This is a genomic window from Dactylosporangium sp. CS-033363 (assembly GCF_050942475.1).
Taxonomy (GTDB): Bacteria; Actinomycetota; Actinomycetes; order Mycobacteriales; family Micromonosporaceae; genus Dactylosporangium.
On sequence record NZ_CP192032.1, the window covers coordinates 6488058 to 6600813 of the forward strand.

At 74.3% G+C, this 112756-nt stretch carries 101 protein-coding genes and 1 riboswitch (2 of these 102 only partly in view); of the genes, 50 read left to right on the top strand and 51 right to left on the bottom strand.

Features of this window, described 5'->3' with window-relative positions; translation table 11 throughout:
• The 6 genes from ACQPZ4_RS30005 to ACQPZ4_RS30030 all read left to right on the top strand — a co-directional run.
• A protein-coding gene (locus ACQPZ4_RS30005) for a GAF domain-containing protein (protein WP_433042580.1) crosses the window boundary here: on the top strand, positions 1-1032 show its 3' portion. The gene continues 396 nt to the left of window position 1, outside the view; only the last 1032 of its 1428 coding nucleotides appear in the window; its start codon lies beyond the left edge, outside the window; its stop codon occupies positions 1030-1032.
• Positions 1033-1243: 211 nt separating this feature from the next.
• Complete coding sequence (locus tag ACQPZ4_RS30010) at positions 1244-2398, top strand: CHAT domain-containing protein (protein ID WP_433042583.1); 1155 nt, start codon at positions 1244-1246, stop codon at positions 2396-2398.
• The gene (locus tag ACQPZ4_RS30015) at positions 2395-2868 is read left to right on the top strand and encodes a hypothetical protein (RefSeq protein ID WP_433042586.1); all 474 of its coding nucleotides are present in this window, start codon (positions 2395-2397) and stop codon (positions 2866-2868) included. The genes ACQPZ4_RS30010 and ACQPZ4_RS30015 overlap by 4 nt, the downstream gene beginning before the upstream one ends.
• The gene (locus ACQPZ4_RS30020) at positions 2865-5303 is read left to right on the top strand and encodes a hypothetical protein (RefSeq protein ID WP_433042589.1); all 2439 of its coding nucleotides are present in this window, start codon (positions 2865-2867) and stop codon (positions 5301-5303) included. Before ACQPZ4_RS30015 ends, ACQPZ4_RS30020 begins: the two co-directional genes overlap by 4 nt.
• Before the next feature lie 78 nt (positions 5304-5381).
• Positions 5382-6401 carry an SDR family oxidoreductase gene (locus ACQPZ4_RS30025; protein ID WP_433042592.1) on the top strand — a complete coding sequence of 340 codons (1020 nt, stop codon included), beginning with the start codon at positions 5382-5384 and terminating at the stop codon, positions 6399-6401.
• Positions 6402-6489: 88 nt separating this feature from the next.
• Positions 6490-7698 (top strand): phosphotransferase, encoded by a 1209-nt coding sequence (locus tag ACQPZ4_RS30030; RefSeq protein ID WP_433042595.1) that lies wholly within the window; start codon positions 6490-6492, stop codon positions 7696-7698.
• Here the strand turns inward: ACQPZ4_RS30030 and ACQPZ4_RS30035 are convergent.
• Both ACQPZ4_RS30035 and ACQPZ4_RS30040 read right to left on the bottom strand, forming a co-directional pair.
• Positions 7686-8468: a C39 family peptidase gene (locus ACQPZ4_RS30035; protein WP_433042598.1), complete on the bottom strand. Its 783-nt coding sequence runs from the start codon at positions 8466-8468 to the stop codon at positions 7686-7688. The two genes, ACQPZ4_RS30030 and ACQPZ4_RS30035, sit on opposite strands and share 13 nt — an antisense overlap.
• Positions 8469-8471: 3 nt before the next feature.
• Positions 8472-8623: riboswitch (cyclic di-AMP (ydaO/yuaA leader) on the bottom strand.
• Positions 8624-8731: 108 nt separating this feature from the next.
• Complete coding sequence (locus ACQPZ4_RS30040) at positions 8732-9040, bottom strand: hypothetical protein (RefSeq protein ID WP_433042601.1); 309 nt, start codon at positions 9038-9040, stop codon at positions 8732-8734.
• Here ACQPZ4_RS30040 and ACQPZ4_RS30045 point away from each other — a divergent pair.
• Both ACQPZ4_RS30045 and ACQPZ4_RS30050 read left to right on the top strand, forming a co-directional pair.
• Positions 9039-9632: a hypothetical protein gene (locus tag ACQPZ4_RS30045; protein WP_433042604.1), complete on the top strand. Its 594-nt coding sequence runs from the start codon at positions 9039-9041 to the stop codon at positions 9630-9632. The genes ACQPZ4_RS30040 and ACQPZ4_RS30045 overlap by 2 nt on opposite strands.
• A 46-nt stretch (positions 9633-9678) precedes the next feature.
• The gene (locus tag ACQPZ4_RS30050; RefSeq protein WP_433042607.1) at positions 9679-10128 is read left to right on the top strand and encodes a nitroreductase/quinone reductase family protein; all 450 of its coding nucleotides are present in this window, start codon (positions 9679-9681) and stop codon (positions 10126-10128) included.
• On the opposite strand, the gene ACQPZ4_RS30055 is transcribed toward ACQPZ4_RS30050, so the two are convergent.
• Positions 10107-11006, bottom strand: coding sequence for a hypothetical protein (locus ACQPZ4_RS30055; protein WP_433042610.1), 900 nt, complete (start codon positions 11004-11006; stop codon positions 10107-10109). The genes ACQPZ4_RS30050 and ACQPZ4_RS30055 overlap by 22 nt on opposite strands.
• Before the next feature lie 29 nt (positions 11007-11035).
• On the opposite strand from ACQPZ4_RS30055, the gene ACQPZ4_RS30060 reads away from it, so the two are divergent.
• Positions 11036-11833, top strand: coding sequence for a phosphotransferase (locus ACQPZ4_RS30060; RefSeq protein WP_433042613.1), 798 nt, complete (start codon positions 11036-11038; stop codon positions 11831-11833).
• Between the two features lie 161 nt (positions 11834-11994).
• Here the strand turns inward: ACQPZ4_RS30060 and ACQPZ4_RS30065 are convergent, their stop codons facing one another.
• On the bottom strand, positions 11995-12630 hold the full coding sequence (locus tag ACQPZ4_RS30065) for a 3'-5' exonuclease (protein WP_433042616.1): 636 nt from the start codon (positions 12628-12630) through the stop codon (positions 11995-11997).
• A 210-nt stretch (positions 12631-12840) separates the two neighbouring features.
• Here ACQPZ4_RS30065 and ACQPZ4_RS30070 point away from each other — a divergent pair, with 210 nt between their 5' ends.
• Positions 12841-18588, top strand: coding sequence for a DUF6531 domain-containing protein (locus ACQPZ4_RS30070; RefSeq protein ID WP_433042619.1), 5748 nt, complete (start codon positions 12841-12843; stop codon positions 18586-18588).
• Here ACQPZ4_RS30070 and ACQPZ4_RS30075 read toward each other — a convergent pair.
• The 5 genes from ACQPZ4_RS30075 to ACQPZ4_RS30095 form a co-directional block, all read right to left on the bottom strand.
• Entirely contained in the window at positions 18539-20446 is a 1908-nt protein-coding gene (locus tag ACQPZ4_RS30075; protein ID WP_433042622.1) for a hypothetical protein, read from the bottom strand. The genes ACQPZ4_RS30070 and ACQPZ4_RS30075 overlap by 50 nt on opposite strands.
• Before the next feature lie 75 nt (positions 20447-20521).
• Positions 20522-21709, bottom strand: a complete 1188-nt coding sequence (locus ACQPZ4_RS30080; protein ID WP_433042625.1) for an ABC transporter permease — start codon at positions 21707-21709, stop codon at positions 20522-20524.
• Positions 21706-22395 (bottom strand): ABC transporter ATP-binding protein, encoded by a 690-nt coding sequence (locus tag ACQPZ4_RS30085; RefSeq protein WP_433042628.1) that lies wholly within the window; start codon positions 22393-22395, stop codon positions 21706-21708. Before ACQPZ4_RS30085 ends, ACQPZ4_RS30080 begins: the two co-directional genes overlap by 4 nt.
• Entirely contained in the window at positions 22392-23483 is a 1092-nt protein-coding gene (locus ACQPZ4_RS30090) for a peptidoglycan-binding protein (protein WP_433042631.1), read from the bottom strand. Before ACQPZ4_RS30090 ends, ACQPZ4_RS30085 begins: the two co-directional genes overlap by 4 nt.
• Positions 23480-24019, bottom strand: a complete 540-nt coding sequence (locus ACQPZ4_RS30095) for a hypothetical protein (RefSeq protein WP_433042634.1) — start codon at positions 24017-24019, stop codon at positions 23480-23482. Before ACQPZ4_RS30095 ends, ACQPZ4_RS30090 begins: the two co-directional genes overlap by 4 nt.
• Positions 24020-24127: 108 nt before the next feature.
• Between ACQPZ4_RS30095 and ACQPZ4_RS30100 the strand changes: the two genes are divergently transcribed.
• The 5 genes from ACQPZ4_RS30100 to ACQPZ4_RS30120 all read left to right on the top strand — a co-directional run bounded on the left by ACQPZ4_RS30100 (position 24128) and on the right by ACQPZ4_RS30120 (position 29172).
• Entirely contained in the window at positions 24128-25441 is a 1314-nt protein-coding gene (locus ACQPZ4_RS30100; RefSeq protein WP_433042637.1) for a sensor histidine kinase, read from the top strand.
• A gap of 50 nt (positions 25442-25491) precedes the next feature.
• Complete coding sequence (locus ACQPZ4_RS30105; protein WP_433066717.1) at positions 25492-26091, top strand: response regulator; 600 nt, start codon at positions 25492-25494, stop codon at positions 26089-26091.
• Between the two features lie 104 nt (positions 26092-26195).
• Positions 26196-27434: a cation:proton antiporter gene (locus ACQPZ4_RS30110; RefSeq protein WP_433042640.1), complete on the top strand. Its 1239-nt coding sequence runs from the start codon at positions 26196-26198 to the stop codon at positions 27432-27434.
• Positions 27431-27877 (top strand): CBS domain-containing protein, encoded by a 447-nt coding sequence (locus ACQPZ4_RS30115; RefSeq protein WP_433042643.1) that lies wholly within the window; start codon positions 27431-27433, stop codon positions 27875-27877. The genes ACQPZ4_RS30110 and ACQPZ4_RS30115 overlap by 4 nt, the downstream gene beginning before the upstream one ends.
• Positions 27874-29172 (top strand): SLC13 family permease, encoded by a 1299-nt coding sequence (locus tag ACQPZ4_RS30120; protein ID WP_433042646.1) that lies wholly within the window; start codon positions 27874-27876, stop codon positions 29170-29172. The genes ACQPZ4_RS30115 and ACQPZ4_RS30120 overlap by 4 nt, the downstream gene beginning before the upstream one ends.
• Here ACQPZ4_RS30120 and ACQPZ4_RS30125 read toward each other — a convergent pair.
• From ACQPZ4_RS30125 to ACQPZ4_RS30140, 4 genes are all read right to left on the bottom strand, one after another.
• Positions 29154-30017 carry an alpha/beta fold hydrolase gene (locus tag ACQPZ4_RS30125; protein ID WP_433042649.1) on the bottom strand — a complete coding sequence of 288 codons (864 nt, stop codon included), beginning with the start codon at positions 30015-30017 and terminating at the stop codon, positions 29154-29156. The genes ACQPZ4_RS30120 and ACQPZ4_RS30125 overlap by 19 nt on opposite strands.
• Before the next feature lie 16 nt (positions 30018-30033).
• A complete protein-coding gene (nhaA, locus tag ACQPZ4_RS30130) occupies positions 30034-31242 on the bottom strand; it encodes a Na+/H+ antiporter NhaA (RefSeq protein ID WP_433042652.1) in 1209 nt (402 codons plus the stop codon).
• A gap of 193 nt (positions 31243-31435) precedes the next feature.
• Positions 31436-32083, bottom strand: coding sequence for a hypothetical protein (locus tag ACQPZ4_RS30135; protein WP_433042655.1), 648 nt, complete (start codon positions 32081-32083; stop codon positions 31436-31438).
• Between the two features lie 65 nt (positions 32084-32148).
• On the bottom strand, positions 32149-32295 hold the full coding sequence (locus ACQPZ4_RS30140; RefSeq protein WP_433042658.1) for a hypothetical protein: 147 nt from the start codon (positions 32293-32295) through the stop codon (positions 32149-32151).
• Positions 32296-32545: 250 nt separating this feature from the next.
• Here ACQPZ4_RS30140 and ACQPZ4_RS30145 point away from each other — a divergent pair, with 250 nt between their 5' ends.
• Together ACQPZ4_RS30145 and ACQPZ4_RS30150 are read left to right on the top strand one after the other, a co-directional pair.
• Complete coding sequence (locus tag ACQPZ4_RS30145; RefSeq protein WP_433042661.1) at positions 32546-33814, top strand: COG4705 family protein; 1269 nt, start codon at positions 32546-32548, stop codon at positions 33812-33814.
• A 28-nt stretch (positions 33815-33842) separates the two neighbouring features.
• On the top strand, positions 33843-34523 hold the full coding sequence (locus ACQPZ4_RS30150) for an alpha/beta fold hydrolase (RefSeq protein WP_433042664.1): 681 nt from the start codon (positions 33843-33845) through the stop codon (positions 34521-34523).
• Positions 34524-34536: 13 nt separating this feature from the next.
• Here the strand turns inward: ACQPZ4_RS30150 and ACQPZ4_RS30155 are convergent, their stop codons facing one another.
• Genes ACQPZ4_RS30155 through ACQPZ4_RS30170 form a run of 4 tightly spaced genes read right to left on the bottom strand, consistent with a single transcriptional unit; the run spans position 34537 to position 38257 of the window.
• Positions 34537-35199, bottom strand: a complete 663-nt coding sequence (locus ACQPZ4_RS30155; protein ID WP_433042667.1) for a response regulator — start codon at positions 35197-35199, stop codon at positions 34537-34539.
• Positions 35196-36431 carry a sensor histidine kinase gene (locus ACQPZ4_RS30160; protein WP_433042670.1) on the bottom strand — a complete coding sequence of 412 codons (1236 nt, stop codon included), beginning with the start codon at positions 36429-36431 and terminating at the stop codon, positions 35196-35198. Before ACQPZ4_RS30160 ends, ACQPZ4_RS30155 begins: the two co-directional genes overlap by 4 nt.
• A 54-nt stretch (positions 36432-36485) precedes the next feature.
• Positions 36486-37322 (bottom strand): ABC transporter permease, encoded by an 837-nt coding sequence (locus ACQPZ4_RS30165; protein WP_433042673.1) that lies wholly within the window; start codon positions 37320-37322, stop codon positions 36486-36488.
• Complete coding sequence (locus tag ACQPZ4_RS30170; protein WP_433042676.1) at positions 37319-38257, bottom strand: ABC transporter ATP-binding protein; 939 nt, start codon at positions 38255-38257, stop codon at positions 37319-37321. Before ACQPZ4_RS30170 ends, ACQPZ4_RS30165 begins: the two co-directional genes overlap by 4 nt.
• Positions 38258-38439: 182 nt before the next feature.
• On the opposite strand from ACQPZ4_RS30170, the gene ACQPZ4_RS30175 reads away from it, so the two are divergent.
• From ACQPZ4_RS30175 to ACQPZ4_RS30195, 5 genes are read left to right on the top strand one after another with little or no spacing between them, the layout of a single operon-like run.
• Positions 38440-38832 (top strand): GntR family transcriptional regulator, encoded by a 393-nt coding sequence (locus ACQPZ4_RS30175; RefSeq protein ID WP_433042679.1) that lies wholly within the window; start codon positions 38440-38442, stop codon positions 38830-38832.
• Entirely contained in the window at positions 38829-39899 is a 1071-nt protein-coding gene (locus ACQPZ4_RS30180; RefSeq protein ID WP_433042682.1) for a DUF1648 domain-containing protein, read from the top strand. The genes ACQPZ4_RS30175 and ACQPZ4_RS30180 overlap by 4 nt, the downstream gene beginning before the upstream one ends.
• 60 nt (positions 39900-39959) lie before the next feature.
• Positions 39960-40541 (top strand): PadR family transcriptional regulator, encoded by a 582-nt coding sequence (locus ACQPZ4_RS30185; RefSeq protein WP_433042685.1) that lies wholly within the window; start codon positions 39960-39962, stop codon positions 40539-40541.
• Positions 40538-41263, top strand: coding sequence for an ABC transporter ATP-binding protein (locus ACQPZ4_RS30190; RefSeq protein WP_433042688.1), 726 nt, complete (start codon positions 40538-40540; stop codon positions 41261-41263). The genes ACQPZ4_RS30185 and ACQPZ4_RS30190 overlap by 4 nt, the downstream gene beginning before the upstream one ends.
• The gene (locus tag ACQPZ4_RS30195; protein WP_433042691.1) at positions 41260-43725 is read left to right on the top strand and encodes an FtsX-like permease family protein; all 2466 of its coding nucleotides are present in this window, start codon (positions 41260-41262) and stop codon (positions 43723-43725) included. Before ACQPZ4_RS30190 ends, ACQPZ4_RS30195 begins: the two co-directional genes overlap by 4 nt.
• Here the strand turns inward: ACQPZ4_RS30195 and ACQPZ4_RS30200 are convergent.
• Positions 43700-44563, bottom strand: a complete 864-nt coding sequence (locus ACQPZ4_RS30200; protein WP_433042694.1) for an Imm21 family immunity protein — start codon at positions 44561-44563, stop codon at positions 43700-43702. The two genes, ACQPZ4_RS30195 and ACQPZ4_RS30200, sit on opposite strands and share 26 nt — an antisense overlap.
• A gap of 67 nt (positions 44564-44630) precedes the next feature.
• On the opposite strand from ACQPZ4_RS30200, the gene ACQPZ4_RS30205 reads away from it, so the two are divergent.
• On the top strand, positions 44631-45248 hold the full coding sequence (locus tag ACQPZ4_RS30205) for a hypothetical protein (RefSeq protein ID WP_433042697.1): 618 nt from the start codon (positions 44631-44633) through the stop codon (positions 45246-45248).
• On the opposite strand, the gene ACQPZ4_RS30210 is transcribed toward ACQPZ4_RS30205, so the two are convergent.
• On the bottom strand, positions 45224-45880 hold the full coding sequence (locus tag ACQPZ4_RS30210) for a response regulator (protein ID WP_433042700.1): 657 nt from the start codon (positions 45878-45880) through the stop codon (positions 45224-45226). The two genes, ACQPZ4_RS30205 and ACQPZ4_RS30210, sit on opposite strands and share 25 nt — an antisense overlap.
• The gene (locus tag ACQPZ4_RS30215) at positions 45877-47034 is read right to left on the bottom strand and encodes a sensor histidine kinase (RefSeq protein WP_433042703.1); all 1158 of its coding nucleotides are present in this window, start codon (positions 47032-47034) and stop codon (positions 45877-45879) included. Before ACQPZ4_RS30215 ends, ACQPZ4_RS30210 begins: the two co-directional genes overlap by 4 nt.
• A gap of 171 nt (positions 47035-47205) precedes the next feature.
• Here ACQPZ4_RS30215 and ACQPZ4_RS30220 point away from each other — a divergent pair, with 171 nt between their 5' ends.
• On the top strand, positions 47206-47922 hold the full coding sequence (locus tag ACQPZ4_RS30220; RefSeq protein ID WP_433042706.1) for an ABC transporter ATP-binding protein: 717 nt from the start codon (positions 47206-47208) through the stop codon (positions 47920-47922).
• Positions 47923-47927: 5 nt separating this feature from the next.
• Positions 47928-48917 carry an ABC transporter permease subunit gene (locus ACQPZ4_RS30225; RefSeq protein WP_433066720.1) on the top strand — a complete coding sequence of 330 codons (990 nt, stop codon included), beginning with the start codon at positions 47928-47930 and terminating at the stop codon, positions 48915-48917.
• Between the two features lie 117 nt (positions 48918-49034).
• Here ACQPZ4_RS30225 and ACQPZ4_RS30230 read toward each other — a convergent pair whose 3' ends face one another.
• The 6 genes from ACQPZ4_RS30230 to ACQPZ4_RS30255 all read right to left on the bottom strand — a co-directional run bounded on the left by ACQPZ4_RS30230 (position 49035) and on the right by ACQPZ4_RS30255 (position 55112).
• Positions 49035-49919, bottom strand: a complete 885-nt coding sequence (locus tag ACQPZ4_RS30230; protein ID WP_433042709.1) for an ABC transporter permease subunit — start codon at positions 49917-49919, stop codon at positions 49035-49037.
• On the bottom strand, positions 49916-50827 hold the full coding sequence (locus tag ACQPZ4_RS30235) for an ABC transporter ATP-binding protein (protein WP_433042712.1): 912 nt from the start codon (positions 50825-50827) through the stop codon (positions 49916-49918). Before ACQPZ4_RS30235 ends, ACQPZ4_RS30230 begins: the two co-directional genes overlap by 4 nt.
• Positions 50828-50915: 88 nt before the next feature.
• Positions 50916-51710, bottom strand: a complete 795-nt coding sequence (locus tag ACQPZ4_RS30240) for a COG4705 family protein (RefSeq protein ID WP_433042715.1) — start codon at positions 51708-51710, stop codon at positions 50916-50918.
• A gap of 113 nt (positions 51711-51823) precedes the next feature.
• Entirely contained in the window at positions 51824-53926 is a 2103-nt protein-coding gene (locus ACQPZ4_RS30245) for an FtsX-like permease family protein (RefSeq protein ID WP_433042718.1), read from the bottom strand.
• The gene (locus ACQPZ4_RS30250) at positions 53923-54597 is read right to left on the bottom strand and encodes an ABC transporter ATP-binding protein (RefSeq protein WP_433042721.1); all 675 of its coding nucleotides are present in this window, start codon (positions 54595-54597) and stop codon (positions 53923-53925) included. Before ACQPZ4_RS30250 ends, ACQPZ4_RS30245 begins: the two co-directional genes overlap by 4 nt.
• Positions 54594-55112 (bottom strand): PadR family transcriptional regulator, encoded by a 519-nt coding sequence (locus ACQPZ4_RS30255; protein WP_433042724.1) that lies wholly within the window; start codon positions 55110-55112, stop codon positions 54594-54596. The genes ACQPZ4_RS30250 and ACQPZ4_RS30255 overlap by 4 nt, the downstream gene beginning before the upstream one ends.
• Positions 55113-55196: 84 nt before the next feature.
• Here ACQPZ4_RS30255 and ACQPZ4_RS30260 point away from each other — a divergent pair, with 84 nt between their 5' ends.
• The gene (locus tag ACQPZ4_RS30260) at positions 55197-56183 is read left to right on the top strand and encodes a zinc-dependent alcohol dehydrogenase family protein (RefSeq protein WP_433042727.1); all 987 of its coding nucleotides are present in this window, start codon (positions 55197-55199) and stop codon (positions 56181-56183) included.
• Here ACQPZ4_RS30260 and ACQPZ4_RS30265 read toward each other — a convergent pair.
• The 5 genes from ACQPZ4_RS30265 to ACQPZ4_RS30285 are packed head-to-tail and all read right to left on the bottom strand — an operon-like array spanning position 56176 to position 70966.
• Entirely contained in the window at positions 56176-56580 is a 405-nt protein-coding gene (locus ACQPZ4_RS30265; RefSeq protein ID WP_433042730.1) for a VOC family protein, read from the bottom strand. The two genes, ACQPZ4_RS30260 and ACQPZ4_RS30265, sit on opposite strands and share 8 nt — an antisense overlap.
• 2 nt (positions 56581-56582) lie before the next feature.
• Positions 56583-57422, bottom strand: a complete 840-nt coding sequence (locus ACQPZ4_RS30270) for a hypothetical protein (protein WP_433042733.1) — start codon at positions 57420-57422, stop codon at positions 56583-56585.
• Positions 57423-57447: 25 nt separating this feature from the next.
• Positions 57448-64203, bottom strand: coding sequence for an RHS repeat-associated core domain-containing protein (locus ACQPZ4_RS30275; protein ID WP_433042736.1), 6756 nt, complete (start codon positions 64201-64203; stop codon positions 57448-57450).
• Between the two features lie 11 nt (positions 64204-64214).
• Positions 64215-67733, bottom strand: coding sequence for a LamG domain-containing protein (locus ACQPZ4_RS30280; RefSeq protein WP_433042739.1), 3519 nt, complete (start codon positions 67731-67733; stop codon positions 64215-64217).
• Positions 67734-67738: 5 nt separating this feature from the next.
• Positions 67739-70966 (bottom strand): DNRLRE domain-containing protein, encoded by a 3228-nt coding sequence (locus tag ACQPZ4_RS30285; RefSeq protein WP_433042742.1) that lies wholly within the window; start codon positions 70964-70966, stop codon positions 67739-67741.
• 233 nt (positions 70967-71199) lie between these two features.
• On the opposite strand from ACQPZ4_RS30285, the gene ACQPZ4_RS30290 reads away from it, so the two are divergent.
• Complete coding sequence (locus ACQPZ4_RS30290; RefSeq protein WP_433042745.1) at positions 71200-72012, top strand: hypothetical protein; 813 nt, start codon at positions 71200-71202, stop codon at positions 72010-72012.
• Positions 72013-72022: 10 nt separating this feature from the next.
• On the opposite strand, the gene ACQPZ4_RS30295 is transcribed toward ACQPZ4_RS30290, so the two are convergent.
• Genes ACQPZ4_RS30295 through ACQPZ4_RS30310 form a run of 4 tightly spaced genes read right to left on the bottom strand, consistent with a single transcriptional unit; the run spans position 72023 to position 75649 of the window.
• Positions 72023-73195: an ABC transporter permease gene (locus ACQPZ4_RS30295; protein WP_433042748.1), complete on the bottom strand. Its 1173-nt coding sequence runs from the start codon at positions 73193-73195 to the stop codon at positions 72023-72025.
• The gene (locus ACQPZ4_RS30300; RefSeq protein ID WP_433042751.1) at positions 73192-73872 is read right to left on the bottom strand and encodes an ABC transporter ATP-binding protein; all 681 of its coding nucleotides are present in this window, start codon (positions 73870-73872) and stop codon (positions 73192-73194) included. The genes ACQPZ4_RS30295 and ACQPZ4_RS30300 overlap by 4 nt, the downstream gene beginning before the upstream one ends.
• Positions 73869-74936 carry a peptidoglycan-binding protein gene (locus ACQPZ4_RS30305; RefSeq protein ID WP_433042754.1) on the bottom strand — a complete coding sequence of 356 codons (1068 nt, stop codon included), beginning with the start codon at positions 74934-74936 and terminating at the stop codon, positions 73869-73871. The genes ACQPZ4_RS30300 and ACQPZ4_RS30305 overlap by 4 nt, the downstream gene beginning before the upstream one ends.
• Positions 74933-75649, bottom strand: a complete 717-nt coding sequence (locus ACQPZ4_RS30310; RefSeq protein WP_433042756.1) for a hypothetical protein — start codon at positions 75647-75649, stop codon at positions 74933-74935. Before ACQPZ4_RS30310 ends, ACQPZ4_RS30305 begins: the two co-directional genes overlap by 4 nt.
• Positions 75650-75737: 88 nt before the next feature.
• Between ACQPZ4_RS30310 and ACQPZ4_RS30315 the strand changes: the two genes are divergently transcribed.
• Complete coding sequence (locus ACQPZ4_RS30315) at positions 75738-76385, top strand: response regulator transcription factor (RefSeq protein WP_433042759.1); 648 nt, start codon at positions 75738-75740, stop codon at positions 76383-76385.
• Positions 76382-77545 (top strand): HAMP domain-containing sensor histidine kinase, encoded by a 1164-nt coding sequence (locus tag ACQPZ4_RS30320; RefSeq protein WP_433042762.1) that lies wholly within the window; start codon positions 76382-76384, stop codon positions 77543-77545. Before ACQPZ4_RS30315 ends, ACQPZ4_RS30320 begins: the two co-directional genes overlap by 4 nt.
• 3 nt (positions 77546-77548) lie before the next feature.
• Here ACQPZ4_RS30320 and ACQPZ4_RS30325 read toward each other — a convergent pair whose 3' ends face one another.
• Both ACQPZ4_RS30325 and ACQPZ4_RS30330 read right to left on the bottom strand, forming a co-directional pair.
• The gene (locus ACQPZ4_RS30325) at positions 77549-78223 is read right to left on the bottom strand and encodes a response regulator (protein ID WP_433042765.1); all 675 of its coding nucleotides are present in this window, start codon (positions 78221-78223) and stop codon (positions 77549-77551) included.
• Complete coding sequence (locus ACQPZ4_RS30330) at positions 78220-79812, bottom strand: ATP-binding protein (protein ID WP_433042768.1); 1593 nt, start codon at positions 79810-79812, stop codon at positions 78220-78222. Before ACQPZ4_RS30330 ends, ACQPZ4_RS30325 begins: the two co-directional genes overlap by 4 nt.
• Positions 79813-79960: 148 nt before the next feature.
• Here ACQPZ4_RS30330 and ACQPZ4_RS30335 point away from each other — a divergent pair, with 148 nt between their 5' ends.
• The 3 genes from ACQPZ4_RS30335 to ACQPZ4_RS30345 are packed head-to-tail and all read left to right on the top strand — an operon-like array spanning position 79961 to position 82638.
• A complete protein-coding gene (locus tag ACQPZ4_RS30335; RefSeq protein ID WP_433042771.1) occupies positions 79961-80761 on the top strand; it encodes an ABC transporter ATP-binding protein in 801 nt (266 codons plus the stop codon).
• Positions 80751-81593: an ABC transporter permease gene (locus ACQPZ4_RS30340; protein WP_433042774.1), complete on the top strand. Its 843-nt coding sequence runs from the start codon at positions 80751-80753 to the stop codon at positions 81591-81593. The genes ACQPZ4_RS30335 and ACQPZ4_RS30340 overlap by 11 nt, the downstream gene beginning before the upstream one ends.
• 13 nt (positions 81594-81606) lie before the next feature.
• Positions 81607-82638: an ABC transporter substrate-binding protein gene (locus ACQPZ4_RS30345; RefSeq protein WP_433042777.1), complete on the top strand. Its 1032-nt coding sequence runs from the start codon at positions 81607-81609 to the stop codon at positions 82636-82638.
• Between the two features lie 18 nt (positions 82639-82656).
• Here the strand turns inward: ACQPZ4_RS30345 and ACQPZ4_RS30350 are convergent, their stop codons facing one another.
• Positions 82657-84249 carry a methyl-accepting chemotaxis protein gene (locus ACQPZ4_RS30350; protein WP_433042780.1) on the bottom strand — a complete coding sequence of 531 codons (1593 nt, stop codon included), beginning with the start codon at positions 84247-84249 and terminating at the stop codon, positions 82657-82659.
• A gap of 300 nt (positions 84250-84549) precedes the next feature.
• Between ACQPZ4_RS30350 and ACQPZ4_RS30355 the strand changes: the two genes are divergently transcribed.
• A complete protein-coding gene (locus tag ACQPZ4_RS30355; protein ID WP_433042783.1) occupies positions 84550-85296 on the top strand; it encodes a methyltransferase domain-containing protein in 747 nt (248 codons plus the stop codon).
• Here the strand turns inward: ACQPZ4_RS30355 and efeU are convergent.
• On the bottom strand, positions 85293-86117 hold the full coding sequence (gene efeU, locus ACQPZ4_RS30360; protein ID WP_433042786.1) for an iron uptake transporter permease EfeU: 825 nt from the start codon (positions 86115-86117) through the stop codon (positions 85293-85295). The genes ACQPZ4_RS30355 and efeU overlap by 4 nt on opposite strands.
• A 145-nt stretch (positions 86118-86262) precedes the next feature.
• On the opposite strand from efeU, the gene ACQPZ4_RS30365 reads away from it, so the two are divergent.
• From ACQPZ4_RS30365 to ACQPZ4_RS30375, 3 genes are read left to right on the top strand one after another with little or no spacing between them, the layout of a single operon-like run.
• A complete protein-coding gene (locus ACQPZ4_RS30365; protein ID WP_433042789.1) occupies positions 86263-86949 on the top strand; it encodes a response regulator transcription factor in 687 nt (228 codons plus the stop codon).
• Positions 86939-87553, top strand: coding sequence for a phosphatase PAP2 family protein (locus ACQPZ4_RS30370; protein ID WP_433042792.1), 615 nt, complete (start codon positions 86939-86941; stop codon positions 87551-87553). The genes ACQPZ4_RS30365 and ACQPZ4_RS30370 overlap by 11 nt, the downstream gene beginning before the upstream one ends.
• A 41-nt stretch (positions 87554-87594) precedes the next feature.
• Positions 87595-88029 (top strand): hypothetical protein, encoded by a 435-nt coding sequence (locus tag ACQPZ4_RS30375; protein WP_433042795.1) that lies wholly within the window; start codon positions 87595-87597, stop codon positions 88027-88029.
• Positions 88030-88118: 89 nt separating this feature from the next.
• Here ACQPZ4_RS30375 and ACQPZ4_RS30380 read toward each other — a convergent pair whose 3' ends face one another.
• The 3 genes from ACQPZ4_RS30380 to ACQPZ4_RS30390 are packed head-to-tail and all read right to left on the bottom strand — an operon-like array spanning position 88119 to position 90992.
• Complete coding sequence (locus tag ACQPZ4_RS30380; RefSeq protein WP_433042797.1) at positions 88119-88859, bottom strand: glyoxalase; 741 nt, start codon at positions 88857-88859, stop codon at positions 88119-88121.
• Entirely contained in the window at positions 88852-89526 is a 675-nt protein-coding gene (locus tag ACQPZ4_RS30385; RefSeq protein ID WP_433042800.1) for a response regulator, read from the bottom strand. Before ACQPZ4_RS30385 ends, ACQPZ4_RS30380 begins: the two co-directional genes overlap by 8 nt.
• Before the next feature lie 5 nt (positions 89527-89531).
• Positions 89532-90992, bottom strand: coding sequence for an ATP-binding protein (locus ACQPZ4_RS30390; protein ID WP_433066723.1), 1461 nt, complete (start codon positions 90990-90992; stop codon positions 89532-89534).
• Positions 90993-91097: 105 nt separating this feature from the next.
• Here ACQPZ4_RS30390 and ACQPZ4_RS30395 point away from each other — a divergent pair, with 105 nt between their 5' ends.
• The 4 genes from ACQPZ4_RS30395 (at position 91098) to ACQPZ4_RS30410 (ending at position 94575) form a co-directional block, all read left to right on the top strand.
• Complete coding sequence (locus tag ACQPZ4_RS30395) at positions 91098-91778, top strand: ABC transporter ATP-binding protein (RefSeq protein ID WP_433042803.1); 681 nt, start codon at positions 91098-91100, stop codon at positions 91776-91778.
• On the top strand, positions 91775-92821 hold the full coding sequence (locus tag ACQPZ4_RS30400; protein WP_433042806.1) for a peptidoglycan-binding protein: 1047 nt from the start codon (positions 91775-91777) through the stop codon (positions 92819-92821). The genes ACQPZ4_RS30395 and ACQPZ4_RS30400 overlap by 4 nt, the downstream gene beginning before the upstream one ends.
• Entirely contained in the window at positions 92811-94004 is a 1194-nt protein-coding gene (locus tag ACQPZ4_RS30405) for an ABC transporter permease (protein WP_433042809.1), read from the top strand. Before ACQPZ4_RS30400 ends, ACQPZ4_RS30405 begins: the two co-directional genes overlap by 11 nt.
• Positions 94005-94080: 76 nt before the next feature.
• Positions 94081-94575 (top strand): hypothetical protein, encoded by a 495-nt coding sequence (locus tag ACQPZ4_RS30410; protein ID WP_433042812.1) that lies wholly within the window; start codon positions 94081-94083, stop codon positions 94573-94575.
• A 10-nt stretch (positions 94576-94585) separates the two neighbouring features.
• On the opposite strand, the gene ACQPZ4_RS30415 is transcribed toward ACQPZ4_RS30410, so the two are convergent.
• On the bottom strand, positions 94586-95197 hold the full coding sequence (locus tag ACQPZ4_RS30415; RefSeq protein ID WP_433042815.1) for a hypothetical protein: 612 nt from the start codon (positions 95195-95197) through the stop codon (positions 94586-94588).
• Between the two features lie 132 nt (positions 95198-95329).
• A complete protein-coding gene (locus tag ACQPZ4_RS30420; RefSeq protein WP_433042818.1) occupies positions 95330-96688 on the bottom strand; it encodes a sensor histidine kinase in 1359 nt (452 codons plus the stop codon).
• 82 nt (positions 96689-96770) lie between these two features.
• Here ACQPZ4_RS30420 and ACQPZ4_RS30425 point away from each other — a divergent pair, with 82 nt between their 5' ends.
• From ACQPZ4_RS30425 to ACQPZ4_RS30450, 6 genes are read left to right on the top strand one after another with little or no spacing between them, the layout of a single operon-like run.
• On the top strand, positions 96771-97652 hold the full coding sequence (locus ACQPZ4_RS30425) for an undecaprenyl-diphosphate phosphatase (RefSeq protein WP_433042821.1): 882 nt from the start codon (positions 96771-96773) through the stop codon (positions 97650-97652).
• A gap of 56 nt (positions 97653-97708) precedes the next feature.
• Positions 97709-98656 (top strand): phosphodiester glycosidase family protein, encoded by a 948-nt coding sequence (locus ACQPZ4_RS30430; RefSeq protein ID WP_433042824.1) that lies wholly within the window; start codon positions 97709-97711, stop codon positions 98654-98656.
• 4 nt (positions 98657-98660) lie between these two features.
• A complete protein-coding gene (locus ACQPZ4_RS30435; RefSeq protein ID WP_433042827.1) occupies positions 98661-99383 on the top strand; it encodes a glycosyltransferase family 2 protein in 723 nt (240 codons plus the stop codon).
• A 36-nt stretch (positions 99384-99419) separates the two neighbouring features.
• Positions 99420-99968 carry a DUF4956 domain-containing protein gene (locus ACQPZ4_RS30440; protein WP_433042830.1) on the top strand — a complete coding sequence of 183 codons (549 nt, stop codon included), beginning with the start codon at positions 99420-99422 and terminating at the stop codon, positions 99966-99968.
• Complete coding sequence (locus ACQPZ4_RS30445; protein WP_433042833.1) at positions 99965-100681, top strand: polyphosphate polymerase domain-containing protein; 717 nt, start codon at positions 99965-99967, stop codon at positions 100679-100681. The genes ACQPZ4_RS30440 and ACQPZ4_RS30445 overlap by 4 nt, the downstream gene beginning before the upstream one ends.
• Positions 100678-102330 carry a carbohydrate-binding domain-containing protein gene (locus ACQPZ4_RS30450; protein WP_433042836.1) on the top strand — a complete coding sequence of 551 codons (1653 nt, stop codon included), beginning with the start codon at positions 100678-100680 and terminating at the stop codon, positions 102328-102330. Before ACQPZ4_RS30445 ends, ACQPZ4_RS30450 begins: the two co-directional genes overlap by 4 nt.
• On the opposite strand, the gene ACQPZ4_RS30455 is transcribed toward ACQPZ4_RS30450, so the two are convergent.
• The 5 genes from ACQPZ4_RS30455 to ACQPZ4_RS30475 are packed head-to-tail and all read right to left on the bottom strand — an operon-like array spanning position 102327 to position 107787.
• The gene (locus tag ACQPZ4_RS30455) at positions 102327-103343 is read right to left on the bottom strand and encodes a serine hydrolase domain-containing protein (RefSeq protein WP_433042839.1); all 1017 of its coding nucleotides are present in this window, start codon (positions 103341-103343) and stop codon (positions 102327-102329) included. The genes ACQPZ4_RS30450 and ACQPZ4_RS30455 overlap by 4 nt on opposite strands.
• Positions 103344-103360: 17 nt before the next feature.
• The gene (locus tag ACQPZ4_RS30460) at positions 103361-105958 is read right to left on the bottom strand and encodes an ABC transporter permease (RefSeq protein ID WP_433042842.1); all 2598 of its coding nucleotides are present in this window, start codon (positions 105956-105958) and stop codon (positions 103361-103363) included.
• Positions 105958-106602 carry an ABC transporter ATP-binding protein gene (locus tag ACQPZ4_RS30465; protein WP_433042845.1) on the bottom strand — a complete coding sequence of 215 codons (645 nt, stop codon included), beginning with the start codon at positions 106600-106602 and terminating at the stop codon, positions 105958-105960. The genes ACQPZ4_RS30460 and ACQPZ4_RS30465 overlap by 1 nt, the downstream gene beginning before the upstream one ends.
• On the bottom strand, positions 106595-107269 hold the full coding sequence (locus ACQPZ4_RS30470; protein WP_433042848.1) for an ABC transporter ATP-binding protein: 675 nt from the start codon (positions 107267-107269) through the stop codon (positions 106595-106597). Before ACQPZ4_RS30470 ends, ACQPZ4_RS30465 begins: the two co-directional genes overlap by 8 nt.
• Positions 107257-107787, bottom strand: a complete 531-nt coding sequence (locus tag ACQPZ4_RS30475) for a hypothetical protein (RefSeq protein ID WP_433042851.1) — start codon at positions 107785-107787, stop codon at positions 107257-107259. The genes ACQPZ4_RS30470 and ACQPZ4_RS30475 overlap by 13 nt, the downstream gene beginning before the upstream one ends.
• Positions 107788-107875: 88 nt before the next feature.
• Here ACQPZ4_RS30475 and ACQPZ4_RS30480 point away from each other — a divergent pair, with 88 nt between their 5' ends.
• Positions 107876-109201: a sensor histidine kinase gene (locus tag ACQPZ4_RS30480; RefSeq protein ID WP_433042853.1), complete on the top strand. Its 1326-nt coding sequence runs from the start codon at positions 107876-107878 to the stop codon at positions 109199-109201.
• Here the strand turns inward: ACQPZ4_RS30480 and ACQPZ4_RS30485 are convergent.
• On the bottom strand, positions 109137-109844 hold the full coding sequence (locus tag ACQPZ4_RS30485) for a response regulator transcription factor (RefSeq protein WP_433042856.1): 708 nt from the start codon (positions 109842-109844) through the stop codon (positions 109137-109139). The genes ACQPZ4_RS30480 and ACQPZ4_RS30485 overlap by 65 nt on opposite strands.
• Complete coding sequence (locus tag ACQPZ4_RS30490; protein ID WP_433042859.1) at positions 109841-110545, bottom strand: ABC transporter ATP-binding protein; 705 nt, start codon at positions 110543-110545, stop codon at positions 109841-109843. Before ACQPZ4_RS30490 ends, ACQPZ4_RS30485 begins: the two co-directional genes overlap by 4 nt.
• A gap of 172 nt (positions 110546-110717) precedes the next feature.
• On the opposite strand from ACQPZ4_RS30490, the gene ACQPZ4_RS30495 reads away from it, so the two are divergent.
• The 3 genes in view from ACQPZ4_RS30495 to ACQPZ4_RS30505 are tightly spaced (at most 16 nt apart) and all read left to right on the top strand, a layout consistent with a single transcriptional unit that may run on beyond the window.
• Entirely contained in the window at positions 110718-112010 is a 1293-nt protein-coding gene (locus ACQPZ4_RS30495; RefSeq protein WP_433042862.1) for a sensor histidine kinase, read from the top strand.
• The gene (locus ACQPZ4_RS30500; RefSeq protein ID WP_433042865.1) at positions 112007-112696 is read left to right on the top strand and encodes a response regulator; all 690 of its coding nucleotides are present in this window, start codon (positions 112007-112009) and stop codon (positions 112694-112696) included. Before ACQPZ4_RS30495 ends, ACQPZ4_RS30500 begins: the two co-directional genes overlap by 4 nt.
• Positions 112697-112712: 16 nt before the next feature.
• Positions 112713-112756, top strand: partial view of a BlaI/MecI/CopY family transcriptional regulator gene (locus tag ACQPZ4_RS30505; protein WP_433042869.1) — the beginning only. Its footprint extends 340 nt past the window's final position; 44 of the gene's 384 nt are visible here — the first part of the coding sequence; it begins with the start codon at positions 112713-112715; its stop codon lies off the right edge, out of view.

Consider the following 112756-nt stretch of genomic DNA (forward strand, 5'->3'; position numbering starts at 1 on the left):
GGCGCGCTCTGCGCCATCGACGTCGCGCCGCGGCCGTGGACCGGCGAGGATCTCGCGGCGCTGGGCCGCATCGCCGCCCGGTGCAGCCGCATGCTCACCTCGCGCCGCACCGCCACGCTGCCCGCGCCCCGGCCACTCGCGCCGCCCGCGCCGCCCGCGCCGGTGGCCCGTCGCCTGGCCGAGCCGGACGGCGACCGGGTGCTCTGGACGCCCGCGGCCCGCACGCCCGCGCTCGTCCTGGACCGCCGGCCCTGCGCCCGGCACACCGCCGCCGGGCTGGCCGTGACCGGGCGCTGGCACGGCGAGCCGGTCACGGTCGTCGTGCGGACGGCGGACCACCCGGCCGCGGTACGCCGGTTCCAGCGCCGGGTGCGCGTCGCCCAGGCGTTCTGCCGCAACCCGCCGCGGCTGCCGGTGGAGGAGCACCGCTGGAACGACGCCCACACCCTCATCGTCACCCGCCCGGCCGGCGAGCCGCTGCAGCGCCATCCGGGCCACGTCCCCGCCGTACCGCCCGGCGAGTGGGCCGAGGTGCTCCATCACGCGGCGCTGCTGTCGACGTGGCACCCGGACCCGTCCGAGCTGCCGAGCTGGACGGTCGACTACCCCGCCTGGATCGCCCGGCACCGGCGGGCCGGGCACCTGAGCGCGGACGAGGCGGACCGCATCGGCGCGCTGCTGCACCGGTGCGAGCACGACCGGACGTTCGCCCACGGCCGGCTGACCCTGCGCGACATCGTCCGGCGGCCGTCGCGGCAGCTCGCGCTGACCGGTTTCACCCACGCCGGGCTGTACCTCGCGGGCCTCGACCTGGCCGCCCTGGCCTTCGCCGCGCCCGACGCCGCCGCCCGCGCCGCCGTGATGCAGCGGGTCGTGGACGCCGACATCGTCGAGCCGTTCACCGTCAACCTGCTGCTGAGCGCGGCCGACGTGGCCGCCCGCCATCCCGCCGCCGCGCCCGCGGCCCCGATCGGCGCCGTGGTCGGCGCCCGCCGCCACGCCCACCGCCTGCTCAGCGACCTCGGCGTCTGACCGCCCGAGCCGCGGCGGCCGGATGCCGCGCAGACCCAGTCGTGAACGGCCGGATCACGGCGAACAGCGCCGGCGAGCGGCCACGGTAAAGACCGGCGTCCAGGAACCGCAGCATCCGCGGTGCAGGCACCGAAGCCGGTGATGAGCTGCGGCAGGGCGGCGCGGACGATCCGCGCACACCGATCGTGGCAGCACGGTGCACAATGGCGGGGTGTCCGCAGGGCTGCGCGTCGGCGCCCTCGTCTATCAGGTCGGCCGGGATCGGATCGGCGCCACGTACCTCGCGCCGGACGGCGGGCGCGCCCGCCATGAGCTGGCGGCCCTGAGCGAGGTGCTGCCCGGGCTGGACGGGCTGCGCGCCGAGGTCGAGGACGGGATGGCCCTGGCGCGCGGGCGGGTGCCGCGGCTGCGGGCGTTCGGCGAGTGGGGGCGGGCGCTGCTGCCGGCGCCGGTGCTCGCCGAGCCTCCCGACGTGCTCGTGGTGGTACCGCACGCGCTCCTGCACGACGTGCCCCTGCACCTGGTCCGCGCCGACGACGGCCGGCCGCTCGGGTGCCGGGCCGGGCTCGCGTACGCCAGCTCGATGTCGTTGTTCACCCGGTGCGCGGCGCGCAACCCGGCGCGGCGCGGCGATCCGGCCGCCTGGCCGCCGCCCGCCCCGCCGGAGCGGACCCTCGCGGCCGGCGGCGTCGACCTGCTGACCGGGCGGGACGGGATGTTCCGCGCCATTCCGCTGATGCTGGCCGAGATGTTCGCCGGGACGGACCTCATCGACCGGCACGCGCCGGGGCTGACCCGGCAGGCGGTCAAGGACGCGGTCGCGACCGAGCCGGACGTGCTGCTGCTCGTCGCGCACGGGCTGGTCGACCGGGCCGATCACCGGATGTCGGGGCTGCTGCTGCACCAGCCGCGGGACGTCGGCTGGTGGCGGATCGACGTCGCGCCCGGGCAGCCGGCCGCGTTCCGGGACCTGCCGCTGGTCGACGTGCCGCGGGCGGGCACCGGCGGGGAGCCGCTCGAGCTGCTCACCGCGGCCGAGCTGGAGGTCGCGGCGCAGCTGCGCAGCGAGCTCGTCGTGCTGCTGGCCTGCTCGGCCGGGGCGGGGCGGGTGCTGGAGGGCGACGAGCCGGCCAGCCTGGCCGAGACGGCGCTGCGGCTCGGGGCGGTCTCGGCGGTCGCCGCGCTGTGGGACGCCGACTTCGCCGCCACCCGCGAGTGGGTGTCCGCGTTCTTCGTGGCGTGGCTGCGGTGGGGCTGGCCCAAGGCGCTCGCCGCGCGGCACGCGATGCGGCGGCTGTACGAGCAACAGGGCGACGAGCGGCCCGACCTGACCGGAGCGTTCACGGTGCGAGGAGACTGGCTATGACCGATGTGTGGGACCGGCTCGGCGAGCTGTCCGACGACGAGCTGACGACGCTCGTCGCGGCGGCCGGGCACGTGATCGCCGACCTGGCCGACGACGCCGCGGCGGCCGAGGTGCCGCTGATGCCGGTCGGGCATCTCGGCGCCGAGCTGGCCGGCGAGCTGCGGGCCGCCGACGTCGACACCGAGCCCGACGAGGTCACCGCGCTGCTGCGCGACCGCGACCGGGCCCGCGCGCTGGCGGTGGCGGCGCTGCGGCCGCTCGCCGCCGAGCCGGAGCTGGCGGCCGAGGTCGCGGCGGCGTACGAGGCCCGGCGGGGCATGATGGCCGTCGACGGCGGGCTGCTGCTCGGCGGCGCGCTGCTCGTGCTGGCGCTGAAGGTCAAGCGGATCAAGGTCGGGAAGGTCGACGTCTCGTTCTACGAGGCCCGCGCGGGCGCCCTGGCCCAGCTGCGCGCGTTCCTGGGCAAGTGAGCCTCGTCGCCGACCTGGTCTCGGTGGCCGGCTCGTTCGACCGCGCGTTCGTGACCTGGCGCGCGAACGGGCCGGCCCCGGCGACCGCGGCGGCGCTCACGGCGTTCTGGGAGCTTCCGCAGGCCGCGCCGCTGCGCACGGTCGCCGCCCGGCCGCCGCTGGACTGGGACGAGCTCGTCGAGGCCTGGCTGGACCTGGAGGCGGGCGGCGGCGAGCCGGCGGTGGACTGGGCCGGGCTGGGCGGGGTTCCCGGGGAGCCGGTGGCGGCCGCGGTCGTGTCGGTGTTCGCGCTCGCCGGGTGGGCGGGCGGGCTGGGCGAGGCGCTGCTGCGGTTCCCGCCCGACGAGGGTTGGTTTCTGGTACCGGCACGAGCCGCGCACACCCTGCTCGCCGCCGACGCCGTGCACGCCGCCGAGTTCGTGGTCGGCCGCGCCCGCGCCGTCGTCGACGAGGGGGCGCGGGAGTTCTACGCACCGGCGGTACAAGAGCGGCTCGTGGGTTTGCGTGAAGCCGCCCTCGGGATCGCCCGGCGGCGCGACGAGGACGTGGCCGGGCTGGCCTGGGAGCTGCGCGCGGCGTGCCGGGCGGGCGGGCCGAACCTGCGGGCCGAGGTCGCGGCGCTGCTGTGGACGGTCGGCGACGTGCCGCGGGCCGACCTGCTGGCGCGGGCGCCCGATTACACGCCGCCGCTGACCGTGCTGCAGCAGCTCGTCGCGACCACGATGGCGTGGGTCAGGGACGACCCGCTGCTGCAGTACGTCTGGCTGGAGCTCAAGGACCGCCCGCCGCTGGACCTGCGGCGCCACCACCGGCTCTTCGCGTTGCTCAACGCGCGGTACACGCACAATGTCCTGCACCACCTGGACGTCAGCGCGGCCTATGCGCGGGCGCTCGTCGCGCACTTCGGTGCCGGGCCGGCGGCGGACCTCGTCGACTCGTTCGGCCTCGAGCTCGCCACGGCCATCCCGATCCTGGGCGCGGACGAGCCGCTGTCCCAGCTGCGCCTGGCCGCCCTGGACCACCTGCTGCTGGGCGGCGACCCGGACCGCTGGCGGGAGCTGGCCGGCGCGGCGAGCGCGATCCTGGGCGACGCGGTGCGGCGCGGCGACTTCACGGCGCTGCACCGCTGTCTCGCGGTCCCACTGTACTATGTGGACGGTGACGCGCTCGCCGCGGTGGAGCGGCATCGCGCGGCGGGTCTGGCGTACTGGCTCGCGGCCGCCCCGCCGCCACCGACCCTGGTCGCGGAGCAGGCGGAGCCGTTGCGGGCCGAGATGGGGCTGCTCGAACAGCTGCGCGGGGCGCGGTACGTGCGGCTCACCCCGCAGCTGCCGCCCGCGTACCAGCGCATGGTGACCGACCTGCGCGCCTCGATCCGGCGTGGCGAGGTGGGCGTGCATCCACTCGACCAGGAGCGCGCGGTACGGCTGACCGCGCAGGCGTGGCGGGAGCTCGGCGCGCTGTGGGAACGGATGCGCGAGCTCGACCCGTCCTATGTGGACGCCCGCACCGATCCGGTGGCGGACCTCGACACGTTCGCGGCGGCACTGACGGCCACGACGCCGGGGACGCGCCCGATCGGGCCGTTCCCGGTGCGCCGCACGAATCCCGACGAGGCGCTCTTCGACGAGCCGTCCCTCGACGAGCCGTCCCTCGACGAGCCGGACGGCCTGGGGCGGCTGGAGCAGCGCGGGATGGAGCGCGCGGTGCGGTACCTGCAGGGCGGCGACGGGGCCGACATCGCCGCCGCGATCGCCGATCACGAGGCCGCCGCGGACCTCGCCGACGCCGGCGGGGTGCCGTTGCTGCGGCGGGTCGAGGCGCGGTTCAACGCCGGGGTGACCCGCCACCACCGGTACGGGCGGACCGGCGACCTCGGCGACCTGCGCCGCGCGATCGAGCACTGGCGGGCCGTCATGCGGATGCCGGACGTACCGGCGGAACGGGCCGTCGTGGTGGCCGACCGGCTCGTCGACGCGCTGCTCGACCTGCACCGCCGCACCGGCGACGCGGCCCCGCGCGCGGAGGCCGGGGCGCTGCGCCGGGCGGCCGCCGACGCCGCCTCCCCCGCCGACCCCAACGCCGCCCAGCGCCTCGCCGCGCTGGGCATGGAGCTGCTGGCCGATCCCAGCACGGCCGGCGAGGCGGCGGACGTGCTGCGCCGCGCGGCCGCCGCGGCCCGCCGCAGCGACCCGCGCAACCTCGTGCCGATCCTCAACAACCTGGCCATCGCCCTGCTCACCGGCGGCGGCGCGGCCGAGCTGGACGAGGCGGTCGCGGCGCTCGACGAGGCGGCGACGACCGCGCCGATCGGGCCGCTGCGGGTGCGGCTGCTGCTGGGCCTGGCCGACCTGCTCGATCGCCGCGGCGGGCCGGAGGACGCCGCCCGCGCCGCCGCGGCCCGCGAACGGGCGGCCGAGCTCCTGGACGGGTGACCCTCACTTGCTATCCGGAGAGCTCTCCACTACCGTATCTGGAGAGTTCTCCAGAACGCCTGCCCGAGGAGTAGTGGGATGACAACCGTCCTGGTCACCGGCGGATCCGGGTTCATCGGCGGCTGGTGCGCGCTGGCCCTGCTCGAGGCCGGGTACGACGTCCGCACCACCGTCCGCGACCTGCGCCGCGAGCCCGCCCTGCGGCAGCAGCTGCACGCCGCGGCCGAGTTCGCCGACGCGCGCCTGAGCGTCGTCGCGGCCGACCTGCAGCGCGACGAGGGGTGGGCGGAGGCGGTCGCCGGGTGCGAGTACGTGCTGCACGTCGCCTCCCCGACGCTGCGCAACGCGCCGGAGAGCGAGGAAGCCATGATCGCCGCGGCCCGCGACGGCGTGCTGCGGGTGCTGCGGGCCGCCCGCGACGCCGGGGTCCGCCGGGTGGTGCTGACCAGCGCGCTCGGCGCCATCGCCTACGGGCACGCGCCGCGCTCGACGCCGTTCACCGAGCAGGACTGGACGGACGTCGAGGCGGACATCGCGCCGTACCAGCGCTCGAAGACCCTCGCGGAGCGGGCCGCCTGGCAGTTCATCCAGGACGAGGGCGGTGCGCTGGAGCTCGCGGCCGTGCACCCCGGCGCGGTCCTCGGGCCGGTCCTCGGCCCCGACGACCCGCCGTCGCTGCGCGTGATCCGCGGCATGCTCACCGGCTCGCTGCCCGCGTGCCCGCCGTTCGGCTCCGGCTGGGTCGACGTGCGCGACGTGGCCGACCTGCACCTGCGCGCGATGACCGATCCCGCCGCGGCCGGCGAGCGGTTCCTCGCGGTCGCCGGGCGCAGCCTGCGCGTCGCCGAGGTCGCCCGCATCCTGCGCGACCGGCTCGGCCCGCGCGCGGCGAAGGTGTCGGACCGCGAGATGCCGCTGCTCGTCGCGCGGGCGCTGAGCCTGGTCAGCCCGCCGCTGCGCGCGCTGCGCCCGCAGCTCGGCCGGGACTTCGACGCCACCGGAGCCAAGGCCGAGCGCGTGCTCGGCTGGAAGCCCCGCCCGATCGCCGACACGATCGCCGAGACGGCGGAGAGCCTGCTCGCCCACGGACTGCAGTAAGCTCGACGTGCGCGTGGGGTGCGCACCGCGATCCGCCGGCAGGCTCGAAGCCAACCTCTCTGGCCGACCGCTGCCCGGAGGTACTGCCGTGAAGACGCTGCCCGACCACCCCAACCTCGACCACCTGCGCCGCCAGGCCAAGGACCTGCTGGCCGGCCTGCGCGACACCGACCCCGGCGCGACGCTGGCGGGGGCCCAGGCTTCCATCGCCGAGCAGTACGGGTTCCGCGGCTGGGCGGAGCTCAAGTCCGAGGTGGAGCGCCGCCAGGACGGCGGCTCGGTGGCCGATCCGGAGCTCGCCCGGGAACTCGCCGGCACGTTCGGGCTCGGCACCGTGACCGCCCCGATGCGGTCGATGGCACGCCCCGACGAGATGGGGCGCCGCTGGTCACTGGAGACCGACCGCGGCCGGTGGGCGCCGCGGACCGTCGACGACGTCTACCCGCGCACCGACGGCGAGGACAACGCGCGCTTCCAGGAGGCCGCGGCGCTCGCCGGCGTGACGCTCCCCGCGCCGGTACGCAGCGTCGGCGGCCGGGTGACCGAGGCGGTCGGGGGCAAGAGCTGGCGGGTGTACTCCTGGCTGCGCTCCGGCCCGCCGCTCGCCGCCCCGGTGAGCGCGGACGTGGCCGGTGCGGTGGGCCGCGTCCTGGCCACGATCCACGGGCTGCGCGTGCCGCCGCCGGGGCTGTGCCCGTGGAGCTCCGTGCGGTTCGAGACGCGCAGCTGGTCCGAGCTGGCGGAGATGGCTGCGGACCAGAGGGCCGGGTGGGCGGCGGAGATGGCACAGGCGGTACCGACGCTGCGGTATTTGCAAACGGTGGCCGAGGACCCGGCGCCGATCGACGAGCCCGTCCTTTGCCACAACAACCTCACGCCCGGCAACGTCCGCAAGGCCTCGGGCCGGCTGGTCGTCACCGGATGGGAGCATGCGGCCGGGTTGCCACCGGCCTGGGAGCTGAGCTCCGCGCTGGTCAACTGGGCGGTGAACCCGAACGGCGGGATCAACGCCGCCGCGGTGCGGGCGCTGCTCGACGGCTACCGGGAGCGCGCCGGCGCCGTTCCAGGGCTTTCCTTCCGCGGTACCGCCACCGCTCTGCAGAACTACGTCGCCGGCCAGATCGACCTGGCGCTGGCCGCGACGGGCGACGAGGACGTGCGGTTCGCCGAGCGCAACGTCCGGCACCTGCTGACGCACCTGCCGTCGCGCGCGACGTTCGACGAGCTGACGGCGATGTCGGCGGTGGGAGGCGACTCGCGGTGGTCGCCTCCCACAACCGTGGTTCAGGCCACGTAGCCGCGCTTGGCGGCCCAGTTGGCCAGGGAGTCCGTGGACATCCAGTAGGTCCGCGGGCCGAACATGCCCGACGGGTCGGCGATGAGCACGGAACGGCCCTGATCGCGGTACCCGACCAGCGAGATGTAGTGCCCGCCGGAGAACTCGTGGTACGTGCCGGACTCGTCCGTGGCGCCGCCGACGATGTTGGCGACCAGGGCCCGGCCGGTGCTCAGCGCGCGGACCGCGTCGTACTGCAGCTGCCGCGCCTCGCCGGCCGACGCCTTCTGGCCGTTGATGAAGCGGGCCTCGTAGACCGGCTTGCCCAGCACGCCGTTCATGGCCCGGGTCACGTCGGCGACCGAGTTGGTGCCGTTGACCGTGGTGCCGAGCCGGCGGGCCACGTCGTCCTGCGACAGGTCGGCGCCGACCGACGTCAGCGCGATCCGGGTCGAGGCCGGGCCGCAGTAGTAGAAGTTGGGCTGGAACTGGAAGTCGAAGTTGACCGTGTTCGCGGCGGGCGCCGTGTCGAGCAGATCCGGGGCCGGCGCCTCTTGCTTGGGCTGGGCGGGCGGCGTGGCGGTGCTCAGCGCGGCGGTACCCACGGGATGGGCCTCGGCGGCCGGCTTGCCGCCGGCGTTGAACAGCGCCGCGGTCGCCACGGACACGACCATCAGCGAGGCCGCCCCGAGTACCGCCGGAACAGGCCGGCGCAAGGCCTTCCCGGGCAGCGCTTGTTCACGCAGCGCGTGGGCCGGCCGGTGGAACAGTGCGGTGAAGCGTTGGTGCATCAAGGCTCCTTCCGATACCGCCTACCGGGTTAGCTGACGGATTCGGACGGGAAGCACGCCCTACCACGACCTCCGCGTACTGGAGGCCGACGGATTCACCCCGGAACTACCTGGTTCCCCGGCTCGCAACGATCGCGACTCGACGGGCCCGCGCCGGCGCCATGTGGCAATGGCAAACGACCAGCACGGGCATGTGGACGTTACCGAGGGGTACATCCACCGGCCCACCCCGCAAGCCCCACCCCACTGGTCGTACAAATGGGTCACAACCCGGTGCGATCGCCGCTGCGCACGTCCTCGACCCGCCGGCTGCGGTAGATGTCACCCTGATTGGCCTCGGCCCGCCACGGCCGGGCATGCTGGAGTGCGACGTGAAACGCGGGCGCTTCGCGATCGAGCACGACGGTCGCGACCTGGCCGGAATCGGCGACGACGGCCAGCTCGCCGCCGTCCGGCCCGATGATCGCCGAGCGTCGCTCGTTCCACGCCGGTCGATCCACGCCGTCACCGATCGACCGCCGCCGCCGTCGGGGTTCGCGTGCGGGCGGAAGATCGGCAACAATGCCCGCCATGACGGGGACGCCGATCGCGCAGCTCGACCTCACCGGTTTTCGGCCGCTGGAGGAACTCGCCTGGCAGGACGACAACGGCATCGTGCTGAGCCTGCACTACTTCGACCTGCCGCCGGACCTGCCGGCGCCGCTCGCCCCGGTGCCGCGGTTGCAGGAGGCCCTCGCCCGCTACACCGCGGCCGCGGGCGCCGGTCTGATCGACTGCGACGTCGAACTCGTCGACGGCGTGCCGGCCGTGCGCCAGCTCGTGAAGATCCGCCACCCGCAGGGGCACGGGCAGGTGTTCCTCGCCTCCTGCACGGTCCCCCGGGCCACCTGCAGCACTGTGCTGAAACTGCAGGCGCCCGAGTACGGCTCGACCGGATTCCGGGAGGCCCTGATCGCGTCCCGCTTCGGGCCGGACGACTTCTTCCTGCCATCGCCCTTCGCACCGGACCTGACCGACGGCCTGCCGACGCACCGGGCGGACGACCCGCGGTACGACGCCGAGTTCGACGGCCACCCGCTGACCCTCGCCCGCCGGCTCATGCGGCGGCTGCTGCCGACCGTCCGGCTCGACCCCCGCTTCAAGGCCGAGCCGGACTTCACCTGATCCGTCCGGCGCGATTCCTTTGGGGTGCTTCGGCGGTCAGTACGGCATGACCGCCGTACCGTCAGACGACGAGTTCCGCACCTACAACCAGGGCGTCATCGCCGAGTTCCGGGCCAACCGGGGCACGGTGAGCCGGCCGCCGTTCCCGATCCTGCTGCTCACCACGACCGGCGCGCGCACGGGCCGGCGCACGACCGTGCCGCTCGGCTTCCGCGTGGACGACCGGGATCGCGTGTTCGTGGTCGCCTCGAAGGCGGGCGCGCCGCGGCACCCGTCGTGGTACCACAACCTGCGCGCCGACCCGGCCGTGACGGTCGAGCTCGGCGCCGACGCCTATCCGGCCCGCGCGGTCGTCCTGGCCGGCGAGGAACGCGACCGGTTGTACCGCACGGTGTCGGACGGCACCTCGCCGTACGAGCGGAACACGGACCGGATCTTCCCCGTCATCGTCCTGGAGGGCGTGCCGGCGCCCGGTCAGGAGCAGTCGAACCGGTAGTCGAACGGCCGGTCGGGGCAGCGGGTGCAGACGAACAGGTAGATCCCGCCGGCGTCGCCGAGCATCAGCCCGGCCGGGTTCTGGATCCGCCGCCAGGGATGCTCGTCGTCGGCGTCGAAGTCCCATCCGGCCATCGCCGGGCGGTCCTCGAGCGGCAGCCACCGCTTGTCGTCGCCCCGGTCGAACTCCCAGCCGGCGATCGTGAGGAGATGCTCCATCGTCGCGCCGCAGCCGCATTCCGGCCAGTCCGGCACCTGGGTCCAGCCGGGATATCCGCCCACCTTGGTGCCGGGCGCAACCGCCAGATCCCAGTCGTACTGCCAGCCGCTCTCCCGCTGCACGCGCGCGACGGCGTCGCCGATCTGCGACCAGACCTCGCGCGGCAGATCGTGACTCGGATACTCGGTCACCCGTTCGGGATCGAGCGCGCACGAATCGGGCAGGTGCCGGTCCTCCGCCTCCTGATCCGGCGCGGGCATCTCCTCCAGCCGCTCGCCGACCCGGTCCCTGCTTCGCCACCGCAGCTCGGGCCGCGGCGAACACCACGGCATGTGGTCGAACGGGCACCACAGGACCTGCAGCAGGTCCGTACCGGCGGGGAACGGCAGTTCTGGAACGTCCTCGGCGAACAGCTGCAGGACGGGCACGAGCGGCACGTCGGCCGCGGCGGGCGCAATGTCGCTGTGGTCGTACGGGTCCGGGCCCGAGCAGATCGGCCAGGGCTCATCGGTCGGCCACAGGAGGGGGCCGCCCATGGAGCTCTGGCCGGCGGTCGGCGCCCCGGCCCGGGGATGGAGCCGGACCGTCGTCCTGGCGAACGGCACGACCTGCGGAAAGACCTCGGGTACGGCGATCGGGGCGGCGGCGGTCGTGTGCACGGCGCCGATCGTACGGCAGAGTCCTTGTCGTGCCGCTGGATGAGCTGCCGGCCTGGCTGCCGGCCTGGTGCGCGGAACGCTTGGGCGACGAGCCGGCCGCCGTCCTGTTCGAGCAGCGGTCGGTCTCGTCGGTGTTCGGGCTGCGGCTGACCGGCGGCCGGGACGTCGTGGTGAAGCTGCGGCCGGACGACGGCCGGGCCGCCTCGTGCGTGGCCGCGCAGTTCCGGCTGGCGGAGCGCGGGTTCCCGTGCGCCCGGCCGCTGACCCCCGCCGCCGGCGTCGGCGGGCTGGCCGTGCACGCCGAGGAGTTCCGCCCCGGCGGCGTGCTGCTGCGCGGCGACTCCCCGGACGTCGCGGTGCGGTACGCGGGGGTGTTCGCCCGGCTGATGGCCGAGCTGGCCGACGTGACCGTGGCGGCTCCGCTGCCGAATCCCCGCTGGGTGCGCTGGGATCACGGGGATCCGGGCATCTGGCCGAGCATCGACGTCCTCGACAGGCGGGACCAGCGCGCCGTACCGGGGTGGGTCGTCGAGACGGCCCGCCGGGTCCGTCAACGGCTGCTGGCCGCCGACCTGCCGTGCGTGCTGGGCCACGCCGACTTCGAGGCGCAGAACCTCCGCTGGCAGGACGGTGCGGTCTGGGCCGTGCACGACTGGGACAGCCTGGCCTGGCAACCGGAGGCGGCACTGGTGGGGGCGGCGAGCGGCGTGTTCCCGAAGGTCGGACCGGCGACCCTGCCGCCGATCGAGAGTTCCGAGGCGTTCCTGACGGCCTACCAGGACCTCCGCGGGCGGCGATTCGCGGCGGAGGAGCTGGAGGTCGCGTAGGCGGCCGGCCTGTGGACGGCCGCCCACGATGTGCGGTGGGAGGCGCTGCACGGCAGCATCTCGACGTCCGGCGCCGCGGTCCGCGACCAGGCAGCCGAACGCCTGCGCCGGGCCGGCGCATAGCGCACACCGGAGCCCCGGCTGCTATGGAGCCGGGCCCTTCAGAACAGGGTGTCCGGCGGCTTGTGCGGGCGGTGCGCAACGGTCAGGACCTCGCCCAGGGTGGGCTCGCCGGACCAAGAGCGGCTGATCAGCCCGCGGAGCAGGACCGCCGCGCCCGCCGCGTCCCACAGGGCCCGGTGCGGCCGGCTGCCGGCCGCGTCGACCTCGGTCGTCAGGTCGAGCGTGTCGAGCAGCGCGGTGAGGCTGTGCGACCCGGGAACGGCGAGCTTCCCGGCGAGCTTGAGCGTGTCGAGCAGCGCCGCGGGTGCGACCGTCGGGCAGCGCCGGTGCAGCAACCGCCAGTCGACGCCGATGTTGTGCCCGACGAGGATGCACCCGTCGAGCCGGGCGGCCAGTCCCGGCTCCACGGCGTCCAGGCGCGGCGCGCTGGCGAGCACATCGCCGGTCAGGCCGGGTGAGATCCAGGCGCGCCGCGGTACCGTCCGGCCCGGGTTGACCACCGTGGTGTAGGCCGTGGCCAGGTCCGGCAGGCCGCCCCGCAGCCGGATGGCGGCGAGTTCCAGGATCGCCTCGTCGGCGCCGTCCTGGGCGCCGGTGCCCTCCAGGTCGAAGGCAACGAGCGGCGCGGCCCGCCAGGGTCTCGCCGACCACTCGGCGATGGCGGCGTCGTGCACGTAATCTCCCGAGTGACAGCTCCGTTCGGCTTCGAACTTGGATTATTGCAGCGCATCCGCCCGAGCCTGGCTTGGCGAGGGCGCTGATCCGACCCCGGTGCCCAGCGCTGTCGCGGTCCCGTCCGAAGTGGTCCCCGCCGGGCGTGGCGCTCGTAGCATCCGGTCAGGGAAGCCGGGATGAAGTGCGGGCGGCCGGGGAGGGCGGGCCTCGTGGCGGACGACTGGAACGGCGACGTCTACATCATCAGCGACGAGTCCGCGTACAAGGGCGACGGCCGGATCATCCTGCAGACCGACTCCGCGTGCGAGATGTTCGAGCAGCTCTACGAGGAGGCCAACAAGAACGCGGCGGTCGGGGTCGGGGCCGATGTGCAGGCGCTGGCGCGGGCCGAGCGGGCCTGTCGCGAGGAGACGGCCGCGCGGGTGCCGCCGAAGCCGCCGCCGCAGCCGGTGACGCCCAAGCGGCCGCCGGCCGGGGAGGCCGGGAAGGTCGCGCCGGCCGGGGAGGACTCGCCGCGCGAGCAGGATGCGCCGGACGTGCGGGCCAACCTGAAGATTACGCGGGTACCGTCGCCGGCTGCCGTTGATCCGAAGCGGCCCTCCGACGCGGTGTACGAGCGGGTCGAGCCGAAGCCGCCCAGCGTCATCGGGGCGATTCTCAGCCCCGGGTTCACGCCGGCGGAGGTCGCGGCGATCCTGCAACGGGCCGAACGCAACGAGCCCGAGCCGGGGCAGCCGCATCCGTCGCACGCCGGGCCGGCCGCCGTCCGTCCGCGGCCGGCTGCCGAGGGGGATCCCGTCGACCTGTTCACCGGGGCGTTCACGGTGGCGGGGACGGATCTGGTGGTGCCGACGCCGCTGTTGCCGATCCGGTTCGAGCGGTGCTATCGCAGCGGGCGGCCGTACTACGGGCCGTTCGGGTACGGCTGGGATCACAACTACAACGTCTTCCTGCGCCCGCTCACCGGCGGCGACGTGGCGCTGTGGACCGGGCGGCTGGCCGAGCGGCGGTTCACCGCCGTGGGTGACGGGTTCGAGCCGGAGCCGGGGCTCACCGCGCGCCTCGAGCGGAGCGCCGACGGGTTCGAGCTGGTCCATCCGCAGGGGCTGCGCTGGCAGTTCACGCGGCCCGCCGGGTGGGGCGACGGGCAGCGCACGCCGTTGACGGGCGTCGTCGACCGGTTCCGCAACCGGCTGCGGTTCAGCTACGACGGCCAGGACCGGCTCGCTGCCGTGCTGGACGACGCCGGGCGCGGGTTGCTGCTGCGGTACGGCGACTGCGGCCTCCTCGAACACGTCACCGACGACACCGGAGCGCGGGAGGTGCGCTACGACCACGACGGCGAGGCCGCCCATCTCGTCCGCGTGATCCAGCCCGCGACCGCGCGGTACCCGGGCGGCGTGGTCACCCGGTACGAGTACGACGCGAGCGCCGGGCACCCGGCGATGCGGCACAACATCCTGCGGATCGTGGACGCCGACGGGCGGGTGGCGCTGTCCAACGAGTACGCGGGGCCGGGCGAGGGCTGGTCGTTCAACGCCGTGACCCGCCAGCTGGCGGCCGGCTACGAGTACCGCTTCGCGTACGAGCCGATCCAGTACGTGCCGTCGCTCGAGGAGAACCTCGACGTCCCCGCGACCCGGTCGTGCGCGCGGCGGCCGGACGGGGCGCTGCACACGTACACCTTCAACTGGCGCGGGGACCTGCTCGACCATCGTTTCCGGCTCAACCGCGACCGCACCGCCCGCGTGGTGGTGACCCGGGCCGCCTACGACGCGGCCGGCAACGCCGTCGAGGCGGCCGGCCCGGACGGCGTCCGAGTCCTGCGCACCTACGACACCGCCAACCCGGACCCGTGCGCGCGCGGCAACCTGCTGCGGCTGGAGATCGCCGCGCCGGTCGCCGGGGTCGTGCCGAGCCGGACCCTGTTCGAGGCGAAGTACGAGCCGCGGTACCAGCTGCCGACCGAGGTCAGCGCCGAGGGGCAGGGCACCACGCGGCTGCGCTACGACTTCGACGTCTCGCCCGCCGGCGCCACCGGACGGCTCGCCCGCGTCGAGCTGCCGCCCACGACCCTCGACGACGGCACGGTGCAGCCGTCGGTACTGACCATCGAGCACAACCCCGCCGGTCAGCCGGTCGCCGCGGTGTCCGCCGAGGGGCGCCGCGTGGAGCTGGAGTACCTGAGCGGCGGGCGCACCGGCGGCTTCGTGCACCGGACGGTCACCGATCCGGAGACGGCCGCGCTCACCACCGCCGTCGGCTACGACCCGCTCGGCTTCCCCGCGGCGCTGACCGCGCCCGGCGGGCGGCGCACCGGGCTGCGGCACAACCTGCTCGGACAGGTCGAGGAGGTGACCGCGCCCGAGGTGGACGGGGTCGGCGCGGCGGTCCGGCGGTGGCTGGACGACTCCGGCGGCCTCGTGCAGCTGACCCGGCCCGGCGCCCGGCCCGGCGACGAGGTCACCGACCGGATCGTGCGCGACGCCCTCGGCCACGCGGTGCGGGCGACCGCCGCCGCCGGGGACCCGGCCGAACGGCGGTACCGGCAGAAGGTCGACGCGGACGGCCGCGCGCTCACCACCTGGAGCCCCGGCGGCCTGCGCGTCGACAGCGTGTACGGCGAGAACGGCGCCCTCGTCCGCCGGACCGAGGCCACCGGCACGAGCACCGCCCGGACCAGCACGTACGCGCACGACCTCGCCGGCCGGGTGACCCGGGCGACGAACCCGCTCGGCCAGGTCACCCGGGTCGGGTACGACGTGTGGGGCCGCGTCCGCAGCGTCACGCGGCCGTCGGGCGCGGTGTGGACGTACACCTGGGGCCCCGGCGACCGGGTCGTGGCGGTGGGCGTCGCCGAGGCCGACGGCACCCCGCTGGCCCGCACCACCTACGACTACGACGAGCGCGGCCGGCAGCGCTCGCAGACCCGGTGGGCGTTCGACACCGACCCGGCGCGGGCCGTGCCGCTGACGACGAGCTACCGCTACGACGCCGACGACAACGTCACCGCCGTCCAGCCGCCGCGGGGTGCGCCGTGGACGTACCGGTACGACGGCTGCGGGCGGCTGTCCGCGGCCACCGACCCGCTGGGCGGCGTGCGCACCATCGGCTACGACGCGACCGGCGACCTCGTCTCCCTCACCGTCAGCGAGCAGGGCGTGTCCACGGTGCACGCCTACACGTACGACGGCCGCGGCCGCCTCACCGGCACGCAGGTCGCGGGCGGCGTCACGCAGCTGCGCTACGACAACCGTGACGTGCTCGCGGAACGGGTGGCCGAGGGCGTGCGTACCGACTTCGAGACCGACCCGCACGGCAACGTGACCGCGACCGTCGTCGACCCGGCCGGGCTCGCGCTGCGCACGCAGGTCGGGTACGACGCCGACGGCCGGGCCGTGACCTGCACCGACCCGGCCGGCCGGGTCACCGCCTGGCGGCGCGACGCGTTCGGCGAGCCGGTCGCCGTCACCGGCCCCGACGGCCTGACCTGGCAGCGGTCCTTCGACCCGGTCCAGCGCTCGCTGCGCCGGCGGACGCCGTCGGGCAACGAGACCACGCTGACCTTCGGCGCGCACCCGGGGCCGGTCGCGCTGACGTCCGCCGCCGCGCCCGGCTACGACCCGGTGCCGGCGTACGCGTTCGGGTACGACGGCCTGGGCCGGCTGACCCGGGCGGCCGACGGCGCGACGGAGATCCGCCGCCGGTTCGACAGCCTCGGGCGGCTCGTCGAGGAGCGGGCCGCCGGGCGGACGGTGCGGCTGGCGTACGACGACACGACCGGCTCCGTCGACCTCGTGTACCCCGACGGGCGCACCGAACGCACCGAGCACACCCCCGACGGGCGCCCGGCGCGGGTCGTGCTGACGGCGGCCGGCACCCTGGGCGGCACGCCCGGCGACGTGCTGCTCGACCTCGCGTACACCGCGCAGGGCCACCTCGGCCGGGCGACCTACGGCAACGGGGTGCGCGCCGACTACGGCCGCGACACGCTGGGCCGGCCGGTGCGCGTGGACTACACCACCGGCGCGGCCGTGCTGGAGTCCTGCCGCATCCGCCACGACGACCGCGGCCACCGGGCGCTCGTGCAGTGCCTCGGCACGCCCGGCGCCGACGTCCTGCACGGCTTCGACGGGGCCGGGCGGCTCGTCGAGGCGCACTGGAGCCTCGGCCTCGGCCCGCTGCCCGACGCGAGCACCGCGGCGGCCCAGGCGGCCCAGGTCGACGCGGCGCGGCTCGCCGCGGCCGGCGCGCCCGGCGTCGCGTACGAGCTCGACGGCGGGGACGGCCGGGTGGCGCGCCGCGGCCGCAACGGCGGGGTCCCGGACCTGGTCTACGGCACCGGCGCCGACCACCGCATCGTGCAGGCGGGTGCGGAGGCGCTCGGCTACGGCCCGGACGGGCAGTGCACCGCCGACGGCCGGTTCCGCTACCGCCTCGACGCCCTCGGCCGGGTCGTCGCCGTCACCGAGGCCGCCACCGGCACGGTCGTGGCGGAGCTGCGCCGCGACCCGTTGTCGCGGGTCCGCTCCGGCACCAGCGGCGGCACGCCCTTCGAGCGCTGGTACGCCGGGGACGCCGTGCACGAGACGATCGGCGGCGGGCTGCGGCAGACCTCGCCGCATCCGCTCTGGCCGGCGCCGCTGTGCACGGTGGACGGGGCCGGTCCGCACTACCAGCACCAGGACGACGCCTGGTCGACGATCCTCGTCACCGACGGCGCCGGCGGTGTCCAGCGGCGGCTGCGGTACGACCCGTTCGGCGCCCCGGCCGGGTTCACCGCCGACGGCACGCCCGAGCCCGGCGTCCCCGCCGGCGTCCTGTGGCGGGGCATGCCGCCGCTGGGTGACACCGGCCTGTACGAGACGCCGCAACGCCTCTACGCCCCCGCCCTCGGCGCGTTCCTCGACCGCGACCCCCTGCTGTACGCCGACAGCCCCTCGCCCTACGTGTTCGCCGGCCACAACCCCGCCGACCACGCCGACCCGACCGGATGGGCCAAGCAGGCGCTCGGCGGGCCGAGCCTGCCGCGGCAGGCCTGGGACTGGTTCTCCGGAGAAGCCAAGAAGCCGCTCTGGTACTACGACCCGCACGACCCCAGCGACCTGCTCCCGCAGCACCGGGGCGTGGACACCGGCAACGTCGCGACCGACCTCCTGGCCAACGCGTTCATCGGCGTCAGCAACTTCCTCGCCCGGCTGATCAACCTGCCGGGCAACCTGCTGGCCATCGGCAAGCACGGCCTGCGCGGGATCGGCTGGTCCGACTCCGATCTCGAGGCGCTCGACATCATGCTCGTCGAGACGCGCCTGGCCGAGGTGTTCAAGGGCGCCGGTTACCTGGCCACGCTGGCCGCCGACGCGCTGGGCTGGCGGCGCGCCGTCGCGCCGGCGGCGGGCATCGTGGCGACGGCCTCGCGCAGCCGGTCGCTGCCGGTCGTGGCGGCGGAGCTCGAGGGGCCGCCGCTGCCCGAGGTGATCATCCACTACGACCCGGTGATGCGGGTCAACCCCACCACCGCCAACTGGGTGCGGTCGGTGCTGGAGTGGGCGATGACCGAGCAGGGGTACTTCGAGCGCGGCGTGCGCCCCGTCGCGCTGGACAACCGCCTGCGCCGCTGGGCCCGCCGCTGGATGGACCTCATGGGTCACGACCGCGAGGGGCTGCAGGCGATGCACCCGATCGACGACCTCATGGGCGGCTCGTGGCGGCGCGGCGGCGACGTCGGCACCACGTACTACTTCGGCGAGACGGAGATCAACGGGGCGTTCGGGCGGATGGTCTCCAACGAGCTGGGCCGGCTCGGCGTGCGGGCACCGGGCCAGCGCTTCACCGTCCGCTTCGTCGGCAGCTGGCCGGCCTACGCCGACGTGCCGCCGATCGCGCCGATCGCCTCGCCGCCGGGGCTCACGTCGCAGTACCTGCAGGACCTGGCCGCCGCGCAGCGCCGGCCGTAGACCGGGCGACGGCCAGGCCCACCTGCTCCAGGCGGAGCCGCTGCAGCGTCTGCGGCGAGACCTCCAGCCGGTCCGCGAGGTCCGCCGCCGACCCGGCCGCCAGCTCGGACAGCGGCAGCGCGGCGACCCGGTCGGCGGCCTCGCCGAGCTCCTCGCGCAACCCGCGGGACAGCACGACCCGGTCGTGGCCCTCGCGCAGCCGGTCGCGCAGCCGCGGGGCCAGCAGCGCCCGGGTGGCGAGATCGGTCTCGGCGAACGTGTGCTCGCCCACCGCGTACCGGCGCGGGCTGTTGACGCTCGCGACGATGAACTCCTTGAGGTCCGCGGCCATCGCGTTGACGCCCCGCAGTGCGGTGTCGTGCCCGGCCGGCAGGGTGAACCTTTGCGGCAGCGGCGCCTCGAACGTCACGTACGGGTGCTCCGGCTCCAGCCGGTCGCGGTCGTCCGGGGTGTGGATCCGCGGCGGGCGGCCCTCCTCGCCGAACTCCAGGCACGCCTGCAGGTGCCGGCCGGTGGCGAAGGCGCCGCTGCTGACCATCTCGTCGACGACCGGGTGCGGCTCGGCCTGCTCGCCGTACACGACGTAGGTCGCGGTGAGGACCGCGTGCGTCATCGGGGTGGACGGGTAGCTCTCGGGATGGGCGGGCGGCTTCGGCGGGTTGGGGTACGCCGTCGTCACGATCTGGATGTAGTCGTTGAAGACCGTCACCACCCGCTCGGCGTTGATGATGTCCGTGAGGTGCTCGTCGTAGCCGCCGTTGCCGCGCGACTTGTCGACCCGGAACCCGGCCGGCAGTTTCACCTCGGTGACGATCGTCCGCGGCGGGTCGGCGGCCGGGTTGGAGAACCACTCGCTGACGCCGACCTCGCCCGGCTGCTGGAACTGGTCGCGCACCATGCGCGTGACCGTGCGCGTCGTCCTGGCCACGTGCATGGTGTCCAGGTGCGCCGACACGCACAGCATCCTGGCGCTCCTGGGCTGCTCGACGACGAAGAAGAACTCCTGGATGCCCTCCAGCTTGCGCATCCAGTTCAGGCCGTCCTTGCCGTCGCCGAGCTGCGCGGCGAGCGTGTGCGGCCGCGGGAAGAGCACGAACAGCGCCCGGTTGGTGCCCAGGTGGTACGAGTCGAGCTGGTGGTACATCTGGGTCAGCTGCGTGCTGTGCGACGTCGTCTCGCGCCGCTCCTGGCTGGCGTCGGACTGGTTGATGTCGACCTGGGTGCTGCTCCAGCCCTGCTTCGTCGTCGACTCCAGGCCGTAGGTGCCGGCGACGGAGCCGTACCCGGGCACGCCGGCCGCGATCGCCAGCGACCCCGACTCCTTGTCCGACGACTCCGTCGAGCGCGTCGTGCTGTTGCCCTTCGTCACCTGCAGCCCGGTCGACGAGCGGCTCATCAGCTCGCCGGTCTCGGTGACCGCCTCGAACACCTCGCGCTTCTTCGGCTCGAAGTCGGTGATCACCGGCATCGACGCGAAGTCCCGCCCGCGCACGAGCCCGGGCCCGGACGTGAACGCCACCTGCGCCAGCGCGCCCACGCACGGGAAGTAGCTGTCCAGGAAGCGCGAGATCGCGGTCCAGGCCGCGGCCGCGTACGCGTCCTCGCCCTGCGGGCGGGCCGGCAGCTCCTCCCGGGTCGGCTGATATCCGGTGATCGAGCAGACCACCCGGAAGTACACGATCCGGCTGTCGGCGTACTCGGGCTGGTCCACCTCCGGCAGGAAGTAGAACAGCGCGAGCGAGCTGCGCCACTTCAGCGGGTACCGCGCGAAATCGACCCCACCGGCCAGCATGTCGCCGCTGGCGAGCACGCGCCGCCACGGGATGTCGACGGGTAACGGCAGCAGGTTGAGCGACATGTCGGCTCCTCTCGGCAGCGCCGCCAGCATCCCGCGGATCGCCGGACCGGACCACCGAAGTGTCGGAAACACCGCTCACGAGGTGCGCAGGGCGTCGGTCGGGTTCAGGCGGGCGGCCCGGACCGCCGGGTAGAGGCCCGCGGCCGCCCCGATGACCAGGGCGGCGCCGAGCCCCGCCCACACCCCGTCCGCCGGCAGCAGCGGTTGCCAGCCGCGGTAGGTCGCGACCGCATACGTGACCGCGGCGGCCAGGACCGTGCCGGCCACGCCGCCGAGGGCGGACAACAGCAGCGACTCGCCCAGGAACTGCACGGCGATGTGGCCGCGGGCGGCGCCGAGGGCGCGGCGCAGGCCGATCTCGGTGCGCCGCTCCAGCACGGAGATGACCATGACGTTGGCGATGCCGACGCCGCCGACGAGCAGGGCCACGGCGCCGAGGCCGAGCAGGAGGGCGGTGGTCGAGTCGGCGACGAGGAGGCGGGAGGCCAGGGCGTCCGACGGGCGGCTGACCGTGACGCTGCCGGGCTCGGCCGGGTTGGCCGCGCGGCCCAGCGCGGTGGCGACCTGGGCGGTGCGGGCGGGGTCGGTGCGCACGTACAGGCGGGTCGGGTGGCCGTCGTAGCCGAAGTACTCGGCGGCGACCGGCTCCCCGATCAGCACCGCGCGGTCGATCTCCGGGGCGAGCTCGAACGGGCGCAGGATGCCGGCGACGGCGAACCAGTGCCCGCCCACCCAGATGCGGGTGCCGGGGTCGGCGCTGGTGATGCCGAGCGCGGAGGCGGCGGCGTGGCCGAGGACGGCGACCGGGTACCGGACGGTGGACCCGTTGAGGAAGACGCCCGTTTCCAGGTGGCCGTCGAGGGTGTCGAGCAGCGTGGGTTCGGTCGTGCGGACCTCGATGCCGCCGCCGCGGTACGACGGGATCCGGTCGGTGCGGAAGACCTGGACGTCCCGGACGGCGGCGGTGGCGGTGACCTTGTCCACGCCCCCCGTGCGCGACACGCCGGCCGGGGCGGTCGGCGGCAGCTTGGCCTCGTCGCCGCCGACGCGGGTGCCGTTGGCCACGGTGAGCAGGTCGGTGCCGAGGCGGTCGATCCGGGCGAGGAGGTCGGCCTGGCTGGAGCGGGCGATGCCGAGCACGCCGGCGATGGCGGCGATGCCGATCGCGATGCCCAATGTGGACAGTGCGGCGCGCAGGGTGCGGCTGCGCAGGCCCAGGGTGGCCAGGGCCGGCAGGTCGGCGGCGAGCACCCGTGATCTCATGCGACATCCCCAGAATCGGTTGCGATCCGGCCGTCGTGCAGGCGGACCTGGCGCGGGCAGGCGGCGGCGACGGTGGCGTCGTGGGTGATGACGAGCAGGGTCACGCCGCCGGCGTTCAGGTCCTGCAGCAGGGCGAGGATCTGGGCGCCGGTGGCGCTGTCGAGGTTGCCGGTCGGCTCGTCGGCGAGGACCAGCGCGGGCCGGCCGACGATGGCGCGGGCGATCGCCACCCGCTGGCGCTCGCCGCCGGAGAGTTTGCCCGCCTGGTGTACGGCACGATGCGCCAGCCCCACCCGCTCCAGTGCCTCGGCCGCGGCGCGGCGGCGGTGGCGGGCGGGCACACCGCGGTACAACAGGCCGGTGGCGACGTTGTCCACAGCGGACAGTTGGTCGAGGAGGAAGAACTGCTGGAACACGACGCCGAGGGCGTGCGCGCGCAGGCCCGACAGCTGGCGGTCGGTGAGGTGCTCGACGGCCCGGCCGGCCAGGTGGACCGTGCCCGACGTGGGGCGGTCCAGGCCGGCGGCGAGGTTGAGCAGGGTGGTCTTGCCGGAGCCGGAGGGCCCGACCACGGCCACCATTTCGCCGGTACCCACGGTCAGGTCCACGCCCCGCAGCGACTCGACCGGCGGGGTGCCCGGGTAGGTCCGGCCCGCGTTGTGCAGGCGCAGCACGACGTCGCTCACGAGGCCGGCACCTCGACCCGGGCGCCCTCGGCCAGTCCCTCGCCGGAGACCTCGACCGTGCCGGCGTTCTCGTCGAAGAGCCCCGGTTGTACCGTCACGAGCCGCCGCCCCGCCGCGTCCACGACGGCGACCTGGTAGCCGCCGCCCGCCCCGGCCAGCAGCGCGGTCACCGGCACGAGCAGCACGTCGCGCCGCTGCGCACCGGTGATCGAGACCTGCACGGGGGCCTGGTCGAGCACCGGCGCGCCGGGCGGGAGCGTGACGGTCACGATCATCGGTACCGTCGCCGGCCCGGGCTGCCCGTTCCCCTCCGTGGCCACCGTGGCGACCGTGCCGATCTCGCGCACCGTGCCGGCGACCGCCGCGTTCAGCCCGGGCACCGACACCTGCACCGGGTCGCCGGCGTGGACGGTGGCCTGCCGGGAGGCGGTCAGCGCGACGCGCACGACGCGGGCGGTCGACGACGCCGACAGCACCGGCGCGCCGGGCCCGGCCGAGCCGCCGGGCTGGACGAGGGCCTCGCCGGCGCGCAGCGCGCCGGGCAGGAACACGATCTGGCCTAGCGGCAGCTGCCCGGTGCGCTCGGCGACGGGCAACCCGCGGGCCTTCTGCCAGCGCCGGATCGCCGTCGCCGTGGCGTCGGTGAAGTGCCGGTCGACGGTGATGCCGTGCTGCGGGTCGAGGCCGAGCTCGACGAGGTTCTGCTCGAGCTGCTGCACGTCCGCGCCGTCGCTCATGCCGAGGGCGAAGTCGCGGTAGGCGGGCGTGGTGCCGTAGAGCAGCACGGCCGGGACGCCGCCGACCGCGAACAGATCGGCGCCGCGCACGACCGCGGTCCCGGGCGCGGCCACGGCGGTCACCACGCCCCCGGGCAACTGGCTGGCGATCGTGTACGCCCCGTCGAAGCCCAGCGCGCCGGCCACCTGGACGCGGGCCGTCACATCGCCGCGGGTCACCGGCGCGGTCGTCGTGCGCACCTGCGGCTCGGCGACCGGCGCGGCGGCGGGCCGGCGGGTCACCGCCCAGCCGACCACGCCGGCCGCGACCGCGAGCACCGCGGCGCCGCCCGTCCATCCCCGGCCCCTCACGAGATCGCGATCTTCTTGTCGTAGAGGTGCTTGCACGCGTCGATGGCGCTCAGCACCCGCTCGGACTTGCCCTCCTGCTCCAGCGGGGTACCGACGAGCGGGAAGGTGCCGTCGGGCTTCGGGTCGGGGAAGCCCTCGATGCCCTGGTCGCGCATGCACTTGGCGAACTCGCGCAGCTTCCGCATGTCGTCCGGGCCGGGCGTCGGGTCCCGGTGCGGGTCCGCCAGCGACATCGACTCGTCCATGATCGCCTTGCAGTCGGGCTGCTGCTCCATGATCGAGCGGATCTGCTCCTTGAGCTCCACGCCCTCGGCCGGCCAGACCAGATCGCCGTTCTGGATCTCGGGGTCCGGGAAGGCCGGGTACCCGTGGTCGCGGGCGCACTGCGCGAAGCGGCGCCCGATGCTCAGCGCCCGGTCCGAGTCGAAGCTTCCGCTCGGCGCCGCACCCGGGCCGCCGGCACCGGACGAGCAGGCGGTCAGGCCGCCGGCCAGCGCGGCCAGCAGGGCGATCGCCATCAACGGTCGACGTGTCATGGGCCCAGCCTGGCCGCCCGGACCGCCGCGCGCGTCTGGCCGCCGGCCGACCCCGGGATCTGTCGCACGACGGATGTCCGGGCCCGCTGCCCCACGTACGCTGGGCCGATGCAGATCGGTCCCGGGCGCCGCCGGCTCTGGCTGGACGTCGCGCTCATCGCCGCGCTCGTCGCCGCGACCGTACTGTGGAGCGACCTCCCCCGGATGTTCGGCGAACCGGACGACAAGGTCCTGTACACGTTCGGCTCGGCGGCGGCGTGGCGCACCCACGTGCTGTGGTGGTGGCTGTTCGGCGTGCCGGCCGTCGCCGCGATCCCGCTGCGGCACCGCCGGCCGCTCGCCGCGATGCTCCTGGCCGCGGTCGGGGCCACCGCGCACCTGCTCGACCCGTTCCTGAAGTCGCCGCCGCTGGACGCCGCCGCGCTGGTCGTCCTGTACGCGCTGGCCGGCTCGCACCACGCCCGCCGGACCGTCGTGGCCGTGCTGGTCGCCGCCGAGGCGGTGCTGTTCGCCGGTGGCCTGGGCAACCAGCTCGCGCTGTCCGCCGGGCCGAGCGCCACGTCCCCGGCCACGCGCGGCGAACGGCTGAGCAAGGCGGCGTACGGCATGCTGGACGGCAACCTCCTGCCGGCCCTGCTCGAGGTCGTCCGGTGGGTGAGCGTGCCCGCGCTGCTGCTCGCGGCCACCTGGGCGGTCGCCGACAGCGCGCGGACCCGCCGGGCGCACCTCGCGACGCTGCAGGCCCGCGCCGACGACCTGGAGCGCGAGCAGCAGCAGCGCACCGCCCTCGCCGTCGCCGCCGAGCGCGGCCGCATCACCCGCGAGCTGCACGACGTCGTCGCGCACGGGCTGTCCGTGATGGTCGTGCAGGCGCAGGGCGCGAAGGCGATGCTGACCCGCCGGCCCGAGCGCACCGACGCGGCGCTGGGCAACATCGTCACCACCGGCCGCGCCTCCCTGGCCGAGATGCGCCGACTGCTCGGCCTGGTGCGCACCGAGCCGCACCCGGAGCTGGCGCCCCAGCCGGGCCTGGCCACCCTGCCCGGCCTGGTCGACCGGGTGCGGGACAGCGGTACGCCGGTCGACTTCCGGGTCACCGGGGAGCCGCCGACGCTGCCGGCCGTCGTCGAGCTGGCGACCTACCGCATCGTCCAGGAGGCGCTGACGAACGCGCTCAAGCACGCGACGCCGGGGGCGCGCTGCACGGTCGGCCTCGCGTTCGACGCCGCCGGCGTGACCGTCCGGGTGGCCGACGACGGCGAGCCGGTGCCCGAACCGGTGCCCGGCAACGGCCTGCGCGGCCTCACCGAGCGGGTCCGCGCCCTCGGCGGCGACCTGCGGGCCGGCCCCGCGGACGGCGGCGGGTTCGAGGTGCGGGCCCGGCTCCCCGTCGCCGCCACGCCCGCGGAGCTCGCCGCGTGATCCGTCTCGTGATCGCCGACGACCAGCTGCTGGTCCGGGCCGGGTTTCATATGATCATCGACGGTACCGACGACATGGCGGTTGTCGGCGAGGCCGCGGACGGGCTGCAGGTGCTGGCGGTCGTCGCCGCCACCCGCCCGGACGTCGTGCTCATGGACGTGCGCATGCCCGGCATCGACGGCATCGAGGCGACCCGCCGCATCCGGGCCGCGCGCCCGCCCGGGGAGCCACCGCACGTGATCATCCTGACGACGTTCGACCTCGACGAGTACGTCTACGCGGGCCTGCGCGCGGGCGCGGCCGGCTTCCTGCTCAAGGACACCCTCGACGGCGAGCTGCTGCAGGCCGTGCGGGCCGTCGCGGGCGGGCACAACGTCGCCGCGCCGACCGTCACCCGCCGCCTCGTGCAGCACTTCGTCGCCACCGGCCCGCGCATCGTCGACACCGCGCCGCTGGCCACCCTGACCACCCGCGAGCGCGACGTCCTCGAGCGCATCGCCGAGGGCCTGTCGAACCAGGAGATCGGCGACCGCCTCGCGATCTCCGAGGGCACGGTCAAGACGCACGTCAGCCGCATCCTGGCCAAGCTCGGCCTGCGCGACCGCATCCACGCCGTCATCTACGCCCACCAGACCGGCGTGGCGCGGTAGGCCGCCGCGTTGCCCGGTCGGGGCCGGTCAGGTAGGTTTTTGCCCGGAGTGCCGGGAAGTCTGGTCGGCGTGTGTGTTCGCCGTGCCCACCGACAGGACCCCGCATGACCCTGCTGCTGTGCTTCGCCGCCACCCTGCTCCTGGCGGTGCTGCTGTCCGCGCTCGCGCACCGCACGGTGCTGTCCACCGCCGTGGTGTTCCTCGCGGCCGGGTTCGTGCTCGGCGACGGTGTGACCGGCGTGATCCACGTGACGGCGCAGTCGCCGATCGTGGCGCAGCTCGCGGAGCTGGCCCTGTTCGCGGTGCTGTTCACCGACGGCATGCGGGTCGGCTGGAGCGACCTGCGCAGCGCCTGGCGGCTGCCGGGCCGGGCCCTGGGCTGGGGCCTGCCGCTGACGCTGCTCATCACCGCCGTCATCGCGCACTACCTGGCCGGGCTGGGCTGGGCCGAGTCGCTGCTCATCGGGGCGATCCTGGCCCCGACCGACCCGGTCTTCGCCGCCGCGCTGGTCGGCAACGACAAGGTCCCGGCCCGGCTGCGGCACCTGCTCAACGTCGAGTCCGGGGTCAACGACGGGCTCGCCCTGCCGTTCGTGATCGTGTTGCTCGCCGTCGCGGCCGGCTCCCACGAGCTGCATCTCGGCGAGATCGGCCTCGAGCTCGTCGGCGGCATCGCGATCGGGATCGTCGTGCCGTGGGTGGCGATCAGGCTCGAACGGACCCGGCTGTTCGCGGTGTCGGAGCAGTACCTGCCGCTCAACGCCGTCGCGATCGGGCTGCTCGTGCTCGGCCTGGGCAAGGTGACCCACGCGAACCTGTTCCTGGCCGTGTTCGCCGCCGGGATCACCGTGGCCACCATCGGCCGCCGCGAGCGGGAGGCGTTCGAGCACTTCGGCGAGCTCGTCGCCGAGATCTTCAAGCTCGTCGCGCTGCTGGTCTTCGGCGCGCTGCTCACCCCCGGCCTGTTCGGCGGCATAGGCTGGGCCGGGTGGGCGTTCGCGGTCCTGGCCCTGGTCCTGGCCCGGCCGCTCGCCCTGTGGGTGTCGTTCCTGCGCTCCGGGCTGAGCGCGCGGGAGCAGGCGGCCGCCATGTGGTTCGGGCCCAAGGGGTTCGCCTCGGTCGTCTACGGGCTGCTGGTCCTGGCCTCCGGGATCGCCGCCGCCGAGCCGGTGTTCGCGCTCGTCGCCGTGACGATCGTGCTGAGCATCGTGCTGCACTCCTCCACCGACATCGTCGTCGCCCGCGGCTTCACCCCCGAGCTCATGCCGGCCTGGCAGCAGCGGCTCGCCACCAAGGGCCGGCAGCTGCTGCGCCGCCCGCCGACCGAAGGGACCACGCCATGAAGGCCCGCGATCTCGCCGCCGAGTTTCCGGTGGTACGCCCCGACACTCCGGCGATCGAGGCGGCGCGGCTCCTGGCCGGGCAGGACCTGCCGGGGCTGATCGTGCTCGACGAGCGCGGCTACCCGTTCACGATCCTGGCCGGCACGCAGGTGCTGCGCATGGCGGTACCGCAGTACTGCCAGGACGATCCCGCCCTGGCCCGGGTCGTCGACGAGCCGGCCGCGGACCTGCTGCTGCGCGAGCTCGGCGACCGTACCGTGGCCCAGGCCCTGCCCGCCGAGAAGCGTGAGCTGGCCGTCGTCGCCGCGGACGCCACGGTACTGGAGATCGCCGCCGTGATGGCCCGCACCCGGACCCCGCTCGTCGCGGTCGTCGACAAGCAGCGCAACCTGCTCGGCGCGATCACCCTGGACGCGCTGCTCGACCGGATGCTCGCCGAGTGAGTATTACCGCCTGGATCGCCGTCGCCGTGTTCGCCGGCGCGTACGTGCTCATCGCCACCGAGTGGGTCCACCGCGTCGCCGCCGCGCTCGGCGGGGCGGTCCTGATGCTGCTGATCGGCGCCACCGACGCCGAACACGCGTTCTTCTCCGCCGAGTCCGGCATCGACTGGAACGTCATCGTCCTGCTGCTCGGCATGATGCTCATCGTCGCCGTGCTCAAACGCACCGGCGCGTTCGAGTACCTGGCCATCTGGGCGGTCAAACGCGCCCGCGGCCGGCCGTTCCCGGTCATGGTCATCCTCGTCGTGGTGACCGCGGTCGCCTCGGCGATGCTGGACAACGTCACCACCGTGCTGCTCATCGCCCCGGTCACGTTCCTGGTCTGCCAGCGCCTCGCGGTGCCGGTCGCGCCGTACCTCATCGCGGAGGCCATGGCCAGCAACATCGGCGGCACCGCCACGCTCGTCGGCGACCCGCCCAACATCATCATCGCCAGCCGGGCCGGGCTGTCGTACAACGACTTCCTCAACCACCTCGCCCCGCTGATCGCGGTGCTGGTCGTCGTGTTCGTCGCGCTGTGCCGGGTGATGTTCCGCTCCGCGTTCCGCTACGACCCGGAGCGGGCCGCCACGGTGACGCGGCTGCGGGAGCGCGACGCGATCCGCGACCCGCGGCTGCTCGTGCTCAGCCTGGCCGTGCTCGCGCTCGTCACCGCCGCGTTCGTCCTGCACTCGGTCGTGCACCTCGAGCCGTCCGTGGTGGCGATCGTCGGCGGCCTGGCGCTGCTGGCGCTGTCCCGGCTCGACACCGGCGAGGTCGTCAAGGACGTCGAATGGCCGACCCTCGCGTTCTTCGCCGGGCTGTTCGTCATGGTCGGCGCGCTCGTGCACACCGGCGCCGTCGGCACCCTGTCCCGCTCGATCGCCGACGCGGTCGCCGGCGACCCGCACCTGGCCGCGATGGGCCTGCTCGGCGGGTCCGCGGTGCTCTCGGCGATCGTCGACAACATCCCGTACGTCGCCACGATGACCCCGATCGTCGCCGACCTCGCCGCCGCCGAGGGCAGCCACGGCGGCCCGCACGTGCTGTGGTGGGCCCTCGCCCTCGGCGCCGACCTCGGCGGCAACGCCACCGCCGTCGGGGCGTCGGCCAACGTCGTCATCCTCGGCCTGGCCGAGCGGGCCGGGCAGCGGATCAGCTTCTGGCAGTTCACCAAGTACGGCCTCGTCGCCGCCGCCGTCACCGTCGCGATCTCCGCGGTGTACCTCTGGCTGCGCTACCTCGCCTTCACCTGATCCGGCGGGGTCCGGCCGAACGCGGCGACCCGCCCGGCGACCGCGGGCCAGTCCGGCGCGCACCACACGAAGTGCCCCGCGGCCCGGCTCTCCACCAGCTCGGCGCGGGGCAGCCCGGCGACGAGCGCCTCGGCGTGCGCGAACGGCACCCCGCCGTCGGTGCGCGACGCGACCACCAGCGCCGGCTGGGTCACCGCGGCGCACAGGTCCGGCGCCGGGCGCATGTCGCGCACGAAGCCGCGGCCCGACCGCATCGCCGCGAACAGCCGCAGCAGCATCTCGGCGTCGCCGTCGGTCAGCTCCGCCGGGCCGCGGACGGTCGACAGCGGGGACAGCAACGAGCCGAGCGCCCGCCGGCCCCGGGCGCGCAGCAGCATCCGGATGCCCGCCCACGTGGCCGCCTCGACGCCGGGCGCGAAGACGATCCGGCCGCCGATGCGGGTCCGCCGGTCCGGCCACGGCAGCGGGCCGACCGCGCTGACGAGGACCAGCCGCTCGACCAGGTCGGGGTGCCGGGCGGCCAGCGCGACCGCGGTCGGGCCGCCGCCGGAGATCCCGACGACCGCCGCGACGCGGGCCACATCCAGGTCCGCGCACAGCGCCCGGACGGTGTCCGTGTACGCGGCCACGGTCCGGCCGCTGCGCACCGGGGTCCGGCCGTACCCGGGCCGCGAGGGCGCCAGGACCGAGAAGCCGGCCGCGGCGAACGGCTCCTCCCCCAGCGCCAGCCCGGCCCGCATGTGCCCGCCGTGCAGGATGAGCAGGACGTCGTCGCCGCGCCGCTCGAAGCGGAACTCGACCGGCCCGCCCGCGGTCGCGCGCACCTCGGTCGGCAGCGGCGCCATGCGAGGCCGCGCCACCTCAGGCCTCCGCGCTGACGTAGCCGGGCCGGTGAACCGGGGTCGCGGCCGGGCGGCGGGTCCACAGCACCAGGGTGGCGGCCGCCGCGGACACGGCCGAGCCGAGCAGGACGGCCAGCCGGGCGTGCTCGTCCGCGACGCTGCCGGAGCCGAACGCGAGCTCGGCGATCAGCAGCGCCACCGTGAACCCGATCCCGGACAGCAGCCCGGCCGCCACCAGGTCGCGGCGGCCCAGCCCGCGCGGGAGGGCCGCGCCCGTCAGCCGCCGCGCGAGCCAGGTCGCGCCCAGCACCCCGACTGGTTTCCCGAGGATCAGTCCGGCGAGCACACCGAGGGTGACCGGGTCCCGCAGTGCCGCGCCGAACGACGCCGCACCGGCAAGCGGTACACCCGCGGCGAAAAAGGCGAAGACGGGCACCGCGAATCCGGCCGACACCGGCCGCCACCGGTGCTCCAACCGGCCCGCGACGTCGTCACCGCCGGACGGGCGGACCGGCACCGTGAACGCCAGCAGCACGCCCGCCACGGTGGCGTGCACCCCGGAGGCGTGCACCAGCAGCCACACCGCCACCGCCAGCGGTCCGAGCAGCCAGCGGGTGGGCGGTCCGCCGCGGCGCACCACCCACGCGAACGCGGCGAGCGGCACCAGCGCGGCCAGCAGCGGCAGCACCGCGAGCGCCGCGGTGTACGCCACCGCGATGATGCCGATCGCGAGGAGGTCGTCGACCACGGCCAGGGTGAGCAGGAACGTGCGCAGCGCCGGCGGCACCCGGGAACCGGCCATCGCCAGAACCGCGAGCGCGAACGCGATGTCGGTCGCCGTCGGCACCGCCCAGCCCTCCGGCGCACCGCCGGCCCGACCGTTGACCAGCAGATACAGCATCGCCGGTACCGCCATGCCCCCGACGGCCGCCGCCACCGGCAGCACCGCCCGGCGCGGGTCGCGCAGGTCCCCGGCCACGAACTCCCGTTTGAGCTCCAGCCCCGCGACGAAGAAGAACACCGCGAGCAGCCCGTCGGCCGCCCACGCCGCCAGGCTCAGGTCCAGATGCCACGCCTCCGGGCCGAACCGCAGCTCGGCGAGGTGCGCGTAGCCGGCGGGCCACGGTGAGTTCGCCCATCCGAACGCGGCCAGGGCGGCCGCGAGCAGCAGCAGCCCGCCCACGGTCTCGGTGCGCAGCAATTCGGCGATTCGGCGGGTCGCAGCCATGAAACTCCTCCGGGGTCGGTCGGCACCACCATCGCCGACCAGACTTCCCGGCACACCATGAACCAGCCTATCCGCGGACCGCGGCGACGCAACGCCCCGAAACCCGAGTGCTCCCGTCGGCGGCCCGATTCCAACCTGCCCGGCGACCATGACGAACACCGCACGGGTTCATGACAACACCGCGACGTCGGGTTCAGAAGGAGCCGCAGGCCGCGTTCGGGTCGGGGGCGGGAAACACGTCGATCTCGAGGGCGTCCGGGCCGGAGGTCGCCTGCATCGCGACCGCGCCGCAGGTCCACCTGCCGGTCTCCGGCTTGGCGAGGACCTGCTCGACCCAGGTCTGCGAGCGCGCCGCGTAGTCGGCGCCGGCGGGCAGGACCGCCGTGGCGCAGTCGTGCAGCATGGTCAGGCCCATGGACTCGAAGGTGCCGGGCGCGCCGGCGTTGGCGGACAGCACGCAGTCCACCTCGTTCAGCACGCTCTTGTCGTGCGACACGTGCGCCGTCAGGGTGCCGCCGCCCAGGAACCCGAGCGAGAGGACGTTCGTGCCGGTGCGCTGCCCGTCGCCGACGGAGACGTTCTCCAGGCTGGTGCCGGACAACCAGCGGTCGAACGTGACCGGCAGGGTCTTGCCGGGCGCGCACCCGTGCCGGCCGCAGCCGGGCGTGACGGGCGAGGGCGTGGCGTTGTCGACGGCCTCGCGCTCGGCGGTCACCTGGTTCGCGGAGCGCAGGTCGAGGCCGATGTAGATCGCGGCGCCGATCAGGATCAGCAGCGCCACGGCGCCGCACACGATGAGGAACGTGTAGGACTGTTTCGGGGGTGGCTCGTCTTCGGACACAGCGCAGTTGATATCACGCCGGGACGCATCAGAACGCCCCGGTGCGCCCTGATCGAGCCGCGGCGTCACCGCGGCGGCAGCGGCGACGCTCCGGCCGCCCGGCCCAGCGGCGGCAGCCCGTAGCGCGCGTACGGGTCCAGGTGCGCGCAGGCCCAGGCGTCGCCGGTCGCGACGCCGCAGTCGTGCATGTCGTTGCACAGGTCCGGAATCACGAACGCGACGGTGGGCAGCCGGGCCGGGTCGGCCGGCCACGCGGAGTACGGCTGGCTCGGCGCCAGTGCACCATGGCCACCACCCTACTCATCGGACGCCGTGCGCGGCCGGGGCGCGGGTTCAGCGGGCTCTCAGTCCCGGGCCGCCACGCTGGCCGGGCCTCGGCTTTCAGCGGGCACTCAGGACGGTCGGTCTAGGTTTGCCCCGATTCATGGGGAAATCAGCGGAATGCAGTCGTGAGGGAGAGCCGTGTCCACTGTCACCGCCAGGTCGGTGAGTTCGCGCGGGTGGCTGACCAAGGTGCCCGCGATCACCGCCACGTTCTGGGTCATCAAGGTGCTGTCCACCACGATCGGGGAGACGCTCGCCGACTACCTCAACGTCAACGTCGGCCTCGGTCCCGCCGTGACCGACGGGATCATGTTCGCCTTCCTCGTCGGCGCGCTGATCCTGCAGTTCCGCACCCGCGCCTACACGCCGTGGGTCTACTGGCTCTGCGTGGTGCTGGTGAGCATCGTCGGCACCCAGATCACCGACTTCTTCACCGACACCCTCGGCGTGCCGCTCGCCGTCAGCACGGCCGTGTTCGCGGTCATTCTCGCGGCCGTGTTCCTGATCTGGTACCGCCAGGAGCGCACCCTCGCGATCGCCTCCATCAACACGCCGCGCCGCGAGGGGTTCTACTGGGGCGCGATCCTGACCACCTTCGCGCTCGGTACCGCCGCCGGCGACTTCGCCACCGAGGCGCTCAATCTCGGCTTCCGCAACGGGGCGCTCGTCTTCGGCGGGCTGATCCTGGCCACGTGGATCGCGTTCCGCCTCGGCGCCGGCCAGGTGCTGACCTTCTGGATCGCCTACGTGCTCACGCGGCCGCTCGGCGCCTCGCTCGGCGACCTGCTCACCCAGGACAGGGACCTCGGCGGCCTGGCCCTGGGCGCGAGCGCCACCAGCATCCTGTTCCTGGCCGCGATCATCGTGCTCGTCGTGCGCGAGCAGGTGCTGGTGAGCCGGCACGGCGTGGCCGAGAAGGGCGCCGGCCCGAACGGCGGCCGCGGCCGGGACTACGCCTGGGCCGGCGCCGCCGCCCTGGCCGTCGTCGTCGCCGGGTTCGGGCTCAGCCTCGCGCAGGGATCGCCGCCGGCGACGGACCCGCAGGCCGGCGTGGCACAGGACCCGGCCGCGGTGAGCGGGTCGGGCGGGGCGAGCGTGGCCCAGGCGGTACACCCGACAACCAAACTCGGCAACCTGAGCCGGTTCGCGGTGATCGTGTCCGACGTCCGGGCCAAGGTGACCCAGCACGACCTCGCGGGGGCCAGGACCCGGGTCAAGGACCTCGAGGTGGCCTGGGACGACGCCGAGGCCGGGCTCAAGCCGCGCGACTCCACCCGATGGCACCAGCTCGACGGCCAGATCGACGACGTCCTCACCGCCCTGCGCGCGGCGAACCCGGACGAGACCGCGTGCGCGTCCGCCGTCACCACGCTGATGAACACCCTGAACACGTTCGACGGGGTCTGACCGCGGCCCGCCGCCGTAGATTCGCACCATGACGACGTTCGCACTGATTCCCGGGGCCGGCGGCGACGCCTGGTACTGGCATCGCGTCCAGCCGATCCTCGAGGCGGCCGGGCACCGGGCCGTCGCCGCCGAGCTCCCCGGCGACGATCCGGCGGCCGGCTGGGAGGAGTACGCGAAGTCCGTCACCGACGCCCTCCCGCCGGAGCCCGGGGAGCTGGTGGTCGTCGGCCAGTCGATGGGCGGGTTCACCGCGCCGGTCGTCGCCCAGCGCCGCGGCGCCCGGCGCATCGTCCTGGTCAACGCGATGATCCCGCGGCCCGGCGAGACCGGCGGCGCCTGGTGGGACAACGTCGGCCAGGCCGCCGCGGCCCGCGCCTACGCCGTGGAGCAGGGCCGCGACCCCGACGCCGGGTTCGACCTGCGCGAGCTCTTCTTCCACGACGTGCCCGCGGAGGTCACCGAGCGGGCGATGACCGGCGGCAAGGAGCAGGCCGACACCCCGTTCGGCCAGGTCTGGCCGCTGGACGCCTGGCCGGACATCCCGACCACGGTGCTCACCGGCGCCGACGACCGCCTGTTCCCGGCCGTACTGCAGGCGCGCGTGGCCCGCGAGCGGCTGGGCCGGACGCCGGCCGTACTGCCGGGCGGGCACCTGATCGCCCTGGGCCACCCGGAGGCGGTGGCCGCCGCCCTCCTCGCGGATCACTGAGCCGGCGCACCGGTCACTGCGGCCGGGTGAGGCCGAGGTCGTACGCGATGATGACGGCCTGCACCCGGTCGCGGGCGCCGATCTTGGCCAGGACCCGGCCGACATGGGTCTTCACGGTGGACTCGGACAGGACCAGGCGCTCGGCGATCTCGCCGTTGGTCCAGCCCTGGCCGATCGCGACCAGGATCTCCCGCTCGCGCTCCGTCAGGGTGTCGAGGCGCGGGTCCGGGGCCGGATGCGCGCCGCCGCCGGCGAGGTGTTGGGTGAACGCGTCCAGCAATCTGCGCGTCAGGGCGGGCGCGATCACCGCGTCGCCGCCCGCGACGGCGCGGATGCCCGCGAGGAGCTCCTCCGGGTACGCGTCCTTGAGCAGGAACCCGCTGGCGCCCGCGCGCAGGGCGGCGTGCACGTACTCGTCCAGGTCGAACGTCGTGAGCATGAGGATGTGCGAGCGGCCGCCCGACTCGACGATGCGGCGGGTCGCCTCGATGCCGTCCATGCCCGGCATGCGCACGTCCATGAGGATGACGTCCGGATGCAGTTCGGCCGCCCGCCGTACCGCATCCGCGCCGTTCGCGGCCTCGCCGAGGACCTCCGTGTCAGGGCTGCTCTCCAGCAGCATCCGGAAGCCGAGGCGCTGCAGCGGCTGGTCGTCGACGATCAGGACGGTGATCATTCGGGTCGGCTTCCGGGCGGCGGGGTCAGGTCCAGGTCGGCGGTCACGGTCCATCCTCCGCCGGGAGCCGGGCCGGCGGTGACCGATCCGCCGTACAGGGCCGCGCGTTCGCGCATGCCGAGCAGGCCGTGGCCCGGTTCGCCGGTGCCCGTGGTGCGCTCGGGCCCGCCCGTGTCGCGCACGACGATGTGCAGTCGCGCATCCTCGGCGCGCAGGGACAGGGCGACGCGGGTGTGCGGGCCGGCGTGCTTGAGGGTGTTCGTGAGGGCTTCCTGCACGATCCGATACGCCGCCAGTTGTACTCCCAGATCCAGCGCCGAGAGGTCGCCCGTGCTCTGGTACTCGACGTCCGGGCCGGCCGCGCGGATGTGCCGGCACAGCGGTTCCAGGTCGGCCAGGCCCGGCTGCGGGCTCAGACCGTCCGCCTCCTCGCGCAGGACGCCGAGCATGCGGCGCAGGTCGGCGAGCGAGCGGCGGCCCGTGTCGCCGATCAGCCGCAGCGCCTCCTTGCTGCGCTCGGGGGCCACGTCCGCCGCGTACCCGCCGCCGTCGGCGAGGGTGACGATGACCGACAGGCTGTGGCCGAGGATGTCGTGCATCTCGCGGGCGACCCGGGTGCGCTCGGTCGCGGCGGCGAGGCGGCTGCGCTGGTCGCGTTCGATCTCGAGCTGGACCGCGCGGTCGCGCAGGGCGGCCACCTGCGCGCGGCGGACCCGGATCGCGAACCCGAGCGCGACCGCCGCGGTGCCGACGCTGGCCATGAAGAACAGCACGTCCGGCGTCGACACGGCGCCGGCGAGGCGCACGATCACCAGCGCGGCCGCGACGAGCAGCGCGGGCACCGCCCACACCAGCCGGTTCAGGCGGCCGTGCAGCACCAGGCTGTACAGCGCGACGAGCAGCGCCACGTCCGCGCGCAGCATGATCCCGGCGGCCCACTCGGCGATGAACACCGCGGCGACGGCGTGGAACGCGACCAGCGGGGCCCGGCGGCGCCACCACAGCGGGACGAGCAGCGCGCTTTGGAGGACGAGCATTTCCGGTACCGGACGCTGGGTCAGGTGTATCGGCCCGTCCGGACGGTCACCGCCCGGTGCCAGCTCGGGCGCGCAGAAGAGGAGGAAGACCACGAGCACGACGGCGGTGTCGAGCGCCCACGGGTGCCGGGCGTCGAACTGGCGCATCCGCTGCCCGGCCCGGAACAGCCAGGCAGCGTTCTCGTCGGTGCTCACGGTCTCATCCTCCCCCGCGGCTCAGGCGTCCGTGCGCAGCAGCCGGATCGCGGCTCAGGCGTCCGTGCGCAGCAGCCGGATCGCGGCGCCGGCCAGCGCCAGGACGGTCCAGCCGAGCAGCACGAGCAGCCCGGCGCCCGCGGTGAGCGTCCCGCTCACGTGGTGCAGCGCGAAGATCGACTCACCGGCGTTGCTGGGCAGGTACGGCGTGATGTCCGTCCGCCACGACTTCGGCAGCAGCGACATGAGGCCGGGCACCAGCAGGAACAGCCCGACGAAGGCCGAGATGCCGCCGGCGGTGGAGCGCAGCAGCGCGCCGAGCGCCACCCCGATGACCCCGGCCAGGGCCAGGTACGCGCCGGCGCCGAGCAGGCCGGTCAGCACGCCGCCGGCCGAGAGGCCCATCGCCTTGTCCGTGCCGGACAGCACCGCGCTGCTGATCAGGAACGCCCCGAGCGCGCCGAGGGTGCCGGCGACGAAGGCGATCACGCCGTACACGGCGGCCTTGGACCACAGCACCGGCAGGCGGCGCGGGACGGCGGCGAGGGTGGATCGGATCATGCCGGTCGTGTACTCGCCGGCCGTCGTCAGCACCCCGAGGACGCCGAGCGCGATCGTCGCGAACGTCGTGCCGAACAGGGCCAGGCTGTAGGCGGTGCTGCCGGCGAAGTCCGGGTCGACCTGCCCGGCGGAACTCATCGACCTGTACCGCAGCGCCGCGATCGCGCCGAACGCGAGCAGGAACAGCAGCGCCAGCCCGAGGGTGATCCAGGTCGAGCGCAACGACCATTGCTTGTACCACTCGGAGCGCACCACCCGGGCGCCGGTGACCTTGTAGGCGGGGGCTGCGGTGCGCACGACCTCCGGGCGGGTCTCGGTCAGGATGCTCATGCGGCGGCCCTCGCAGGGTTGGTGGCGGCAGTGGTGGCGTGGTACTCGACGGCGTCCTTGGTCAGGTCCATGAAGGCCTCCTCGAGCGAGACCGCCTTCGCGGTGAGCTCGAACAGCGCGATGCCGTGCTCGGCGGCGGCGAGGCCGATGGCCCGCGGCGTCAGGCCGGTCACGCTCAGCTGCTCCGAGCCGGGCCGTCCGGTGACCTCGACGCCCGGCCCGGCCAGCACCCGGCGCAGCTGTGCCGGGTCGGCGGTGGCCACGACGACGGTGTCGCCGCCGGCGGTGCGCACCAGGTCCTGCACCGTGGTGTCGGCCAGCACGCGGCCCCGGCCGACGACGATGAGGTGGTCGGCGACGAGGGCCATCTCGCTCATGAGGTGCGAGGAGATGAAGACCGTGCGGCCGGCGGCGGCGAGGCCGGTGAGCAGCGTGCGGATCCACAGCACGCCCTCGGGGTCGAGCCCGTTGACCGGCTCGTCGAGCATGACCGTCTGCGGGTCGCCGAGCAGCGCGGCGGCGATGCCGAGGCGCTGGCCCATGCCGAGGGAGAACGCCCCGGCGCGCTTACGGGCCACCGCCTGCAGCCCGGTCAGTTCGATCACGTCGCCGACCCGGCCGCGCGGGATGCCGTGCGTGTGGGCGAGCGCCATGAGGTGGTCGAACGCCGACCGGCCCGGGTGGATCGACCGCGCCTCCAGCAGCGCGCCGACCTCCTGCAGCGGCGCCGCGTGCCGGGCGTACCGGCGGCCGTTCACGGTCACCGTCCCGCTCGTCGGGGCGTCCAACCCGATGATCATGCGCATCGTGGTGGACTTGCCGGCGCCGTTCGGGCCGAGGAAGCCGGTGACCGCGCCCGGCCGGACGGTGAAGCTCACCCCGTCGACGGCCGTCTTGTCGCCGTACCGCTTGGTCAGTTGCCGTGCCTCGATCATCGTGCTCCCCCTCGGAGTTCCGCGTCTCACCACCGACGCTAGGCGCGCCGCGGCCCCGGTCCGTCGTACCGCGGTTCCGACCTGCGCCCGGCCCGTAGTACCGCGGTACCAGGTGGGCACCTAAGGGTACCGTGTGCTTTAATTGTTCTATAACTAGTAGATCAATGGGCGGAGGTTGGCTCGTGATCCTCAACGTCGACCTGACCAGCGACGTGCCGCTCTACCAGCAGCTGCGCGACCGGATCGTGGAGGCGATTGCGGCCGGCGTGCTGGCCGAGGGCAGTTCGTTGCCGCCGATCAGGGCGCTCGCGGCGGACTTCGGGATCAACTTCCACACCGTGAACAAGGCGTACGACCTGCTGCGGCAGGAGGGTCTGATCCGGCTCAACCGCAAGACCGGCGCCGTGGTGACCGTGACGGCCGCCGATGCGGCGTTCCGTGCGGACTGGTCGGCGCGGGCCCGGACCCTGCTCGCGGAGGCCGCCGCCCGGGGATTGCCGCCCGCCGAGGTGCTCGCCACCTGCCGGGCGTTGCTCGACGAATTCGACACCAGCGAGTCGGGGGAGACGAAATGACCGTTGCCATCCTCGTGAGCGCCGCCCTGTCAGCCCTGGTGCTGGTACTCGCGCTGCTCATGCCCGCGTTCAACAGCCGGACGGTGCCGTTCGGGGTGCGGGTGCCGGCCGCGCGGGCGACCGATCCGGCGGTGCTGGAGCAGACGCGGCTCTACCGGATTCGGGTGATCGTCAGCGGCGTCGTCGCGGCCGGGATCGGCATCGCGCTGTTCGCCGTGACCGCCGAACCGCTCCTGCTGTCCCTGTCGGTACTGCTCCTCGTGACCGCCTGGTACGCCTGCTTCTTCCTGGCCAACCACGGCATCCGCGCGGCCAAGGCGGCCGGCGGCTGGTACGACGGCGTGCGGCAGGGCATCGCCGTCGACACCTCGCTGCGCACCGACCCGCCGCGGTTCCCGTGGGCCTGGCTCGTCCCGGCGCTGCCCGTGGTGGCGGCGACGGTGGTGATCGGCGTGCTGCGGTACCCGTCGATGCCGGAGTCGCTCGTCATGCACTACGCCGCCGACGGCACCGCCGACCGCGTCGCCGCCAAGTCCGTCTGGACCGCGTTCTCGCTGGTGTTCGTGCAGGCCGGGATCACCGCGCTGCTCGCGGGCATCGCGGCGCTCGTGGTGCGCGGCCGGGCCGACCTCGATCCGGCGCGACCGGCGGGATCGGCGCGGTGGCACCGGCGGTACACGATGCTGAGCGCGAAGGCCCTGCTCGGCCTGACGGCGGCGATCGACCTCGGGATGCTCGGCAGCTCGCTGATCATGTGGACCGGCACGGTGGCGCGGTGGTCGGCGCTGGTGATCGTGGTGCCGATCCTGGCCGCGGTCGCGGTCACCGTGACGATCCTGGCGCGCAACAACCGCGACCGGTCCGAGGGCGAGGACACCGGCATGGTCCACCGCGACGACGACCGGTTCTGGCGCGGCGGCCTGTTCTACGTCAACCGCGAGGACTCGGCGCTGATGGTGCCGCGCCGGTTCGGCATCGGCTGGACGCTCAACCTGGCCAACCCGCGGGTCCTCATCCTGCTGGCCGGCATCGTCGCGGTCGCCGGCGTCCTGGTCACGATCCGGTGAGCTGGACACGGGGATAATACTGAGTATGCTACTCCGCATGATATCGAGTGTGGAGTCGCGGTGAGCATCAAGCACGCGCTGCTGGCGCTGCTCAGTGAGGGGCCGAAGTACGGGCTGCAGCTGCGCGAGGAGTTCGAGGCGCGCACCGGCGAGGTGTGGCCGCTGAACATCGGGCAGGTCTACACCACCCTGCAGCGCCTGGAGCGCGACGGCTTCGTCGAGTCCGACGACGACGCCGAGCCGGGGCCGCAGAAGGGCTTCCGGATCACCGACGACGGCGCCCGGGAGCTGGACGGGTGGCTGCGCACCCCGCCGGACCTCGCCTCGCCGCCGCGGGACGAGCTCGTCATCAAGATCCTCGTCGCGGTACGGCTTCCCGGTGTCGACGTGCACGCGGTGATCCAGGAGCACCGGCGGTACATCGTGGAGCTCATGCAGCAGTGGACCCGCCTCAAGGACGAGGAGGGCGAGGTCGACCTGAGCCTCGCGCTCGTCGTCGACGCGGAGCTGTACCGGCTCGACTCCGTCGTGCGCTGGCTGGACACCGCCGACGGGCGGCTCAAGCGGGCCGCGCTCGAACCGCCGGCCGAACCGAGGACCGCCGCCCCGATGATCCGGCGCCGCGCGGGGGCGCGCCGATGAGCGGGGTGCTGGAGCTGCGCGGGGTGTCCAAGACCTACCTCGACGGCGCCGACGAGGTGCACGCGCTGCGGGAGGTCGACCTCACCGTCGAGGCCGGCAAGATGGTCGCCGTCATGGGACCCAGCGGCTCGGGCAAGAGCACGCTGCTCACCATCGCCGGCGCCCTGGAGACCCCGACCAGCGGCGAGGTCCTCGTCGGCGGGCAGCCGCTCTCGGCGATGTCCCGCGACGACCGGGCCCGGCTGCGGCGGCGGGCCATCGGGTACGTGTTCCAGGACTTCAACCTGCTGCCCGGCCTCACCGCCGCCGAGAACGTCGCGCTGCCCCTCGAGCTCGACGGGACGAGCGCCGGCAAGGCCCGCACCGCCGGGCTGGCCGCCCTCGACGGGCTCGGCCTGGCCGACCGCGCCGACCGCTTCCCCGACCAGCTCTCCGGCGGCGAGCGGCAGCGGGTCGCGATCGCCCGGGCCGTCGTCGGCGACCGGCGGCTGCTGCTGGCCGACGAGCCCACCGGCGCCCTCGACTCGGCCAACGGCGAGGCCGTGATGAAGATGATCCTGGCCGCCTGCAAGCACGGCGTGGCCGCCGTCGTCGTCACCCACGACGCGCAGCTGGCCTCCTGGGCCGACCGGGTCCTGTTCATCCGCGACGGCCGCGTCGTGGACCGCACCGCGCCCCGGCCCGGCCCGGACTCGCTGCTGACCGGGGAGCCCGCCCGATGAGCCTCGCCCTGCAGGACCGGCCGCTCGACCTCGGCACGGGCAACGGCGGCATGCCGGCCCGCCGCGCCGTGATCCGCTGGGCGTGGCGGCTGTTCCGGCGCGAGTGGCGCCAGCAGGCGATCGTCCTCGCCCTGCTGCTGTTCGCGGTCGCCGCCACCACCGTCGGGCTCGCCATGGCCGCCAACGCCCCGTCGGAGGCGTCCCGGTTCGGCACCGCCGACCACCTCGTCACCGTCAACGGCACCGGCGCGCGGGCCGAGGCCGACCTCGCCCAGCTGCGCGCCAACTACGGCACCGTCGAGGTCATCGAGCACACCAAGCAGATTCCCGTGCCGGGCAGCGCCAACGGCATCGACCTGCGCGCGCAGGACCCGAACGGGCCGTACGGGCGCTCGATGCTCCGGCTGGACCAGGGCCGCTGGCCGCAGGGCCCGGCCGACCTCGCCGTCACCGAGCGGGTGCTGCGGCTGGCCGGCCTGCATGTCGGCGGCACCTGGACCGCCGCCGGCCGGACCTGGACCGTCGTCGGCGTCGTGGAGAACCCGCTCGACCTGAACGAGTCGTTCGGCCTCGTCGCACCCGGACAGCTCGGCGCCGCCGTCAACCGCGTCGACGCGCTGCTGCGGGTGCCGGATGAGCAGTACGTCGCCAAGCCCCGCCCCGACGGCCTGTCGACCCAGCGCCGCAACCAGGAGACCGACCCGGCCACCGTCGCGGTGCTGATGCTCGCCACGATCGGGCTCGTCTTCGTCGGCCTGCTGTCCGTCGCCGGGTTCCACGTGATGGCCCAGCGGCGGCTGCGGGCGCTGGGCATGCTCGGCGCGATCGGCGCCGGCCACCGCCACGTCCGGCTCGTCCTGCTGGCCAACGGCCTCGTCATCGGCGCCGCCGGCGCGGTCACCGGGGCGGTCGCCGGCTTCGCCGGCTGGGCCGCGCTGGGACCCGTGTTCGAGCCGCTGCTCGGCCATCGCATCGACCGGTTCGACGTGCCCTGGGGGCCGCTGCTGATCGCCGTGGTCCTGGCCACCGCGACCGCGGTCGTCGCCGCCTGGTGGCCGGCCCGCTCCGCCGCCCGCATCCCGGTCGTCGCCGCGCTCTCCGCCCGCCCGGCCCTCCCCCGCCCGGCGCACCGGTTCGCGCTCGCCGGTGCGGTGGTGCTCGCCGCCGGGATGACCGGGCTGTACCTGTCCCAGCAGACGAAGGTCCCGTACATCGTCGGCGGGGTGCTGCTCACCGCGCTCGGGCTGCTGCTGCTCGCCCCGATCGGGATCGCCACGATCGGCGTCCTGGCCCGCCACGCGCCCCTCGCGCCGCGGCTGGCCATGCGCGACCTGGCCCGCTACCGCGCCCGCTCCGGTGCCGCCCTGGCCGCGATCGCCCTGGCCATCGGCATCGCCACCATGGTCGCCCTGAGCTCCGCGGTGACCGTGGCCCGGAACGCGGCGCCGACCGGCGGCACCATCCCGGCCGACCAGCTGATCGTCTGGCTCGCGGCCTCCGGCATGACCGGTCCGGTACCGTCCGTCAGCGCCGCCGAGCTCGAAGGCTTCCGCAAGCAGGCCGACGCGATCGCCGCCGACCTGCACGCCACCGTCCTGCCCCTCGCGGGCGGCGTCGACCTGAACCAGCCGGTCGAGCGCGACACCGGCGGCCGCCCGCTGGCGGCCCTGGGCGTCCGCCACGTCACCGCGGACGGCGGCGCGACGTACAGCGGCAGCGAGATGGTCCCCCTCTACATCGCGACCCCGGAAATGCTGACCCACTACGGCATCGACCCGGCCACCGTCGCCGCCGACACGGACGTGCTCACCCCGCGCGCCGACCTCGCCGGCTACGACGTCATCCCCGGCCGCGACCGCACCTGGCAGCCCGTCCTGCAGCACGTTGCGCTGCCCGACTTCCGGTCCTTGCCCAACGTGCTGCTGACCCAGCACGGCATGGCCAAACTCAACCTCTCCACGGTACCGACGGGATGGCTCATCGACGCGCCGGCCAAACTGACCGCGGCGCAGGTCGACCACGCCCAGCAGTCCGCGGCCGCCGCAGGCTTGTTCGTCGAGTCCCGGCCGACCGGCGCCGACCAGACCCGGCTGGCGGCCTGGTTCACCGGCGCGGGCATCGCGGTCGCACTCGGCGTGCTGGCGATGACGGTCGGGCTGATCCGCAGCGAGACGGCGCGCGACCTGCGCACTTTGGCCGCCGCTGGAGCCCGTCGCCGCACCCGGCGCGCGTTGACGGCGGCGACCGCTGGTTCGCTCGCGCTGGCGGGCGCCGTGATCGGGATCGCCTGCACGTACCTGGCGGTGCTGGCCTGGTACCACCGCGAACTGCACTGGCTGGCGCATCCGCCGCTGCTCAACCTGGCCGCGCTGCTCGCCGGGCTGCCGGTGGTGGCCTACCTCGGCGGGTGGCTGCTGACCGGACGGGAGGGGCGGTTCATCGCCCGCCAGCCCCTGGACTGACGGTGGCCGGCGTGAGCCGCTCGGCAAGGGACATCGCCGTCGCCGCGTCGTCGGTGACGGGCAGTTCGCGGCCCTCGCCGACGGCCTCTGCGCCGGAGTGGACCGAGTCGAACAGCACCACCGGCCCGGCCACCGGCCAGGTCACCGACTCGGTCCACACCGCCTGCGGCAGCACGTCCGCGACCAGCGCCTCGAGGTCGGCGTCCTCGTCGACGGCGATCGCGAGCAGCAGCACGCCGAGGCGGGGCAGGTAGGTGGTGCGCGCCTCACGGGCGAGCACGAGCGCGGGCGCCCCACCGACGTCGATCACGCCGAGATAGCCCTCCACGGCGCACGCGCGGCCGTAGTCGCCCTCCTCGTCCGGGTACGTCGGTGGCACGCCGCCCCAACGCTCGCGCACGGACTCCGGCACCAGGATCAGCGGGCCGCCTGCGGAGCCGACCCAGGCGTGCTCCACCCGGCGGCGGTTCCGGACCTGGTCGGCGTACTCCTCGCCGGCCACCGCGAAGTTGACCCACCGGTCGGGGGCGGCGTTCGTGAGCCGCTCGGCGAGGGACATCGCCTCCGCCTCGTCCCCGGTCACGCCCAGTTCGCGGCCCTCGCCGGCGTAGTCCTCGTCGACCGGGTCCAGCGAGATGAGGTTGGCGAGGTCGCGGACCCGCTCGTCGTCGGGGTCGCGGACGGTGTGCAGCGAGACGCGGTACCGCCCGCTCATGGGGCTGATCGCCACCCACCGGATGGCCGGTTCGCCGTCGACGTCGGTGTGGCCGAGGAACTGCTCGATGCCGTTCCCGCGGCGCAGGGCCCCGATGGCGAACTGCCGGGTGAGGTGACGCATGCGCAGATCGTAGAAGGCCGCCCGGAACCTGCGGAGCGTCCGAGGCGTCTCAGGCATCGTGGACGCGATGAGGGGGCGGTTCGGGGTGTTGAGACGGATGGCGGCCGTGGTGCTGGTCGGGCTGCTCGCGGTGCTGGCCGGGCCGGTGTCGTCGGCGTGTGCGTGCTCCTGCGCGCCCGCGACCGAGCAGGAGCAGCTCGACCGGGCCGCGTTCGTGTTCGACGGCGACGTGCGCGCGATCGAACGGCTCGATCCGGAGGCCCGCGGCGACTACCCGCTGGCGGTGCGGCTCGTGGTGCGAGCGGTCCACAAGGGCGACCTGGTCGGGCCCGGCGGGCAGATTCTCGTGGGCAACTCCGACAACGAGGCGTCGTGCGGCTACACGTTCGAGGCCGGCGAGCGGTACCGGGTCTACGTGACCCCGCAGGGCCCGCGGTTCGTCACGAGCCTGTGCGCCGGCAACCGGGAGCTCGGCCCCGCCACGACCGACGATGCCGCGTGGTCCTCAGTGCCTGCTTCGCGGGCCGTCGGGGCCCTGCCGCGCGACGGCGGCGCCTCCCCGATGACGCTGACGCTCATCGCGGCCGGCGTGACCGCGGCCGCCGCCGCCGGGGTCGTCGGGATCCTTCGGCGGCGGCGCCGATCCCCGGGGACCGGCGGTCAGCGGACCAGGCCGCTGTCGTAGGCGGCGATGACCAGCTGGGCGCGGTCGCGGGCGCCGAGCTTGGCCAGCAGCCGGCTCACGTGTGCCTTGGCCGTGGACAGCGTGACACACAGCCGTGCGGCGATCTCGGCGTTGGACAAGCCCTGGCCGACCAGTTCCAGGACCTCGCGCTCGCGGGGCGTCGTGCCCTCCAGGACCGTGGCGCCCCGCCGGGCCTTCTCCGGCCGCCGGGTGAACTCCTCGACGAGCCGCCGGGTGACCGACGGGGCCAGCAGCGCCTCCCCGGCCGCGACGACCCGGATGCCCGCGAGCAGGTCGGCCGGCGGCGTGTCCTTGAGCAGGAAGCCGCTCGCCCCGGCCCGCAGCGCCGCGAAGATGTACTCGTCGACCTCGTACGTCGTCAGCATGAGGACCCGCACCGCCGCCGTGTCCGGGGCCGACGTGATCCGCCGGGTCGCCTCGATCCCGTCGCAGCCGGGCATCCGGATGTCCATGAGCACGACGCCGGGCGCCTCGGACCGCGCGAGCGCCACCGCCTCGTCGCCCGTCGCGGCCTCGCCGACGACGAGCATGTCCGGTGCCGTGTCGACGAGCAGCCGGAAGCTGCCTCGCACCAGCGCCTGATCGTCGGCGACGACGACCCGGATCGTCATCCCCGCTCCCCGCTCAGCGGAAACCGCGCCCACACCAGGAATCCACCGCCGGGCTGCGGCTCGGCCCGCAGCCGGCCGCCGTACATGGCCACCCGTTCGTGCATGCCGACCAGGCCGTGGCCGCCCTCGCCGCCGCCCTCGCCGCCGCCCTCGCCACCGGACCCCCGGCCGCTGTCCGTCACGGTCAGCTCCACCGCCGCGTCGCTGAAGGTGACCGTCAGCGCGCAGGCGCCGGTCGACGCGTGCTTGATGACGTTGGTGACGGCCTCCTGGGCCACGCGGTAGACGGCGAGCTCGAGCCCGGCCGGCAGCGTCCGCCGCGACCCGCGCACGTCCAGCGCGACCTCCACCCCGGCCGTGCGGGCCCGTTCGACCAGGCCCGGCAGGTCGGCCAGGCCCGGCGCCGGGGCCAGATCACGCCCGCGGTGCTCGCCGTCGTCCCAGGACCGCAGCGTGCGGAGCAGCCCGCGCAGCTCCGCGAGCGCGCCCCGGCTGATCTGCTCGATCGACGCGAGGGCCCGGGCCGCCTCGTCGGGACGCTGCTCGATCACGTAGTTGGCCACGCCCGCCTGGACGGCGATCAGCCCCATGGTGTGCGCGAGCACGTCGTGCAGCTCCCGGGCGATCGCCAGCCGCTGCCGGGCCTGCTCCTCGCGGGCCGCGTACTCCTGCTGCTCGCGCCGCACGGCGGTGTAGGCCCGCTGCCGGCCCACGGCGAACCCGATCCCCCAGCCGAGGGCCACCAGCGCGACGTCGCGCACGATCGCCGCGGTGCCGGGCCCGGGAGCGCCGCCGCCCAGGAGCGGGCCGGCCACGAGGACGGCCGCGGCGCCGGCGAGCCAGCGCGACGCCTCCCGCATGGGCAGCCGCAGCGGGATCAGGTACATGGCGAACGCGACCGGCACCGCCAGGCCCGGATAGTGGCCCGTCGCCGCCGCCACCGCCCACCCGATCGCCAGGCCCGCCACCACGGCGCGCGGCCACACCCGGCGCAACCCGGCCGCCAGTGCTCCGGCCACCACCATGATTCCAGCGCCGACGGTACCGCCCAGCTGCACCACGGCCACGCCCAGCAGCAGCGAGCACAGCACGTCGATCGCGACCCAATGCACCGTCCTCAACCGGAGCAACGCCGGCGCGGCGGACACCTCCATGGCGTCAACGTAACGCAGACCGGCCCCGGAGCGCGTCGGACCACGGGCTGACGCCGGATGTGTACTCCAGACCAATGTCCGGCCCCGCAACAACAGCACCGTGGCCCGACGACAGAACCCCGGCCGACGACGACGATGAACGCCATCCCCGACGCGAAAGGAGCAAGCGACATGACCGCGGCGATCGAAGCACGACACCTGACCAAGCGGTACGGTCGCCGCGCGGCGCTGGCCGGCTGCACGCTGAGCATCCCCGCCGGGCGCGTCGTCGGCCTGGTCGGCCCGAACGGCGCGGGCAAGAGCACCCTGCTCAACCTGGCCGCCGGACTGCTGACCCCGACCGGCGGCACGCTCGACGTCCTCGGCGGCCGCCCCGCCGAGCGGCTTCCCAGGATCGGGTTCGTCGCCCAGGACACGCCGCTGTACTCCGGGCTGTCCGTCGCCGACCACCTGCGCATGGGCGCGCACCTGAATCCGGGCTGGGACGACGACCTCGCCCGGCACCGCACCGCGAAGGCCGGCCTCGGTCCGCGGCAGAAGGCCGGCCACCTGTCCGGCGGCCAGCGCGCCCAGCTCGCGCTGACCCTGGCGGTGGCCAAGCGCCCCGAACTGCTGCTGCTCGACGAACCCGTGGCCGCCCTCGATCCGCTGGCCCGCCGCGACTTCCTCACCGGCATCGCGGAGTTCACGGGCCAGGGACCCGGCCGCACCGTGGTGCTGTCCTCGCATCTCGTCAGCGACCTGGAGCGCGTCTGCGACTACCTGGTCGTGCTGTCCCGGTCCGAGGTCCGGCTCGCCGACGAGACGGCGCGGCTCACCGCCGGCGGGGCCGACCTGGAAACACTCGTGCTCGCACACCTGACCGGCGATACGGAGGTCCTCTCGTGATCTGGATGACGCTGCGCCAGTTCCGGGCCCAGGCACTCACCGGCGCCGTCGCCGTCGTGCTCGCGGCGGGCGGGCTGCTCCTGCTCGGTACCGACATCCGCAAGTCGTTCAGTGCCACGCTCGCCGGCTGCGTGGCGGCCGGCTGCAACCCGGACGCCATTGCCGACTTCACCGGCCGGTACGACGCGATCGTCACCGTCGCCGGTGTCCTGCTCATGGCGGTGCCGGGGCTGTGCGGCATCTTCTGGGGAGCGCCGCTCGTCGGCGCCGAGCTCGCCGCGGGCACGCACCGCCTGGCCTGGACGCAGAGCGTCGGCCGGAGCCGCTGGCTGACCGTGAAACTGCTCGTCGTCGCCACGGCGACGGCGGTGGTCACCGGCACACTGGCGGCGCTGCTGCGCTGGAGCGTCGCGCGGTACGACCTCGTCGAGGCCGACCGGTTCGCCCCGATGGTCTTCGGGGCCCGCGGCATCGTGCCGGTCGCCTGTGCCGTGTTCGCCTTCGCCCTCGGCACCGCGGCCGGCGCCCTGCTGCGGCGCCCGGTCCCGGCGATGGCCGTGACCCTGGCCGGTTTCGCCGCCCTGCAGTTCCTGGTCCCGCTGGCGCTCCGCCCGCACTTCGCCCCGCCGGTCACCGGCACGATCGCGCTGGACTCGGCCGCGGTCCGCAACGCCGACAGCATCCGCACCACCGGCGACGACCGGCTCCTGATCACCGGTGTGTCGCTGCCGAACGCCTGGGTGCTCGACGCGACCGAGGTCGTCGACGCCCGGGGTGAGCCGCCCAGTCCCGCGGTCCTCGACGCGTGCATCACCCCGGACCGGTTCCGCACGACGCTGACCTGTTTCGCCCAGCGCGACCTGCACGTGACCGCCACCTACCAGCCGGCCGACCGCTTCTGGCCGTTTCAGCTCGCCGAGTCGGGCCTCTACCTGGCGCTCGCCGGGCTGCTGGTGTGGTCCTGCTACCGCCAGGTGCGCCGGGCCGCAGCGTGAGGAAGCCGCCGCGCGGGAAAGCTGCCGCGCGGGGAAACCGCCGCGCGAGGAACCGCCGCGCGAGGAACCGCCGCGCGAGGAAACCGCCGCGCGAGGAAACCGGGTCAGGAGGCCGCGTCAGGAGATGTCACGGCGGCGCAGCAGAGACGTTCCCGCAAGGGCCGTCACGACGCCGTAGCCGAGCAGCACGGCGGCGCCGACCCACTGCGGCGGGCTCTGGTCGAACGTCTTCGTCGGCGAGATCATGACGGTCGAGGCCACCGACGGGACGATCACCTGCGCGGAGAGGATCCAGTCCCGCTTGATGACGTAGGTGTACAGCAGGTCGAACACCCCGCTCGCCGCGGCCGCGCCGACCAGGTACAGCACCGTCGCGGCGACGGTCGCGGTGAGCTGGCTGCGGATGAGTGCGCCGAAGCCGATCCCGAAGACGGCCCAGATCGCGTACGCGGCCAGGTTGAGCAGGATCGCGCGCACCACACCCCACTGGTCCAGCTGAGGACCGTAGCCCTCGCCGCCGAGGAAGATCGCGCCGGCGGCGACGGCGAGTGCGGTCGAGACGAGCCAGGAGGCGGCGGCGAGGATGACGGCCGTGACCAGCTTGGCCGCCACGACGGCGCCGCGGTGCGGGGTGAGCAGGAAGGTGGTGGTGGCGGTCTGCTGGTGATACTCGCCGGTGATGAGCACGACACCGAGCAGGCAGGCCAGCAGCACCCCGATGAGCTGACCGGCGGTGAAGATCGTCGCGGCCTGGGTGACGGCGCTGTGGCCCAGGTCCCACTCGCCGCGCAGGCGGTTGAGGAACTCGGGCGGCATCTGCGCCACGTTGCGGCCGTGGGCGTGCAGCGCGACGAACTGGTCGAACGGCTGCAGGAGCTCGTGCGCCTGGACCAGGTCGACGGCGAGCACCACGCCGGTGCTGATCAGGGTGGCGGCGGCGAACAGCCACCAGAGGCTGGTGGTGCGCAGCTTGAACAGCTCCGCGCGGACGAGCTGGGTCATCGGATGGCCGCCTTCGCCTGGGTCAGGTCGAGGAACACGTCTTCGAGGTCGGGCTGTTCGGTGATCAGCTGGTGCAGGGCGACGCCGGCGGCGAGGGCCGCGTCGCCGACCGCCTCGGCGGCCACTCCGGTGACCCGCAGCCGGTTGGGGCCCGTGTCCTCGACGGCCGCGCCGAGCTCGCGCAGCGCCGCGCCGAGCTTCTCCGGCTCCGGCGTGCGGGCGTGCACCCGGGTGTCACCTCCCACGGAGCGCAGCACCTCGCCGACCGGGCCCTGGCGCATCAGCTTCCCGGCCGCGACGATGACCACGTCGTCGGCCAGCGCCTGCATCTCCGACAGCAGATGGCTGGAGACGAGCACCGTGCGCCCCTCGGCGGCCAGGCCCTGCAGCAGCTCCCGCATCCAGCGGATGCCCTCCGGGTCCAGGCCGTTGGCGGGCTCGTCGAGGATCAGCACCCGCGGATCGCCGAGCATCGCGGTGGCGATGCCGAGCCGCTGGCGCATGCCCAGCGAGTAGCCCTTGAAGGTACGGTCCGCGGCGGGGAGCAGGCCGACCAGGTCGAGCACCTCATCGGCCCGCGCCCGGGGCAGCCCGGCGGTGATGCAGCACGCCCGCAGGTGGTTGCGGCCGGTGCGGCCCTTGTGCGCCGAGGACGCCTCGAGCACGGCGCCCACGACCCGGGCCGGGTCGGTCAGCTCGGCGTAGTGCCGGCCGCCGATGGTGGCCGTCCCGGCGCTCGGCGCGACCAGGCCCAGGAGCATGCGCAGCGTGGTGGTCTTGCCGGCGCCGTTGGGGCCGAGGAAGCCGGTGACCCGGCCGGGCTCGACGGTGAACGACAGGTCGTCCACCGCTGTCACGCTGCCGTACTGCTTGCGCAGTCCGGACACGACGATCCGAACGTCGTCCATGCGACACCCCTCAAACGCGCCGGTTGACGCCGCGCATCGTCGCGCCGCGATCCTGAGAGCGCGTTGAGAGCCGCAGCGCCGCCGGGCGTCAGGGGCGCTTCGCGTCCTCCTGCACCCGGGCGCGGGCCATCAGGCCGAGGAGGATCGCCAGCAGCACGAGCGACGACCCGAGCGTGCCGAGCGCGAGCCCGCCCTTGGCCGCCGGCTTGGTCAGGAAGTCGCCGGCCGTGGCACCCAGCGGGCGGGTGAGCACGAACGCCAGCCAGAACAGCACGACGTTCGGCACGGCCGGCACCCACTTCAGCGCCAGCAGCACCACCAGCAGCCCGGTGATGAGCAGTGCGCCGCCCGCGTAGCCGAGGCCGGAGCTGTCGGAGAGGAAGTCGCCCATCGAGGTGCCGAGCGTGTTGGAGACCAGGATCGCCGCCCAGAACAGCGCCTCGCCGCGGAACGTGTTGATCTCGCCGATCTGGAAGGTGAGGCCGGTCGCCTTCCAGATCGCGAAGATGGCGAGCAGCAGCGAGATCAGGATCGCCGCGCCGGTCGGGTACCCCAGGCCGAGACCCTGCGGTCCCCACCCGAGCGACTGCGCACCACCCGACAGGTACGAGGTGTCGCGGTTCATGAAGTCGGACATCGTGGTGCCGGCCATGCTCGTGGACAGGATGACCGTCCAGTAGAAGAACGGGTTGTACCGCCGGGAGCTCAGCTGCACCACGAGGGTCACCACGAACACCAGGAACAGGGCGATCGTGGTGAGGAAGTAGCCCAGCCGCAAGGTTTGCGCGAACAGGTCCCCGGCCGTCTCGCCGAGCGTCGTCGCGGCGACCTTCATGACCCAGAACGCGAGCGTGACCTCCGGCAGTTTCTTCGTGGCGTACATCAGCCCGAGCATGCGGACCGCACGGCGACGGGCGGGGGCGATTGCGGCAAATCGCACCCGTATATCCCGCTTTCAGCGCGGTCTCAGGAACGGTCCGTCACCATGGACGACCGTCAGTCGTACCGCACCGCCTCATACCGCGTCAGCCGGTCCGCGAGCGTCAGCGGCAACGCCGTCAGCACGACCGCCACCGCCAGCTCGAGCAGCATGGTGAGCAGGTAGTCGCGGCCGGGCGGCGACCAGTGCTGCCCACTGGCCGACGCGATCGCGGCCCCGGCGCCGGTCCCGGCCGCGCACCCGACGGCGAGGGTCGCGGCGAGCGGCACCGCGGTCTCCAGCAGGACGGTGACGCGCAGCTCGGCGAGCCGCACCCCGGTGGCCCGCAGCAGCGCGAACGGCCGGCGCCGCTCCGTCAGCCCGGCCACGGCGGCGACGGCCAGGCTGCAGCCGGCCACGACGATCACGAACAGCAGCGCCAGCCGCAGCCCCTGGTCGAGCTCCCGCAGCTGCCGCGTGTCGAGCTCGACCTGATCGGTGCGGGTGCTGGTCACCGCCCCTGGCAACGCCACCGCCACCATGGTCCGGACCCGGTCCTCAGAAGGCCCGGCTTCGACGTAGAGGGCGTGCACCGGCCCGTCTGTCGCGGGCGGGGCCAGCGCGGTGATCCCGCGCAGCCCGGGTGGCGGCAGTCCCGCGAACGACGGCGCGTCGCACCGCACGTTGACCACAGTGGACAGTTCCGCGCAGGAGACGGCGACGGTACCGGGTGCGGCGCCGCGCACGACGACGACGTGCCCCACGGTCGCCAGCGCCGACGTCAGCTCGGCCACCCGCGCCGGGGACTGCCCTTCCGCCAGTACCTCCACGATGCCCGGCCGCAGCTGCGCCCCCTCCAGGGTCTTGGCCCCCGGATCGGCCGACACGCCGGCGAAAAGGCTGGTGACGAACGCGGCCAGCACGACGCCCGCGATGGCCCGGAACGTGGTGCTCGGGTCGGCGGCCATCCGCCGCGCGGCCAGCAGCGGCGCCGCCCGTCCGCCGGCCCGGGCCAGCACCCGCGCGGCGAGCATGGTCGCCCAGGCCCCCGCCACCACCAGCCCCAGCAGCGTGAGCACCAGCGACCCGGCCGTGAGCAGCAGCGCCGGCGTCCCGTTCGCGGCGACCAGACCCCCCGCCCGCAGCACCGCAAGAAGCGCAAAACCGAGCAACCCCAGCATCGGTACCGCAACCCGCCACGCCCCCGGCCGCCGGCGCCGCACCGCCCGGGCCACCCCGAGCGGGCCGAGCCGCACCCGGTGCAACGCGGTCAGCGTGCTGGCCACGACGAGCAGCGGCACCCCCACCAGCACCGCCGCGAGCTGCGGCGGCGGGGCCGCCACGTCGGCCGCGACGAAGTGCAGCCCGTCGAACGTGACGAGGGCGGCGACCGCTGGTCGCAGCGCCGCGTACCCGGCCCAGCCGGCCAGCACCCCGCCCACCGCCGCCATCCCGGACTCCGTCGCCGCCATCCAGCCGACCTGCCCGGAGGTGGCGCCGGTGAGCCGCAGTGCCGCGAAGCGCTGCTCGCGGCGGGCGGCCGCGACCCGCGTGGTCATGGCGACGAACACCACCACGGGCACCAGCAGCGCGAGCGCGGCGACCAGGAGCATGACCCGCAGGTACCCGTTGACGAGAATGCCCGGGGAGCCGGCGGCGATGCCGTGGATCTCCACCGCACCCGCCGCCCGCAGCACCCCGGGATCGGCGCCGACGACCGCGACGAGCTCGTCGGGGCTGCTCAGCCCGGCCGCGCCGATGCTCGCCGCGACCCGCCCGGGCATGCGGTCGCCGAGCTCGTCCGGGGCCGTACCGTCCAGCATGGTCCGCAGGGCCGGGGAGACGGCCACCTCGCCCGGCCCGGGCAGCCGGTCGAGACCGGGCGGCACCGGCGGGCGCGGCCCGAGGGCGGCGACGTGGACGCGCAGCACCGGCCGGCCGCGATAGTGGTCGTACACCGGCAGCCAGAGCGCGCCGTCAGGCGCGGTGGCGGCGGTGGACGGGGTCGTGCGCTGCCACGCGGCCCGGTGGTCGCGGCCCTGCAGCGCCGGCAACGCGGTCAGGGCGAGCAGCAGCAGCGCGACGCCGACGGCGACCCCGGCGGTCATGACGGCCAGCCTCGCCGCGGCCTCGCGCCCGCCGCTGAACGCCAGCCGCACCCCCAGCACCAGCCAGTTCACGCCGCCACCGCCCGGCTCGCCCGTCCGTCGCGGACCGTGATGCCCCGGTCGGCGTACGCGGCGACCCGGGCCTCGTGGGTGACCACGACGACGCTGGCGCCGCTCTGCCGGGCCGCGTCGACGAACAGCTCCATCACCTGGTCGGCCGCGACCGAGTCCAGGGCGCCGGTCGGCTCGTCGGCGAAGACCACCTCGGCCCCGGCGACCAGGGCGCGGGCGATCGCGACCCGCTGGCTCTGGCCGCCGGACAGCTCGCCGGGCAGGCGGCGCTCCAGGCCCTGCAGCCCCAGCCGCGGGAACCAGGCCGCCGCCGCGGTCAGCGACGCGCGCCGCCCGGCCCCGGTGAGCAGCATCGGCATGGCCACGTTCTCCACCGCCGGCAGCTCCGGCACCAGCTGGCCGAACTGGAACACGAAGCCGAAGCGGTTGCGCCGCAGCATCGTGCGCTCGCGGTCCGACATCCGCTCCAGGTGCCGCCCGGCGTAGACGACCTCGCCGCGGTCCGGGGTGAGGATGCCGGCCAGGCAGTGCAGCAGCGTCGACTTGCCCGAGCCGCTCGGGCCGGTGACCGCGACGATCTCGCCCGGCTCGACGGCGAGGCTCGCGCCGCGCAGGGCCTCGGTCACCCCGAACCGCTTGTGCAGATCGCGGGCCTCGATCAGCGCGGTCACGACGCGGCCCGGAGCGTGTCGAGGCGACCGGCCGCGTGCTCGATCCAGCGCAGGTCGGCCTCGAGGTGGAACAGCTGGTAGTCGGCGAGCAGCGCGCCGTGCGGGCCGGCGCCCCGCCGGGCGGTGGTCAGCTCGCGCATCCGGGCCAGGTGGCGATCGCGCTGTGCGTCGAGGTACTCCCCCGCCGGACGCCCGGACATGAGGGCGAGCTCGACCTTCACGAACAGCACGGCGTGCAGCTGCGGCTGCGGCTCCTCCGGTTCGGCGAGCCAGCGGGCCAGGTCGGTGACGCCGGCCTCGGTGATCGCGTACTGCTTGCGGTCGGGTCCGGCGCCGGGCTGGGTGCCCGCCTCGACGATGTGCCCGTCGCGGACGAGCTGGGCCAGGATGCGGTACACGTGGCCGACGCGCAGCGGCCGGGTGCCGCCGAAGTGCCGGTCGTAGGCCTGCTTGAGGTCGTAGCCGTGCCGGGTGGAGTCCTCGAGCAGGCCGAGGAGGGCGTAGGGCACCGTCATGCCGGCCACTATAACCATTGGGTATACCCGTTGGATATACCCGGGCGGCGGCATGATGGCGGGCGGACGGGGCATCAACCGCGCATGTCGCAGCTGCTCGTCACCTCGTACGGCGACCCGCGCCGGTCCATCGCGCTCGAGCGCGCCCCCAGCCCGCCCCTGGGCAGCGAGGACATCCTCGTCGAGATGCAGGCCGCGCCGGTCAACCCGTCCGACTTCCTGCTCGTCAAGGGCGGCTACGGGCTGCGGCCCCAACTGCCGAGCCCGGTCGGCGGGGAGGGAGTCGGCCGGGTGATCGAGGCGGGCGGCCAGGCCGGCACCGGGCTCGTCGGCCGGCGGGTCGTCATCCTGCCCAACTACGAGCAGGGCACGTGGGCCGACCGGGTGGCGACCGACTACCGCAACGTCGTCCCGGTACGCGAGGACGGCGACCCGCTGCAGCTGGCCATGCTGCCGATCAACCCGGCCACCGCGTACCTGCTGCTGCGCAAGTTCGCCGAGCTCAGCCCGGGCGACTGGGTCGGCCTGGACGCCGCCAACTCCGCCGTCGGCCTGTGCGTCATCGCGCTCGCGCGGCGGCAGGGCCTGCGGACGCTCGGCATCGTGCGGCGCGAGACCGCCACGCGGGCCGTGCGGGACGCCGGCGCGGACCGGGTGGTCGTCGGCGGGGACGGCCTGTCCGAGCGGATCGCCGACGCCCTCGAAGGTGAGGAGCTCGCCCTGGCCCTCGACGCCACGAGCGGCCCGATCGTGCCCGAGCTCGCCGCGGCGCTGCGCTTCCGGGGCGTCCTCGTCACCTACGCCTTCGTCGAGGACCCGTCACCCGGCGTGCGGGCCCACGACCTGATCTTCAAGGAGGTGACGCACACCGGGTTCTGGCTGCTGAACTGGCTGCGGCACGCGTCCCGCAAGGAGATCGAGCGCACGTACCACACGCTCGACGACCTCGTCGCCAGCGGCGAGCTGTGCGTGCCGGTCGACGGCACCTACCGCCTCGACGACTACCACGAGGCCATCGACCACGCGATGACCCCGGAACGCAGCGGCAAGATCCTCTTCACGTTCACCTGAAGTCGGCGGCCGACATCCCCGCCGGGTGGCCGGGCGGCCACTGGACGAGCTCGATGCGGTACCCGTCGGGATCGGTGAGCCACGACGTGAACATCCCGTCCCCGTGATCCGCCGGCGGCTCGGCGGCGATGCCACGAGCGGCCAGCCCGGCGACCGTACCGGCGAGATCGTCGACCTGCACGACGAGGTGGTTGACGGCGCTGGTGTCGGTGACCGGCCGCGCCGGGTCGTGCACCAGTTCCAGGCTCACGAACGGGTCGCCGGGCAGCTGCAGCATCGTCAGGCTCCCGAACCCCGTCTCGGGCACGGCGCCGACCTGCTCGTACCCGAGCGCCGTGTAGAACGCGAGCGACCGCCCGAGGTCCGTGACCCGCAGGCCGAGGTGCAGCATCCGCATGCTCAGGAGCCTATGACCCGCGCGACGGTCGCCTTGTCGTCGGGGAGGAACTCGTCGTAGGAGTCGTCCCACTCCCCGACCCCGAAGGCGGCCCGCGCGGCATCGGTCACCGCGTTCGCGGTGGTCTGCGACCGGCTCGGCAGGGTCCGCGCCTCCTCCGGCGTCGCCTCGCGGAACACGCGGCCGAAATGGTCCACGATGACCGGAGGCGTGGTCGAGCCCCAGAACTTGTAGACCGGCCACGGCACGTCCGCCCGGACGGCGCGACGCTCGACGATCGGCCACTCGCCGTCGGCCAGGCAGTCCTCGAACGTGTTGGCCAGCAGCAGGATGTCGGCGCCGTCCACCGCGTCGAGGCTCAGCGCGTCGAAGACCACGACGAGCGTCCAGTAGTCGTGCTTCGCGACCACCTGGCCGTAGACCGAACGGACGCCGTCGAGCGGAATCCGGAACACATCGCCCTCGGCTGCGACGATCTTCCTGCGCCTGCCGGGCTTGGGACGGGCCGGCGGCGGCTCGGCGCGGCCCGTGTCGAGGTCGATCTCGTACCGCACCGCGTCCGGATCACCGGCCTCGCCGTAGCGCAGCGTGGCCCGGGCCGGCCGGTGCGGCAACGACCGCAGCACCGGCTCCACGGCGTCATAGAGCCGGTCGGCGTCCGGCCCGTAGAGGTAGACGGCGACCTGATCCCCACCGAACTCGTTGCCGTCCAGCTCCCCGACGTCCAGCCCGGCGAGCGCGGCCGTGAGCCGCTCCTGCAGTTCGTAGACGGCGGCCCGCCCGTCGGTCGTCCCGAACGGCCCGCCGGTCAACGCGTAGCGAACGATGACGGCGTCGGTCACCGGCCCATCACCTCCGCAGTCGATGTTACGGCCATGGGCAGGTGCCTCCAGCGGCCTTGTAGCGGGTGTCGTTCATCTGATGACGATCGTTCATCAGGCTGGTGCCGGGGTTGTACGGCTTGTTCGGGCCTCCACCGGCGCGGATCCAGCTCTCCTCCTTGACGTCGAGATCGGCGCCCGGCCAGCCTCGTTCAATCTCGAAGAACTTGAATTTCCGGCCCTTGTGCCGGGGCTCGGCGGCCTCCTCTTTCTGCCGCTCGATGAAGCGCGCATCGGACTCCACCTGACCGACGTACTGGGTCGGCCCGGTATAGCCGGCCGGCGGGTTGGTCCAGACCCGCAGGTAGATGAGGCCGGGCGGGCCGGGGGTCGGGCCGGTGTTGTGGACGAGGACCTGCGTGCCGCCGGCGCTGACGTAGTACGTCTCCAGGTCGTCGACGGTCAGGTTGTAGACCGTCGTGCGCTCGGTCCAGGTGCGCACCGCGCTGACCTGCACCCAGGTGCCGTTCGAGGTGCGCAGCCACTCGCCGCCGCGCAGGTCGCCCGCCGGCACCCACCGGTTGCCGGCCGGCAGCCAGAACGGGTGGTTGGTCGTCGCCGTCACCTCGCCGGTGCGGGTGCCCCGGTCGCCGTCGACGTCCACGGTGATGGTGATGAGGTCCTTGTCGCCGGCCGAGTGCCGGGTGCCGACGACGGTCTTGCCCAGGGTGAGGCCGGTGACGGGATCCGTGGCCAGCACGGTGTCGCCGACGTCCACCTCCTCGATCGGTTTCAGCTGCCCGCCGACGAGCACGACCGGGGTGCCGGCCACGAAGCTGCAGCTCTTGCTGAGCTTCTTGACGAGCTTGATGTTCTTGAACCAGTCGCTGACGCCCTCGAAGATCTCCTTGCCGAGGTTCCAGACCTTCTGGCCGAGCTCGTAGGCCTTCTTCCACTTCCACGGCGCGCCGTACTTCGAGGCCAGCTTGCCGGCCAGGCCGCCGACGAAGCTGCTGGCGACGTTGACGATGGTCTCGCCGCAGGCGCCGAGGTCGCCGGTGGTCAGGCAGTCCAGGGCCGCGGTGATGCCCAGCTCGTCCATGGCGATCTTGCCCAGCGCCTTGGCCGCGTTGATGAGCTTCTGCTTGGCCTGCTCCGCCTTCTCCTTGGCCTCGCGCAGCGCGGGGTCCTCGATCGGCGGCTTCGGCTTGCCGGCCGGCGGCTTGGGCAGCGGGTTGCCGTTGCGGTCGTAGCCGGCCGCCCGCATCGCCATGACGTCCTCGTCCGGCAGGCGCAGGCCCGTCGGGTCGGCGAACGTGACCGGGTTGTTGCGCCCGTACTGGTACGCGTTGAACTGGGTCGGGTCGTCGGGCACGAACACCGGGTCGGCCGAGATGAAGCGGCCCAGGGCCGGGTCGTACTCCCGCGCGCCGAGGTGGGTCAGGCCGGTCGTGGTGTCCTGGGTACCGCCGACGAAGCCCTTGTCCGCCGGCCAGCTCAGCATCGACGAGCCGCGCGGCCCGCCGAACGGGGTGGTGCGCCGCCGGGCGATCGCGCCGGTCGTGGCGTCGACGGTCGCGCTCTGGGTGCCGTGGTGGTCGGCGGCGAGGAACTTCACGCCGGACGTCTCGCGCACGGCGACGGTCATCCCGCCGAACGTGTAGAACCGGGTGCCGCGCACGGTGCTGCTGCCGTGGTCGAGCTTGAGCTCCATGCCCGGCAGGTACAGCGTCGTGGCGCCCGGCTCCTTGCGCAGCAGGCGGTTGCCCTCGGTGTCGTAGAGGTACCCGGCCTTGGTCTGCCCGCCCTGCTTCACCGCCGTGAGGTTGCCCTCGGCGTCCCATTCGAGGGTCTGCTTGGTGCCGGCCAGATCCCGCTCGACGGTGTTTCCGGCGTTGTCGTACTGGTACGAGTACAACCGGTCGCCGCCCGGCGTGTGCTCGACGACGTTCGACAGGTCGTGGCCGCGGGCCGTGCCGGTCGGATAGCCGTAGTCGCGCGTCACGTCGGCCGCGCCGGCGACGCCGTGGATGGTCTCCTTCTTGCGCCCGCCGGTGCTGTCGTACTCGTAGCTGTGGTGGTACGCCGCCGGCCCGCTCACGCCGGTGACCGCCGGGCCGCCCGCGCACTCGTCCGCGGCCGTGCTGGCGGTGGTCCAGGCGCGGGTCAGGCGGCGCGACCAGTCGTACTGGAAGCACTGGATGTCCCGGTCGCCCCCGGCCGGGGTGTCCTTGACGGCGAGCACGTTGCCGGCGTCGTCATAGGCATAGCGGGCGTGGATGTCGACGGCCGCGACGTCCTGGCGGTCGAGCCGGCTGCTGGCGAGCCGCTTCGTGCCCTCCTCGTACTCGTACGTGAGCCAGGCCTTCCTGCCGCCCGTGTTGAGCTCGGCCTGCAGCAGCTCGCCGGTCTGGCCGTACTTCGAGTCGGTCACGTACGTCGACGTGCCGGTCATCGTCTGCGGTCGCTGGAAGTCGTCGTAGCCGTACACGAGCGCCTCGGCCGGCAGCAGCCCGGCCCCGGGCAGGCCGTTGCCCTGCAGCGAGCCGTCCCGGTTGTAGGTCGTGGTGAACGTGTACTGCCCGGCCAGGCCCTCCATGCCGGGCACCGACGGCACCGAGTACGTCGTGGACTTGACCCGGTAGGCGTCGTCGAGGTTGGTGTAGAAGACGCCGTAGGCCTTGCCGTCGACGTAGCGCGTCGCGGAGTACAACTGTCCCTTGTAGAGGGTGTCGTAGGTCCACCCCGCGAGCTTGGTGCCGGTGGTCACGGTGCCGGACCAGACCGCGGTCTTCCGGCCGATCTTGTCGTAGACCGTGGTCAGGAGGTTGTTGCGGGCGTCCTTGGTGGTCTCCGGCCGGTCGAGGTCGTCGTAGGTCGTCTCGGTGCGCCCGGCGTCCGGATCGTTGATCGCCGTCTGCCGGCCGCGCTGGTCGTACTCCCACGTCCACTCGTTGCCGGCCGGATCGGTGAGGGACGCCATCTGCCCGGCGGCGGTCCAGGTGTAGGTCGTCTCCTCGTAGTCGCCGGTGGGACTGCCGCCCTTGTACCGCCGCAGCGCCGTCTTCTGGCCGCGGGCGTCGGCGATCGTCGTGGCGGCCACGCCCCCGTCCGGCGGGTCGACGTGCACCCGGTCGCCGGCGTAGGTGGTCGTCGTGCGCCACCGCTCGTCGCCCGCGACGGCGGTGATCTCGGCGACGGGGCGGTCGGCGCCGTCGTACTCGAACCAGGTCTGCCCGTCGACGTCGCCGTTGTCGACCACGAGCAGCTGGTCGCTCGGCGCGCCGGCCGCGTGGTACGTGGCGTAGGTCTTCTTCACCTGCCCGGTCGCGGTGTAGAAGGTGTCGGCGACGAGCCGGCCGTTCTCCGGGCCCTCGCTCTGCACCTGCCGCGGGCGCAGGTGCCCGTCGTAGATGTCCCACTGCACGCCGTAGGTGCCGTCGTTGCGCACCTTCTCGGTCTTCACGGCGACCGGCTCGGCGGTGCGCATCAGGTACGTGTACTTGATGCTCGGCGTCGCCTGGGCCGCCTTGGAGCGGTCGGGCAGCCACACCTTGACCAGCCGGCCCAGCGGGTCGTAGACCATGTCGCCGCGCTTGCCGTTGGGGTCGAGCTGCACGGTCGGCACGCCCCAGGCCGGCGCGTACTCGGTGGTGGTCTTCCACGCCGTGCCGATCGGGCCGACCTCCTCCTTCTTCGTCGTCAGCCCGTACGTCTGGGTGTAGGTGGTGGTGGTCGTGGTGCCCTTGGCGTCCTTGACCGTCAGCGGCCGCCCCCACGGGTCGAACGTGGTGTCGGCCACGGTCACGTAGGTCGCCGCGGTGCCGTTGTGGGAGGCCAGCCGCTCGGTCTTCGTCGCGTCGCCGAGCGTGGGGGCGGCCCCGAAGGCGCCGCCGTCGTACCAGGACCGGCTGTCGCTGATCAGCTGGGTCGCCCGGTTCGGGGTGGCGTCGCACTTGACCGCGACGGTCTCCTCGCGCCGCGGCAGCACGTAGATCCACTTCGGCTCGCTGTCGGCGTACTCGGTCCGGGTGCACCGGTCGTCGGCGGCGGTGCCGAGGTCGCCGAGGTCGTCGGCGGTGACCAGCCGGCCGTGCGCCGTCTCGTACGTGTTGACCATCTTGGTCTCGCGCCAGGCGCCGCCGGGCAGCGCGGTGAAGCTGCGGGTGGTGCCGGGCTTGATGTACGTCGAGCGGACCGTGCCCCAGGTGAAGGTCTGCGAGCCGGTCTCGTGCCGCCAGGGCAGCGCGATCGACTTCGACACGACGTCGGTGCCGTTGTAGACGACGGTCTCCAGCTCCTGGCCGGCGAAGTCGTCGAGGTCGGTGTGCACCCCGCCGGTCGAGTCGGTGACGGTCGCGTTCTGGGTGCCGCCGCCGGGCAGCGGGTTGCCGTGCAGGCCCCGGAAGTACGAGTGCTCGGTCTTGGTCGTCATGCTCTGGCCGTCGCCGCGGGTGACCCGCACCTTGCCGTAGCCGCGCCACTGGGCCCAGGACAGGTCGGCCGGCTTGGTGAACGCGTCCGGGTCGCTCTTGCGCCAGGCGGCGTCGCCCAGGTACTCGTACCGGGTCACCATCTCGTCGGCCTGGGTGGTGTTGTCGGACTCGATCACCTCGGCGACGACGTACTTGTGGAACCAGTCGACGACGGGGTCGCCGCTGGACGGGTTCCACTTGACGGTGTAGCACCGCTTCGTCGAGGCGCCCTCGGCCGGCAGGCTGCCGGCGGCGCAGTTCGGCGGCTCGTAGTTGACGGTGATCTGGCCGCCGGAGTCGGTGTGCACGGCCGCGACCCGGAACCGGTTGAGCTGGGCGATGCTGTCGTCGGGCCGGTCGATGCGGTTGGCCAGCTGGCGCCCGACGAGCTCGACGGCCGGCATCGACTCCTCGCCGCCGACGTGCCCCTTGTGGGTGATCTTGTTGAGCCACAGCGTCCGCGAGCCGTCGCCGTTGTCGGTGAACCAGTGGTCCAGCGCCCACGAGTCGACCGGGGTCCAGTCGGTGGCGCCCCGGATCTCGGTGGTGATCTTCGTCAGCCGTTTGCGGGTGAAGAACGACGGCGACATCTGGTCCGTCTTGCACCGGGTGTTCTCGGCGCAGATCCGGTCGAACGGCACGTCGGGCCAGGACGGCGCGGTGGCCGCGGTGAGGTCCTGCGGGTCGCAGTCGACGCCGCCGGCGGGCAGGCACCGCTCGAGGGTGTCGAAGCGCACCCGGGCCGGCGCGTTGGTGGTGTAGACGGCGTTGTGCCGCTCGCCGTAGTCGATCCGCTTGAGGTAGCCGCCGGCGTGGTAGCGGGTGCCGTTGACGTCGGTCTTGGCGAGCTTCGCGTACCAGTTGTCCTCGCGGGCGTAGTAGTACGACGTGACGTTGTCGTGCAGGTCGCGGCTGTAGTCGAGGTTCCACCGCCAGGCCTGGTTGCACGCGGCATTGGCGAAGGTCGCGTTCCAGCACGGTTCGCCGCTGTCGTCGCCGAAGACCGGCACGGTCCAGGTGGAGTTGGTCTCCTCGTTGTTCGCGGCCCAGCCGAACAGGCGGTTGAGGCCGAAGTAGTGCTCGGTGCCGTCCGGGACGGTGATCTTCCAGTACTCGCCGTTGTCGTCGCCGTTGACCGCGCCGCTGCTCTTCTCGATCTTCCAGTCCTGGTCGCTGGTCAGCCGCCAGCGCCCGGAGGCGTCCTTGAACAGCTCGCCCGAGGAGCCGTTGAGCACGACCGTGGCGTTCTCGTGCGACCAGCACAGGTCGGCGCTGGTGTCGTGGCCGTCCTCGGTGCACGCCTTGTAGCGGCGCTCGATGTACCCGGTCTCGTAGCTGAAGCCCTCGCCGATCCACGAGCCCTGGTTGTTCGTCGCCGCGGTGCGCCCGTCGACCGTCTGCGACGAGTAGCCGAGCGTCACCTGCGGGCCCTGACCGCCCGGGACCGGCGGCGTGCGCAGCGGGTACGACCAGTTGAACGCGCCCGAGGACGGCGAGACGTTCCACGTCGAGGACGGCGAGAGCTTGCTGGCGCCGTAGGAGCCCTGCGACGACGAGTCGCCGGCCGTCATGGCGAAGACCCCGCCGGCGCTCACCGAGGCCACGTCGAGCTCGGCCCGCAGCACGTCGGCCGCGGTGTCGTTGACGTGCGGGACCGGCGTGCCGGCGGTGCATTCGGCCCGCTCCGGCGTGCTCAGCGCGCAGTCGGGCAGCCGGACCAGCCGCAGCCGGGAGCCGAAGTCGCCGCCGTACGCGCCGGCGAAGTCCCGGTAGCTCAGCGTCAGCCCGACCGTGCCGCGCCCGGTCCGCCCGTCGGCGCGGCGCACGGTGAACACCGGGCCGTCCACGCGCGCGGCCAAGGACGCCGAGCGGCCCAGCACCTCGACCCGGACCTTGCCCGGCACCGCACGCGCCTGCGCGTCCAGCGCGTCGGCGTCGCGGGCCTGGCCGCGCGCGAACGGCACCGCCGCGGCCGGGTTCGACGCGGGACCGTGCGCCGCCACCGCCATCCCGCCCGCCGACGCGGTCGTGGCCGCGGCGGTGACCGGGACGTCGGCGGCGCCCGCGGCGGGCCAGCGGGCCGCCGCGGGTTGCGTGACGGCGGCCGCGGCGGCGGGGTTGTCGCCGCGCCCCTTCGCGGTGCCGTTGTGGCCCTGCACGGTGTGCCCGGCCTGCACGGCGGGCGCGCCGCGCCGGGGCGCGGCCAGGGCCGGGCCGGCGGCGACGAGCACGAGACCGGCCGCGACGGCCGCGGTCGTGCCGAACGCGACGGGGCGCTGGACGCAGCGCCGGGCGCCGTCGGGCCGGACGAAGACGCGCGAGAACATGGGCCCTCTTCTCACAGGTCGTTCAGTTCGGTGATCTGGTTGAGCTGCTGGATCGTGGTCGCGTCGAGCACGCCGGAGTAGACCCGGACCTCGTCGACGGCGCCGGCGAACGGCTCGCGCCACTGGCCGCCGAGGTACGCCCGGCCGACCTGCAGGCCGCCGTTGGCGTCCCAGGCGGTGACCCGGGTCGCCCGCGCCGACTGGGCGAGCTGCCCGTCGACGTAGAGCAGCAGCTCGTTGGTGAGCGCGTTGTAGGTCAGCACGAGCAGCTGGCCCTCGAGGTTGGTGTTCGGCAGCGCCTGGTCGTCGGCCGCCGTGACCACCGCCGCCCCGGCCGTGTCGGTCGCGGGCAGCGCCAGCTCCCAGCGCCCGGCGGCGTTGCGCCGCACGATGAACCCGCTGGACTGGGTGCCCTGCTGCGACAGCACCGCCATCGCCGGCCCCGGGTCGATCGAGGCCACCCGGGCCCGGACCGCCACCGTGAAGCTGCGGTCGGTGTCGATGAGCGGCCCGGCCGTCGAGGCGAAGTCGTCGGTACCGTCCAGGCGCAGCTCGCCCTGCCCGACCATCGGGAACACCGGGGGATCGCCGAACAGGTCGAACTGCGCGATCGCGGCCCCGCCGGCCAGGGTCAGCCCCGGCCCGCCGGCCAGCTCCGGGCTCACCCCGCCGGTCTGGGCGTTGAGCTGCCAGTAGCCGCGCCGGGTCGGCTTGAGCTCGGCGAGCTTGGCCACCTCGGCCGGCACGACGAGCCGGTTGAACAGCGTGACCTCGGCGATGTCGCCGTGGAAGTGCTCCTTGTACCAGGACTTGTCCATGGACCGGCCGATCTGCACGGCGCCGTGCGAGGCCCAGGCCGAGCGGCGGGGCGCCGACGTGACGGCCGAGCCGTTGACGTACAGCAGGATCGTCTGCGTCTGCGCGTCGTAGACCGCCGTGAGGTGGGTCCAGACGCCGACCTGGGCCGCGGCCGAGCTCACGACCCGCCAGCGGCTCAGCGGGTCCACGTCGCTGTACCCGATCATGAACTGCCACTTGCCGGAGCCGGAGTCGTACGCGAGCGTGAACCCGGACTCGCCGCTGCCGTCCTGCGACACCACGGTCCGGCTCTGGCCGGTGTTCGTCAGGCGCGCCCAGGCGCTGACCGCGAAGCTCTTCGACGTGTCGATGAAGCCGTCGGTGTTCGTCTGCAGCGCGCCGGTGGAGCCGTCGAAGGTGGCCGCCCGGTCGGCCGGGCCGCCGGGACCGGCCGCCTGGAAGGCCACGGTGCCCTGCACGGTGGCCGGGGCCGTGCCCTTCTCGTCGGCCGCGACCGTCGAGCCGGACGCGTCGCTCAGGCCCCAGACCGCGACCGGCGCGCGGCCGGCGCTGACCCGGAAGGTGCAGCTTGCGATCGCGCTGGCCTTCGAGGCGCGGTCGACGGCCTGGACGGTGACGAAGTTCGGGCCGTCCTTGGTCGCCAGCCAGGTCAGCTGGACCGGGCCGCCGTCGGTCGCCGGCGTCAGCACGTTGCTCGGCGACGGGTTGGTGTTGATGCCGTACCGGTAGGCGACCACGTCGGTCGCCGCGGAGTCGAACGTGAACGTGGTGTAGACGCCGACCCCGTCCCGCCAGGTCGCGTCGGTGTAGGTCGAGCAGTCGACGAGGTCCTTGGACAGGAACTCCGGCGAGCTCACCAGGGGCGGCGTCGGGGTCGTGTTGTCGTACACGAACTCGCACCTCGACTGCCCGTCGGAGCTCCACGCGCCCCACGTCTCGCCGTCGGAGGCCCGCACGTCCCAGGCGATCGGCACGTTCTGCGGGATGGTGGACGGCACGGTGTAGTCGAACCGGGAGCCGCTGGACTTCCACGACGACTGCCACGTCACCGTCTGCAGGCTCCCGCCGGGCGGGGTCCACTCCACCCGGAACTCGGCCAGCAGGTCCTCGACGTCGCCGGCCTCGGCGAGGTGGTCGGGGTCGGTGAGCACCGCCGAGAGCCGCGGCGGGGTGTCGACGTAGGGCCGGCTCGCCCCCGAGGCGCAGTTGCCGCCGGGCGACAGCGTCAGGTTCGACAGCACCGGCCGGTCCGGCGCGCGGTTCCAGTTCACGACCAGGATCGCGTTGTTGCAGAACCGCTTCCAGTGCTGGTTGTTGCTCTCGTTCTCGGCCTTGATGCCGAACGTGATCGACGACCAGTTGCCGCCGGCGGCGAGCTGCGCCTCGGAGGTCGCGTCGAAGACCGAGTTGCGGGCGCTGGAGGTGCAGGCCTGCTCGGCGCCGAGGGACCTGGTCGACAGGTGCCGGCTCCAGCCCGGCATGTTGCCCCAGTTGGTGGCGCCGCTGATGCCGCCGCCCATGCCGTACAGCTGGATGTTGCGGGCCGTGGTGTTCCAGCCGCGGGCCAGCGACACCTGGAACTGCGCGCTCTTCACGGTCTTGCCGGCCAGGTTCACCGGCAGGGCGTACAGCAGCCGCTTGATCTTCGAGTTGTTGCACGTCGAGTCGGGCGGGCAGTAGCCGGCGCGCTCGTCGGTCTTGCCGTCGAAGTTCGGGTACTCCTCGGCGGTGTAGCCGGAGTCGACCATCGTCCAGAAGGTGCGGCTCGTCGTCGTCCACACCGGGTCGATGTAGAGCGGGAAGCGCGCGGCCGGATCGGCGAGCAGGGCCGGGTCGGGCGTGAGGTGCAACCTGCCGCCCTCCACCCTGGTCGCGAGCCGGGCCTTGCGGGCCGTCTGCGGTGCGCCCCGGGCCGGCTTGGCCGACGCCTCCCCCGCCTCGGCGAGCCGGCGCTCGGCGACGGCGTCGCCGCTGTCCCACATGAGCGGCGCCGGCGCCTCGAAGACCCGCCCGCCGCTGGCCGAGTCGAGCGCCGCGAGCCGCCCGTCGCCCGCGTCGCGCAGCGACAGCCCGGCCGTGGCCAGGGACATCGACAGCGCGGTGACCTCCGGGCGGCGGGCCGCCTCCGCCGTCTTGACCACCAGCACGTGCGAGAACGTCTCGACGCCCGCGTTCACGACCAGGTCGACGCCGGGCGCGACCTCGGCGTAGGTCGCCGTGGCGCCGTCCAGCACCGGCGCCGGCAGCGGGCCGCCCGGCCAGCCGAGGCTCATCGACCGGCCGGCGCGGTCGGCGACGAGCAGCGGACCGGAGCCGCCGCCCGACAGCCGCAGGCCGAACGTGGCGGCGGCCGGGGCGATCGAGCCGTCGGCCCCGCGCACCAGCGTCGCGTCCGGCGTCACCCACTTGCCCTGCTTGACCGTGCGGACCGGCTGCTGGTGGATGTTCTCGGTGAACGTGCCGTCCGGGTTCGCCCAGATGTCCCGGCGCTCGCCGCGGTACGCGCCGACCTCGATCGCCCGCCCGCTGCTCTTCGCCATGGCGACCGCGGCGACCTCGGTCTGCTGCATCGTCTCCTGCTGCCCGACGAGGGCACCGGGATCGGGCGCGCCCGGCGGGGCCGGAGCCTGCGAGCCCATCGTGAGCCCCACCCCGAGCGCGAGGGCGAACGCCAGCCCGGCGCGCGTGAGCACCTGCTTGCGCTTGGTCATCGTCATCACCCTGCCTGCAGGCCGAAGGCGGTCGCGGTGCCCGCGGGCGCCGTCCAGGTCCGGGTCGGGGCCGCGTTGCCCGCGGCGAGCGCCGACCACGGGATCGCGTACACCGCCCGTATCGAGTACGGCGAGGAGACCAGCAGCTCGGCCGGGGTGCTGCCGAGCGCGGAGCCGATCAGCTCGATCCGCCCGGGGCCGTGCGGGAGGCTGCCGCTCTTGCGGTACACCGTGGTGTCGGCCAGGCCCGACGTGGTGCCGGCGGCGAACACCCGCACCTCGCCCGCGTCGTCCGCGCCGGAGAGGTCCTCGCCGGGCGTGCCCACGGCGACCAGGAGCGTCTGCGCGCTCGGCGCGACCGACGGGTCGGTGTTGACCACGACGACGTCCTGGCCGAACAGGTCGCCGACCTCGTTGTCGCCGGAGATCCCGGCGGTCGCCTGGGTCACCGTCGCCAGGTGGGTCACCTCGGTGTTGGTGACCCGGAACTGGTGGATGGCGCCCGCGTCGACGACGCCGCCCGGGTCGTCGCTGGGCGCCCCGACCACGAGGATCGAGTCGCCGGCCGGCCAGTACGGGGCCATCGCCACCGAGCTGCCGAACATGTCCCCGGCGGCGGGGTCGCCCGGCACGCCGGGGGTGTCCTGGCTGACGATGCCGGCGGACGCCGGCTGGGCGGTGCCCACCGGGTGGCGGAACACGAAGGCCACGCCGGCGAACTCGTTCTCGCCCGGCGACGTCACCGCGAGGTGCTCGGCGGTGGCGGCGAGCTGGTAGCCGAACCGGTCGTCGAGCTCGGGCGCCCAGGCCGCCGCGCTCTGGTCGAACGCGAGCCGCGCCGCGCCCCGGAAGTAATGCACGACGCCGGCGTCGGCCTTGCCGCTGATGTCCTCGCCGGGCGCGCCGGCGAGCAGGTACGGCTCACCGGCCGCGGTCTGCCCGGCGGCCAGCGAGTAGCCGAACCAGTCGAAGGCGGCGGGCGTGCCGGGCGTGCCGCCGCTGCCCTGGGCGTACGTCAGCGCCGCGGGGCCCTTGCCCAGCCCGGCCGGCGAGCCGAACAGCACCTGGACCTCGCCGGCGTCCTGCAGACCGGCCACGTCCTGGTACGGCACGCCGACGGCGACGTCCGCGCATCCGTCGCGGTTGGCGTCGTAGACGGCCATCGCCTGCCCGAAGCGCTCGCCGGGCTCGGCGTCGCCGGGTATCTCGGCCAGGTCCTGGTGCACGATCGTGCTCGCCCCGGTCGCGCCGTCCACGACGGTCAGCTGCCCGGCGTTGTAGTCGCCGTTCACCAGCGCGCGCGGGTCGGTGATGACGACGTCGCGCACGCCGTCGCCGTTGATGTCGCCGGCCACGCCGTTCTCGCAGCCGGGCGCGGGCGGGGCCGTGAGGTAGACCGAGAACTCGCAGGCGGCGGTCGCGGTGGTCACCGTGCCGTCGGAGACGAGCACCCGCCAGGAGTACTTGCCGCCCTCGATCAGGTCGCCGGCCGCGAAGGTGTGCGATGCCGCGGTACCCGAGGCGATGCCGGGTTTGGCCGCGCTGCCGAGCGGCTGCGCGGCGCCGGCGACCCGCCACTCGAACGTGACGGTCATCGGCGTGCCCTCGCCGTCGGCCACCGTCGCCGACAGGGCCGGCGTGAGCGTCTGCAGCGCCGGGCGGCCGGTGCCCGTGACACAGGTCGTGGCCGGGGTCGTGGACCGCGCGGTCACGCCCGGGTAGGCGTTGTAGGTGACGTTGACGTACGGCCGGTGCGTCGTGTTCGACGTCCAGTTGCGGGACCGGACCTGCTTCCAGCCCAGCGCATCGGTCTCGTCCTCGGCGCGCAGCCCCATGTGGGCGACGGTCTGCCCGGCCGTCGCGGCCCGCTGGAAGAAGCCGCGGGCGTCGATCGCGATCCAGCCGTCGTTGCAGGTCGTGTCGAACCCGGTGGTCGCGGTGGAGACCGACTCGGGCTGCTCCCCCGGCGTCGCCGCGTCGGCGTCGAGCCAGCTGGGCTGGCTCGTCCAGCGGGTCGCCGCCGAGGCCGGCGTGGTCGTCCACACCTGCCACGCGCGCGGCTGGCAGCTGGCCGACCAGAAGTTGTAGAAGTTCGCCGACGCCGAGACGATCTGCTTGCCGGCGAACGCGTCCGACGGCCACTGCACGAACGCCCGGGCGATCCGCGGGTTGGACCCGCCCATCTGCCCGAACCACAGGTCGCCCTGGGCCGACATGTCGTTGGTGCCGCCCTCCACGACCGACGTGGAGAACGTGGAGGCGACGCCGTTGAGGACCGGGTCGATGACGACCGGGAAGACCGTCGCCGGGTCGAGCATCCAGGCGGTGTCGGGCCGCAGGCCGAAGGCGCCCCGGCGCGCGGACGCCCCGCCGTCGGGCTCGAGCGTGACCGCCTTCTGCCGGGCGCGCGCCGGGCGGCCGGGCGCCTTGGCGTCCTCGCCGGAGTCCCACATGACCGGCTGCGGCACCCGGGCCAGCACCGCGCCGCCCGGGCCGCGCAGGGTCACGCCGCCGTCGGCCTCCGCCCGCTGCTCCACGGCGCCGTCGGCGCGCGCGGTCACCGGCAGGCGTCCGACGTACTTCACGGCGGCGCGGTTCTTCACCACGAAGAACTGCTCCACGCCCTCCGACGTCGACTCCATCACCAGGTCGATGCCGGGGAAGAGCTCCGGGTAGGTGGCGCGCGGGCCGTCCAGCACCGGCGCCGGCAGCGGCCCGGTCCAGTCGAACGCCGCCCGGCCGCCCGCCGTGGCGATCGAGGCGAGCTCGCGGGTGGCGCCCGCGTCGCCGGTCGCGCCGGACAGCACCAGGTCCCGCGGGTGGGCCTTCGGCGCGACCCGGCCGTCGGGCCGGGCGACCAGCGTGTGGTCGACCTCCACCCACCGCCCGGCGCGGCGGAACCGCTCGACCGCGGCGCCCACCCGGGCCTCGAAGCCGCCGGTCGGCAGCGCCCACACCTGGGTCTGCTCGGTGGTGAGGGCTTCGACCAGCACGCGCTGCCCGCTCTGCCGGGCCGCGGCGGCGGCCTGCCGCTCGGCCGGCGACAGCTCGGCCGCGCGGGCCTCGGCCACGACCGGACCGGCCACGGCCTGCTCCTGGTCACCGCCCCGGCTGCCGCCCGGCTCCGCGGCCGAGGGACCGACGGCGACGAGCATCGATGCGACAACGGCGAGGACGGTGACGGCGATCCGCGACTTCCGGGCGCGCGAGGACGCGCCGAATACAGGCACCATTGAACGCACTTCCCCCGTGAGTTCGTGTTGGCGGACAGTTAAGAGCGTCGAACTCCCAGCGTCAATGGGCCAGTGCCACTGTACGGTTGTGGCGCTCCGTAGTGACGGCTCGTCAACCGGTCGATGGCCACCCGAACGGTCGGCCCAACCGAGCCGTTCGGACGAGGGAGCCATCCCGTTGCGAGACCACCGAAACCCGCTTACCGGGCAAATCGCCCGATACCGTGATCCGTATGCGGATGACACGACGCGCCTGGCTGGCCGCGGCCTGCGTCCTGCTGGTCGCCGGATGCGGCAGCAAGACCGAGGACGCCGGCACCACCGCCCCGGCCACCACCACGGCCGCGACGACGAAGGCGGCCGGCGCCGCCGAGCAGCTCTCCGCCGCCGCGGCCAAGACCGCCGCCGCCGCGTACACGTTCAAGGCCGGCGACCCCGCGACGCAGGGCTCCATCGAGGGCGCCATCGACCCGGCCTCGTCGACCTCCACCAGCAAACTCTCGGTCGGCCTCGACGACACCGGCGCTGACGCCGGCACCAACCTGACGGTCGAGAGCCTGCTCGTCGCCGGCGGCTACTTCGTGAAGATCAGCGGCCTGCCGATCCCCGGCGTCGACGGCTCGAAGTGGTTCCGGGCCGACCCGGCGAAGATCTCCCAGGACAACGCCCTCGGCCTCGGCAACGCCAAGGACCCGATCGGCCTGGCCGACATGCCGGCCAGCATCGCCGGCGTGCAGAGCAGCGACGGCAGGTCCTTCACCGGCACCCTGGACCTCACCAAGAAGGCCTGGGGCCCGCTCGACGACTCCGCCCTCACCAGCGGCCTGGGCGACGCGGCGAAGGCGGTACCGTTCACCGCGACCGTCGACGCCGCCGGCCACCTCGCACAGCTGACGGTCAACGTCCCCGCCTACGCGGACTCCGAGGCCTCGACGACGACGGTGACCTTCGCCGACTTCGGCAAGCCGGTCACCGCCACCGCACCGGCCGCCGGCGACGTCATCGACGCCCCCGCGACGCTGTACGACGTCCTCAACAATCAGTAGCGGGTCGGGCCTACAGCGTCCGCAGGGCGTCCGCCGGGGGCAGCCGCGCGGCGCGGGCCGCTGGATACAGCCCGGCCAGGGCGCCCACCAGCAGGGCCGCGACCAGGCCGGCGGCGGGTGCCTGCGGCGGGATCGCCACCGGGTTGCCGCCGAGCCGGGCCGCGACCAGCGTCGCCAGGCAGCCGAGCCCGATCCCGGCGACGCCCCCGATGACCGCCAGCAGCGCCGATTCGAGCAGGAACTGCGCGGCCACGTCCCGCCGCCTGGCCCCGAGGGCGCGCCGCAGGCCGATCTCCGCGCGCCGTTCCAGCACCGAGATGACCATGATGTTGGCGATGCCGACGCCCGCGACGAGCAGGGCGATGGCGCCGAGGCCGAGGAACAGCCCGACGAACGTCTCCTTCGCCTGGATGCGGGCCAGGAGCACGTCCGAAGGGCGATCCACCTGTACGTCCCGAGGGTTCTCCGGCGACGCCGTGGACCCGAGCACGGCGGTCACCGCGGCCACCTGGTCGGGGTCGACGCGCAGGTAGATGCGCGTCGGCACGCCGCCGAGGCCGAAGAGCCGATCGGCGACGCCGTAGCTGATCAGGGCCGCGGTGTCGATCTCCGGGGCGACTTCGACCTGGGCGAGGATGCCGACCACGGTGAAGTACCGGCCGGCGATGAACACCTGGGTCTGCGCGGTGAGCCGGTCGATGCCGAGACTGCGCGCGGCGGACCAGCCGAGCACGGTCTGCGGGTACTGCTCCGCGACCGGGCCGAGGAACGTCCCGCGCAGGATCCGGACCGAGAGGGTCTGCGGCAGGGACGGCTGGGCGGCCATCACGTTGATGCCGTTGGTGTTCACCGGCGGAATGAGATCTGTGCGGCGGACGGTCGCGCCGTCGATGTTGCCGACCGCGGTGGTCGACTGCACCGGCGGGATGCGGGCGATCATCGGCTGCGCGGTGAGCGGCAGCGGGGTGGGGCTGCCGTCGAAGGTCTTGCCGGTGGCCACGGTGAGCAGGTTGCCCTGCCGGCCGAGCTCGTCCAGCAGCTGCCGCTTCGAGGACTCGGCGACGCCCAGGACGGCGACCAGCGCGGCGATGGCGATCGCGATGCCCAGGGCCGAGAGGGTGGCGCGGACGCGGCGGGCGCGCAGGCCGGCGGTACCGGCGGCGAGCGCGTCGAGGGCCCTCACGCGGCCGCGTCCGAGTCGTGCACGATCCGGCCGTCGCGGAGGTGGATCTGGCGCTGCATCGCCGCCGCCACGTCGGCGTTGTGGGTGATGAGCACGACGGTGGTGTCGTCGAGCGCGGCGAGCACGTCGACGACGTCGCGGCCGTTGGCGGAGTCGAGGTTGCCGGTCGGCTCGTCGGCGAGCACGACCGCGGGGCGCCCGACGACGGCGCGGGCGATCGCGACCCGCTGGCGCTCGCCGCCGGAGAGCTGGGCGGGACGGTGGCGGACGCGGCCGGCGAGCCCGACCCGGTCCAGGGCCTCGGCCGCCCGCCTGCGCCGCTCGGCCGCCGGGACGCCGCGGTAGACCAGGCCGGTGGCCACGTTGTCCAGCACGGTGAGGTGCTCGAGCAGGAAGAACTGCTGGAAGACGAAGCCGATGTGCCACGCCCGGACGCGGGACAGCTGGGCGTCGCGCATGGCCGAGGTGTCGGTGCCGGCGATGCGGACCGTGCCGCTGCTGGGGCGTTCGAGGGTGCCGAGGATGCTCAGCAGCGTGGACTTGCCGGCCCCGGAGGCGCCCGTGATGGCGACCTTCTGCCCGCGGTACACGATGAAATCCACATCGGACAGTGCCGTGACGCGCGCCGGGGGCGGATAGGTCTTGCCGACGCCGATGAGCTCCAGTGCGGGGGTCACGAGGCCGGCACCTCCACGTCGTCGCCCTCGCGCAGCCCGTCGCCGCGGACCTCGACGAGGGTGTCGGAGAACAGGCCGGGGGTGACGGCGAGCAGGGTGCGCTCGGTGCCGTTGCGCCGGTAGACGCCGTAACCGCCGCCGGCCAGGGCGACCAGCGCGGTCACCGGCACGGCCAGGACGCCGGTCACGGTCTGATCGGTGATGCCGACCTGCACCGGGGCCCGGTCCAGGTTCGTGCCCACCTGCTGGTCGTCGAGCGTGACGATGCCGGGCACCAGGACCGGGCCGCCGCGGCCGGACGGGTCCTGTTGCTGCTGCTGGTCCGCGACCGGCGACAGGAACGCCACCGTCCCGCCGACCCGCCGCCGGTCCGGCAGCGTGACGCTCACCTTGTCGCCGGGGTGCACCAGGTGCGTCTGCCCGGCCGGCACGTTGATCGTGACCACCGGCGTCGTCGAGGTCGCCGTGAGGATCGGCTCGCCGCCGTGGACCTCGGCGCCCAGCGTGGCGGTCACCGTGTTGATCCGGATCGCGCCCGGCTGGAAGCTGACCTCGCCCAGCTCGATGCGGCCGGTGACGGTCTGGCCGGCCGCCCGCTGCCAGCGCCGGATCGCGGTCGCGGTGGCGCCGGTGAACGTGGCGTCGGCGGCGGCGAGAAGGCCGAGCGCCTTGAGGTTCTCCTCCAGCGCCCGGACATCCACGCCCGCCGTCATCCCGGAGGCGAACGGCCGGAACGCCGGGCGGTCGGCGAAGAACAGCCGCACCGGCCGGTTGTCGACCTCGTACACGGCGTCGTTGCGGCCGATCACCGCGCCGGGGGCGGGCAGCGCGGTCACCGTGCCGCCGGCGCCCTGCGCGAGAACGGTGTAGGCGCCGCGGTACCCGAGGGCGCCGGACACCTGGGTCCCGTTGGACAGGTCGGTGCGGGTGACCTTCGCCGTCGTCGTGGGGACCTCGGCCGCGGCGGGTGCCGCCCCGCCCGGGTACCGCCACACGAACCAGCCACCGGCCGCGCCGGCCGCGACCGTGGCGGCCGCCGAGGTGAGCAGTGCGCGCCGGTTCATCCCGCCAGGCTCCCCAGGCTCGATGCCTGCGCCTCGGCGTCCAGGACCGTCCGGCAGGCCTCCAGCGCGTGCTGCACCGTCGGATCCGTCTTGTCGCCGGGCAGGTCCTCGGGGTGCACGCCGAAGCCGTGTCCCGGGGTGAACTCGTCGTTGGCGGACGGGTCGCGGTAGTTCGGCAGGCCGTTGCTGCGCATGCACCGCGCGGACTTGACCCCGGCCTGGACCAGCGCCGGCGGGGCCGGCGCCTGCGCGTCGGGGACGAGGTCGGCGGCGACGATCAGGTCGTGGCAGGCCTGTGCGGCCGCCAGAACCGTGTCCCCGTCGGCCTTGTGCAGGCTGCGCGAGTCGGTGAACACGTGCCCGTCGGCGGTGAGGACGGGATCCTTGTACGTCGAGATGCCGTGCTGGCGGATGCAGTCGGCCGCCGCGTGCAGCGCGCTCCGGCGTGCGTCACCGGTCGCCCCCGCGCACGTCGGCTGGTAGCCCAGGTCCTTGTTCGGGGCCCCGCCGTCGCCGGCCGGCTTGCTCGCGCCGGGCGCCGGGCTCTGCCCCGTGTCCCCGATGAGCTGGTTCAGCCCGTCCGCGGCGCCGATGCAGCCACCCGCGGTCGGCGGCGCCGCGCCGGCGGTGCCGCCGAGACTCGGCACGCCCGGCGACGGGCTCGCACTGCAGGCCGCCAGCATCAGGACGGCGCCGAGCATCACGATTCTCATGGGCGCCAGGTGTACGCGCACGGTGATGACACGACCGCTACCCGCCATGTCGGACGGATGTCATCCGGGACAGCGCACAATGGTCGGCATGCGGGTGCTGGTGGTCGAGGATCACGTGACGCTCGCGGCGCGCATCGGGGAGGGCCTGCGCGACGCGGGCATGGCCGTCGACGTCGTGCACGACGGCGCCGCGGCCCTGAGCGGCGCGGCGGAGGTCGGCTACGACGTCGTGGTGCTCGACCGCGACCTGCCCGTCGTGCACGGTGATCAGGTCTGCCGGGCACTGGCCGGTACCGATGGCGCCCGGATCTTGATGTTGACCGCCGCCTCGGGCGTCGACGACCGGGTCGACGGGCTCGAGCTCGGAGCCGACGACTATCTCGGCAAGCCGTTCGCGTTCCACGAACTGGTCGCCCGGGTGCGGGCCCTGGCCCGGCGGGCCCCGTCGGCGCCGCCGGTCGTGCGCCGCGGTGACCTGACCGTCGACCGGGCCCGGCACCGCGCCACCCGCGCCGGGCGGCCGCTGTCGCTGACCCGCAAGGAGTTCGGCGTCCTGGAGCTGCTCATCGCCGCCGACGGTGCCGTGGTCAGCGCCGAGGACCTGCTCGAACACGTCTGGGACGCGCACGTCGACCCGTTCAGCAACATCGTCTCGGTCACGCTCACCCGGCTGCGGCGCAAGCTCGGCGCGCCGCCGCTCATCGAGACCGTCGTGGGCAAGGGCTACCGGATGTGAGCCTGCGCATCCGCCTGACGCTGCTGTACACGCTGCTGTTCGTCCTCTGCGGCGGCGCCCTCATCGCGATCACCTACGGCCTGCTCGCCGCCAACCTGAGCCGGACCACCGTCACCGAGTACGGCCCGGACGCCCCGCCGCCCGAGTTCATCGACGCGTGCAAGCGCGTCCTGAACGGCGGTCCCACCGAGGACGCCAACCTGCGCGGCAAGTGCCAGGCGGCGTACGACGAGGGCCTCATCGCCGGCGTCGAGTCCCAGCGGGAGGCCACCCTCGCCGCGCTGCTGTGGCAGTCCGGGCTGAGCCTGGGCGCGGCGACGCTGCTGTCCGCCGCCGCGGGATGGTTCGTCGCCGGCCGCGTCCTGCGCCCGGTGCAGCGGCTCACCACGGCCGCCCGGGCCGCGACCGAGCACAACCTCTCGGCCCGGGTGGCCCTCGGCGGCCCCCGCGACGAGCTGCGCGAGCTCGCCGACACGTTCGACGGCATGCTCGACCGGCTCCAGCGCTCCTTCGAGGGGCAGCGCCAGTTCATCGCCAACGCCAGCCACGAGCTGCGCACCCCGCTCACCGTCATGCGCACCAGCGTCGACGTGGTGCTGGCCAAGCCGCACGCGACCGAGGCCGAGATGGTCGGCATGGCCCGCGACGTCCGCGCCGCCGTCGAGCACGCCGAGACGCTCATCGAGGCGCTGCTGACCCTGGCCCGCAGCAACGGCGGCCTGCACGCCAGCGAGCCGACCGACCTGGCCACGGTCGCCGAGGACGTGCTGGACGGCACCGACCGCCGCGACCGGCAGTTCCAGAGCGCCCTGGAGCCGGCCCTCACCACCGGCGACCCGATCCTGCTGGAGCGGCTCACCGCCAACCTCGTGGACAACGCGGTGCGCTACAACGAGGCCGGCGGTACGATATGGATCACGACGTCCACAGTGGACGGCCAGGCGCGGCTCGAGGTGGCCAACCAGGGACCGGCCGTCGAGCCCGGCGCGATCGGCGAGCTGTTCCAGCCGTTCCGCCGCCTGCACGAGCGCACCGGCACCGACGGGTTCGGCCTCGGCCTGGCCATCGTCGCCTCGATCGCCCAGGTCCACGGCGGCGCGGTACGAGCGACGCCGAGGCCCGACGGCGGCCTGCGCGTCACCGTGACGCTGCCGGGCTGAGCGTCAGCCGCCGACCGGGATCTTCCAGTGGTACTGGTGCTCCGGCCGCCCGGTCGCCCCGTAGCGCAGCCGGACCTCGGCCACGCCGTCGCGGGCCAGTGCGGCCAGGTACCGCTGCGCGGTGGCCCGGGAGATCCCGAGCTCGTCGGCGACGTCCGCCGCCGTGCGCGGCCGGCCGGCCCGGCGCAGTGCCTCGCTGACCAGCCGCACGGTCACCGCGGACTGCCCCTTCGGCGCCGACGGGCGGTCGCCGTCGTGCAGGACCCGCCAGCAGCGGTCGATGTCGGCCTGGGTCAGGCTGCGCGGACCGGCGGTGACCAGCGCCCGGTAGTGCCGGTACGCGGCCAGCCGGTCGGCCAGCTGCTCGGCCGTGAACGGCTTCACCAGGTAGTTCAGCGCCCCGCGGGCGTAGGCGGCGCGGACCGTGGCGGCATCGGACGCCGCGGTCAGCATGATGGTGTCGACGGTGAGCTCGGTCAGCAGGTCCAGCCCCGACTCGTCGGGCAGGTACACGTCGAGCAGCACCAGGTCGACCGGCCGGGCCGCGAGCTCGCGCCGGGCCGCGGCGGCGCTGCGGGCGGTCGCGGTCACCGCGAACCCGTCGACCCGGTGCGTGAACTCGACGTGGATGCGGGCCACCCGGAAGTCGTCCTCGACGACCAGGACGTTGATCGTCACACCGGCTCCCGCGCCGGTTGCAGGGCCCCGGGCAGGCGCGCCTCGAACACCGCGCCGTGCCCGTCGTGGCCGGGCGCCGCCAGCCGCACGTCGCCGTCCAGGCGCCGGGCCGCCTGCCGGGCCAGGGCCAGCCCGAGCCCGCGGCCGTCCTCGCCGTTCGTCGACACGCCCGAGTCGAAGATCCGCCCGGTCAGCCCGTCCGGGACGCCGTCGCCGGAGTCGACGACCGAGATGTGCAGGGTGGTGCCGTCCTCGAGCAGTGCCAGGTCGACCCAGGCGGGCCGGCGGGCGCCGCGCCGGGCGGCCTCGAGCGCGTTGTCGACCAGGATGCCGAGCACGGTCGTGACCTCGACCGGCGCCGTGACGCGGGTGCCGACCCAGGTCGTGTCCGCGAGGGTGAGCCGCACGTCCTTCTCCGCCGCCTCGGCCGTCTTGGCGTCCACGAACGCCTGCAGATAGGGGTCGTCGACGGCGCGGCCACCCGCGGGCGCGGCCGTGTCGGACACCGCGTGCAGGAACTCGAGCGCCTCGGCGCCGTGGCCGTTGTGCAGCAGCCCGGACAGCACGTGCAGCCGGTTGGCGAACTCGTGCCGCTGTGCGCGCAGGGCGGTGCTCAGCGTCCGCACCGACTCCAGCTCCCGGGTGATGGTCTCCAGGTCGGTCCGGTCGCGCAGGGTCAGCACGCCGCCGAGGTCGCGCTCGTCGCGGCGCACGGCGCGATAGTTCGCGACGAGGACCCGGTCACCGGCGACGGTGATGACGTTGTCGACGGGCGCCCGCTGTTCGACCGCCTCCCGCAAAGAAGCAGGAAGTGCCGCTATGGTACCGCCTGTGCCCGCCACGGGCACGCCCAGTAACCGGGCCGCCTCGCCGTTGCACACCGTCACCCGGCCGTCGGCGTCCACGGCGAGCACTCCCTCGCTGATGCCGTGCAGTACCGCCTCGCGCTCCTGCACCAGCTCCGCGAGCTCGTGCGGTTCCAGGCCCAGGGTGAGCCGCTTCAGCCGGCGCGACAGCAGCACCGAGCCGACGAAGCCCAGCGCCAGCGCGCCCCCGGCGAACAGGGCGGCGACGGCGAGCTCGCTGGTCACGTGCCCGCGGATGTCCTCGATGCGGAAGCCGACGCTCACCTCGCCGACGATCGCGCCGCTCGCGTCCCGCAGCGGCGTCTTGCCGCGGGCCGACAGCCCGAGGGTGCCCTGCTCGACGTTGATCGTGTCGTGGCCGGCCAGCACCTCCGACGGGTCGGTGGAGACGGGCTCGTGGATGCGGTCGGGGTTCGGGTGCGCCAGGCGGATGCCGAGCCGGTTGGTGATGACCACGAACAGCGCGCCGCTGGCCGCCTTGGCCGCCTCGGCCCGGGCCGGCAGCACGTGCTGCGGGTCGTCGGCCGCGGCCGCCGCGGCGATCGCCGGGTCGGCCGCGAGCGTGTGCGCGACGGCGAGGGCGCGCGTGCCGTACTGCTGCGTCATCTCGTCGTCGAAGAGCCAGCTGACGAGCGCGAAGCCGACGCCGACCACGACCACCAGCACGGCCGCCTGCAGGGCCAGGGCCTGCCGCGCGAAGGGCGTGTAACGCAGCCGAAACATGACGGGAGCGTACCGCCGGGGCACCTGAGAAGACCCTGTGAGCAAAACGCGCAATACGCGGCTAACGCGGGCTGCGACCACAACCGGCGCAAGGGTTCGCAGCGCCCGCCGCGCTCCCTACGGTCCCTGGCTACGAAAGGAGTCCGTTGTGAGCGTAATCGTGCTCCGCCAGGCCACCAAGCGTTTCCCGGGCAACGGTGGCCGGCCCCACACCGCCGTCCGGGACCTCACCTTCGCCGTCGAGGAGGGCGAGTTCGTCGCCGTGGTCGGCCCGACCGGCTGCGGCAAGTCCACGACGCTGTCGCTGGTGTCCGGCCTCGAGCCGCCGTCCTCGGGGGAGGTCGAGGTCGACGGCGCCCCCGTCCGCGGCATCCCGGCCGGGGTCGGCTACATGTTCCAGTCCGACGCCGTGCTGCCGTGGCGCTCGGTCATCGACAACGTCGCCGCCGGGCCGCGCTACCGGGGCCGCCGCAGGGCCGAGGCGCGCGCCGCCGCCGCGGTCTGGGTCGAGCGGGTCGGGCTGGCCGCGTTCGAGCGGTACTACCCGCACCAGCTCTCCGGCGGCATGCGCAAGCGGGTCGCGCTGGCCCAGACGCTCGTCAACGAGCCGCGGATCCTGCTCATGGACGAGCCGTTCAGCGCGCTGGACGTGCAGACCCGGGCGCTCATGCAGGACGAGCTGCTGCGGCTGTGGCAGGGCACCGGCGCCGCCGTCGTCTTCGTCACCCACGACCTGGAGGAGGCGATCGCGCTCGCCGACCGGGTGGTGGTCATGACGTCCAGTCCGGCGACGGTGAAGGCCATCTTCGACGTCCCGCTCCCCCGCCCGCGCCGGGTCGAGGAGATCAGGCTCACCGCGGCGTTCGTGGAGACGTACCGCGAAATCTGGGAAAGCCTGCGCGAAGAGGTCGAGCGGGCCCGGAGCGAGGCGGCGCACCGTGTCGGCTGAGGTGGTGACCGCGCCGGCGGCGGCTGAGGAGGTCGCACCGCGCCGCCGGCCGAAGCTCGTCATGTGGGCCGTGCGCCTCGCGGTCGTCGTGGTCTGGCTGGGCAGCTGGGAACTGGCCGCCACGCACTGGATCGACCCGTTCTTCTACTCCAAGCCGTCGGCGATCTGGGAGCGCCTCGGCGACTGGTTCACCAAGGGCACCGCCTTCGGCCCGGTGTGGACCCAGATCAGCATCACCCTGCAGGAGACGGTCCTCGGCTTCGTCATCGGCGCGATCGGCGGGGTGCTGCTGGGCATCCTGCTCGGCCGGGCCCGGTTCGTCGCCGACGTCGCCGCGCCGTTCATCAAGGCCGCCAACGCGGTACCGCGGATCGTGCTCGCCTCCCTCTTCGTCATCTGGTTCGGGCTCGGCCTGTCCTCGAAGGTCGCCACCGCCGTCGTCCTCGTGTTCTTCGCCGTGTTCTTCAACGCCTTCCAGGGCGCCCGCGAGGTCGACCGCAACCTCGTCAACAACGCCCGCATCCTGGGCGCCTCCCGCGTCCAGGTGCTCACCTCGATCGTCGTGCCCAGCGCGATGTCGTGGATCTTCGCCTCGCTGCACGCCGCGTTCGGGTTCGCGCTCATCGGCGCGGTCGTCGGCGAGTACGCCGGCGCCGACAAGGGCCTGGGCCTGCTCATCGCCAACGCCCAGGGCACCTTCGACGCGGCCGGCATCTACGCCGGAATGATCATCATCACCGTCATCGCCCTCCTCGCCGAGTGGCTGCTCACCCTGCTCGAAGGCCGGCTGCTGCGCTGGCGCCCGCCCGTGCAGACCGACACCCAGATCTGAAGGGACCATCCGCATGCGCAAGTTCGTGGCACTCGCCTGCTGTGCCGGGCTGCTGCTGGCCGGCTGCCGGGGCACCTCGCCGGACCAGACCGGCTCCGCCGAGGCACCCACCCAGGTGAAGATCATGGTCGGCGGCATCGACAAGGTCATCTACCTGCCGGCCAAGCTGACCGAGCAGCTGGGCTACTTCAAGGCCGAGGGGCTCGACGTCCAGCTGCTCACCGAGCCGTCCGGCGCCACCGCCGAGAACGTCCTCATCTCCGGCGACGTCCAGGGCGTCGTCGGCTTCTACGACCACACCATCGACCTGCAGACCAAGGGCAAGTGCATCACCAGCGTGGTCCAGCTGGCCGACGTGCCGGGCGAGGTCGAGATCGTCGCGGCGAACAAGGCCGGCCAGATCAAGACCCCGGCCGACTTCAAGGGCCGCAAGCTCGGCATCACCAGCTCCGGCTCGTCGACCGACTTCCTGACCCAGTACCTCGCCACCAAGGGCGGCCTGCAGAGCGGCGACTACACCACGGTCAAGGCCGGCGCGGGCCAGACGTTCATCGCGGCCATCGACAACGGCGGCATCGACGCGGGCATGACCACCGACCCGACCGCGGCCCAGCTGACCAGCACCGGCAAGGGCAAGATCCTGCTGGACATGCGCACCGAGGCGGGCACCCGCGCGGCCCTGGGCGGCCTGTACCCGGCCAGCTCGCTGTACATGGACTGCGCCTGGGTCCAGGCCCACCCCGACGCGGTGCAGAAGCTCGCCAACGCCTTCGTCAAGACCCTGCGCTGGATCAAGGACCACAAGCCCGACGAGATCGCCGCGAAGATGCCGGCCGAGTACGCCGCCGGCAACCCGCAGCTCTACGTCCAGGCCGTGACCGACAGCATCGGCATGTTCAACGGCGACGGCGTCATGAAGGCCGAGGGCGCCAAGAACGTCCTCGAGGTGCTCAGCCAGTTCTCCCCGAACGTCAAGGGCAAGAAGGACCAGGTCGACCTGTCCAAGACCTACACCACCACGTACGTCACCAAAGCCACCGGCTGAGCCGCCCGGGCGCGGCGCTCAGACGCGGAAGCGGCTGAGCGCCGCGGTCAGTTCGTCGGACATCCGGGTCAGCACCGCCGAGGTCTCCCGGGCGCTGGTGACCGCGGCCGACGTGGATCCCGCGGCCTCGGCGACGCCGTCGATGTTGTGGGCGATCTGGTCGCTGCCGCCGGCCGCCACCGAGACGCTGCGGCTCATCTCCGCCGTCGTGGCCGTCTGCTCCTCGACGGCCGAGGCGATCGTGGTCTGGAAGTCGCTGATCCGGTCGATGATCCGCGAGATCCGGTCGATGGCGGCCACCGCCGCCGCCGTCTGGTCCTGGATCGTGGTGATCCGCCCGGCGATGTCCTCGGTGGCCCGCGCGGTCTCCTGGGCCAGGTCCTTCACCTCGCTGGCGACCACCGCGAAGCCCTTGCCGGCGTCGCCCGCCCGGGCCGCCTCGATCGTCGCGTTCAGCGCCAGCAGGTTCGTCTGCTCGGCGATCGACGTGATCACCTTGACGATATTGCCGATCTCGGTCGACGACGTGCCGAGGTCGCCGATGACCGTGGTGGTGTCCCGGGCCTCGGACACGGCCTCCCCCGCCACCGTCGCCGCCTCGGCGGCGTTGCTGGAGATCTCGCGGATCGAGGCGCCCATCTCCTCGGCGCCGGCGGCGAGGCTGGCGACGTTGACCGACACGTCCCGGGCCGCCTGGCGCACCGCCTCGGCCTGCTGCTGGGTGCGCGCCGCGCCGGCGGACAGCTGGTCGCCGGAGGTGCCCAGCTCGCCGGCTGTGCCGCGTAGCGCCCCGGCGTTGCCGGCGATCCCGGCGAGCGTCTCGCGCACGCTTCCGGTCGCCCGGTTCAGCGCGGCCGCCATCTGGCCGACCTCGTCGCGCCCCCGCACGTCGGCGACGTGCGTCAGGTCCCCGTTGCCGACCGCGACGAGCACCTCGGTGACCCGGCGCAGCGGCCCCGTGACCGACCGGGCGACGGCCCAGGCGACGAGCAGGCCGAGCACGATGCCGGCCAGCCCGCCGACGATGATCCACCGGTTGGCGCTGTCACGCAGCCCGTGCACGTGCGCGGCATCGGCGGCGGCGGCCTTGGCCTGCGCGTCGGTCAGCGTCGCGAACTGGTTGTCGACGTCCGCGGTGAGCGCCTCGGCCGCGTTGTAGGCGGCCCAGAACCCGTCGAGGTCGTTCCTGTCGGCCGAGGGCAGCATCTGCTCGTCGCGGATCGTGACGTACGACCGCCAGTTCTGCCGGAGCTTGCCGAAGACGCTCGCGTTGGCGGTCTGCCCCGCGTAGGTGGCCATCGTGGCGTCGATGTCGGCGTCGGTGCTCGCCATCGCCTGCTTGTTCTTGGGCCGCCATTCGGCGTTGGACATGAAGTAGTTCAGCGTGTAGTTGCGGTCGGTGAGGATGTCGGCGCGCAGCCTGGCCAGCGACTGCGTGGGCAGCACGCCGTGGTTGTAGACCGACTCCGAGCCCTTCGCCAGCCGGGCCGAGCTGTTCAGGCTGATGAAGAGCATCACCGCCGACGCCACGACCACGACGATGACCGCCGTGAACACCTTCACCCCGACCGGCGCGTTGCGCAGCCTGCCCGTCACCCCAACACTGGCCATGTCCCGGGACCCCCTCAGAAATCCCATCGGTGCAATCGGGTGCCAGTTGAGGGTTAATCCCCCGGGTACGGTCGGCTACCGCCACCCGGTCGACGGCGCCACCGGCGAGCGGCGGGGCGCCGGGGTGCGATCAGGCGAAGCCGGCGCCGGCGGGTCGGCGCCGGGGTGCGATCGGGCGAAGCCGGCGGTCGGCGCCGGCGGGTCGGCGCCGGGTGCGATCGGGCGGAGCCTGCGGTCGGCGGCGGAAAATAAGAAACGTGCCAGTGGCGCACCGGAAATGCGGCTCGCCCGTTGCACAGAATGGTGGACGAGAACTACGCGGACGCGTTTCAGAATGCCGATGCCGTCGGCAAGTACCAGCATGTCACCTATGCGCCGGGAAGCTATGCCTGGCGGATCAACCAACGGCAGCGCAGCTATCTGCGCGCCGTGGTCCGCCGGGAGTTCGCGGACCTGCGCCCGACGCAGCACGACTTCGCCTGCGGCACCGGCCGCGCGATTCGCAATCTGCACGGGCTGGTCTGGCAGGCGCACGGCTACGACACGTCGCCGGAGATGCTGGCCGAGGCGGTCAGGATGGGCACGGACGCGCGCCTGCACGTCGTCGGCACCGCGGGGCCGGTCCCGGAGCCGGCCGTGACCGGCGGCCCGGCGCTGGTGACGATGTTCCGGCTGCTGCTCAACGTCGACGACGCGGTCCGGGAGCGGGCGCTCGCGTTCGCGGCGAAGACGCTGCCCGACGCCGAGGCCGGGGTGCTCGTCGTGGAGAACCACGGCAACCGCCGGTCGCTGCGGCACCTGCGGGCCCGCCGGCACGCCGGGCGCCGGTGGTTCGCGGAACTGTCCCACGATCAGGTGGTACGGCTGCTGCATCGGCACGGTTTCGAGGTCGTGGCCCGGCGGGGCTTCTCGATGCTCACCCCGGGCTGGTACGAGCGGCCGCTGCTGCGCCACGCGGCCCGCACCGCCGACGGCCTCGCCTGCCGGCTGCCGGGCAGCGCGGCGTGGGCCGTGAACGTGGTCTACGTGGCCCGGCGCACCGCCTAGGGCCGAACCGCGGCCGGGGCCGGCTTGCGCACCAGCGGCAGCAGGAAGAGCACCAGGACCGGCACCCCGTAGGCGACCCAGACGGCGGTCTCCAGCACCGACGGCTGGGGCGTGAAGTTGAAGAGTCCGCGCAGCAGCTCCGCGTACCACGCGGTCGGCGGGAGCACGCCGGTGAGGTCGAAGGCGTAGTCGGTACGGCCCGGGAGGATGTTGGCCTCCTGCAGGTCGTGCACGCCGTACTTGAAGATCCCGGCGGCCACCAGCACCAGCAGCGCGCCCGTCCAGGTGAAGAACTTCGTGAGGTTGATCCGGATGGCGCTGGCGTAGAGCAGCCAGCCCAGCACGACCGAGGTGGCCACGCCCAGCGAGATCCCGACGATCGGCTGCCAGGTGTCCGCGCCCTGGGCCGCGGCGAAGAACAGGATCGCGGTCTCCAGGCCCTCGCGCGCGACCGCCAGGAAGGCCATCGCGGCCACCGCGAACGGCCCGACCTCGATCGCGTCCTCGAGCCGGCCGCGCAGCTCCCTGGCCAGCTGACGGGCCATCCGCCGCATCCAGAAGATCATGAACGTCACGAAGACCACGGCGATCAGCGAGGCGATGCCGTCCACCAGCTCGCGGTTCGGGCCGGACAGGTACGCCGTCCCGGCCTGCAGCAGCGCGGCCACCAGGACCGCCAGCAGCGTCGCGGCGGCCACCCCGGCCCAGGCCCAGCGCAGCAGGTGCTGCCGGCCGCTCTTCACCAGGAACGCGACCAGGATCGAGACCACCAGGGTGATCTCGAGTCCTTCGCGCAGGCCGATCAGGTAGATGGCGGTCATGCGAGCTCCGCGGGTCGGGTGGGCCTCACTTAGGTCAGCGTTACCTTAGGCGATTGTTCACAACTGCACCACCTACAGCATGTAGGATCGGATTCAGCGCACATTCAGGTTCCGTGTGTGACGCTTTCGCCATGAGGGTGGATCCATGCGTCTCCTGCTGATCGACGACGAGGTCGCACTGGCCGAGATGATTCGCGACGGACTGGCCGGTGAGGGATTCACCACGGACCTGATGTTCAACGGCGTCGACGGCCTGTGGGCGGCCACGGAAAGCCCGAACGGGGCGTACGACGCCATTGTGCTCGACATCATGCTGCCCGGCCTCAACGGCTACGAGGTGTGCCGGGAACTGCGCCGCCGCGAGGTGTGGACCCCGATCCTCATGCTGACCGCGAAGGACGGCGAGTACGACCAGGCCGACGCCCTCGACCTCGGCGCGGACGACTACCTCACCAAGCCGTTCCCGTTCGTCGTGCTCGTCGCCCGGCTGCGGGCGCTGATCCGCCGGGGCGCCCCGCAGCGGCCGGTCGTGCTCGCGGCCGGCGACCTGCACCTGGACCCGGCCCGCCGGCGGGTCGCCCGCGGCGAGGACCACATCTCGGTCACCCCGCGCGAGTTCGCGCTGCTGGAGTTCCTGCTGCGCCGCTCGGGCGACGTGGTCACCAAGACCGCCATCCTGGAGAACGTCTGGGACGCGGGCTTCGAGGGCGACCTGAACATCGTCGAGGTGTACGTCGGCTACCTGCGCAAGAAGATCGACCACCCGTACGGCCGCACCGCCATCCAGACCGTCCGCGGCGTCGGCTACCGGCTGGACCCGCATGGCGGCTGAGCGCCTGGCCGCACCCCTTGGTTTCGCCCTGCTGACCGCTCTGGTCGCCGCGCGCTTCGGGCCGCTGATGCGCTGGGATGCCGCCGTGAGCGACGCCGCGCTGCGCTTCGCCAAGGCCCACGGCGGCTGGCGCAGCGCCATGTCGGCAATCACGCACACCGCCGACACCGCGGTGCTGCTGTGCCTCCTGCTGGCCGCGGTGCTGTTCACGCTCTGGCGCCGCGACTGGCGCGGCCTCGCGTTCGTGCTCGGCGCCGCCGTCACCGCGACGGTCCTCCGGCTCACGGTGCTGGCGCTCGTGCACCGGCCCCGCCCGCCCGAACGCCTCACCGCCACGTCCGGCTGGGCGTTCCCGTCCGGGCACACCACGTCGTCGGCGATCGCGGCCGGGCTGCTCGTCGTCGTACTGTGGCCGCTGCTGCCGAACCGCGTCGCCCGAACCGCTGTGGTCGCGGTCGCCGCGCTGTGGGCCGCGCTCGTCGGCATCAGCCGGGTCGCCCTCACCGCGCACTGGCCGACCGACGTGCTCGGCGGCTGGCTGCTCGCGGGTTCGGTGCTCGCCGCGCTCGGCCTGTTCCGGCGGGCCGCGCGGCCCCGAAACTGACGTTCAACTTCGCTTCAGGTGGGCATCCCTACCTTGGGTGCATGACCGATGAGCACACCACGAACGCCGACGAAACCGTTGTCACGCCTGAGGTTCCCGCCGTGCCGCCCCGTCGCGGCTGGCGGAAGTTGTTCGCCACGCCCAAGCGCGCCGCGGCGACCGCCGCACTCGCGGTGGGCCTGCTGATCGCGGTGCCGTGCGGCGTCGCCGGCGTTGCCGTCGGGCTCGTCGCCGGGTCCGAGTTCGGCCACCACAACGACAACGAGGCCGACGGCGGGGAGCACGGCAACCGCGACGGGGAGCACACCGACCGCGGCGGCGACGAGAACGGCCGCCAGAACAACGAACAGAACAACGAACAGAACAACGAGCAGCAGGACGAGAACTCCGGCCGCGGCGCGACCCCGACCGGCCCGGCGACGCCACCGGCAACGGCCGTCCCGACCACACCCAGCGCGCCGTCCCCGACGGCGTAAACGCTCCCCGCTCGGGAGGTGCACCGCATGCGGTACTCCCGGTGGCTCGGCCGGGCCACCGGCGCGGGGACCAAGGCCGTGAGGACGTGTCAGGCCACGGGTGGCAGCCACGGGTCGAGCAGGGAGGGGTCGGCGACGGCCGACTCGACCCGCCGGCGTTCGTCCGGGGTCAGGGTGAGGTCGCGGAGTTGGGCACCCACAGCCGGTACCACATCCGGCTCCTCCAAAGCGGTCGCCAGTTCGAGCATCGACGCCAATGCCAGCCCCCGCTCGACGGCCGGTGCCGTGTCACCGTGGCGGCGCAGGCCGGACTTCAGGGCCCGGAACGCGGCGCGGTCGTCGTTCTTGAACTCGCGCAGGATTCGGGCGTTGTCCAGCACGCGGGCGAGGCCCGGCAACCGCTTCGAGCCGCCGTACTCCAGGTCCGGCTCGTCGCGCTGGATGAAGATGATCTGGTTGCCGGACGGGTCCATGACGGTGAAGCGCGAGGCCCCCGCGCGGTAGCGGGTGATGCGGGGCAGGCCCTTGGCGAGCACCTTGCCGTACGTGGCGCGCATCGCCGCGACGAACGCCGCGTGGTACGGCGCGACGGCGTCGACCATCACCAGGCAGCCGCCCGTGTTCTCCTCGGCCGCCCGCACCCAGCCGGCCGCGCGGCCGTAGTGCAGCTGGAATCCGCGGAGCTCGAACGCGAGGTACAGGTAAGGCTTCTGCTGCTCGTAGGTGACCGCGAAGCCCAGCGCGCGCCAGAAGGCGAGGGTCTCGTCCGGCGCGACGCAGGGCAGCAGCGGCACGGTGGTCTCGTTGGGCGGGACGCTGAGATCAAGCATGCGTGCTCCCGGGTGTGTCGCGGAGGGCGTCGCCCAGGGGGACCAGGCCGTGCTGGAGGCCGAAGATCGCCGCCTGGGTGCGGTCCTGCAGGCCGAGTTTCATGAGGATGTTCGACACATGTGACTTCACCGTCTGCTCGCCGAGCGACAGCGCCCGGGCGACCTCGCGGTTCGAGCGGCCCCGGGAGAGCTCCATGAGCACGTCGCGCTCGCGGGCCGAGAGCCGCTCCAGCGGGCCCTCGCGGTCCTGCGCGCGCCAGCGGTGCACGAGCGCGGCGGCGACCTCCGGGGTGAGCACGCTCCCGCCGGAGGCCGCGGCCCGCACCGCCTCGGTCACCCGGTCGGCCGGCGTGGTCTTCGGCAGATACGACAGGGCGCCGGCGCGCATCGCCTCGATCGCCCGGTCCTCGTCGGCGTACGACGTCAGGACGATCACCGCCGGCCGGTGCTCGTCGCCGCGCAGCGCGTGCAGCACGCCGAGCCCGTCCAGCCCGGGCATGGCCAGGTCGAGCAGGACCACGTCCGGGCGCAGCCGGCGGATCTCGGCCAGGGCGGCCGCGCCGTCGCCGGCCTCGCCGACCACCTCGACGCCGTCCTCCTGGCCCAGCATGAAGCGCAGGCCCTGGCGGACCACCTCGTGGTCGTCGACGACCAGCACCGTGACCATGCCGCTCAGCCTAGCCACTGCGGGTCCGCCGGGAGGGTCACGCGAACGGTGGTTCCCTGCCCGGGCGCGCTGTCTATCTCCATCGTGCCGCCGGCCTCGCGCAGCCGTTCCCGCATGAGGTCGAGGCCCATCCCGTGCCGGCCGCCCGCCTCGCGCGGATCGAAGCCCAGGCCGTCGTCGCGCACGGTCACCACGACCCGGTCGCCGTCGGCCGCCAGCCGCACCGCGATCGATGCGGGCTCGCCGTGGCGGACGGCGTTGCCGACGGCCTCCTGGACCACCCGCAGTACCGCGTGCTCGATGGACGCGTCCAGCTCGACCGGGGCCAGGTCGGCGGTGACCGGGATGCCGAGCCGCACCTCGTAGGCCCGGCACAGCTCGTCCAGCGCCGCCGCGAGCCCGGCGTCCTCCAGCTGGATCGGCCGCAGCTCCAGCAGCAGCGCGCGCATCTCGCGCATGGTGCGGGCCAGCGAGCGCTCCATCGACTCGGCCTGCTGCCGCAGCGCCGACCCCGGGCTGAGCGCCTTGCGCAGGCCGGCCGCGACCAGGCTGACCGAGAACAGGTCCTGCGAGATCGAGTCGTGCAGCTCCCGCGCGATCCGGCCGCGTTCGGCCCGGCGGGCCTCGGCTCCGGCCGCGGCGCGCTGCTCGGCCACGGCCGCCTCGAGCCGCTCCGCCATGGTGTTGAACGAGCGCTCCAGCCGGGCCACCTCGTCCTCGCCGGACACCGGCAGGCGCACCCGCAGGTCGCCGCCGGCCATCGCGGCCGTACCGTCCGACAGCCCCCGAATCCGCCGGATCAGCCGGCCGGTGCTCAGCAGCCCGAACAGCGCCCCGACCGGCACGAGCAGCAGCAGCGCCCCGGCGCCGGGCAGCACCACCGAGCGGATCGCCGACCCGCCGCCGGCCGGGGCGGGCGCGGGGCGCTGGGTGAGGTCGAGCTCGACGTACGCGATGCCGGCCACGCCCTGCTCGGCCTGGATCGGCTCGGCGGCCCACGCGAACGTCCGGCGCTGCTCCGCGATCCGCCCGTCCGTGGGTCCGCCGGCCCGGGCCGCCGCCGGCAGCGCGCCACCGGGGCGGAACACGCCGGCGGGCGCGGCCGCGACGACCCGGCCGTCCGCGTCGGCGACCACCTGCACCGGGTCGTCGCCGGGCACGGCATCCCGCGCGTGCACCGCGAACGCGTCCGTGGCGACCCCGGCCGTCAGCGCATCGCCGGTCACGCTGATCCGCTTGCCGACCGCGGCCGCCAGATCATGCGCCAACCGCTGCACGGTCACCTGCTTCAACTGCAGTTCCGCTTGTACCGCACGATCCTGCGCCACCCCCGCCGCCCGATCGGCCGCCCGGACCCGCGGCACGATCACGGCGAGCAGCACCGCCTCGACGAGCAGGACGGCGGCGGCGGACACGAGCACGTACGAGACGGCCATCCGCGGGCGCAGGCCGAGTCGCGAGAGCATCCTCACCTGCCGCAGGGTACCGATGCGGGCACCCCTCGAAGGTGGGTGCGGGAGGCCCGACTTTGGGGGATGCGCGGCCACACCCCGCGTCGGCATCGTGAGGCCATGGCGATCCTCGAACTGCGGGGCGTGCGCAAGACCTACCCGGGTGAGCCGCCGGTCGAGTCCGTGCGCGGCGTCGACCTGACCGTCGGGCCGGGCGACCTGCTGGCCATCTCCGGCGCCTCCGGATCGGGGAAGTCGACCCTGCTCAACCTGATGGCGACGCTGGACCGGCCGACGGCGGGCTCGGTGCTCATCGACGGCCGGCCGGTCGAGGGACTCACCGACCGGCGGCTCGCCGGGGTCCGGGCGCACCGGGTCGGCGTGGTGTTCCAGCAGTTCCTCCTGCTGGAGTCGCTCGACGCGGTCGACAACGTGGCCACCGGCCTGCTCTACCGCGGCGTGCCGGCCGGGCAGCGGCGCGCGCTGGCCGAGGCGGCGCTGCGGCGGGTCGGCCTCGGGCACCGCATCCGCCATCGGGTCACCAAGCTGTCCGGCGGGGAGCGCCAGCGGGTCGCGATCGCGCGGGCGGTGGTCGGCCGCCCGGCGATCGTGTTCGCCGACGAGCCGACGGGCAACCTCGACTCGGCCACGAGCCGCGACATCATGACCCTGCTGGCCGAGCTGAACGACGACGGCACCGCGATGGTCATCATCACGCACGAGGCCGCGGTCGCCGACGCGTGCCGGCGCCGGGTCGTGATGCGCGACGGCCGGCTGGTCGACCACGGGCGGCGGCCTTGAACCGCGCCGCGAAGGTCGCGGCCGGCGTCGGGCTGCTCGGCGTGGCCGGGCTGCTGGCGTTCGAGCGGCTGCCCCATCCGCCGGGACAACCCGCTCCGGCACCGGTGCGCACCACGACCGCCGAGGTCACCCGCGCGACCGTCGCCGAGCGCCAGTTCGTCAACGGCTCGCTCGGCTACGCCGGCTCGCTCGTCGTGTCCGGCGCCGTTGCCGGCACCCTGACCTGGCTGCCGCCGATCGGCACCGTCGTGCGGGCCGGCGAGGCCGCCTACGAGGTCGACGGCCGGCGCGTGACCCTGCTCTACGGCGACCGTCCCGCGTGGCGCGACCTCGCCCTCGGGATGTCCGACGGCGCCGACGTCGAGCAGCTCGAACGCAACCTGCGCGACCTGGGCTTCGGCGCCGGGCTGACGGTGGACCAGACGTTCACCGGCGCCACCGCCGCCGCCGTCCGGCGCTGGCAGCAGGCGACCCGTACGGCGGTGACGGGCGCGCTGCCGCTGGGGGCGGTCACGTTCACGCCCGGCGCGATCCGGGTCAGCGGCCGCGACCTCGAGCCCGGCGCCCGCGTCGAGCCGGGCGTGCCGGTCGAGCACGCGACCGGCACCGAGCCAGCGGTCACCGTCAACGCCTCGACGCAGCAGCTCGCCTGGATCAAGGCCGGCGACCCCGTCGTGGTGACGCTGCCGGACGCGACCAACCGGCCCGGCCGGGTCGCCGCGATCGGCGCCACGACCCCCGGCGACGGCGCGGCGCCGAGCACGGTGGCCGTCACCATCCGCCTCGACGGCGCGGCGAGCGGGTTCGTCGACCAGGCGGGCGTGCAGGTCTGGGTCGTCCGGGCCACCCATCCGGACGTGCTGACGGTACCGATCACCGCCCTGAACGCCGCCGGCGCCGGCCGGTACGAGGTCATCGTGGGCGACGGCACGGGCACGCGGCGGGTGCCGGTGCGCACCGGGCTGTTCGACGACCTCGCCGGCACCGTCGAGATCACCGGGCTGCTCGAGGGGCAACAGGTGCAGGTTCCCCGTGACGCCTGAGCCGCGCAGCACGCTGTCCGTCCGGGATCTGCTGCCGACGGCGTCGCTCGGCCTGCGGGCCCGGCGGATGCGCGCGCTGCTGTCCGGCCTGGGCATCGCGATCGGGATCGCCTCGCTCGTCGCCATGCTCGGCGTCACCAGGTCCAGCCAGGGCGCGCTGCTGGCCCAGCTCGACCGGCTCGGCACCAACCTGCTCACCGTGGTCAACGGCACCGACGCGGCCGGCGGCGAGCAGCTGCTGCCGGACACCGCGACCGCCATGATCGGCCAGGTGCCGCACGTCCAGGCGGTGGCGCCGACGGCGAAACTGCCCGGCACCAACGTGTACCGCAACGACCGGGTCAAGGCCGCGCGCTCCGGCGGGCGCTCGGTGCGGGCCGCCGACGCCACCCTGCTCACCACGCTGGACGGCGCGCTGCTGGCCGGGCGGTTCCTCGGCGACGACGACGCCCCGGTGACCGTCCTCGGGTACGACGCCGCGACGACGCTCGGCATCACCGGCGCCACCGGCTCCGACCGCGTGTGGCTCGGCGGGCACTGGTACACGGTGGTCGGCATCCTCCAGCCGTTCCCGTACGCCCCGGAGCTCGACCAGTCCGCGCTCGTCTCGTTCGGCTCGGCCGGGCACCTGCTCGGGTACGACGGCCATCCGAGTCGCATCTACGTGCGGGCGCAGACGGAGTACACCGCGGAGGTGGCCGGTCTGCTCGCGCCCGCGGCCAACCCCGAGCACCCGTCGGAGGTGTCGGTGAGCCGCCCGTCGGACGCCCTCACCGCCCAGCTGCGGGTGCGGCGGTCCGGGGCCGTCCTGATGCTGGGCCTGGGCGCGATCGCCCTGCTCGTCGGCGCGATCGGCATCGCCAACGTGATGGTGATCGCCGTGCTGGAGCGGCGTACCGAGATCGGCCTGCGCCGGGCCCTCGGCGCCGCCCGCGCCCACGTCGCGGCCCAGTTCCTGACCGAGTCGCTGCTGCTGGCCACGCTGGGCGGGGTCGCGGGCATCGCGGTCGGCGCGGCGGTCACCGCGGGCATGGCGATGTCGCGCGGCTGGACGGTCCTGATCCCGCCCGAGGCGCTCTACGGCGGCCTGCTGGTATCGGTGGTGGCCGGTGCCGCGGCGGGCCTCTATCCGGCGCTGCGGGCCGCGCACCTGCCGCCGACGGAGGCGCTCCGCACCGCCTGAGCTCCCCCAAATGGTGGCCGCCCGGCCCGCTCCTTCGGGGGTCGCGATCGCGGCCCCGGACGGCGACCGTCGAAGCATGCGAATCGGAATGCTCGTCATCGTCGCGCTGCTGGCCGGCTGCGGAGCCGGCCGGCCCGCCCCGGACTCGGCCCGCGAACCGTGGGCCGCCGCCGCGCAATGCATGCGCGCCAACGGTTTCCCCGATTTCCCCGACCCGGTCGAGCGGGACGGCCAGTGGGGCTTCCCCGCGTCGGTCAACGGCCTGGTGAAGCAGCCGGCCGCGGAGTGCCAGGAGCAGTTCGCCCGGATCGGCGCCATCCCGGCCCGCACCCAGCGCCCGGTCGGCGTCGACGAGATGGCCAAACTGCGCGCGTGGGCCGCGTGCGTGCGCACCAACGGCCTGCCGGACTGGCCCGACCCGGACAGCGACGGCACCTTCCGCCCCGCCACGGCCCCGACGGACGACGACCCGGCCTGGCGGCGCGCCGACGAGGCCTGCCGGCACCTGGAGCCCGGCCCGATCCAGGTCGACCCGGGCCCCGGCGCCCGCGCCACCAAGGCCGCGGGCTGACCGGACCGAGCTACTTGCCGGTGCGGGTGTGCTGGGTGAAGGTCTTGAGGTCGGAGCTGACGTCGTAGAAGACCTTCGCCCCGTCCTTCGTGCCGAGCACGTCGTAGGAACCGTCCGGGTCCTTGCGCACGCCCGTCACCGACACCGACGAGTCCTTGGCCTTCATCGCCGCCGTCACCTTCGCCAGCTCGTCACCCGTCACCGCGGTGTCGTTGGACCCGCCCCTGCCACCGCCGCCGCCGTGGCCGCCCTTGCCGCCGCCGGCGTTGAGGGTGAACGTCTTCAGGTCGGCGCTCACGTCGTAGAAGACCTTGGCGCCGTCCTTCGTGCCGAGGACGTCGTACGAGCCGTCCGGGTCCTTGCGGACCGCCGTCACCGACACCGACGAGTCCTTCGCCTGCATCGCCGCCGTCACCTTCGCCAGCTCGTCGCCCGTCACCGCGGTGTCGTTCGCGCCGCCACCGCCGCGGCCGCCGTCGTGCGGGCCGGTGCTGGACGAGGCGCTCGGCGAGGGCGCCGTCGTCTCGGCGCTGGCCAGCTGGGCGGCGCCGAACACCATGATGCCGGTCGCCGTCAGGCCCGCCGCCGCGAAGCCGATGCGCTTGATGTGCTTGCTCGACACGTGTCTTCGCTCCCATCCCCCGCGCAGGCCGCTTTACCTGCGCTTTCGTGATTTCCAGACTCGGTGGCGAAGCTGGGTGAAGGCTGCCAAGGACCTGCCGTGGAGCTGGCACCGGCGATTCTTAGCCGGCTCTTATGCGTCGGTGAGCGGCAGGCGCAGCCGCAGCAGGGCGCCGCCGGCCGGGGACTCCTCGACGGTCAGGGTGCCGCCGTGGGCGGTGGCGATGTCGCGGGCGATCGGCAGGCCGAGCCCCGTGCCGCCGCCGGCGCGGGAGCGGTCCTCGTCGAGGCGGACGAAGCGGTCGAAGACGCGGACGCGATCCTCGGCGGCGATGCCCGGGCCGTCGTCGGCAACCACGATCTCCGCGGTACCGCCCTGAGCCTCCAGCGTCACCTCCACCGTGTTCTTCGCGTAGCGGGCCGCGTTGTCCACGAGGTTGCGCAGCACGCGCTGCAGGTGGTGCGGGTCGCCGCTCACCCGCACCGGGGCCGTCCGCGCGGTCACCTTCAGGCCGGGGTGGTCGGCGGCCAGGCGCTCGCGCTCCAGGTACACGAGGTCGTCCAGGTCGACGTCCTCGTGCCGCAGCTGCAGGCCCTTCTCGTCGACCCGGGCGAGCAGCAGCAGGTCGGCGATGAGGCGGGCCATGCGGTCGCTCTCGCGGCGCATCCGCACCACGTGCGGGCCGTCGCCGAGCAGGTCCAGGCCGGTCAGGACGGTCGACAGCGGGCTGCGCAGCTCGTGCGAGGCGTCGGCGACGAACCGGCGCTGGGCCGCCGTGGCCGCCTCGATGCGGTCCAGCATGCCGTTCATGGTGTTCGCCAGTGCGGCGATCTCGTCGGCGGTCGGCGGTACCGGCAGCCGCGCATGCAGATTCCGCCCGCTGATCGTCTCCGCCTGGCGGCGCATCGCGTCGACCGGCCGCAGCGAGCGCCCCACGAACAGGAACGTCGCCACCCCCACGATCACCGTGAGCAGCGGCAGCCCGACGGCGAGGGCGCCGACCGCCGCCTCGGTCCCGTCGTTGATCTCGTCGAGGGACTGGCCGACCAGCACCGTGCGGGGCCCGGCCGCGGTCGACACGCCGAGCGCGGTGATCCGGAAGTACTCGTCGTGCGGCGCCGCCAGCCGCCGCTGCTCCCGCCGGGTCTCCCCCGCCGCCGGGCGCAGCGGCGAGATCGGCTGGGCCCCGGTGAGCAGCGTCGAGGAGCGCAGGACCGTGCCGTCCGCGCCGAGCACCTGCACCACCGTCCGGTCGCGCAGCGACGGCTGGATCACCGCCGTCAGCGCCTCCTCGTCGCCCAGCGCCCCGGCGATCTGGGCCGCGCGGTCGCCGGCGCTCTGGTCCACGTTCCCGGTCAGGATGAGCCGCGCGGCGATGACGAACGCGACGCCGGTGAGCACCGAGGCGATGGCCACCACCGCGGACGCGGCCAGCGCGGAGCGCATCCGCACCCCGAGCCGCTGCCGTATCCGCTCCGCGTATCTCCGCACGCACCGAACGCTACGGCCGGGAACCTGAACGGGGCCTGAGTTTCAAGGTGTTCTCAGGATCGGGCCGCCAGCATGGCGCCCCATGCACCAGTTGACCTATCCGGAGGCGATCGTCGTCGGCCTCCTGCAGGGCGTCACCGAGCTGTTCCCGGTGTCGAGCCTGGGCCACAGCGTCCTGCTCCCGGCGCTCCTCGGCGGCCGCTGGGCCCGCGACCTGAGCGTGTCCGCGCCCGAGTCGCCCTACCTCGCCTTCGTGGTCGGCCTGCACGTGGCCACCGCGCTGGCGCTGCTGGTGTTCTTCTGGCGGGACTGGGTGCGGATTCTGGGCGGGTTCGCGTCGTCGGTGCGGTACCGGCGGATCGTGACCCCGGAAGAGCGCCTGGCGTGGATGATCGTCGTGGCCACCATCCCCGTCGGCATCACCGGTCTCCTGCTGGAACACACGTTCCGCACCGTCCTGGGCCGGCCGGTGCCCGCGGCGGTCTTCCTCACCCTCAACGGGCTCGTCCTGCTCGGTGCCGAGCGCCTGCGCCGCCGGGCCCCCGTCCAGGACCGCACGGCGGGCGACCCCGACGAGCGCCTGGCGTCCGGGACGTTCTCCCGCGCGCTGCAGATCGGCTCCGCCCAGGTCCTGGCCCTGCTGCCGGGCATCAGCCGCTCGGGCGCCACGATGGGCGCCGGCCTGCTCAAGGGCCTGTCCCACGAGGACGCGGCCCGGTTCTCGTTCCTGCTCGCCACCCCGGTCATCCTCGCCGCCGGCGTGCTGAAGCTCCCGGACCTGTTCGGCCCGCTCGGCGCCGGTATCCACGGCCAGGTCCTCGCGGGCAGCGTGGCCTCGTTCGCCGCCGCCTACCTCGCGGTGCGCTTCCTGACCCGGTACTTCGAGCACCGCACCCTGACCCCGTTCGCCTGGTACTGCATCGGCGCGGGCCTGCTGAGCCTGGGCTGGCTGACCTTGCGCTGAGCCGGTTCCCAGGTTGTTCACAACGGGCGCGCACGTTCGGACCGTACCCACGATGCATGAAGCGTTTGAGGTTCCCGAAGAGCCGCATCGGCCGCGCGTTCGTCGCCGGCGTCACCGCGCTCGTGCTCGCGGCCGGCGGCGGGTCGGCGTGGGCCCTCGACCGGTACGTCGTCGACCATGTGCAGATCGCCGACGTCGACGCGTACGAGGCCGCGCAGGACGGCGGCGGGGCCGGCAGCCCCGGTGACGGTACCGTCGTGGGCTCCACCTACACCTCCTCCGACGCCACCGTCACGGTGTCGAAGCACACGACCGGCAGCGGCGCGGCGACCGTCACCTATTTCGTGGCCGATGTCATGCTCGGCGACGCGACCCGGCTGCGCTCGGCGTTCGCGGACAACGCGTTCGGCGCCAACATCGTCGAGAACACCTCCGCCATCGCGGCCGGCAACGGCGCCGTGTTCGCGATCAACGGCGACTACTACGGGTTCCGTGACACCGGCATCGAAATCCGGGACGGCGTCATCTATCGCGACGCCGGGGCGCGGCAGGGGCTCGCGTTCTATCGGGACGGGCATGTCGAGGTGTACGACGAGACGGCCACCACCGCCCGGCAACTGCTCGCCGACGGGGTGTGGAACACGCTGTCGTTCGGGCCCGCCGTGCTGGTGGACGGCGCGATACCCGACGGGATCGACGACGTGGAGGTCGACACCAACTTCGGCAACCACTCGATCCAGGGCGCCCAGCCGCGCACCGCCGTCGGGGTCGTCGACGCCAACCACCTGATCTTCGTCGTCGTCGACGGCCGCAGTCCCGGGTACAGCGCCGGCGTCACGATGACCGGCCTCGCCCAGCTGATGCAGCAGCTGGGCGCGAAGACCGCCTACAACATCGACGGCGGCGGGTCGTCCACGATGGTCTTCGACGGCGAGGTGGTGAACAACCCGCTGGGCAAGGGCACCGAGCGGGGCACCTCCGACATCCTGTACATCGAGCGGTGACGCCGTGCTCGCGCTGATCCCGGCCTACGAGCCGGACCACCGCCTCGTCGAGCTGCTCGCCGACCTGCGCTCCGCCGCCCCCGGCGCCCCGCTCGTCGTGGTGGACGACGGCAGCGGCCCGGCCTACCGGCGGGTGTTCGCGGCCGCGCGGATCCTGGGCTGCACGGTGCTCACCCATCCGGTCAACAAGGGCAAGGGCGAAGCGCTCAAAACCGGTTTCCGGTACGCCACGAGCCTCCATCCCGGCCGCGCGGTCGTGTGCGCCGACGCCGACGGGCAGCACCGGCCCGACGACATCCTGGCCGTCGCGAACATGGTCGAACGAACCGGGCGGACGGTGCTCGGGGTGCGCCGGTTCACCGGCCGGGTGCCCGCGCGCAGCCGGATCGGCAATGCGCTCACCAGCGCGCTGTTCACGTCGCTCACCGGCCGCCGGGTCGGCGACACCCAGACCGGCCTGCGCGGGTACCCGCCGGCCCTGCTCCCCTGGCTGCTGGCGGTGCCCGGTGCGCGGTTCGAGTACGAGATGCGCGCGCTGCTCTTCGCGGTTCGGTGCGGACATCCGGTCGAACAGGTGCCGATCGAAACGGTCTATGTGCGCGACAACGCCGGCTCGCACTTCCGTCCGCTCGCCGACTCGATGCGCGTCTACGGCCCGCTCGTGCGCTTCGCGTTCACCGGTGGGCGACAGGTGGTTCCCAGGCGGCCCACAGCTCGATCCATCTAGATGAACAGAACGTGAACCGCAGCCGAAGGACTAACCGTGGACAAACTCTTGATCATCGGCGTCGACCTGGTCGCCATCGCCGTGCTGACGTTCGGGGTCTACTTCCCGCGCCACCACCGCCGCGACCTGGTGGCCGCGTTCCTCGGCATCAACGTGGGCGTGCTGGCCACGGCCATGGTGCTCGGCTCGACCTCGGTCGGCGCGGGGCTCGGGCTCGGGCTGTTCGGGGTGCTGTCGATCATCCGGCTGCGCTCCAGCGAGATCGCGCAGCACGAGATCGCGTACTACTTCGCGGCGCTCGCGCTGGGGCTGCTGGCCGGGCTCAACGGCGGCGTCGACGGGGTCACCGCCGGGCTGATGGCGCTGGTCGTGGCGGCGCTGTTCGTGGGCGACCACCCGGCGCTGTTCGGCCGGTACCGCCAGCAGACCATGCTGCTCGACCAGGCCCTCACCGACGAGGCGGCGCTGCGCAAGCGGGTCGAGGCGGACCTCGGCGGCCGGGTGCTGCACGTGACCGTCCGCCACATCGACACGGTGAACGACACGACCCTCGTCGATGTTCGGTTCCGCGCGGGTGTGGCGTGAGCGTCCTGGCGCCGATCTGCCTGGAGGAGCTGCAGGCGCGGGCGGCGCTCACCACGCGGGTCGACCGCAAGTACGTGCTCGCCGAGGACGCCCTGCCGGGCCTGCTGGAGCGGCTGCCGGCCGACACCCGGGTGCTGCAGATCGGCGGGCGGCAGCGGTTCGGGTACCACTCCGTCTACCTCGACACGCCCCGGCTGGACGCGTACCTGGGCGCCGCGCACCGCCGGCGGCACCGGTTCAAGGTCCGGGTCCGCACCTACCTCGACTCCGGCGACCGGTTCACGGAGGTGAAGACCCCCGGACCGCGCGGCGTGACGGTCAAGCACCGCACGCCGTACGCCGGGGGCGACGAGGTCGGCCGGTTCGTGCACGCGACGATCGGCCGCGGGGTGGTGCTGACGCCGGCCCTGACCACCTGGTACGAGCGGGTCACGCTCTTCCTGCCGGCGTCCGCGAGCCGGGTCACCATCGACACCGGGCTCACCTTCGCGCTGCCCGGCGGCGGGACGCTCGCCCTGCCCGGACGGTCCATTGTGGAGACGAAGTCCGCGCACGGGGCCGGCGAGGTGGACCGGCTGCTGTGGCGGCTGGGGCACCGGCCGTGCGCGATGTCGAAGTACGGCACCGGGCTCGCCGCGCTGCGCCCCGACCTGCCCGCCAACCGCTGGCTGCCGGTGCTGCGCCGGCACTTCCCCGATCAGGAGTCCCGATGAAGCAGCAGTTCCTCGCCGTTGTCCTGTCCGCCGTCCTGCTGGCCGGCTGCACCTCGAAGCCGGCGTCGACCACGACGTCCTCGACGGCCTCCGCGGCGGCGTCCACTGTGGACGTGCAACAGGACGCGGCGGCGGTACGGGCGGCCAACTCGAACGCCGACGCCGCCACCTTGAGCACGGCCGGCGCCAAGACGATCACCGCCACCCAGGGCACCGTCACCATCAGCGAGGCCGGCACCTACCGGCTCACCGGGACCATCGACGGCCAGGTCGTCGTCGACGCGGGTGACGCCGACGTCACGCTTTTACTTGACAACGTCACCATCACCAGCACGACCAGCGCCGCGATCGCCGTCACGGCCGCCGGCGAGGTCGCGGTCGTGCTCGCCGACGGCAGCACGAACACGCTGTCCGACACGAGCAGCTACGCCGAGGACGCGGACGTCAACGCCGCCCTGTACAGCGCGGCCGACCTCACCATCGGCGGCACCGGCACGCTCGTGGTGCACGGCAACGGCAACGACGGCATCACGGGCAAGGACGACCTGACCATCACCGGCGGTACCATCGAGGTGACCGCGGCCGACGACGGCATTCGCGGCAAGGATGCCCTGGTCGTCACCGGCGGCGCGATCACCGTCACGGCGGGCGGGGACGGGCTCACGGCCGACAACGACGAGAAGGCCGATGCGGGATATGTCGACCTTCGCGGCGGTACCGTCGGCATCACCGCCGGCGGCGACGGCGTGTCCGCGGCCACGGACCTCGTCGTGACCGGCGGGACGGTGACGGTCGACGCCGGCAGCAGCAATGCGGACACCTCCAAGAAGGGCCTGAAGTCCGGCGTCGTCACGGTCCTCGAGGGCGGGACGATCACCGTCACCGCGACCGACGACGCCGTGCACAGCGACGGGGCCGTCCACCTGCACGGCGCCGCGCTCACCCTGTCGGCCGGCGACGACGGCGTGCACGCCGAGAATGCGCTGCTGATCGACGCCGGCACGGTCCACGTCACCCGCTCCTACGAGGGCATCGAGTCGGCCGACATCACCGTCAGCGGCGGCGACACCACGATCGTCTCCAGCGACGACGGCCTCAACGCCTCGGGCAACGCGACCACGGACACGGCCGGCCAGAACCAGGGCGGCGGGCGCGGCGGCGGCGAGCAGGTCGGGCCGTACAAGGCGACCATCACCGGCGGCACGCTGACCATCGACGCGGAGGGCGACGGCTTCGACTCCAACGGCACCGCCGAGATCACCGGCGGCACGGTCGTCGTCAACGGCCCGACCCGCAGCGGCAACGGCGCGCTGGACGTGAACGGCTCGTTCACCATCAGCGGCGGCGAACTGGTCGCGACCGGCAGCGCGGGGATGGCCGTGGCCCCGGCGACCGACTCGGCCCAGGGCTGGCTGTCGGCCACCTTCAGCGGCACCGTCGCCGCCGGCACCGCGATCCGCATCACGGCCGCGGACGGCACCGAGATCGCGACCGTGACGACCACGAAGGCGATCCAGAACCTCGTCTACTCGAGCGCGAAGATCACGAGCGGGACGCAGTACACGGTCACGGCCGGCTCCTCGACCTCCGCGGTCACCGCGGGACAGGCCCCGGCCGGAGGCGGCGGCTTCGGTGGCGGGCGTCGTTAGGGCACGAGGCCGGACAGGCGTTGCGCGGTGGCGAAGTCGGGCGTGAGGCGGTTCTTCGTCACCGCGAACGACGTCCCGGTGGCGGGATCGGCGAAGGCGTAGCTGCCCCCGCCGCCGGGCCAGCCGAACGCGGTCGGCGCCTCCTCCGCCGGGGCGCCGATCCGGCCGAGCGGATAGCCCAGGGCCAGTCGCGCGGGATTGCCGAAGACCGCGTCGGTACCCTCGAACGCCACCCGGGACAGCTCCGCCAACCGGTCCGCGGTGACGAGCCGGCCGTCGAGCATCGCCGCGTACACCGTCGCGAGGCCCCGCGCGGTGAACGTGCCCACCGACGGGATGTCGGCCCGCAGGAAGCCGGGGTCGTTGCCCAGCGCCGCGCTGGGCCGCCACTCCCAGGACTGCGGCGGCGGTACCGCCCCGGCGTCCTCCAGCCGCGCGAGGCGGTTCAGGTCGCCCGCGGGCACGCCGAAGTACACCTCGCCGGCGATCCCGAGCGGCTCGGCGATCCACTCGTGCAGCAGCCGCCGCATCGGTTGCCCGGTGACCCGGCGCGCGATCTCGCCGACGAGGAAGCCGAAGGTGTAGGAGTGATAGCCGGTACGAGAGCCGGGTTGCCACTGTGGTTCCGCACCGGCGATCGCCGCGCAGACCCGCGGCCAGTCGGCCAGGTCGGCCGGCCCCGGTCCGCCGGGCAGCGCGGGCACGCCGGCCGTGTGGGTCAGCACGTGGCGCAGGGTCGCGGTCTCCTTCCCCCGCGCCCCGAACTCCGGCCAGACCTCCGCCACCGGCGTGTCGTACCCGAGCAGGCCCCTGCCGACCAGCAGATGGGCGATCGCCGACGTGACGCCCTTGGCCGCGGAGAAGCTGAAGAACAACGTCTCCGGGGCCGCGCCGCCGGCCACGACGTCGACGACCCGGCTGCCCCGGTGGTGGACGGCGACCTGCAGGCCCGTCTCGGCCCCGGAGGCCACCAGCTCGTCGGCGGCCTCCTGGACCCGCTGCTGGAGGGTCATGACCCAGCTATAGCACCTCACAGGTCGCGCAGCACGGTGAGCGCCGGACGCCGCCCCGCGACCACCGTCGCCGCCCCGGCCGCGGCCAGGCAGGCCACGCTCAGTCCCAGCCCGGCGAGCAGGTACGGCCAGGGCAGGGTCAGCCGGTCCGGCGGCGGGTCGAACACCCCGGTCAGCAGGGCGGCGAGCATCCGCGACAGCGCCGCCCCCAGCAGCGCCCCGAACAGCAGCCCGCACGCACCCACCACCGCGACCTCGGCCCACACGAGCCCGGCCAGCTGCCGGGGCCGCGCGCCCAGCGCGGTCGCCAGCGCGAACGTCCGGCGGCGTTCGGCGAAGCCGAGCACCAGCAGCAGCCCCGCGGTCGCCGCGATGAGCGCGAGGGCGAACCCGAGCTCGACGTTCGCGAGGGCCGACAGGTCCACCGCCGACAGGCTCGACCCGACGATCCGGCGGGCCGAGTCGATGTCGGTGACCTGGGTGCCGGGGCCGAGCCGGGCCTGCAGGCGGGTGGCGACGTCGGCCGGGCGGGCGCCGGCGGCCGCGGTGACCAGCAGGGTGTTCGGGGCGTCGCCGGTCTGCTGGGCGAGGTAGCCCGCGTTGGCGACGAGGAAGCTGTCGGTCGGGGCGGTCGGGAACTCCTTGACGACGCCCGCGTAGTGGAACTGGACCGCGACCGGCCGGCCGCCGTGCGCGCCGGGCAGCCGCAGCTTCAGCGTGTCGCCGGGGCTGAGCTGGAAGTCCTTGACCGTCTCGGCGCTGACGAGCACCGCGTCGGGGCTCTGGGCGAGCCGGTCGAGCAGCTGCGGGGCGGTGCCGCCGGTGAAGTACGAGTCCTGGAGCGCGACGTGCCGGCCGATGGTGCGGGCGTCGATGCCGTACATGTCCTGCAGGTCGGAGCCGACGTAGGCGAACCGGTGGACCATCGGCTCGGCCGCCGCCACCCCGGGGACGCCGTCCGCGGCGTTCGCGGCGACGCCGTCCGGCCGGGTGACGGTGACGTCCGCGCCGTTGGTGAGCTGCGCGTCGACGCCGGCCTGGTGGCGGTACGTCGCCGCGAACACCGCCGTGGAGGCCGCGAAGGCGCCGGCCAGGGCGATGAACACGATGGTGCGGGCGGCCTGCCGGTGCCCTCGGGCCAGCGTGGCGGCCGCGGTCCCGGAGAGCGTTCCCGCGAGGGGCCGCAGCAGGCGGGCGGTGAGCCGGCGGCCCGGCACCAGCAGCAGGTACGCGAGCCGCCAGGCCAGCAGCCCGCCGCCCGCCCACAGCAGCGCCGGGGCGGCCAGCGCCCAGTAGTCGACGGAGATCTGCGGCACCCCCTCGGGCGCCAGGACCAGCTGGTAGCCGCCCCGGCTCGCGGCCAGCACGATCGTCGCGGCGCCGGCCAGCAGCAGGAGGTCGAGGCCGGCGCGCATCCAGGCCGGGGCCCGGCGGTCGCGGCCGGTCGGGCGGCGCGCGGTGGCGACGCTGGTCCGGGACAGGTCGCGCCAGGTCGGCAGCACGACGGTCAGCACCGCGACGAGCAGGCCCGCACCGGCCGCACCGGCCGACCAGGCGGTGAGCGCCCGCGCGGTGGCGGCCAGGCCCAGCGCGGCGCCGGCGACGCCCACCACGGCGGCCTCGGCGACCGCCAGCCGCAGCACCTGCCGGGCGGTGGCCCCGCGGGCGCGCAGCAGCGCCTGTTCGCGGCGGCGGCGGGCGGCGCCGGCCGCGGTCACCGCGGCGGTCAGCAGCGCGGCGACCACCGCGCCCGGGAGGCCGAGGAACAGGAACAGCAGGTCGGCGTAGCGGGCGTCGGCGCGCGCGGCGGCCAGGGTGGCGCCGAGGTTGTCGCCGACCAGGCCGGCCCCGGCGAGGTCGGCCTCGAGGTGGTGGGCGGCGGCCGTGACCGCCGTGTACGCCTCCGCCGGGTCGGGCGGCAGGTCGTGGGCGATCCGGCTGTGCAGCTGGGTGCGCACCAGGTCGGGCCGGGCCGCCGCGAGCGGGTCGAACAGCGCGTGCCAGCGGCCGGCCGGCAGCAGCAGGACGTTGTCCGGCGGGGCCTGCGGCTGGGCGCCGGCCGGCGCGCCGACGGCCTGGAAGAGCGAGTCGATGGCCGGCAGGTCCACGACGCCGTCGACGGTGACGGTGGCGTCGGGCAGGCCGGGACGCTGCACGGCGATCTGGCTGCCGGGCGCGGCGTGCAGGTTGGCCGCGGTCTGCTGGGCCACCAGCACGCCCGTGCCGGCCCCGGCGAGCGTGCGCAGCTCGCCGGGGAACGCGGTGGCGTACCCGTCCGGCAGGCCGAGCACCCGGGCCGCGCCCGTGGACTGCGCGGTGCCGCCGGCCGCCGAGGTCAGGGCCGGGCTGGTCGCGTAGCCGACGGGCAGGACGGTGTCGAGCCCGGGCGCGGCCCGCACGGCGGCCTCGACGGCGGCGGGGTCGGCGCCCGGCTGCACCTCGACCTGCCAGTCGACCGCGACCCGGGCGATGGCCCGCTGGGTCATCGTGGCCCGGGCGTTGCCGAGGAACACGCCGAGCGTGGCGATGAGCGCCACCGCGATCGCGATGCCGCCCGCGGTCGCGGCCAGGCGCGGGGCCCGGTGCCGGACCATCCCGCGGATCCACGTGGTCATCACGGGTGCTCCACCTCCCGGAGGCTGCCGTTGTCCATCACCCAGCGCTGCGGGAACCGGTCGGCGACGCGGGCGTCGTGGGTCGCCACGACCAGCCCGGCGTCCAGCTCGTCGGCCGCGTCCAGCAGCAGCGCCACCACCTGGTCGCGGTGGTCGGCGTCGAGCTGCCCGGTCGGCTCGTCGGCCAGGATGAGCCGCGGCGAGCCGGCCAGCACCCGGGCGACGGCGACCCGCTGGGCCTGGCCGCCGGACAGCTCCTCGGGCAGCTGCGCCGCGAGGTCGGCGACGCCGGCCCGGCGCAGGGCCGCCGCGGCGCGCACCCCGGCCTCGGCCGGGCGGATGCCCGCCAGCAGCAGCGGCAGCGCGACGTTCTCGGCGACGTCGAGGGGCGCGAGCAGGCTCGGGCCCTGGAAGACGACCCCGACCTCGCCGCGGTCCGGCCGGCGGATGACGCCGGTGGTGGGCTCGTCGAGGCCGGCGAGCAGATGCAGCAGCGTCGACTTGCCCGATCCGGAGCGGCCCATCAGCGCGATGCGGTCGGCCGGGCGGACGACGCAGTCGACCGAGTGCAGCGCGACGACCGCGGACGGGCCGGCGCCGTACGTCCGGCTCACGCCCACGCACCGCGCGAGTTCGTCAGTCACCGCGGACCCGCCCGTCGACCAGCTCGATGCGGCGCTCGGCGACGGCGGCGACCGCCGGGCTGTGCGAGACCACGAGGACGGCCACGCCGGTGTCGGCGCGCTCGCGCAGCAGCTCCAGGACGCGCAGCTCGGTGGTGTCGTCGAGCTCGCCGGTCGGCTCGTCGGCCAGGACCACGGCGGGTTCGGCGGCCAGGGCGACGGCGAGCCCGGCCCGGGCGGTCTCGCCGCCCGACAGCCGGCCCGCGGGCACGCCGGCCCGGTCCGCCAGCCCGAGCTCGCCGAGCAGCCGGTCGCGGAAGGGCCGGTCGACCCGGCCCGCCAGGTGCTGCACGAGGTCGACGTTCCCGGCGACGGTCAGGTGCGGCAGCAGGTTCTCCGACTGGAACAGCATGCCGATGCTGCGCGCCCGCAGCGCGGCCCGCTCCCGTTCGGGGCGGTGGCTCAGCCGGACGTCGCCGACGCGGACCTGGCCGCCGTCCGGCTCGTCGAGCCCGGCGAGGCAGGCCAGCAGCGTCGACTTGCCGGAGCCGGACGGGCCGACGACCGCGACCAGTTCCCCCGCGAAGACCCGGATGCTCACCCCGCGCAGCGCCAGGGTCTCCTCGTCGCCGGCGCGGTAGAAGCGGTACAGCTCGACGGCCTCGATCGCGGCGGTCACGACAGCCACGTGAACGAGTCGGTCACGGTGCGCCAGGGGTCCACGTTGTCGGCCCCGACCGGCCCGCTGAGGGTCACCGTCGCCTCGGTGCCGCCCTTCCAGAACGCGTACCGCTCGACCTCGTTGGGCACGACCTTGCCCGTCACCGGGTCGGGGGCGCTGTCGGCGCGGTACACCAGCAGTACCGCGGAACCGGCTTTTCGCTGCACCGTCTCGGCCCGCTCCGGCGAAACGCCGGGCACCGCCGCCTTCGCGGCGTCGACGGTCGGCGCGGCGGCCGCGGGCGCGGTCTGCACCCGGATCGCGTTGAGCTTGTCGGTGAACGTGACCACGGCGCCCGACTCGCTGCGCTGCCAGCCCTCCGGGACCTTGATCTGGTACTTCCCGTCCGCGGCCGTGAACGCCACGAACGCCGTGTTGTCGGGGATGTCGCCCGCGGGGCTGGTGTCCGGGCCCGAGCCGGAACTGCCGCAGCCGGCCAGGGCGGCACTCAGGGCGGCGGTCGCGACGAGCAGGTGTGCACGCATGCCCCGGGACGCTACGAGCAGGCGGGTTAGCGCCGGCTCCGCTGCGCGTTAAGCCTGCGCTTACCTTCGGCGGGCCAGGATCGGGGCCGTGACGACCTTGCGGGCCCGGATCCGGGCGTCGATCGTCGGCGTGGCCGCCGGTGCGGTCGCGCTGTTCGCCCTGCCGCTGGGCTACGCGCTGGCCGCCGGCTACGACAGCGAGGCGGTGATCGCCCTGCAACGGGACGCGGCACGGGTCGCGGCGACCGTGTCCGATTCCTTCGGTACCGACGGCAGCACCGTCGAGCTCCCGCCCGACCTGCCCGCGTCGGTGACGGTCGGCGTGTACCGGGTCGACGGCGTCCGCCTCGCCCACGGCGGCCCGGAGCGTTCCCTGGTCGCCGCCGCGGCCGCCGACGCGCACCTGCACCACGCGATCGAGGACGGCCAGCTGGCGGTCGTGGCCCCGGTGCCGTCCGACGGCGGGGTCACGCTCGCCGTGCGGGCCGCCGAGCCGTACCGCATCGTGCAGTGGCGCACCGTGCGCGCCTGGGGCCTGATGGCGGCGTCCGGCCTGCTGGTGGTCGGCCTCGCGGCCCTGCTGGCCCGGCGGCAGGCGGCCCGCATCGCCCGCCCGCTGCAGGAGCTCACCGCCAGCGCCCGGGCCCTGGGCGACGGCGACTTCACCATCCGCGCCGCGCCCTCCGACCTCGAGGAGGCCGACGCGGCCGGGCGGGCGCTCGAGGCGACCGCCCGCCGGCTCGGCACCGTGCTGGACCGCGAGCGGGCGTTCTCGGCCGACGTGTCGCACCAGCTCCGCACGCCGCTGACGGCGCTGCTGCTGGCCCTGGAGTCGGCGCTGCGCGACCCGCGGGCCAACCGGGACCGGCTGCGGGCGGCGGCCCAGAGCGCCCTGCGCCGGGCCGAGCAGCTGCACGAGACCGTCGAGGAACTGTTCGACCTGGCCCGCGACACGCACGTCAGCGCCGAGCCGCTCGACGTCGCGGGCCTGCTGACCGGCGTCCGGGAGCGCTGGCACGGCGAGTTCGCGGCCCGCGGCCGCCGGCTGGACCTGCCGGACCCGCCGCCGCTGCCGCCGGTGCACGCGAGCAACGCCGCCGTCCGCCAGATCCTCGACGTCCTGCTCACCAACGCGCTGCGGCACGGCGCCGGCACGGCCACCGTCGCCGTGGCCGACCTCGCCGCCGGCGTGTCGATCGAGGTCGGCGACGAGGGACCGGGCTTCGGCGGCGACCCGGAGCGCGCGTTCGCCCGCCGCGTCGGCGGCATCGGCCTGTCGCTGGCCCGCAGCCTGGCCGAGGCCGAGGGGGGCAGGCTGGTCGTGCGCCGCGCGGCCCCGCGCCCGGTCTTCAGCCTGCTGCTGGCGGCGGCGGAGCCGTCTCGTACCGATAGCCCCGGCCCCGGACCGTCGTGATCCGGGCCGGGTCCTCGCCGGCCTCGGCCAGCTTGCGGCGCAGGACGCTGACGTGCACGTCGAGCGTCTTCGTCGGGCCGAACCAGTGCTCGTCCCACACCTGTGCCATGAGGTCCTCGCGGGTGACGACCTCGCCGGCCCGGGCCGCGAGCACGGCGAGCAGGTCGAACTCCTTCGGCCGCAGCGCCAGTTCCCGCCCGCCGACGCCCGCCCGCCGCGCGGCGACGTCGAGGGTGAGCCGCCCGACCGCGACGGCGGTGCCGCCCGGGTGCGCGGGCTGCCGCCGCAGATGGGCCCGCAGCCGGGCGAGGAGCTCGGTGAGCCGGAACGGTTTGGTCAGGTAGTCGTCGGCCCCGGCGTCCAGCGCGACGACCACGTCGAGCTCGGCCGTGCGCGCGGTGAGCACCACGATGACCGCCCCGGCCGCCTGTGCGCGCAGCCGCCGGCACACCGTGACCCCGTCGAGGTCCGGCAGCCCGAGATCCAGCAGGATCAGGTCAAAGGCCTGCTCCGGTACCGCCTGCAGCGCCTCGGACCCGCTGACCGCCAGCGTCGCCCGGTAGCCGCCGGCTCCCAGTGCCTGCACCAGTTCCTGGCCGATGTCGGCGTCGTCCTCCACCACCAGCACCGCCGGGCCGCTCACCCGCCGATCGTAGCGCCACCCGGACCGGCCGGAGCCTCCGTGTCCGCGTACACGAGGCCGTCGCGGACTTCGACGTGCCGGTCGGCGTACCCGGCCACGTGCCGGTCGTGGGTGACGAGCAGCACGGTGACGCCGTCCTCCCGGGCCAGCCCGACGAGCAGGTCCATCACGGCCTGACCTGTGTGCGCGTCCAGCGACCCGGTGGGCTCGTCGGCGAACAGCACCCGGGGCCGGATCGCCAGGGCCCGCGCGACGGCGACCCGCTGCGCCTGCCCGCCGGACAGCTCGCCCGCCCGGCGCCCGCCGAGCCCGCCCAGCCCGAGCCGCCGCAGCCAGCCCGCCGCGGCCGCGAACGCCTCGGCCCGCGGGACCCGGTTCAGCAGCAGCGGCAGGGCGACGTTGTCGGCGACGGTCAGCTCGGGCACCAGCTGCCCGGCCTGGAACACGAACCCGAACGCCGTGCGCCGCAGGGTGGTCCGGCCCGGCTCGCGCACGGTGTCGAGCCGGCGACCGGCGTAGCGGACCTCGCCCCGGTCGGGGATGAGGATGCCGGACAGGCAGAGCAGCAACGTGGACTTGCCGGAACCGCTGGGACCGGTCACGGCCAGGATCTCGCCGGCCGCCACTGCGACGTTCGCGCCGCGCAGGGCCGGGGCCGGGCCGTACGACCGGGCGACGTCACGGGCCTCGATCACGCTCATGCCCGGACGCTATGCGCGCGAGGCGTTCCCGCGCGTCGATCTGCGCGGTGACATCGACGGCCCGCTCGGCCCGGCGGGGCAGCGGGGTCCTCCCAGCGATGTACGACTCCCGGTCCGGCCGGGCCGCCCGGCGGACGATGTGGCCCGGGCCCGGCTTTGCCAGACTGGTCCGGTGAGCCTGGCGACCATCCGTGAACGGCTGCGCACCGGCGCCGTGACCCCGCCGGTGCTGTCGCGCTGGGCGATCGCCGCGGACGTCGTGCTCGCGGCGGCGCTGACCGGCGGGGCGTTCCTCGGCTTCGCCGCGCGGGTCGAGGGCGACCGCCTGATCCCCGGCCCGCCGGTGCCGCCGCCGGTGCCGCCCGGCTCGGCCGGCCCGCCCGGCGTGGTCGTGCCGTACTTCTCGGCCCTGCCCTGGCCGCAGACCCTGCTGTGGGGGACGGTGGTCGCGCTGGCGACGCTGCCGCTGGCGGCCAGGCGGCGCTACCCGCTCGCGGTGTTCTGGATCGTCCTGCTCGCCGTCCTGGCCTACCACCGCTCGCCCGGCTTCGGCGATCCGCTGTTCACGTTCACCGCCTGCGTGGTCGCCGCCTACAGCGCGGTGATGCACAGCCCCTTCCGCCTCCCCGCCGGCGTCAGCGTCCTGCTCGGCGGCATCGTCCTGGTGCTGCACCGGGCCAGCCTGCCGCTCGGCCAGCCGGCCCTGCTGCTGATCCTCATCCTCGTCCCGATCGGCCTGGCCGCGAACGCCGTGCACGGCATGCAGCAGCGGATGCGGCTGGCCGAGGCGCAGCGGGAGGCCGACGCGGCGCAGGCGGTCCAGCGCGAGCGGGCCCGCATCGCCCAGGAGCTGCACGACGTGGTCACCCACAACGTGAGCGTCATGGTGGTGCAGGCCGTCGCCGCCCGGCGGGTGCTCAAGGTCGCGCCGGACAAGGCCGACGAGGCCCTGTTCGCGATCGAGACCGGCGGCCGGGCGGCGATGAACGAGCTGCGGCACGTGATGGGCCTGCTGACGATGCAGGACGAGCCCGGGCCGGACGCACTCGACGCCGAGCCGGAGGTCGAGCCGCCGTCGCCCGGGCTGGACCAGATCCCGGAGCTGGTCGCCCGGGTCCGCGCCGCCGGCACGCCCGTCGAGCTCACCGTCGGCGGCGACCCGCGGCCCCTGCCGGCCGGGATCGGCCTGGCCGTGTACCGCGTCGTGCAGGAGGCGCTGACGAACGCCATGAAGCACGCGGCCGGCGCCCGGGTCGACGTCGTCGTCGAACAGGAGGCGGCGGCGGTGCGGGCCGAGATCACCGACAGCGGCGGGACATCCGGGCCGTCGTCGCCGGCGGGCACCGGCCGCGGGCTCGTCGGGCTGCGGGAGCGGCTCGCCGTGTACGGCGGCACCCTCGAGCACGGCCCGCTGGACGCCGGCGGCTACCGGGTGCGGGCGGCGATCCCGCTGGAGGTCCCGTGACGTCGCCCGAGTCGCTGCGGGTCGTGATCGCCGACGACCAGGCGCTGGTCCGCACGGGCTTCGCGATGATCCTCGGCGCCGACGGCATCGAGGTCGTCGCCGAGGCGGCCGACGGCGGCGAGGCCGTCGACGCGGTGCGGCGCACCCGCCCCGATGTGGTCCTGATGGACGTGCGGATGCCGGGCATGGACGGCCTGGAGGCGACCCGGCGCATTCTCGCCGACCACCCGCCGTCCAGCCCGCAGCCGCCCCGGGTCCTGATCCTCACGACGTTCGACCTCGACCGGTACGTGTACGCGGCGCTCAGCGCGGGCGCGAGCGGGTTTCTGCTCAAGGACGCCAGCGCCGACCGGCTCGTCGCGGCGGTGCGCACCGTCCGCGCCGGCGATGCGCTGCTGGCCCCGAGCGTCACCCGCCGGCTGGTGGAGCGGTTCGCCCGGCACCAGGAGGGCTCGGCGCTGCACCGCGACCTGTCGACGCTGACGCCGCGGGAGCTGGACATCCTCCGGCTGATCGCCCGCGGCCTGTCCAACACCGAGCTGGCGGCGCAGCTGCACATCGGCGAGACGACCGTGAAGACGCACGTCACCCGGGTGCTGTCCAAGCTGGGCCTGCGCGACCGGGCGCAGGCGATCATCGCCGCGTACGAGACCGGCCTGGTCGTGCCGGGCTCCGGTCCCAGGTGAGCGGTACCCTGGCGGGATGAGCACGGAACGGCGGGCCTGGGGTTCGCTCGAGTCGGACGT

Bases quoted from the DNA above. Each gene is read 5' to 3' on its own strand.
- ACQPZ4_RS30015 (WP_433042586.1), top strand. From the start codon at position 2,395: ATGACCGATGTGTGGGACCGGCTCGGCGAGCTGTCCGACGACGAGCTG.
- ACQPZ4_RS30025 (WP_433042592.1), top strand. From the start codon at position 5,382: ATGACAACCGTCCTGGTCACCGGCGGATCCGGGTTCATCGGCGGCTGG.
- ACQPZ4_RS30035 (WP_433042598.1), bottom strand. From the start codon at position 8,468: ATGCACCAACGCTTCACCGCACTGTTCCACCGGCCGGCCCACGCGCTG.
- ACQPZ4_RS30045 (WP_433042604.1), top strand. From the start codon at position 9,039: ATGACGGGGACGCCGATCGCGCAGCTCGACCTCACCGGTTTTCGGCCG.
- ACQPZ4_RS30040 (WP_433042601.1), bottom strand. From the start codon at position 9,040: ATGGCGGGCATTGTTGCCGATCTTCCGCCCGCACGCGAACCCCGACGG.
- ACQPZ4_RS30050 (WP_433042607.1), top strand. From the start codon at position 9,679: ATGACCGCCGTACCGTCAGACGACGAGTTCCGCACCTACAACCAGGGC.
- ACQPZ4_RS30075 (WP_433042622.1), bottom strand. From the start codon at position 20,446: ATGTCGCTCAACCTGCTGCCGTTACCCGTCGACATCCCGTGGCGGCGC.
- ACQPZ4_RS30080 (WP_433042625.1), bottom strand. From the start codon at position 21,709: ATGAGATCACGGGTGCTCGCCGCCGACCTGCCGGCCCTGGCCACCCTG.
- ACQPZ4_RS30095 (WP_433042634.1), bottom strand. From the start codon at position 24,019: ATGACACGTCGACCGTTGATGGCGATCGCCCTGCTGGCCGCGCTGGCC.
- ACQPZ4_RS30100 (WP_433042637.1), top strand. From the start codon at position 24,128: ATGCAGATCGGTCCCGGGCGCCGCCGGCTCTGGCTGGACGTCGCGCTC.
- ACQPZ4_RS30105 (WP_433066717.1), top strand. From the start codon at position 25,492: ATGATCATCGACGGTACCGACGACATGGCGGTTGTCGGCGAGGCCGCG.
- ACQPZ4_RS30110 (WP_433042640.1), top strand. From the start codon at position 26,196: ATGACCCTGCTGCTGTGCTTCGCCGCCACCCTGCTCCTGGCGGTGCTG.
- ACQPZ4_RS30115 (WP_433042643.1), top strand. From the start codon at position 27,431: ATGAAGGCCCGCGATCTCGCCGCCGAGTTTCCGGTGGTACGCCCCGAC.
- ACQPZ4_RS30125 (WP_433042649.1), bottom strand. From the start codon at position 30,017: ATGGCGCCGCTGCCGACCGAGGTGCGCGCGACCGCGGGCGGGCCGGTC.
- nhaA (WP_433042652.1), bottom strand. From the start codon at position 31,242: ATGGCTGCGACCCGCCGAATCGCCGAATTGCTGCGCACCGAGACCGTG.
- ACQPZ4_RS30150 (WP_433042664.1), top strand. From the start codon at position 33,843: ATGACGACGTTCGCACTGATTCCCGGGGCCGGCGGCGACGCCTGGTAC.
- ACQPZ4_RS30155 (WP_433042667.1), bottom strand. From the start codon at position 35,199: ATGATCACCGTCCTGATCGTCGACGACCAGCCGCTGCAGCGCCTCGGC.
- ACQPZ4_RS30165 (WP_433042673.1), bottom strand. From the start codon at position 37,322: ATGAGCATCCTGACCGAGACCCGCCCGGAGGTCGTGCGCACCGCAGCC.
- ACQPZ4_RS30170 (WP_433042676.1), bottom strand. From the start codon at position 38,257: ATGATCGAGGCACGGCAACTGACCAAGCGGTACGGCGACAAGACGGCC.
- ACQPZ4_RS30180 (WP_433042682.1), top strand. From the start codon at position 38,829: ATGACCGTTGCCATCCTCGTGAGCGCCGCCCTGTCAGCCCTGGTGCTG.
- ACQPZ4_RS30190 (WP_433042688.1), top strand. From the start codon at position 40,538: ATGAGCGGGGTGCTGGAGCTGCGCGGGGTGTCCAAGACCTACCTCGAC.
- ACQPZ4_RS30195 (WP_433042691.1), top strand. From the start codon at position 41,260: ATGAGCCTCGCCCTGCAGGACCGGCCGCTCGACCTCGGCACGGGCAAC.
- ACQPZ4_RS30200 (WP_433042694.1), bottom strand. From the start codon at position 44,563: ATGCGTCACCTCACCCGGCAGTTCGCCATCGGGGCCCTGCGCCGCGGG.
- ACQPZ4_RS30205 (WP_433042697.1), top strand. From the start codon at position 44,631: ATGAGGGGGCGGTTCGGGGTGTTGAGACGGATGGCGGCCGTGGTGCTG.
- ACQPZ4_RS30210 (WP_433042700.1), bottom strand. From the start codon at position 45,880: ATGACGATCCGGGTCGTCGTCGCCGACGATCAGGCGCTGGTGCGAGGC.
- ACQPZ4_RS30215 (WP_433042703.1), bottom strand. From the start codon at position 47,034: ATGGAGGTGTCCGCCGCGCCGGCGTTGCTCCGGTTGAGGACGGTGCAT.
- ACQPZ4_RS30220 (WP_433042706.1), top strand. From the start codon at position 47,206: ATGACCGCGGCGATCGAAGCACGACACCTGACCAAGCGGTACGGTCGC.
- ACQPZ4_RS30225 (WP_433066720.1), top strand. From the start codon at position 47,928: ATGACGCTGCGCCAGTTCCGGGCCCAGGCACTCACCGGCGCCGTCGCC.
- ACQPZ4_RS30230 (WP_433042709.1), bottom strand. From the start codon at position 49,919: ATGACCCAGCTCGTCCGCGCGGAGCTGTTCAAGCTGCGCACCACCAGC.
- ACQPZ4_RS30235 (WP_433042712.1), bottom strand. From the start codon at position 50,827: ATGGACGACGTTCGGATCGTCGTGTCCGGACTGCGCAAGCAGTACGGC.
- ACQPZ4_RS30240 (WP_433042715.1), bottom strand. From the start codon at position 51,710: ATGTACGCCACGAAGAAACTGCCGGAGGTCACGCTCGCGTTCTGGGTC.
- ACQPZ4_RS30255 (WP_433042724.1), bottom strand. From the start codon at position 55,112: ATGACGGTGCCCTACGCCCTCCTCGGCCTGCTCGAGGACTCCACCCGG.
- ACQPZ4_RS30260 (WP_433042727.1), top strand. From the start codon at position 55,197: ATGTCGCAGCTGCTCGTCACCTCGTACGGCGACCCGCGCCGGTCCATC.
- ACQPZ4_RS30265 (WP_433042730.1), bottom strand. From the start codon at position 56,580: ATGCGGATGCTGCACCTCGGCCTGCGGGTCACGGACCTCGGGCGGTCG.
- ACQPZ4_RS30275 (WP_433042736.1), bottom strand. From the start codon at position 64,203: ATGTTCTCGCGCGTCTTCGTCCGGCCCGACGGCGCCCGGCGCTGCGTC.
- ACQPZ4_RS30280 (WP_433042739.1), bottom strand. From the start codon at position 67,733: ATGACCAAGCGCAAGCAGGTGCTCACGCGCGCCGGGCTGGCGTTCGCC.
- ACQPZ4_RS30285 (WP_433042742.1), bottom strand. From the start codon at position 70,966: ATGGTGCCTGTATTCGGCGCGTCCTCGCGCGCCCGGAAGTCGCGGATC.
- ACQPZ4_RS30290 (WP_433042745.1), top strand. From the start codon at position 71,200: ATGCGGATGACACGACGCGCCTGGCTGGCCGCGGCCTGCGTCCTGCTG.
- ACQPZ4_RS30305 (WP_433042754.1), bottom strand. From the start codon at position 74,936: ATGAACCGGCGCGCACTGCTCACCTCGGCGGCCGCCACGGTCGCGGCC.
- ACQPZ4_RS30310 (WP_433042756.1), bottom strand. From the start codon at position 75,649: ATGAGAATCGTGATGCTCGGCGCCGTCCTGATGCTGGCGGCCTGCAGT.
- ACQPZ4_RS30315 (WP_433042759.1), top strand. From the start codon at position 75,738: ATGCGGGTGCTGGTGGTCGAGGATCACGTGACGCTCGCGGCGCGCATC.
- ACQPZ4_RS30330 (WP_433042768.1), bottom strand. From the start codon at position 79,812: ATGTTTCGGCTGCGTTACACGCCCTTCGCGCGGCAGGCCCTGGCCCTG.
- ACQPZ4_RS30345 (WP_433042777.1), top strand. From the start codon at position 81,607: ATGCGCAAGTTCGTGGCACTCGCCTGCTGTGCCGGGCTGCTGCTGGCC.
- ACQPZ4_RS30350 (WP_433042780.1), bottom strand. From the start codon at position 84,249: ATGGCCAGTGTTGGGGTGACGGGCAGGCTGCGCAACGCGCCGGTCGGG.
- ACQPZ4_RS30355 (WP_433042783.1), top strand. From the start codon at position 84,550: ATGGTGGACGAGAACTACGCGGACGCGTTTCAGAATGCCGATGCCGTC.
- efeU (WP_433042786.1), bottom strand. From the start codon at position 86,117: ATGACCGCCATCTACCTGATCGGCCTGCGCGAAGGACTCGAGATCACC.
- ACQPZ4_RS30365 (WP_433042789.1), top strand. From the start codon at position 86,263: ATGCGTCTCCTGCTGATCGACGACGAGGTCGCACTGGCCGAGATGATT.
- ACQPZ4_RS30370 (WP_433042792.1), top strand. From the start codon at position 86,939: ATGGCGGCTGAGCGCCTGGCCGCACCCCTTGGTTTCGCCCTGCTGACC.
- ACQPZ4_RS30375 (WP_433042795.1), top strand. From the start codon at position 87,595: ATGACCGATGAGCACACCACGAACGCCGACGAAACCGTTGTCACGCCT.
- ACQPZ4_RS30380 (WP_433042797.1), bottom strand. From the start codon at position 88,859: ATGCTTGATCTCAGCGTCCCGCCCAACGAGACCACCGTGCCGCTGCTG.
- ACQPZ4_RS30385 (WP_433042800.1), bottom strand. From the start codon at position 89,526: ATGGTCACGGTGCTGGTCGTCGACGACCACGAGGTGGTCCGCCAGGGC.
- ACQPZ4_RS30390 (WP_433066723.1), bottom strand. From the start codon at position 90,992: ATGCTCTCGCGACTCGGCCTGCGCCCGCGGATGGCCGTCTCGTACGTG.
- ACQPZ4_RS30395 (WP_433042803.1), top strand. From the start codon at position 91,098: ATGGCGATCCTCGAACTGCGGGGCGTGCGCAAGACCTACCCGGGTGAG.
- ACQPZ4_RS30410 (WP_433042812.1), top strand. From the start codon at position 94,081: ATGCGAATCGGAATGCTCGTCATCGTCGCGCTGCTGGCCGGCTGCGGA.
- ACQPZ4_RS30425 (WP_433042821.1), top strand. From the start codon at position 96,771: ATGCACCAGTTGACCTATCCGGAGGCGATCGTCGTCGGCCTCCTGCAG.
- ACQPZ4_RS30430 (WP_433042824.1), top strand. From the start codon at position 97,709: ATGAAGCGTTTGAGGTTCCCGAAGAGCCGCATCGGCCGCGCGTTCGTC.
- ACQPZ4_RS30450 (WP_433042836.1), top strand. From the start codon at position 100,678: ATGAAGCAGCAGTTCCTCGCCGTTGTCCTGTCCGCCGTCCTGCTGGCC.
- ACQPZ4_RS30455 (WP_433042839.1), bottom strand. From the start codon at position 103,343: ATGACCCTCCAGCAGCGGGTCCAGGAGGCCGCCGACGAGCTGGTGGCC.
- ACQPZ4_RS30460 (WP_433042842.1), bottom strand. From the start codon at position 105,958: ATGACCACGTGGATCCGCGGGATGGTCCGGCACCGGGCCCCGCGCCTG.
- ACQPZ4_RS30475 (WP_433042851.1), bottom strand. From the start codon at position 107,787: ATGCGTGCACACCTGCTCGTCGCGACCGCCGCCCTGAGTGCCGCCCTG.
- ACQPZ4_RS30490 (WP_433042859.1), bottom strand. From the start codon at position 110,545: ATGAGCGTGATCGAGGCCCGTGACGTCGCCCGGTCGTACGGCCCGGCC.